General features: G+C 69.9%; 98 protein-coding genes (1 of these 98 running past the window's edge). 56 read left to right on the plus strand and 42 right to left on the minus strand.

What is annotated here, in order from left to right:
• A protein-coding gene (acpS, locus tag HIR79_RS08750; RefSeq protein ID WP_169958037.1) for a holo-ACP synthase crosses the window boundary here: on the plus strand, positions 1 to 78 show its end. The gene continues 300 nt to the left of window position 1, outside the view; the window shows 78 of its 378 coding nt (coding positions 301-378); its start codon lies beyond the left edge, outside the window; the stop codon is at positions 76 to 78.
• Here acpS and HIR79_RS08755 read toward each other — a convergent pair.
• Positions 75 to 2756: an ATP-binding protein gene (locus HIR79_RS08755; RefSeq protein WP_169958038.1), complete on the minus strand. Its 2682-nt coding sequence runs from the start codon at positions 2754 to 2756 to the stop codon at positions 75 to 77. The two genes, acpS and HIR79_RS08755, sit on opposite strands and share 4 nt — an antisense overlap.
• Positions 2757 to 2873: 117 nt before the next feature.
• Between HIR79_RS08755 and cysM the strand changes: the two genes are divergently transcribed.
• Genes cysM through ppc form a run of 5 tightly spaced genes read left to right on the plus strand, consistent with a single transcriptional unit; the run spans position 2874 to position 11084 of the window.
• On the plus strand, positions 2874 to 3770 hold the full coding sequence (cysM, locus tag HIR79_RS08760; RefSeq protein ID WP_169958039.1) for a cysteine synthase CysM: 897 nt from the start codon (positions 2874 to 2876) through the stop codon (positions 3768 to 3770).
• A gap of 1 nt (position 3771) precedes the next feature.
• Positions 3772 to 5244, plus strand: coding sequence for a 23S rRNA (uracil(1939)-C(5))-methyltransferase RlmD (rlmD, locus tag HIR79_RS08765; protein WP_169958040.1), 1473 nt, complete (start codon positions 3772 to 3774; stop codon positions 5242 to 5244).
• Positions 5237 to 7513 carry a GTP diphosphokinase gene (relA, locus tag HIR79_RS08770; RefSeq protein ID WP_169958041.1) on the plus strand — a complete coding sequence of 759 codons (2277 nt, stop codon included), beginning with the start codon at positions 5237 to 5239 and terminating at the stop codon, positions 7511 to 7513. The genes rlmD and relA overlap by 8 nt, the downstream gene beginning before the upstream one ends.
• Positions 7510 to 8439, plus strand: coding sequence for a nucleoside triphosphate pyrophosphohydrolase (gene mazG / locus HIR79_RS08775; RefSeq protein WP_110067992.1), 930 nt, complete (start codon positions 7510 to 7512; stop codon positions 8437 to 8439). Before relA ends, mazG begins: the two co-directional genes overlap by 4 nt.
• A complete protein-coding gene (ppc, locus tag HIR79_RS08780) occupies positions 8436 to 11084 on the plus strand; it encodes a phosphoenolpyruvate carboxylase (protein ID WP_169958042.1) in 2649 nt (882 codons plus the stop codon). The genes mazG and ppc overlap by 4 nt, the downstream gene beginning before the upstream one ends.
• A gap of 111 nt (positions 11085 to 11195) precedes the next feature.
• Here ppc and HIR79_RS08785 read toward each other — a convergent pair whose 3' ends face one another.
• From HIR79_RS08785 to HIR79_RS08795, 3 genes are all read right to left on the minus strand, one after another.
• Positions 11196 to 11762 (minus strand): hypothetical protein, encoded by a 567-nt coding sequence (locus HIR79_RS08785; RefSeq protein WP_181395573.1) that lies wholly within the window; start codon positions 11760 to 11762, stop codon positions 11196 to 11198.
• Positions 11763 to 11836: 74 nt separating this feature from the next.
• Positions 11837 to 12853: a ketopantoate reductase family protein gene (locus HIR79_RS08790; RefSeq protein ID WP_169958043.1), complete on the minus strand. Its 1017-nt coding sequence runs from the start codon at positions 12851 to 12853 to the stop codon at positions 11837 to 11839.
• A complete protein-coding gene (locus HIR79_RS08795) occupies positions 12850 to 14793 on the minus strand; it encodes a DNA topoisomerase III (RefSeq protein ID WP_169958044.1) in 1944 nt (647 codons plus the stop codon). The genes HIR79_RS08790 and HIR79_RS08795 overlap by 4 nt, the downstream gene beginning before the upstream one ends.
• Before the next feature lie 125 nt (positions 14794 to 14918).
• Here HIR79_RS08795 and HIR79_RS08800 point away from each other — a divergent pair, with 125 nt between their 5' ends.
• Together HIR79_RS08800 and HIR79_RS08805 are read left to right on the plus strand one after the other, a co-directional pair.
• A complete protein-coding gene (locus tag HIR79_RS08800; protein WP_169958045.1) occupies positions 14919 to 16163 on the plus strand; it encodes an ABC1 kinase family protein in 1245 nt (414 codons plus the stop codon).
• Between the two features lie 63 nt (positions 16164 to 16226).
• Positions 16227 to 18059: an SEC-C metal-binding domain-containing protein gene (locus HIR79_RS08805; protein ID WP_169958046.1), complete on the plus strand. Its 1833-nt coding sequence runs from the start codon at positions 16227 to 16229 to the stop codon at positions 18057 to 18059.
• A gap of 4 nt (positions 18060 to 18063) precedes the next feature.
• Here the strand turns inward: HIR79_RS08805 and HIR79_RS08810 are convergent, their stop codons facing one another.
• The gene (locus HIR79_RS08810) at positions 18064 to 19431 is read right to left on the minus strand and encodes an AmpG family muropeptide MFS transporter (RefSeq protein ID WP_110067987.1); all 1368 of its coding nucleotides are present in this window, start codon (positions 19429 to 19431) and stop codon (positions 18064 to 18066) included.
• A gap of 174 nt (positions 19432 to 19605) precedes the next feature.
• Between HIR79_RS08810 and rfaH the strand changes: the two genes are divergently transcribed.
• The 5 genes from rfaH to HIR79_RS08830 all read left to right on the plus strand — a co-directional run bounded on the left by rfaH (position 19606) and on the right by HIR79_RS08830 (position 22725).
• The gene (rfaH, locus tag HIR79_RS08815) at positions 19606 to 20142 is read left to right on the plus strand and encodes a transcription/translation regulatory transformer protein RfaH (protein WP_110067986.1); all 537 of its coding nucleotides are present in this window, start codon (positions 19606 to 19608) and stop codon (positions 20140 to 20142) included.
• Between the two features lie 38 nt (positions 20143 to 20180).
• Positions 20181 to 20690 carry an FKBP-type peptidyl-prolyl cis-trans isomerase gene (locus tag HIR79_RS08820; RefSeq protein WP_169958047.1) on the plus strand — a complete coding sequence of 170 codons (510 nt, stop codon included), beginning with the start codon at positions 20181 to 20183 and terminating at the stop codon, positions 20688 to 20690.
• A 128-nt stretch (positions 20691 to 20818) separates the two neighbouring features.
• On the plus strand, positions 20819 to 20932 hold the full coding sequence (gene ccoM, locus HIR79_RS18650; RefSeq protein WP_276110359.1) for a cytochrome c oxidase subunit CcoM: 114 nt from the start codon (positions 20819 to 20821) through the stop codon (positions 20930 to 20932).
• A 228-nt stretch (positions 20933 to 21160) separates the two neighbouring features.
• Positions 21161 to 21511: a hypothetical protein gene (locus HIR79_RS08825; protein WP_169958048.1), complete on the plus strand. Its 351-nt coding sequence runs from the start codon at positions 21161 to 21163 to the stop codon at positions 21509 to 21511.
• Positions 21505 to 22725 (plus strand): PqqD family protein, encoded by a 1221-nt coding sequence (locus tag HIR79_RS08830; RefSeq protein WP_169958049.1) that lies wholly within the window; start codon positions 21505 to 21507, stop codon positions 22723 to 22725. Before HIR79_RS08825 ends, HIR79_RS08830 begins: the two co-directional genes overlap by 7 nt.
• Here HIR79_RS08830 and HIR79_RS08835 read toward each other — a convergent pair.
• The 3 genes from HIR79_RS08835 to HIR79_RS08845 are packed head-to-tail and all read right to left on the minus strand — an operon-like array spanning position 22709 to position 27798.
• Positions 22709 to 25366: a bifunctional diguanylate cyclase/phosphodiesterase gene (locus HIR79_RS08835; protein WP_169958050.1), complete on the minus strand. Its 2658-nt coding sequence runs from the start codon at positions 25364 to 25366 to the stop codon at positions 22709 to 22711. The two genes, HIR79_RS08830 and HIR79_RS08835, sit on opposite strands and share 17 nt — an antisense overlap.
• 43 nt (positions 25367 to 25409) lie before the next feature.
• Positions 25410 to 26063, minus strand: coding sequence for a lytic transglycosylase domain-containing protein (locus HIR79_RS08840; protein WP_249322294.1), 654 nt, complete (start codon positions 26061 to 26063; stop codon positions 25410 to 25412).
• A gap of 13 nt (positions 26064 to 26076) precedes the next feature.
• Positions 26077 to 27798, minus strand: coding sequence for a proline--tRNA ligase (locus HIR79_RS08845; protein WP_169958052.1), 1722 nt, complete (start codon positions 27796 to 27798; stop codon positions 26077 to 26079).
• Between the two features lie 242 nt (positions 27799 to 28040).
• On the opposite strand from HIR79_RS08845, the gene HIR79_RS08850 reads away from it, so the two are divergent.
• Positions 28041 to 28493: a hypothetical protein gene (locus HIR79_RS08850; protein ID WP_169958053.1), complete on the plus strand. Its 453-nt coding sequence runs from the start codon at positions 28041 to 28043 to the stop codon at positions 28491 to 28493.
• A 32-nt stretch (positions 28494 to 28525) separates the two neighbouring features.
• Here HIR79_RS08850 and HIR79_RS08855 read toward each other — a convergent pair whose 3' ends face one another.
• On the minus strand, positions 28526 to 29794 hold the full coding sequence (locus HIR79_RS08855; protein WP_169958054.1) for a benzoate/H(+) symporter BenE family transporter: 1269 nt from the start codon (positions 29792 to 29794) through the stop codon (positions 28526 to 28528).
• A 104-nt stretch (positions 29795 to 29898) separates the two neighbouring features.
• Between HIR79_RS08855 and HIR79_RS08860 the strand changes: the two genes are divergently transcribed.
• Complete coding sequence (locus HIR79_RS08860) at positions 29899 to 30471, plus strand: helix-turn-helix domain-containing protein (protein ID WP_169958055.1); 573 nt, start codon at positions 29899 to 29901, stop codon at positions 30469 to 30471.
• 22 nt (positions 30472 to 30493) lie between these two features.
• Here the strand turns inward: HIR79_RS08860 and HIR79_RS08865 are convergent, their stop codons facing one another.
• From HIR79_RS08865 to HIR79_RS08875, 3 genes are all read right to left on the minus strand, one after another.
• On the minus strand, positions 30494 to 31684 hold the full coding sequence (locus tag HIR79_RS08865) for a vWA domain-containing protein (protein ID WP_169958056.1): 1191 nt from the start codon (positions 31682 to 31684) through the stop codon (positions 30494 to 30496).
• A gap of 3 nt (positions 31685 to 31687) precedes the next feature.
• Entirely contained in the window at positions 31688 to 32542 is an 855-nt protein-coding gene (locus HIR79_RS08870) for an AAA family ATPase (RefSeq protein ID WP_169958057.1), read from the minus strand.
• Between the two features lie 76 nt (positions 32543 to 32618).
• Positions 32619 to 33506, minus strand: a complete 888-nt coding sequence (locus tag HIR79_RS08875) for an NAD(P)-dependent oxidoreductase (RefSeq protein ID WP_211620992.1) — start codon at positions 33504 to 33506, stop codon at positions 32619 to 32621.
• Positions 33507 to 33675: 169 nt separating this feature from the next.
• On the opposite strand from HIR79_RS08875, the gene HIR79_RS08880 reads away from it, so the two are divergent.
• The 3 genes from HIR79_RS08880 (at position 33676) to HIR79_RS08890 (ending at position 38062) form a co-directional block, all read left to right on the plus strand.
• Positions 33676 to 35154 (plus strand): metal-dependent hydrolase family protein, encoded by a 1479-nt coding sequence (locus HIR79_RS08880; protein WP_169958059.1) that lies wholly within the window; start codon positions 33676 to 33678, stop codon positions 35152 to 35154.
• Between the two features lie 350 nt (positions 35155 to 35504).
• Positions 35505 to 36686 (plus strand): acyl-CoA dehydrogenase, encoded by a 1182-nt coding sequence (locus HIR79_RS08885; RefSeq protein ID WP_169958060.1) that lies wholly within the window; start codon positions 35505 to 35507, stop codon positions 36684 to 36686.
• Between the two features lie 170 nt (positions 36687 to 36856).
• Positions 36857 to 38062, plus strand: a complete 1206-nt coding sequence (locus HIR79_RS08890; RefSeq protein WP_169958061.1) for a CaiB/BaiF CoA transferase family protein — start codon at positions 36857 to 36859, stop codon at positions 38060 to 38062.
• Here HIR79_RS08890 and ppsR read toward each other — a convergent pair.
• Entirely contained in the window at positions 38059 to 38892 is an 834-nt protein-coding gene (ppsR, locus tag HIR79_RS08895; protein ID WP_119023659.1) for a posphoenolpyruvate synthetase regulatory kinase/phosphorylase PpsR, read from the minus strand. The two genes, HIR79_RS08890 and ppsR, sit on opposite strands and share 4 nt — an antisense overlap.
• A gap of 269 nt (positions 38893 to 39161) precedes the next feature.
• Between ppsR and ppsA the strand changes: the two genes are divergently transcribed.
• Positions 39162 to 41534: a phosphoenolpyruvate synthase gene (gene ppsA / locus HIR79_RS08900; protein ID WP_169958062.1), complete on the plus strand. Its 2373-nt coding sequence runs from the start codon at positions 39162 to 39164 to the stop codon at positions 41532 to 41534.
• A 105-nt stretch (positions 41535 to 41639) separates the two neighbouring features.
• Positions 41640 to 43475, plus strand: coding sequence for a gamma-glutamyltransferase (gene ggt / locus HIR79_RS08905; protein ID WP_169958063.1), 1836 nt, complete (start codon positions 41640 to 41642; stop codon positions 43473 to 43475).
• A gap of 109 nt (positions 43476 to 43584) precedes the next feature.
• Here the strand turns inward: ggt and HIR79_RS08910 are convergent, their stop codons facing one another.
• From HIR79_RS08910 to HIR79_RS08925, 4 genes are all read right to left on the minus strand, one after another.
• Positions 43585 to 45468, minus strand: coding sequence for a glycerophosphodiester phosphodiesterase family protein (locus HIR79_RS08910; RefSeq protein WP_169958064.1), 1884 nt, complete (start codon positions 45466 to 45468; stop codon positions 43585 to 43587).
• A gap of 94 nt (positions 45469 to 45562) precedes the next feature.
• Entirely contained in the window at positions 45563 to 46051 is a 489-nt protein-coding gene (rraA, locus tag HIR79_RS08915) for a ribonuclease E activity regulator RraA (RefSeq protein ID WP_119022180.1), read from the minus strand.
• 216 nt (positions 46052 to 46267) lie between these two features.
• Positions 46268 to 48871 (minus strand): bifunctional aconitate hydratase 2/2-methylisocitrate dehydratase, encoded by a 2604-nt coding sequence (gene acnB / locus HIR79_RS08920; RefSeq protein WP_169958065.1) that lies wholly within the window; start codon positions 48869 to 48871, stop codon positions 46268 to 46270.
• A gap of 248 nt (positions 48872 to 49119) precedes the next feature.
• Positions 49120 to 49470: a carboxymuconolactone decarboxylase family protein gene (locus tag HIR79_RS08925; RefSeq protein ID WP_169958066.1), complete on the minus strand. Its 351-nt coding sequence runs from the start codon at positions 49468 to 49470 to the stop codon at positions 49120 to 49122.
• A 182-nt stretch (positions 49471 to 49652) separates the two neighbouring features.
• Here HIR79_RS08925 and HIR79_RS08930 point away from each other — a divergent pair, with 182 nt between their 5' ends.
• The 4 genes from HIR79_RS08930 to HIR79_RS08945 all read left to right on the plus strand — a co-directional run bounded on the left by HIR79_RS08930 (position 49653) and on the right by HIR79_RS08945 (position 53235).
• Positions 49653 to 49970 (plus strand): cupin domain-containing protein, encoded by a 318-nt coding sequence (locus HIR79_RS08930; RefSeq protein WP_169958067.1) that lies wholly within the window; start codon positions 49653 to 49655, stop codon positions 49968 to 49970.
• A 21-nt stretch (positions 49971 to 49991) separates the two neighbouring features.
• Entirely contained in the window at positions 49992 to 50399 is a 408-nt protein-coding gene (locus HIR79_RS08935) for a hypothetical protein (RefSeq protein ID WP_169958068.1), read from the plus strand.
• Between the two features lie 152 nt (positions 50400 to 50551).
• Entirely contained in the window at positions 50552 to 50854 is a 303-nt protein-coding gene (locus HIR79_RS08940; RefSeq protein WP_169958069.1) for a DUF1294 domain-containing protein, read from the plus strand.
• A gap of 5 nt (positions 50855 to 50859) precedes the next feature.
• Positions 50860 to 53235, plus strand: a complete 2376-nt coding sequence (locus HIR79_RS08945) for a DNA polymerase II (protein ID WP_169958070.1) — start codon at positions 50860 to 50862, stop codon at positions 53233 to 53235.
• 25 nt (positions 53236 to 53260) lie between these two features.
• Here the strand turns inward: HIR79_RS08945 and chrA are convergent, their stop codons facing one another.
• Together chrA and HIR79_RS08955 are read right to left on the minus strand one after the other, a co-directional pair.
• On the minus strand, positions 53261 to 54475 hold the full coding sequence (gene chrA, locus HIR79_RS08950; RefSeq protein WP_169958071.1) for a chromate efflux transporter: 1215 nt from the start codon (positions 54473 to 54475) through the stop codon (positions 53261 to 53263).
• Between the two features lie 100 nt (positions 54476 to 54575).
• Positions 54576 to 56393, minus strand: coding sequence for an ABC transporter transmembrane domain-containing protein (locus HIR79_RS08955; RefSeq protein WP_169958072.1), 1818 nt, complete (start codon positions 56391 to 56393; stop codon positions 54576 to 54578).
• 172 nt (positions 56394 to 56565) lie between these two features.
• Between HIR79_RS08955 and trxC the strand changes: the two genes are divergently transcribed.
• Positions 56566 to 57003, plus strand: coding sequence for a thioredoxin TrxC (gene trxC / locus HIR79_RS08960; RefSeq protein ID WP_169958073.1), 438 nt, complete (start codon positions 56566 to 56568; stop codon positions 57001 to 57003).
• On the opposite strand, the gene HIR79_RS08965 is transcribed toward trxC, so the two are convergent.
• From HIR79_RS08965 to HIR79_RS08990, 6 genes are all read right to left on the minus strand, one after another.
• Positions 56918 to 58249, minus strand: coding sequence for a GGDEF domain-containing protein (locus HIR79_RS08965; RefSeq protein WP_169958074.1), 1332 nt, complete (start codon positions 58247 to 58249; stop codon positions 56918 to 56920). The two genes, trxC and HIR79_RS08965, sit on opposite strands and share 86 nt — an antisense overlap.
• A 168-nt stretch (positions 58250 to 58417) precedes the next feature.
• Positions 58418 to 59416, minus strand: a complete 999-nt coding sequence (gene yejK / locus HIR79_RS08970; protein WP_169958075.1) for a nucleoid-associated protein YejK — start codon at positions 59414 to 59416, stop codon at positions 58418 to 58420.
• Between the two features lie 66 nt (positions 59417 to 59482).
• Positions 59483 to 60244 carry an ABC transporter permease gene (locus HIR79_RS08975; RefSeq protein WP_169958076.1) on the minus strand — a complete coding sequence of 254 codons (762 nt, stop codon included), beginning with the start codon at positions 60242 to 60244 and terminating at the stop codon, positions 59483 to 59485.
• Positions 60241 to 61182, minus strand: coding sequence for an ABC transporter ATP-binding protein (locus tag HIR79_RS08980; RefSeq protein ID WP_169958077.1), 942 nt, complete (start codon positions 61180 to 61182; stop codon positions 60241 to 60243). Before HIR79_RS08980 ends, HIR79_RS08975 begins: the two co-directional genes overlap by 4 nt.
• Positions 61183 to 61311: 129 nt before the next feature.
• Complete coding sequence (locus HIR79_RS08985) at positions 61312 to 61590, minus strand: peptidylprolyl isomerase (protein WP_110070487.1); 279 nt, start codon at positions 61588 to 61590, stop codon at positions 61312 to 61314.
• 101 nt (positions 61591 to 61691) lie between these two features.
• Positions 61692 to 62015 (minus strand): hypothetical protein, encoded by a 324-nt coding sequence (locus tag HIR79_RS08990; protein ID WP_110070488.1) that lies wholly within the window; start codon positions 62013 to 62015, stop codon positions 61692 to 61694.
• Positions 62016 to 62161: 146 nt separating this feature from the next.
• On the opposite strand from HIR79_RS08990, the gene HIR79_RS08995 reads away from it, so the two are divergent.
• The 7 genes from HIR79_RS08995 to HIR79_RS09025 all read left to right on the plus strand — a co-directional run bounded on the left by HIR79_RS08995 (position 62162) and on the right by HIR79_RS09025 (position 71512).
• On the plus strand, positions 62162 to 63130 hold the full coding sequence (locus HIR79_RS08995; protein ID WP_169958078.1) for a YbgA family protein: 969 nt from the start codon (positions 62162 to 62164) through the stop codon (positions 63128 to 63130).
• Positions 63131 to 63140: 10 nt separating this feature from the next.
• Positions 63141 to 64346, plus strand: a complete 1206-nt coding sequence (locus tag HIR79_RS09000; protein ID WP_249322295.1) for a methyltransferase — start codon at positions 63141 to 63143, stop codon at positions 64344 to 64346.
• 88 nt (positions 64347 to 64434) lie between these two features.
• On the plus strand, positions 64435 to 67002 hold the full coding sequence (locus HIR79_RS09005; RefSeq protein WP_169958079.1) for an ABC transporter substrate-binding protein: 2568 nt from the start codon (positions 64435 to 64437) through the stop codon (positions 67000 to 67002).
• Complete coding sequence (locus HIR79_RS09010; protein ID WP_169958080.1) at positions 66999 to 68126, plus strand: ABC transporter permease; 1128 nt, start codon at positions 66999 to 67001, stop codon at positions 68124 to 68126. Before HIR79_RS09005 ends, HIR79_RS09010 begins: the two co-directional genes overlap by 4 nt.
• Positions 68123 to 69463, plus strand: a complete 1341-nt coding sequence (locus HIR79_RS09015) for an ABC transporter permease (RefSeq protein ID WP_110070491.1) — start codon at positions 68123 to 68125, stop codon at positions 69461 to 69463. Before HIR79_RS09010 ends, HIR79_RS09015 begins: the two co-directional genes overlap by 4 nt.
• Positions 69463 to 70497 (plus strand): ABC transporter ATP-binding protein, encoded by a 1035-nt coding sequence (locus HIR79_RS09020; RefSeq protein ID WP_110070492.1) that lies wholly within the window; start codon positions 69463 to 69465, stop codon positions 70495 to 70497. Before HIR79_RS09015 ends, HIR79_RS09020 begins: the two co-directional genes overlap by 1 nt.
• On the plus strand, positions 70490 to 71512 hold the full coding sequence (locus tag HIR79_RS09025; RefSeq protein ID WP_169958081.1) for an ABC transporter ATP-binding protein: 1023 nt from the start codon (positions 70490 to 70492) through the stop codon (positions 71510 to 71512). Before HIR79_RS09020 ends, HIR79_RS09025 begins: the two co-directional genes overlap by 8 nt.
• A gap of 58 nt (positions 71513 to 71570) precedes the next feature.
• Here HIR79_RS09025 and HIR79_RS09030 read toward each other — a convergent pair whose 3' ends face one another.
• The 4 genes from HIR79_RS09030 to HIR79_RS09045 form a co-directional block, all read right to left on the minus strand.
• Entirely contained in the window at positions 71571 to 71963 is a 393-nt protein-coding gene (locus HIR79_RS09030; RefSeq protein WP_110070494.1) for a glutaredoxin family protein, read from the minus strand.
• An 80-nt stretch (positions 71964 to 72043) separates the two neighbouring features.
• Positions 72044 to 74023, minus strand: a complete 1980-nt coding sequence (locus HIR79_RS09035) for a M1 family metallopeptidase (protein WP_169958082.1) — start codon at positions 74021 to 74023, stop codon at positions 72044 to 72046.
• Positions 74024 to 74027: 4 nt separating this feature from the next.
• On the minus strand, positions 74028 to 75188 hold the full coding sequence (locus tag HIR79_RS09040) for a ChaN family lipoprotein (protein ID WP_110070496.1): 1161 nt from the start codon (positions 75186 to 75188) through the stop codon (positions 74028 to 74030).
• Between the two features lie 126 nt (positions 75189 to 75314).
• Positions 75315 to 75785, minus strand: a complete 471-nt coding sequence (locus HIR79_RS09045; protein WP_169958083.1) for an aminoacyl-tRNA deacylase — start codon at positions 75783 to 75785, stop codon at positions 75315 to 75317.
• Between the two features lie 206 nt (positions 75786 to 75991).
• On the opposite strand from HIR79_RS09045, the gene HIR79_RS09050 reads away from it, so the two are divergent.
• The 16 genes from HIR79_RS09050 (at position 75992) to HIR79_RS18480 (ending at position 89819) form a co-directional block, all read left to right on the plus strand.
• Positions 75992 to 76339 carry a hypothetical protein gene (locus HIR79_RS09050; RefSeq protein WP_110070498.1) on the plus strand — a complete coding sequence of 116 codons (348 nt, stop codon included), beginning with the start codon at positions 75992 to 75994 and terminating at the stop codon, positions 76337 to 76339.
• Positions 76340 to 76388: 49 nt separating this feature from the next.
• Positions 76389 to 77522 carry an OpgC domain-containing protein gene (gene opgC / locus HIR79_RS09055; protein WP_169958084.1) on the plus strand — a complete coding sequence of 378 codons (1134 nt, stop codon included), beginning with the start codon at positions 76389 to 76391 and terminating at the stop codon, positions 77520 to 77522.
• Positions 77519 to 78580 carry a serine hydrolase gene (locus HIR79_RS09060; RefSeq protein ID WP_110070500.1) on the plus strand — a complete coding sequence of 354 codons (1062 nt, stop codon included), beginning with the start codon at positions 77519 to 77521 and terminating at the stop codon, positions 78578 to 78580. The genes opgC and HIR79_RS09060 overlap by 4 nt, the downstream gene beginning before the upstream one ends.
• 136 nt (positions 78581 to 78716) lie before the next feature.
• The gene (locus tag HIR79_RS09065; protein WP_211620995.1) at positions 78717 to 79715 is read left to right on the plus strand and encodes a metal ABC transporter solute-binding protein, Zn/Mn family; all 999 of its coding nucleotides are present in this window, start codon (positions 78717 to 78719) and stop codon (positions 79713 to 79715) included.
• Positions 79715 to 80512 carry a metal ABC transporter ATP-binding protein gene (locus HIR79_RS09070; protein ID WP_169958086.1) on the plus strand — a complete coding sequence of 266 codons (798 nt, stop codon included), beginning with the start codon at positions 79715 to 79717 and terminating at the stop codon, positions 80510 to 80512. The genes HIR79_RS09065 and HIR79_RS09070 overlap by 1 nt, the downstream gene beginning before the upstream one ends.
• On the plus strand, positions 80512 to 81723 hold the full coding sequence (locus HIR79_RS09075) for a metal ABC transporter permease (protein WP_169958087.1): 1212 nt from the start codon (positions 80512 to 80514) through the stop codon (positions 81721 to 81723). Before HIR79_RS09070 ends, HIR79_RS09075 begins: the two co-directional genes overlap by 1 nt.
• On the plus strand, positions 81720 to 82640 hold the full coding sequence (locus HIR79_RS09080) for a metal ABC transporter permease (RefSeq protein ID WP_169958088.1): 921 nt from the start codon (positions 81720 to 81722) through the stop codon (positions 82638 to 82640). Before HIR79_RS09075 ends, HIR79_RS09080 begins: the two co-directional genes overlap by 4 nt.
• 119 nt (positions 82641 to 82759) lie before the next feature.
• Positions 82760 to 83341 carry a TetR/AcrR family transcriptional regulator gene (locus HIR79_RS09085; protein ID WP_169958089.1) on the plus strand — a complete coding sequence of 194 codons (582 nt, stop codon included), beginning with the start codon at positions 82760 to 82762 and terminating at the stop codon, positions 83339 to 83341.
• A 142-nt stretch (positions 83342 to 83483) separates the two neighbouring features.
• Complete coding sequence (locus tag HIR79_RS09090) at positions 83484 to 84146, plus strand: DUF1326 domain-containing protein (RefSeq protein WP_169958090.1); 663 nt, start codon at positions 83484 to 83486, stop codon at positions 84144 to 84146.
• Positions 84147 to 84193: 47 nt separating this feature from the next.
• Positions 84194 to 84961 carry a DUF2182 domain-containing protein gene (locus HIR79_RS09095; protein WP_169958091.1) on the plus strand — a complete coding sequence of 256 codons (768 nt, stop codon included), beginning with the start codon at positions 84194 to 84196 and terminating at the stop codon, positions 84959 to 84961.
• A 132-nt stretch (positions 84962 to 85093) separates the two neighbouring features.
• Positions 85094 to 86341: an RNA polymerase sigma factor gene (locus HIR79_RS09100; protein WP_169958092.1), complete on the plus strand. Its 1248-nt coding sequence runs from the start codon at positions 85094 to 85096 to the stop codon at positions 86339 to 86341.
• A gap of 88 nt (positions 86342 to 86429) precedes the next feature.
• Positions 86430 to 87275: a YciI family protein gene (locus HIR79_RS09105; RefSeq protein WP_169958093.1), complete on the plus strand. Its 846-nt coding sequence runs from the start codon at positions 86430 to 86432 to the stop codon at positions 87273 to 87275.
• Positions 87272 to 87682, plus strand: a complete 411-nt coding sequence (locus tag HIR79_RS09110) for a YciI family protein (protein WP_169958094.1) — start codon at positions 87272 to 87274, stop codon at positions 87680 to 87682. Before HIR79_RS09105 ends, HIR79_RS09110 begins: the two co-directional genes overlap by 4 nt.
• Positions 87679 to 88032 (plus strand): DUF1428 domain-containing protein, encoded by a 354-nt coding sequence (locus HIR79_RS09115; RefSeq protein ID WP_169958095.1) that lies wholly within the window; start codon positions 87679 to 87681, stop codon positions 88030 to 88032. Before HIR79_RS09110 ends, HIR79_RS09115 begins: the two co-directional genes overlap by 4 nt.
• A 142-nt stretch (positions 88033 to 88174) precedes the next feature.
• Positions 88175 to 89698, plus strand: a complete 1524-nt coding sequence (locus tag HIR79_RS18475) for an MBL fold metallo-hydrolase (RefSeq protein ID WP_249322296.1) — start codon at positions 88175 to 88177, stop codon at positions 89696 to 89698.
• A complete protein-coding gene (locus HIR79_RS18480) occupies positions 89634 to 89819 on the plus strand; it encodes a hypothetical protein (RefSeq protein ID WP_249322297.1) in 186 nt (61 codons plus the stop codon). The genes HIR79_RS18475 and HIR79_RS18480 overlap by 65 nt, the downstream gene beginning before the upstream one ends.
• 94 nt (positions 89820 to 89913) lie before the next feature.
• Here the strand turns inward: HIR79_RS18480 and HIR79_RS09125 are convergent, their stop codons facing one another.
• Entirely contained in the window at positions 89914 to 91311 is a 1398-nt protein-coding gene (locus HIR79_RS09125; protein ID WP_169958096.1) for an aminotransferase-like domain-containing protein, read from the minus strand.
• Positions 91312 to 91420: 109 nt separating this feature from the next.
• Between HIR79_RS09125 and HIR79_RS09130 the strand changes: the two genes are divergently transcribed.
• Positions 91421 to 92023 carry a LysE family translocator gene (locus HIR79_RS09130; RefSeq protein ID WP_169958097.1) on the plus strand — a complete coding sequence of 201 codons (603 nt, stop codon included), beginning with the start codon at positions 91421 to 91423 and terminating at the stop codon, positions 92021 to 92023.
• Positions 92024 to 92044: 21 nt separating this feature from the next.
• On the opposite strand, the gene HIR79_RS09135 is transcribed toward HIR79_RS09130, so the two are convergent.
• From HIR79_RS09135 to HIR79_RS09145, 3 genes are all read right to left on the minus strand, one after another.
• Positions 92045 to 92950: a cation diffusion facilitator family transporter gene (locus HIR79_RS09135; protein WP_169958098.1), complete on the minus strand. Its 906-nt coding sequence runs from the start codon at positions 92948 to 92950 to the stop codon at positions 92045 to 92047.
• A 101-nt stretch (positions 92951 to 93051) separates the two neighbouring features.
• A complete protein-coding gene (locus tag HIR79_RS09140; protein ID WP_249322298.1) occupies positions 93052 to 94116 on the minus strand; it encodes a class I SAM-dependent methyltransferase in 1065 nt (354 codons plus the stop codon).
• Positions 94117 to 94868, minus strand: a protein-coding gene (locus HIR79_RS09145) for an IS5 family transposase (RefSeq protein WP_371317400.1) whose coding sequence is annotated in 2 segments (ribosomal slippage) — positions 94117 to 94542 and positions 94545 to 94868 — 750 coding nt in all. Because the reading frame shifts where the segments join, the coding sequence is not laid out codon by codon here.
• Between the two features lie 203 nt (positions 94869 to 95071).
• On the opposite strand from HIR79_RS09145, the gene HIR79_RS09150 reads away from it, so the two are divergent.
• The 3 genes from HIR79_RS09150 to HIR79_RS09160 all read left to right on the plus strand — a co-directional run bounded on the left by HIR79_RS09150 (position 95072) and on the right by HIR79_RS09160 (position 98448).
• Entirely contained in the window at positions 95072 to 95608 is a 537-nt protein-coding gene (locus HIR79_RS09150; RefSeq protein WP_169958099.1) for a helix-turn-helix domain-containing protein, read from the plus strand.
• 147 nt (positions 95609 to 95755) lie between these two features.
• Positions 95756 to 97309: a glutamate synthase-related protein gene (locus tag HIR79_RS09155; protein WP_169958100.1), complete on the plus strand. Its 1554-nt coding sequence runs from the start codon at positions 95756 to 95758 to the stop codon at positions 97307 to 97309.
• Between the two features lie 260 nt (positions 97310 to 97569).
• The gene (locus HIR79_RS09160; RefSeq protein WP_169958101.1) at positions 97570 to 98448 is read left to right on the plus strand and encodes a PhzF family phenazine biosynthesis protein; all 879 of its coding nucleotides are present in this window, start codon (positions 97570 to 97572) and stop codon (positions 98446 to 98448) included.
• An 11-nt stretch (positions 98449 to 98459) separates the two neighbouring features.
• Here the strand turns inward: HIR79_RS09160 and HIR79_RS09165 are convergent, their stop codons facing one another.
• Positions 98460 to 99089 (minus strand): CIA30 family protein, encoded by a 630-nt coding sequence (locus HIR79_RS09165; RefSeq protein ID WP_249322299.1) that lies wholly within the window; start codon positions 99087 to 99089, stop codon positions 98460 to 98462.
• Positions 99090 to 99208: 119 nt separating this feature from the next.
• Between HIR79_RS09165 and HIR79_RS09170 the strand changes: the two genes are divergently transcribed.
• Positions 99209 to 101419: an OsmC domain/YcaO domain-containing protein gene (locus HIR79_RS09170; protein ID WP_169958102.1), complete on the plus strand. Its 2211-nt coding sequence runs from the start codon at positions 99209 to 99211 to the stop codon at positions 101417 to 101419.
• 113 nt (positions 101420 to 101532) lie between these two features.
• Here HIR79_RS09170 and HIR79_RS09175 read toward each other — a convergent pair whose 3' ends face one another.
• From HIR79_RS09175 to HIR79_RS09200, 6 genes are all read right to left on the minus strand, one after another.
• Complete coding sequence (locus HIR79_RS09175; RefSeq protein ID WP_169958103.1) at positions 101533 to 102234, minus strand: aspartate/glutamate racemase family protein; 702 nt, start codon at positions 102232 to 102234, stop codon at positions 101533 to 101535.
• Between the two features lie 3 nt (positions 102235 to 102237).
• Entirely contained in the window at positions 102238 to 103542 is a 1305-nt protein-coding gene (locus HIR79_RS09180; protein WP_119022114.1) for a TRAP transporter large permease, read from the minus strand.
• Positions 103539 to 104108 carry a TRAP transporter small permease gene (locus HIR79_RS09185; protein ID WP_169958104.1) on the minus strand — a complete coding sequence of 190 codons (570 nt, stop codon included), beginning with the start codon at positions 104106 to 104108 and terminating at the stop codon, positions 103539 to 103541. Before HIR79_RS09185 ends, HIR79_RS09180 begins: the two co-directional genes overlap by 4 nt.
• 15 nt (positions 104109 to 104123) lie before the next feature.
• A complete protein-coding gene (locus HIR79_RS09190; protein ID WP_169958105.1) occupies positions 104124 to 105161 on the minus strand; it encodes a TRAP transporter substrate-binding protein in 1038 nt (345 codons plus the stop codon).
• A 268-nt stretch (positions 105162 to 105429) separates the two neighbouring features.
• On the minus strand, positions 105430 to 106278 hold the full coding sequence (locus tag HIR79_RS09195) for a MurR/RpiR family transcriptional regulator (RefSeq protein WP_169958106.1): 849 nt from the start codon (positions 106276 to 106278) through the stop codon (positions 105430 to 105432).
• A 95-nt stretch (positions 106279 to 106373) separates the two neighbouring features.
• On the minus strand, positions 106374 to 107666 hold the full coding sequence (locus HIR79_RS09200; RefSeq protein WP_169958107.1) for an MgtC/SapB family protein: 1293 nt from the start codon (positions 107664 to 107666) through the stop codon (positions 106374 to 106376).
• Positions 107667 to 107832: 166 nt separating this feature from the next.
• Between HIR79_RS09200 and HIR79_RS09205 the strand changes: the two genes are divergently transcribed.
• Positions 107833 to 109734, plus strand: coding sequence for an ABC transporter ATP-binding protein (locus HIR79_RS09205; protein ID WP_169958108.1), 1902 nt, complete (start codon positions 107833 to 107835; stop codon positions 109732 to 109734).
• 9 nt (positions 109735 to 109743) lie between these two features.
• Here HIR79_RS09205 and HIR79_RS09210 read toward each other — a convergent pair whose 3' ends face one another.
• Positions 109744 to 110091 (minus strand): antibiotic biosynthesis monooxygenase family protein, encoded by a 348-nt coding sequence (locus HIR79_RS09210; RefSeq protein WP_169958109.1) that lies wholly within the window; start codon positions 110089 to 110091, stop codon positions 109744 to 109746.
• A gap of 142 nt (positions 110092 to 110233) precedes the next feature.
• Between HIR79_RS09210 and HIR79_RS09215 the strand changes: the two genes are divergently transcribed.
• Both HIR79_RS09215 and HIR79_RS09220 read left to right on the plus strand, forming a co-directional pair.
• Positions 110234 to 110929: an aspartate/glutamate racemase family protein gene (locus tag HIR79_RS09215; RefSeq protein ID WP_169958110.1), complete on the plus strand. Its 696-nt coding sequence runs from the start codon at positions 110234 to 110236 to the stop codon at positions 110927 to 110929.
• Positions 110930 to 111139: 210 nt separating this feature from the next.
• The gene (locus tag HIR79_RS09220) at positions 111140 to 111640 is read left to right on the plus strand and encodes a VOC family protein (protein WP_169958111.1); all 501 of its coding nucleotides are present in this window, start codon (positions 111140 to 111142) and stop codon (positions 111638 to 111640) included.
• A gap of 293 nt (positions 111641 to 111933) precedes the next feature.
• On the opposite strand, the gene HIR79_RS09225 is transcribed toward HIR79_RS09220, so the two are convergent.
• A complete protein-coding gene (locus tag HIR79_RS09225; protein WP_169958112.1) occupies positions 111934 to 112899 on the minus strand; it encodes an integron integrase in 966 nt (321 codons plus the stop codon).
• Positions 112900 to 113082 lie beyond the last annotated feature (183 nt).

A 113082-nucleotide genomic window follows, 5' to 3' on the forward strand; every position in this document is an offset into this window, starting at 1 on the left:
GCCGGGGTGCGGGCGACCCACCTGTCGATCAGCGACGAGGAGGCCCTGGCCATCGCCTTCGTGGTCCTGGAAGGTTAGCTGTCGTCGGGTCTGGCCTGCGGCTTCGCCCAGGCGCGCAGGTCCGCCATGGCGGCGAAGAGGTCGTCCATCAGCGGTATCACCGCCTCCCGGCCACGGGTGCGCAGCCGGGTCTCCAGGGACTCGGCGATCAGCCCCAGCCGCGGGGCCCCGCAGTAGCGGCAGGCCCCGTTGAGGGCGTGGATGCCGTCCAGCAGCGCCTCGTCGTCGCCCTCGGCCAGGGCGCGGCGCAGGTCGGCTTCATTCTCGTCGAGTCCCGCCGCCAGCCGCTCCAGCAGCTCCCTGGCCAGTCCTGTTCGTCCCCCCGCCAGCCGTGCGCCGAGCTCCAGGTCCACCGTGGGCAGCTCGCCGTCATCGGCGATCAGCACGGGCGCCTCCTCCCGCGCTGGCGAGGCGGCCTCGTCGCCCTCCGGCAGTGTGACATCCAGATGCCGGCGCAGGGCGCTGCGCAGCTCGCCGGCGTCCACCGGCTTCACCAGCACATCATCCAGCCCGCTGGCCAGCAGCCGGCGGCGCTCCTCCTCCAGCACGTGGGCGGTGACCGCCACCACCGGGGTGGTGCGCCAGGGGCCGCCCAGGCGGCGCAGCGCCCGAGTGGCGGCCACGCCGTCCATGCCGGGCATGCGGATATCCATCAGCACCAGGTCGAAGGGGTGCTTTCGTGCCAGGGCCAGGGCCTCCTCGCCGCTGGCGGCCAGGCTGACCTCGATGCCGGGGCCTGCCACCAGCTCACGCAGCAGCAGACGATTCGACTCGGTGTCATCCACCGCCAGCAGGCGCAGCACAGAGGGGGGCGGCAGCCCCCGCGGGGCGGCCTGTGTCGAACCCTCGCCTGCGTCCAGGAAGCCCGCCACGGCGTTAGCCAGGGTAGCCCTGGCCACCGGCTTGGCAAGGATCTCGCCGCCGTGGGGCAGCGGCAGGCTGGGCAGGTCGAGGGGGCTGGCATTGGCCAGCAGCAGCGTCGGGCAGCCCAGCTCGGCCAGTCGGTGCTGCCAGGCCGACGCCTCATCCGGGGTCAGCGGCGTGTGGGGCAGGCTGGCGACCAGCAGGGCCGGGGACGCGTTCTGGGGTGGTGGGGTCGTGTCGTCCAGCGGTTGGGCGCCCCAGCGGGAAAAGAGATGGCGCAGGGCGCGGCGAGTGGCGGGGTGGGGCTCCTCGATCAGGACCCTCTGCCCGTCCAGCTGCAGCTCGGGTGGCCGCTCGCTGAGGTCGCTGCCTTCCAGCGGCAGGGTGAAGGAGAAGGTGGCGCCCTGGCCGGGCTCGCTCTCCACGCCGATCTCGCCGCCCATCTGCTCCACCAGCTGGCGGCAGATGGTCAGCCCCAGCCCGCTGCCGCCGAACTCCCGGGAGTGGCTGGGCTCGGCCTGGTGGAAGGCCTGGAAGAGACGACGCTGGCGCTCCGGGGAGAGGCCGATGCCGGTGTCGGTGACGCTGATCCTCAGGATGACCCGGCCGGGGTCGGCCTGCTCCACCATCACGCGTACCACCACCTCGCCCTGCCGGGTGAACTTCACCGCGTTGTGCACCAGATTGGTGAGCACCTGCTGGATGCGCATCGGGTCGCCGGTGAGCACGCTGGGCACATCGTCATAGACCAGGCCCAGCAGCTGCAGCTCCTTCTGATGGGCCAGCGGTGCCTGCAGGCCCAGCACCTCATCCACCAGGGCCACCATGTCCAGCGGTAGCCGCTCGAGTTCCAGGCGCCCGGCCTCGAGCTTGGAGAAGTCGAGCACGTCGTTGACCAGCATCAGCAGGTTGCTGGAGGCACGCTGGACGTGCTCCAGCCACTCGCGCTGACGCGGCTCCAGCCGCGAGCGGTCGAGCAGGCGGCAGAAGCCGATGATGCCGTTCAGCGGGGTGCGGATCTCGTGGCTCATGTTGGCCAGGAATTCCGACTTGATGCGGTTGGCCTCCACGGCGCGGCGGTGGGCGATGTCCAGTTCGATGCTCTGGACCTCGATGGTCTCCATGGACTCCTCGAGCTCGGCGGTGGCCTGCTCGATCTGGCGCTGCGTCTCCAGGCCCGCCCGGGCAAGGTGGCTGGCCAGGGCGTTGACCCGTTCGGTGAGGCCGGCCAGCTCGCCGGGCGAGGGGGCAAGCTCGGGGGGGCTCTCGCCCTGGGCCAGTCGGGAGAGGGCCTCATCCACGGCTTGCAGGGGAGGGGAGAGACGCCGGTGGGTGGCGAAGGTCAGCCCCCCCAGCAGCAGGGCGGCAATCCCCAGCAGCAGGGCCGTCAGGCCGATCTGGCGATAGTGGCCGAGCAGCAGTCGGCTGGCATCCACGTCGAGCACCAGCCAGGTCGGTTCGGTGCCGGACAGCGGCGCCTGCAGTCGCCATTCGGTGGCCTGCTGTTCGAGGTGCCGGTGGCCGTCGCGCGGCAGGCCGGGCGGCGAGCGCAGCCGGCCCAGCTGCAGCAGCGTCTCGCCTCGGGCATCGATGATGCCGAGTGCGCGAACCTCGTCGAGTTCCAGCAGCCGCGCCGCCGTGGCCTCCCGCTGGAGGGCGTCATCGCTGCTGCTCAGCTGGGGGGCGAGCAGGTCGACGGCGTGCTCGAGACGAGCCCGCAGCAGCTCGGCGTGGTGCGAGTGGTGCAGCGACAGGGTCGTGGCGGCAATCAGCAGCATCAGCAGCCAAGGGACGACCAGGCCGGTCATCAGCAGGCGGAACTTCAGGGACATCGACAGGCTCTCTGCAGGTGGCAGCCCTCAGTATGACACAGCCGGGGGGGATGCCTGTCCACCCCGGGGTGGCAGGGATATAATGGCTGAAAAACCCGTTTCCACAAGGAAGGTTGCATGCATTTTCCCACCATCGAGGAGGTCGTCGGCAACACGCCGCTGGTCCGTCTCAAGCGCATCACTGCCGGCCGTAACAACGTCCTGCTGGCCAAGCTGGAGGGCAACAACCCTGCGGGCTCGGTGAAGGATCGCCCGGCCCTCTCCATGCTCGAGCAGGCCGAGGCGCGCGGCGAGATCCGCCCCGGCGACACCCTGGTGGAAGCGACCTCGGGCAATACCGGCATCGCGCTGGCCATGGCGGCCGCCATCAAGGGCTATCGCATGGTGCTGATCATGCCCGAGAACGCCTCCGAGGAGCGCAAGCAGGCCATGGCGGCCTTCGGCGCCGAGCTGATCACCGTCAGCAAGGAGGGGGGCATGGAGGAGGCCCGCGACCTGGCCGAGGCGATGCTGGCCCGCGGTGAGGGCAAGCGCCTGGACCAGTTCGCCAACCCCGACAACCCGCTGGCCCACTACCGGGGCACCGGCCCCGAGATCTGGGAGCAGACCGCCGGCACGGTGACCCACTTCATCAGCTCCATGGGCACCACCGGCACCATCATGGGGGTCTCCCAGGCGCTCAAGGAGCGCAACCCCGAGGTGCAGATCATCGGCCTGCAGCCCGAGGACGGGGCCAGCATCGCCGGCATTCGCCGCTGGCCGGCGGAGTACCTGCCGAGCATCTTCAACGCCAGCCGGGTCGACCGGGTGCTGGACATCGGCCAGCACGAGGCGGAGGCGCACATGCGCCGCCTGGCCCGGGAGGAGGGCATCCTGGCCGGGGTCAGCTCCGGCGGTGCCCTGGCCGGCGCCCTGCGCGTCGCCGAGGAGGTGGAGAACGCGGTGATCGTGTTCATCGTCTGCGACCGCGGCGACCGCTACCTTTCCACCGGCCTGTTCGCCCCGGAGGCCTGAGATGGCGATGCTGGGCAAGCGGCGGCCGCGCCGTGAACGGTCGGGGGTCTCGGGCCTGCAGGGGCGCCAGGCGCCCCGGGGTATTCCCGGTGAGCACGCGGGCAGCGAGGAGCCGTCCCCGGGGGTGACCATCGAGCGCCTGGCCCACGACGGCCGCGGGCTGGCTCATGACGCCGCCGGCAAGGCGCTGTTCGTCGAGGGGGCGCTGCCCGGAGAGCGGGTCGAGGCGGCGGTGCACCGCACCCGCAAGCGCTTCGATGAGGCCCATGTGCGCAAGGTGCTCGAGGCCTCGTCCGACCGGGTCGCGCCTCCCTGTGCCCACTTCGGCCGCTGCGGCGGCTGTGACCTCCAGCACCTGGCCGTGCCTGCCCAGCGTCGCCACAAGCAGGCGGTGCTTCTCGACCTGCTGGCCCGCCAGGGCATCGAGGCGCCCGCCGCGCCGGAGCTGCTGGCCGGGGAGGCCAGCGGCTATCGCCGCCGCGCCCGTCTCGGGGTCAAGGTCGACGCCGAGGGGCAGGTGCACCTCGGCTTCCGCGCTCGCCACAGCCATCGCCTGGTGGACATCGACCACTGCACCATCCTGGTGCCTGTCCTTGACGCCCTGCTGGCGCCCCTGCACCAGCAGGTGGCGTCGCTCTCGGTGCCGCGCCAGGTGGGGCATCTGGAGCTGCTCGACAGCGACCAGGGGCCGGCGCTGGTGGTTCGCCAGCTCAAGGAGCATGCCCAGGACCGCGAGGCCTGGCAGGCCTTCGCCGCCGAGCACGGCCTGCACCTGGCCTGGCTGGCGGGGCGCGAGTCGCCGGCGCTGACCTGGCTGACCCCGGCGCCGGCGCTGAGCTGTCGCGTGCCAGCGGCCCCTGGCGCAGCGCGCGGCGCGGGAGAGCTGACCCTGGGCTTCGCCCCGGGGGATTTCCTGCAGGCCAACGCCGAGGTGAACCGGCAGATGGTGGCCACCGCCCTGGCCTGGCTCGAGGGGCTTGACGGCGTGTCGCTGCTGGACCTGTTCGCCGGCGTCGGCAACTTCAGCCTGCCGCTGGCCTCCGCCGGGGCCCGGGTGACGGCGGTGGAGGGCAGCCCGGCCATGGTCGAGCGGCTGGCCGACAACGTCCGCCTCAATGCGTCGGCGCGGGCCCTGTCGGTGACGGCCCGCCAGGCCGACCTCAACGATGCCGCTGCGGTGCAGACCCTGCTGGCCGAGGCCGCGCCGGACGCCCTGCTGCTGGACCCGCCGCGGGATGGCGCCGATGCCGTCTGCGGGGCGCTGGTAGCCGCCCCCGTGCCGCGAGTGCTCTATGTCTCCTGCGATCCGGCCACCCTGGCGCGGGATGCGGCACGCCTTGTGCATGGCGGTTATCGGCTGACGCGACTCGCGGTGGCCGACATGTTCGTGCATACCTCACACCTGGAATCGATGCTGCTGTTCGAGCACCCGTCTGCAGAACGGCAGCCGCAAGGAGCTACGCCCGATGGTTAAAGTCCGTGAGGACCAGCCGCTGACCGACACGGGGCGCGTCGACATCGAGCGCTGGATCGAGCGCCTGCAGGAAGACGTCAAGCTGCGCGACCCGGCCCAGCTGCGCGAGGCCTGCCTGCTGGCCGAGCGCCTGGAGCGCGAGTCCGACCGGCCCCACCGTCGCTGGCTGGCCGATGGCTCCAGCTTTCGCATGGGTCTGGAGATGGCCGACATCCTCGGTGAACTGAAGCTCGACCAGGCCACCCTGGTGGCCGCGGTGCTCTACCGGGCGGTGCGCGAGGGGCTGATCGACCTGCCGGCCATCACCCGGCAGTTCGATCGAGAGGTCGCTGGCCTGATCGACGGCGTGCTGCAGATGGCGGCGATCAGCGCCTCCCAGACGCCCAGCCACGAGATGGGCCAGCACGACCAGCAGGACAACCTGCGCAAGATGCTGGTGACCATGATCGACGACGTGCGGGTGGCGCTGATCAAGATCACCGAGCGCACCTGCGCCCTGCGCCAGGTCAAGGACGCCCCTCGCGAGAAGCAGTTGCGCGTGGCCCGGGAGGTGTTCGACATCTATGCGCCCCTGGCCCACCGGCTGGGCATCGGCCACCTCAAGTGGGAGCTGGAGGATCTCTCCTTCCGCTACCTCCACGAGGACGACTACAAGGCGATCGCCCGCCAGCTGGCCGAGAAGCGTGTCGATCGCGACCGCTACATCGCCGAGGTGGTCGAGGCCCTCAAGGGCATGCTGGAGACCCAGGGCATCACCCGCTACGACGTCGACGGCCGTGCCAAGCATATCTACTCCATCTGGCGGAAGATGAAGCGCAAGCGCATCGACTTCTCCCAGGTGCACGATATTCGCGCGGTGCGCATCCTGGTGCCCGAGGTGGCCGACTGCTACACCGTGCTGGGGCTGGTGCACTCGCGCTGGCATCACGTGCCCAACGAGTTCGACGACTACATCGCCAACCCCAAGAAGAACGGCTACCAGTCGCTGCATACCGCGGTGCTCGGCCCCGAGAGCAAGGTGCTGGAGATCCAGATCCGCACCTTCGCCATGCACGAGGAGGCCGAGCTCGGGGTCTGCGCCCACTGGCGCTACAAGGGCCACGACACCAAGGCCAAGAGCTCCAGCTACGAGGAGAAGATCGCCTGGCTGCGCCAGGTGCTCGAGTGGCAGGAGGAGGTCGGCGACATCGGCAACCTCAGCGAGGGGCTCAACAGCGACGTGGCCCCGGATCGCATCTACGTCTTCACCCCCGACGGCCACGTCATCGACCTGCCGCGCATCGCCACCCCCATCGACTTCGCCTACCGGGTGCATACCGAGGTGGGCCACCGCTGCCGCGGCGCCAAGGTCAACGGCCGCATCGTGCCGCTCACCTACCGGCTCAAGACCGGTCAGCAGGTGGAGATCCTCACCGCCAGCAAGGGCGGCCCCAGCCGCGACTGGCTCAACCCCAGCCTCGGCTACGTGCGCACCAGCCGCGCCCGGGCCAAGATCCAGGCCTGGTTCAAGCACCAGGCCCGCGACCAGAACCTGGAGGAGGGCCGCGCCCTCTTCGAGCGCGAGATGAAGCGCCTCGATCTCGAGGACATGGACCTCGAGACCCTGGCGCGCAAGGTCAACTACCAGACCCCCGATGACATGTACGCGGCGCTGGGCGCCGGCGACCTGCGCATCGGCCAGGTGCTGCACCAGGCCCAGCAGCTGTTCGGCGAGAACGACGACCAGGAGCAGCTCGACCGCCTGCTGGCCAAGCCCAAGCGCTCGCCGGGCAAGGCCGGCCAGAGCGACATCACCGTGCTCGGGGTGGGCAACCTCAAGACCAGCATGGCCAACTGCTGCCACCCGGTGCCCGGGGAGCCCATCGTCGGCTTCATCACCCAGGGGCGCGGGGTCACCGTGCACCGCCAGGAGTGCCCCAACATCCTGCAGCTGCGTCTCGACGAGCCCCAGCGCATCATCGAGGTGGAGTGGGGCGAGCGGGCCCGCACCCAGTACCCGGTGGACATCGAGATCCAGGCCTGGGACCGCTCCGGCCTGCTGCGCGACGTCACCGGCGTGCTCGGCAACGAGAAGGTCAACGTGCTGGCGGTCAACACCCTGACCGACACCGACGATGGCATCGCGCGCATGCAGATCACCGTGGAGGTGGATGGCCTGGAGACCCTGGGGCGGCTCTTCTCGCGCATCCAGCAGCTCTCCAACGTGATCGAGGTGCGCCGGCTGCGCAGCGGCGGCAAGGCGGGCAAGCGCAAGGGGAAGGGCGCATGAGTCGCCGCCATGACCTCGACGACCTGCTGACCCTCATGGCCGTGCTGCGCGACCCCGAGCAGGGCTGCCCCTGGGACCTCAGGCAGGACTGGGACTCCATCGTCCCCCACACCCTCGAGGAGGCCTACGAGGTCGCCGATGCCATCGAGCGGCGGGCCTGGCATGAGCTGCCCGGGGAGCTCGGCGACCTGCTCTTCCAGGTGGTCTACTACGCCCGGTTCGGTGACGAGCAGGGGCGCTTCGATTTCGGCGACGTGGTGCACGTTCTGACCGAGAAGATGCTGCGCCGCCACCCCCATGTCTTCCCCGACGGCACCCTGGCCTCGCGTCGCCCGCCGGGTGTGACCGCCGAGGAGATCGAGACGGCCCAGGTCCACTCCCGCTGGGAGAGCCTCAAGGCCGAGGAGCGCGCCGAACGCGTTCAGGCCGAGCCCGCCGCGAGGCGAGAACCCGCCGCGGCGTCGGTGCTGGACGACGTCCCGCGCAGCCTGCCGGCGCTCTCCCGGGCCGCCAAGCTCTCGAAGCGCGCCGCCCGGGTCGGCTTCGACTGGCCCGATGCGCGGGGCGTGATCGCCAAGATCCGCGAGGAGCTCGACGAGGTCGAGGAGGCGCTGGCCGCCGGCGACCGCGACCACGCCGCCGAGGAGGTGGGCGACCTGCTCTTCGCGGTGACCAACCTGGCGCGCACCCTCAAGGCCGACCCCGAGCAGTGCCTGCGCGCCACCAATGCCAAGTTCGAGCGCCGCTTCCGCCATCTGGAGGCGGCCCTGATCGCCGAGGGCGTGGCCCTCGAGGAGGCCGGCCTCGACCTCATGGAGCGCCACTGGCAGGCCGCCAAGGCCGCCGAGCGCTCCGCCGCCGACTCCACCACCCCCTTCTCATCTCCCGCGACGGCGGGAGCGACTCCGGGAGACTCTGGGCCATGAGCCACGACCTGCATGAATCCCTGCGCGACAACGTTCGTGTCCTGGGCGATAGCCTGGGGCGCACCATCGCCGATGACCTGGGTGCCGGTTTCGTCGACAAGATCGAGACCATCCGCGGCTTCGCCAAGCGCGGCCGCCAGGGCGACGAGACCAGCCAGCGCGAACTGATCGACTACCTGCGTCGCCTGCCCGACCGCGACCTGCTGCCGGTGACCCGCGCCTTCAACCAGTTTCTCAACCTGGCCAATATCGCCGAGCAGCACTATCGGGCGCGCTTTCGCCGCGTGGAGGACTACCGCCCCGGCAGCCAGCCGGTGCTCAGTGAACTGCTGGCCCGCGCCCGCGAGGCCGGCAACACGCCGCGCAAGCTGGTGGAGACCCTGGCCGCCATGCGCGTCGAGCTCGTGCTCACGGCCCATCCCACCGAGGTCATCCGCCGCACACTGATCCAGAAGTACGATGCCATCGACGACTGCCTCACCGCCATCGAGTCCTCCGGCGACTACCCCGAGCGGGGCGTCCGGGCCAAGGGGCGCCTGGAGGAGCTGATCAGCCAGGCCTGGCATACCGACGAGATCCGCCACGAGCGTCCCACCCCGGTGGACGAGGCGAAATGGGGCTTCGCGGTGATCGAGAACTCGCTGTGGCAGGCGGTGCCCGACTTCCATCGCGACCTCGACAACCTGCTGCTGGAGACCGCCGGCGAGCGGCTGCCGCTGGATTCGGCGCCGATCCGCTTCGCCTCCTGGATGGGGGGCGACCGTGACGGCAATCCCAACGTCACCTCCCGGGTCACCCGCGAGGTGCTGCTGCTGGGACGCTGGATGGCCGCCGACCTCTACCTGCGTGACCTGGAGCAGCTCAAGGCCGAGCTCTCCATGTGGAAGGCCAACAGCGCCCTGAAGGCCGAGGTGGGGGATGTCGCCGAACCCTATCGCGAGTTGCTGCGCCGGCTGCTCACCCGGGTCGAGGCGACCCGCGACTGGGCCAAGGCGTGCCTGGACGGCAAGCCCTTCGACGGTGGGCCGGTCATCGAGAGCCGCGACCAGCTCTTCGCGCCGCTGCTGACCTGCTACCGCTCGCTGTGCGATGTGGGCCTCGACACCATCGCCAACGGCGCCTTGCTCGATACCCTGCGTCGGGTGGCGGTGTTCGGGGTGACCCTGACCAAACTCGACATCCGCCAGGAGGCGGGGCGTCACGCCCAGGTGATGGAGGAGCTCACCGATGGCCTGGGCCTTGGCCACTACCGCGACTGGAGCGAGGAGCAGCGCCAGACCTTCCTGCTCGAGGAGCTCGCCTCGCGGCGTCCGCTGATTCCTCGCCGCTGGGAGTGCTCCTCGGAGTCCCGGGAGGTGATCGATACCTTCCGCGTCATCGCCAGCGAGCAGGCCGAGGCGCTGGGCACCTATATCATCTCCATGGCGGGGCAACCCTCCGACGTGCTGGCCGTGGCGTTGCTGATGAAGGAGGTGGGGGGCGAGGTCAAGCTGCCCATCGCGCCGCTGTTCGAGACCCTGGACGACCTCAACCATGCCGGCGACGTCATCGACCGGCTGCTGTCGCTGCCCGGCTACCACGCCCTCGTCGCCGACCGCCAGGAGGTGATGATCGGCTATTCCGACTCGGCCAAGGATGCCGGGCAGCTGGCCGCGGCCTGGGCCCAGTATCGCGCCCAGGAGACCCTGGTTGAGGTATGCCGCCAGCATGGCGTCGACCTGACCCTGTTCCACGGCCGCGGCGGCACCGTGGGGCGCGGCGGCGGCCCGGCTCACGCGGCGATTCTCTCCCAGCCGCCCGGGTCGGTGAACGGCAGCCTTCGCGTGACCGAGCAGGGCGAGATGATCCGCTTCAAGTTCGGCCAGCCGGAGATCGCCCTGCGCTCCATGGAGATCTACGCCTGTGCGGTGCTGGAGGCGACCCTTCTGCCGCCGCCGGCGCCGCAGCCCCGCTGGCGCGAGGAGATGGATCGCCTGGCCGAGGTGGCCCACCGTGCCTATGTCGGCGTGGTGCGCGAGGATCCAGACTTCGTGCCCTACTTCCGGGCGGTGACGCCGGAGGGGTCGCTGGGGCGGCTGCCGCTGGGCTCGCGTCCCACCAAGCGCCGCCAGGACGGTGGGGTCGAGACGCTGCGCGCGATCCCGTGGATCTTCGCCTGGACCCAGATCCGGCTGATGCTGCCCGCCTGGCTGGGCAGCGGCGAGGCCTTCGCCCGGCGCCTGGAGGAGGAGGGTGGCCTGGAGGTGCTCCAGGAGATGCGCGATAGCTGGCCCTTCTTCGGCACCTACCTGGACATGCTGGAGATGCTGCTGGCCAAGGCCGACGTGGGCATCGCGGCCTACTATGAGCATCGCCTTGTGGACGAGCCGGCGCTCAAGGCGCTGGGCGAGCGGCTGCGCGAGCGTTTCGGGCGGCTTCATCAGGTGGTGCTGCAGGTCCTTGAACAGCAGGAGCTGCTGGAGAAGACCCCGCTGATTCGCCAGGCCATCGCGGTACGCAACCCCTATATCGACCCGCTGCATGGCCTGCAGGCGGAGCTTCTGCAGCGCAACCGGGATGCCGACGGGGCGATCAGCGCCGACCTGTCCCGGGCGCTGATGGTCACCATGGCGGGCATCGCGGCGGGGCTGCGCAATACCGGCTAGGGTCTTCGGCCAGCATCAGGCGAGAAGGCACAGGCGGCAAGGAAACCCCTTGCGGCTTGTGCCTGCGCGGACACCTTATCTGTCTAGCTTCTTGCTTCTTGTTTTTTGCTTCTAGAAGGGGAAGTGCAGCGAGGCGGTCAACAGGTTGAGATGCGCCATGTCCGGGGCGTCGAACTCCTCGAACTCCAGGCGGCTGACCAGGTGGTTGAACTCCAGGCGGGCGCCGAGGCCAGTCACTCGGGTGGTGCCGGCGGTATTGAGGGCATCCCGGGGGATCACCGCGTCGCCCTCCCAGCCCGCCAGGCCGGACTTGGCGTAGAGGCCGAGCTGGCCGATGCGCACGCCGGCCATCAGGCTGCCGCCCAGGCTGACCGAGTTGACCAGCAGGCTGTTGTCACCCATCCGGGTGGGCACCTCGTCGCTTTCGCGATAGCTGAATTCGGCGGCCAGGTCGAGCCGGGGAAGGCGCAGCGGGGTGAAGCCGGCGATGAGCCGGAAGCCGGAGGTGTAGCCGTCTGGCGTCTCGATGTCGCGCCCCTCGATCACCATGCCGTTGTCCAGGCGCATCAGGTCGCTGTCCTTGCCGGCAAAGGAGGGGGCGCCATCGGCCAGCGCCACGGTCGTGGCGGTGGCGGCCAGGCAGGCCAGCAGGCAGGCGCAGAGGGAACGCGTTCTCATGATCCCTGTCCTTGCGCTGGGGCCCGGCCGACCTCGGCAAGAGCCTCAGGGCGAGTGATTGGTGTCAAGATAGCCTAGCAAGTGTCGCTCGAGCCCGCCACTTCCCGGGCCCTGAGCCAGTCCGCCAGTTCGGTCAGGCGCGGGGCCGGCAGCCAATGGGCATCGGCGGCGGCCAGCAGCGGACCGAGGATCGCCTCGTGTTCGGTGGGCCGTCCGGCCAGCACGTCCTGCAGCATGGAGGCGCGGTTGCCGGCGGTGCCCTCCACCACTCGCCATACCAGCCCTCGCCACGCCTCGAGGTCCCGGGCATGCTCCTCCCCTCGCGCCATCACGCCCCCCGCCCCGTCGGGCGGGGCGATGCCCTCGGCGGCCAGGATCGTCGCCACCTCGGCGATGACCGCCTCCACCATGGGGCGGAAGGGGCGGTCGCGCAGCTGGCCGTTGCGGATGCCGAAGCGTGCCACCAGCGGGTTGATGGCGGCGTTGACGGCGAGCTTGTGCCACAGTCGCTGGCGGATGTCGTTTACCGCCCGGGCGGCCAGGCCGGCGTCCGTGAGCGTGGTGGCAAGCTCGCCGGCCAGGGCCATGGCGAGCGTGGTCTGCCGGCCGGCAAGGGTCTCGTCGAGCGCCCCGATCAGGGTCTCGCCGCGGCCGGCATGGACCACCCGGCCGTCGCTAGACGGCCCGGCCTCGAGGTAGGCGCCTTCGGTGGTGGTGGCGCACAGCACCGGCCCGTCATGGCGCCGGCTCAGCCGCGGCTGGCAGCCGAAGCCGTTCTGCCACAGGACCAGCGGTGTGCCGGCGGGCAGGTGGGGCGCCAGGGCCGCATACGCCGCCTCGGCGCCGTAGGCCTTGGTGGTCAGGTGCACCACGCCGGGCGGGTCGGTCGGCAGCGACCCCAGGGTGGCGGTTGCCACGCTGACGCTCAGGGCCTCCCCCTGGGGGGTGACCAGCGTCTGCTCCATGGGGAGGCGACGGCGCCCGATCAGGGCCACCGCCACGGGCAGGCCCGGGCGGGTGGCCAGGCGCAGGCCGATCAGCCGGCCCAGGGCGCCGGGGCCGACGATCCAGTGGGTGTCCTGCCGGTTCATGAGCCGCTCCGCTTGCGGCTCGGGCGACGGGTGCCGCTACCGGTTCCGCTGCGGCGACGGGAGGCCGTGCCTCGGCGTCTGGCCGGGGCGCGCCCGCCGGGGGCGGGCTCCTCGCCGCGGGCGGTGGCCAGCGCCTGGCGCAGGCGGCCGGCGTCGGCGCTGGCCAGCAGGCCGTGCAGGTCGCGGATCAGGTCGCCGAGGAAGGGGGCGGGGTCGGCGCCCGCCTCGGCGATGGCCGAGAGGCGCTGCTCCCACAGGGCGGTGCGCTCCGGGCGGCTGGCCGCCTCGGGCAGCGAAGCGATCAGGGCGCTGCCGAGGCGCGTGGCACGCAGCGCCTTGGCGCGCCGCACCAGGTAGCCGCGCTCCACCAGGGTCTCGATGATGCCGGCGCGGGTGGCCTCGGTGCCCAGGCCGTCGTGCTCGCGCAGGGTGCGCCTCACCGCCGGGTCGTCCACGTAGCGGGCGATGTTCATCATCGCCTTGATCAGGCTGGCGTCGTTGAAGGGCTCCGGCGGGCGGGTCTCGCGATCCTCCACGGCGGCCTCGACGACCCGGCACGCTTCGCCCTCGCTGAGCGCCGGCAGCGGCGGCGCCTCGTCGCGGGTGGTGAAGAGCGGCTTCCAGCCCGCCTCGAGAATCTCCTGGCCGCGGGCGCGAAAGGCCTCGCCGAGAATCTGGAACTCCGCCTTCACCTCCCGGGTGGCGAGTGGGGGATAGAACTGGGCCAGCACGTTGCGGGCGATCAGCCGGAAGACGTTGGCCTCAGTGGCCGAGAGGCGGGTGGGGTCCATGGGCCGGCCGGTGGGGGCCAGGGCGTGGTGGGCGCCCACCTGCTTGTCGTTCCAGGCCCGCGAGCGCCGCGTGAAGTCGGCCCCGGCCAGCCACTGGCGCAGGGTGTCGTCCGCCCGGCAGGCGCCCTCCAGGGTGGTCCTGGCGGCGGCGAAGTGCTCCTGGGGCAGGTAGCGGCAGTCGGAGCGCGGGTAGGTGATCAGCTGGTGGCGCTCATAGAGGGCCTGGCAGGTATCCAGCACCGCCTTGGCAGAGAGCCCGTAGCGGCGTGCGGCGTCTACCTGCAGCGCGGAGAGGGAGTAGGGCAGCGGGGCGGCCTGGCGCTTCTCCTGGGTCTCGAGCGAGGTGAGCCGCCCCTCGGCGCCGGGCAGCCGTTCGGCCAGGGCAGCGGCGGGGGCACGCTCGAGCAGTCGCCCCTGGTCGTCCAGAGGCTGGCCCTCGCCGGGCGCCCACCAGGCGCGCAGCGTCCCGCGCGCCACGGCGAGGTCCGCCCACAGCACGTAGAAGGGGTGGGGGGTGAAGTCGCGGATCTCGGCGTCGCGGCGAACCACCAGCCCCAGCACCGGCGTCTGCACCCGGCCCACGGAGAGCACTCCGTCGTGGCCCGCCTGGCGCCCGGTGAGGGTCCAGGCTCGGGTGAGGTTGATGCCGTAGAGCCAGTCGGCCCGGGAGCGCGACTCGGCGGCGCGATAGAGCGGCTGATAGCGGGCGTTGTCCTCCAGCCGGGCCAGCGCGCGCTGCACCGCCGGCCGGTTGAGGTCGCTGACCAGCAGACGCAGGACCGTCCCCTTCCAGCCCAGGTGCTCGATCACCTCCTGCACCAGCAGCTGGCCCTCGCGGTCCGGGTCGCCGGCGTGGACCACCTCCCGGGCGGACTTGAGCAGGCCGCGGATCACCGCCAGCTGGCCACGCGCCTTCGGGCGCGGCGTCAGCTTCCAGCGGCTGGGCAGGATCGGCAGGCTATCGAGCCGCCACTGCTTGAGGGCCGGGTCATAGGCGTCCGGCGGCGCCTGCTCCAGCAGGTGGCCCAGGCACCAGGTCACCACGGTGTCGCCCACGGCAATGGCGCCCTCCTGCTTGCGGGGGACGCCGGGCAGGGCGTCGGCGATGGCGCGGGCGAGACTGGGCTTCTCGGCGATGATCAGGCGCATGGCAGGCTCTTCGGCGGTAGTCTGGATATTCTTCCAGCCGGCGGTGTCCCTGGCCAGGTGTCACGAGATGATTTTGATGTACAATCCTTGTATCGGTATTTCGGCCCAACGAGCGGAGCGACAGCATGCGCGAACGAGGCAGGACGAGACGACTGCTGGGACTGGGTGCCCGGACCGGCGGCGCGCTGATCCGCACCCGGCTGGGCGGCCAGGCGGACTGGCGGGCCCTGGGCGAGGCGCTGTTCGAGGGGCTCTCCGAGCTCAAGGGGCCGGCCATGAAGCTGGCCCAGATCATGTCCCAGTGGGATGACCTCCTGCCCCCCGACCTGGCCGAGGAGCTCGCTCGCCTGCAGCGCCAGGCCGAGCCCATGCCCTGGCCGCGCATCCGCGAGAGCCTGGTGGCTCAGTATGGCGATCTCGACGCGGTGTTCCGCGAGGTCGAGGAGCGTCCCTTCGCCAGCGCCTCCATGGGGCAGGTGCACCGTGCCGTGACCCGGGACGGCGAGATCCTGGTGCTCAAGGTGCAGTACCCGGGGCTCGCCGAGGTGCTGGAGAGTGACCTGGCCCAGGTGCGCCGGCTGATGCGGCTGGGCCGCTGGTTCAAGGTGCCCCAGGCGCGCCTCGATGCGCTCTTCGAGGAGCTCGCCGCCAGCCTGCGTGGCGAGTTGGACTACCGCGCCGAGGCCGAGGCGCTGGCCCGCTACCGGGCGCGCTATGCCCACCTCGAGAACCTGGTGATCCCCGAGCCGCTGCCCGCGCTCTGCGGCGAGCGCGTGCTGGCCATGCGCTATGCGCCGGGAACCCCGCTGCGCGAGCTGGAATCGGGCGACGATGCCCTGCGTCAGGGCGTGGCGGTGACCCTGGCCGACTGGCTCACCGAGGAGCTTTTCACCCACGGCGAGCTCCACGCCGACCCCCACGCCGGCAACTTCGCCGTCGACGCGCAGGGGCGCCTGGTGATCTACGACCTGGGGGCGGTGATCCCGGTCCCCGAGCCGCGCCTGCGCGCCATGATGCAGCTGCTCGAGGCGACCCTGGCGGGTGATCCCATGGCCATGGACGAGGCGCTGCTCAGGCTCGGTGGCCGCCAGGGGCAGGGTGCTCCGCTGGCGCTCTACCGGGAATCCGCCGAGGCCGTGTCGCCGCTGTTTGCGCCCGGCGAGCAGGACTTCGGCGATGTGCGGGTGCACCGCCGCCTGCGCGACCTCACCCCCAAGGTGTGGGCCGCCATGGACCGCCTGCAGCCGCCGGCGGAGACCCTGCTGCTGTCGCGCACCCTCAACGGCCACTACTGGAACCTGGTGCGCCTGGGCGCCCGGCTCGACATGCAGGCCCGTACCCGGCCGCTGCTGGAGTGGGCGCGGCGCTGAGCGGCTGCCCAGCCGCCAGGCGGACTGGTAGACTGTGCCGTTTTCCGGACGGTGGAGAGTGCCATGCTGGCAGTATGGGTCGAACAGCTGTTGGGGTTTGCCTCGGGAGCCCTCAAGGCGATTCGCCGCGACGAGCGCTATCCGGCGCTGATGACCTGGGCCCGCGAGCAAGGCCCGGCGCTGGTGGGTGGCAATCTGCCCATGGCCCAGGCGCTGGCACCGGAGCTGTGGTCCCAGACGCCGCTGGAACGCCTCGGCTTCGCCTGCGAACCCCTGGCGCGCCCGGGCCGCAACGAGCCCTGCTGGTGCGACTCCGGCCGCAAGACCAAGCAGTGCTGCGGGGCGGTGCGCCTGCCCGGTCCGGTGCCCGACCACCTGATGTGGATGCTGTCGCTGCGGGAGTGGAAGGGCGACTCCCTCAAGGCGGCTCTGGAGAGCGGTCGCGCCCCGGCCCAGGCGCTGCTCGAGGCGGGGCTGATTGCCGCCGAGACCGGCCAGCGCGGCCGCGCCCAGCAGATCCTCGAATCGCTGTTCGAGCGCGGCGACTGGTCGCGGTTGCCCGAGCAGGCCGAGCCCGCCTTCGAGATCCTCATCGACCTCTATCAGGAGCGCGGCTTCCGTCACAAGCGTGAGGCCCTCCTCGACGCCGTGCTCGAGCAGGGCCCGCTGTTCCTGAGGGGAGTGGCCCTGGAGCGCCTCTGCCTGATGCATCTCGACGCCGACGACCTCGACAGCGCCCGGGCCGCCTTCGTGCGTGCCCAGCAGGCGCTGCCGGACTCACCGACCCTGGCCTATATCGAGGCGATGCTGCTGCTCCACGAGGGGCACGAGGAGGAGGCCGCCGAGCGGGCTCGTTTCTGGTTCCGCCGCCTCGCCCGCCAGGGCGAGCTGGATCCCGACCAGCTGGAGTTCCTGGCCGACCTGGCCGACAACCCCGGGGCCACCCTGGCCGAGCAGCTGCTCAACGCCGAGGAGGACCTGGCCGGTCCGCTGGCGTCGCTGCAGGCCCTGCTGGAGGTGCTGCCCACCGCTCCTCGGCTGCGGATCACTCGCAGCGACGAGGGGCGTCTCGAATACCACCAGGGCGAGCGTGAGCGGGCCCTCACGGCGGCATGGCTCGCCTGCTTCCCGGCGGAGGCAGTCAGCGAGTCGCCGCTGGGGCTGGAGGATGACCCCTGGCCGGCGGCCGGCGAGTGGCTGCCCGAGCTCTGTGCCCACCCCGAGTGGCTCGATGCCCCGGCGGTGCTCCAGGGCCTGGCCCTGGCGCTCACCACCCGGTTCGGCAGCCTACCCTGGATGGCCCCGAGCCTCTTCGTGCCCCTGGCCGAGCGGCTGGAGCGCTGGCTCGACCAGGCGGCCGGGGAGGGGCCCGGCACCCTGGCCTGGGACGATGCCGACAACGCCCTGCTGCTGCGCACCGGCCTGGCGCTGGTGGTGGGCATGGAGCGCGGCGCACGCCAGCGTTCCCGGCGGCTCGCCGAGCGTCTGCTGGCGCTGGATGACCACGATAGCCTTGGGCTCCGGGAGCTGGTGCTCGACCAACTGCTGCGCGACGGGCGCGACGACGAGGCGCTCGCCGTCAGCCACCCGCCGGCGGGAGAGGAGCTGGGCGAGGCGGCGCTGGGCCTGCTGCTGGGCCGCGCGTTGGCGCTCTATCGTCTCGAGCGTCAGGCCGAGGCCGCCGAGGCGCTGGAGGAGGCCCGTCGACACAACGGCCATGCCCTGGCCCTGCTGTGCGCCGACAGCCCCCGCCCGCTGCCCGCCGTCGGCGGCGACGGGGTGGCCGAGCCGGGCTCCCGGGCAGAGGCGTGGCAGTATCGCACCCTGATGCGCGACCAGTGGCGAGCCACCCCCGGGGCGCTGGCCTGGCTGCAGGCCTGGCTCGACGAGGGGTAGTCTGTCAGGTCCCGCGGGCCAGCGGGGCCGGCACCAGGTCGCGGTCGCGGCTGATCCAGATCGCCAGCGCGATCGCCGGCAGGCCCAGGGCCGTGGCGATGACGAAGAAGGTGGCGTAGCCCTCGGCAGCCACCACCAGCCCGCCGAAGCCGCTGAGGAACTTGCCCGGCAGGGTCATCAGCGACGAGAAGAGCGCGTACTGGGTCGCGGTATATGCCCTTGAGGTGAGGCTGGAGAGGAAGGCGATGAACACCGCGCTGGCCAGGCCGTTGGCGAGGTTATCGCCGACGATCGCCATCACCAGCATCGGCAGGCTCTGGCCGGCCAGCGCCAGGGCGGCGAACAGCAGGTTGGTCAGGGTGGCAGACGCCGCCCCCAGCACCAGGATCGGCCCGATGCCGTAGCGCGCCACCAGAAGCCCCCCCAGGATCCCCCCGGTCACGCTCATGGCGATGCCGAAGACGTTGGTGACGTTGGCGATGGTGGCCAGGGAGAAGCCCATGTCGATATAGAGCGGGTTGGCCATGGAGGCCATGGCCAGGTCGCTGATCCGGAACACGGCGATAAACACCAGCAGCCACAGCGCCTTGAGGCGGTGGCGGCTGAAGAAGTCGGTGAAGGGGCAGACGATGGCGCCGATCACCCAGGCACCCAGGCGGCGCAGCTGGCGCGGCTTGCCGCGGCTTGCGCGCAGGAAGGCGCGCACCTTCGGCTCGTGGATCAGCTGGGTGGTGAGCGAAAGGCGCGCAGGCTCAGGCCGCAGCAGCACGGTGACCACCCCGATGCCCACCAGGGCGGCCATGGTCAGGTAGGCCGCCTCCCAGGAGAGCCAGGAGGCCACGTACATGGCGCCGGCACCGGCGGCCAGCAGCCCGCCGCGGTAGCCGATGATGTAGGTGGAGGCCATGGCCGCCTGGATATCGTCCGGGGCCGACTCGATGCGGAAGGCGTCGATGGCGATGTCCTGGGTGGCGCTGCCGAAGGCCACCAGCAGTGCGAAGCCCGCCACCATGGCCAGATTCCGGGTCGGGTCGAGGCTGGCCAGCCCCACCAGGCCGGCGGCGATCATGGCCTGGGCCAGCAGCATCCAGCCGCGCCGCTGGCCGAAGGTGCGGGTCAGCAGCGGCAGGGCCAGGCGATCCACCACCGGCGCCCAGAAGAACTTGATCGAATAGAGGATGCCGATCCAGGAGAAGAAGCCGATGGCGGCCACCTCGACCCCGTCGCTGCGCAGCCAGGCCGAGAGGGTCGAGAACACCAGCAGGAAGGGTAGGCCGGCCGAGAAGCCGAGGAACAGCATGGTGATCACCGGCGCACGCAGGTAGATCGCCAGGGCGTCGCGCCAGCTGCGATGGGGCGTTGGGCTGGGCATGGGGCTTGGCATCGGGCAGGGCACTCCTTGCGAGCCACCCGGACGGCGGGCCGTCACAGGCGGTCACCATCGATGGTAGAATCCGGCTGCCGGGCCGGGGGCCCGGACATCGCGCCGATTGTTGCAGAGCCCGGGCGGTGATACCAGCGTCCAGCCTTACCTGTCAGGAGTCCCATGAACGAGAACGATGCGACCCTTGAGTCCGGCGACGAGGCCGTCCCCCGCTGGTACGTGATCCAGTGCAAGGGCGGTGAGTCGTTCCGTGCCGCCGAGCACCTGGCCAACCAGGGCTACGAGGTGTTCCACCCGGTGCTCGAGGTGCAGAAGAAGCGCCGCGGCAAGCTCGAGTGGGTCAGCGAGCCGCTGTTCCCCTACTACCTGTTCATTCACCTCGATCGGCTGGTCAGCAACTGGCGCCCGATCCGCTCGACCCGCGGCGTGCTGAAGCTGGTCGGCTTCGGGGACATGCCGGTGGCGGTGAGCGATGCGCTGATCACCACCCTGCGCGAGCACGGCAGCGAGCGCGACGACGCCACCGTCAACCTCTACTTCCGCACCGGCGAGCCGGTCACCATCACCGAGGGGCCCTTCAAGGACCTGCAGGCGGTCTTTGCCAGCCACAAGGGGGAGGAGCGCGCCATCGTGCTGCTCAACCTGCTGCACCGCCAGCAGCGCCTGGAGGTGCCGGTGGCCCAGCTGCGCCGCAGCTGAGCCATAACGCCCCCCTGTTCCTGTCCGAGGAGACTGCCATGACGATCGCCCCCCAGCGGGTCGTGACCCTGCACTATGTCCTGACCGATACCGCCGACGGCGCGCTGCTGGATGACTCCCGTGCCCGCCAGCAGCCCCTGGAGTACCTCCACGGCCACCACAATATCGTCGAGGGGCTGGAGCGTGCCCTGGAGGGCCAGGCCGCGGGCGCCGACCTCAGCGTGACCCTGATGCCGGCGGAGGCCTACGGGCTGCGCAACGAGGCGCTGGTGCGCGAGGTCGGCCGCGGCGCCTTCCCGGTGAGCGATCTGGCGTCGGGCATGCGCTTCCAGACCCCCGGCGAAGCCGGCCCCCAGGTGGTCACGGTGCTGGAGGTGCGCGATGACAGCGTGCTGATCGACACCAACCATCCGCTGGCGGGCCGGACCCTGCGCTATCGGCTGGAGGTGCTCGGGGTGCGCGACGCCACTCGCGCGGAGCTTGCCAAGGGCCATCCGCTGCCGCCCGGCACCGATCACGCCAGCGTGGAAGACAAGAAGGTGCTGTGAAAACTGACCTGCATCAATATTCGTCCCGCCCCCGCGGGGCGGCGGAGTCGAATTTGATGCAGATCAGGTTTTTTCCCGCCTCCCCGGGCTAAAGTCCTCTCAACACATCGAGACGGGAGGACACGCACATGTATCTGGATGACGCCGTAATCTTCGGGTTGGTCACCGTCGCGATGATGATCGCTTTCATGGGTGGCTGGATTACCTTCATCGTGCGGGATCATCGCAAGAAGAAGCACTGAAGCCAGCTGCATCAAGAGTCGTCAGGGGAGGGGGGAGTCATCCCCCCTGTAGCCGACCCACTTGGGTCGGCTTTTTTTCGCCTGTCGTTTTTGACCGACGGCGCCGGGCAGAATGTGCAGGCTTCGCGGAACCCGGCCGCGATCATCGCCAGGTCTCCCTGGTCGGCTGGTGAAGCGGGTCTGGGCAGCGCTAGAATGAACGCTGTTCGATAATCCGGAGAGCCCGCCATGACCGCCCAGCGTGACACCGAGAGCCCGAACGAGCGCAAGCGCCAGAGCCGACGCCGGCTGCTGGCGACCCTGGGCATCGGGATCGCCGGCGCCTACGTCGCCCCGACCCTCTTCAGCCTCGGCCAGGCACAGGCCCAGCACTCCCGACGCTCCCGTCCCAGCTTCAGCCGTCCCGGCTACTCCCGCCCGAGCTTCAGCCGCCCAGGCTATTCCCGCCCGAGCTATTCACGACCCAGCGGCGGCTATCGTCGCGACCGCCGCGATGGCGTCTATCGCGATCGCGATTATCGCCGCGACGATGAGCGCAGCGGGATCCGACTGATCGTCTCCGTCCCCCCCCGATGGTGAGGGCCGCTGCGTCATGTGACCTGTGCCTGGCCAGCCTCGGCCGGGTGCTGCGTCTGAGCGACTGTCCCGAAGTGCTCGATGCCCTGCGGGCGGCGATGGCGGGATGGCCTGTCGAGGTGGTCGAGGCCGAGGGGGCGGCCCCGCCGATCCGGCTTGGTCGCGAGGGGCGGGGCTACCGCCAGCACTCGCCGGCCCTGCCGGAGGGTCTCTTTCTCTCCACCCCCACCGAGGCCGCCTGCAGCCTGATTGCCGACCTGGTCGGCGAATACTTCGACCGCCACCCCGACAGCATCGGGCTGCATGGCGGTTCGGTGGAGGTCGACGGGCGCCTGGTGATCTTTCCGGCCTCCCACCGAGCGGGCAAGAGCACCCTGACGGCCGCCTTCGCCGCCGCGGGCTTCCGGGTGTTCGGTGATGATGTGCTGGCCCTGACGCCAGAGGGCGAGGGCATGGCGCTGGGCATCGTTCCCCGCCTGCGCCTGCCGTTGCCGGAGAGCTTCGCCCCCGGCTTCCTCGACTACGCCGAGCGCCATGCCGGGCCTGCCGACAGGCGCTACCGCTACGTGGTGCCGCCGCGTGGTCGGTTGGCGTCCCACGGCGAGGTTCGCCCGCTGGGTGCCGTGGTGCTGCTGGCGCGGGACGAGGGGGCCGTGGCCCCGGCGCTCAGCCGGCTGGCGCCGGGAGAGGGGCTGCTGCAGCTGCTATGCGAGAACTTTGCCCCTGAGGTCGCGAGCGAGGCCCTGATGGAGCGCTTCCTGCCGCTGATGGGGCAGGTTCCCTGCCTGCTGCTGCGCTATTCGGAGCCGCTGGCGGCGGCCAGGGCCCTGGGTGAGGCCCTGAGCGGGCCACTGCCGGCAGCGCTGCCGGCAGCGCTGCCGGCGGCCAGTCTGGTGGCGCGCCCGACGCTGTCGACGGGGGCCCTGCCGGATGGCCCCTGGGCGCCCGAGCAGAGCGTCCTCGACTATCCGCTGGACGACGAACTCTTCCTGGTGGAGGTGGCCAGTGGGGCGATCCACCGGCTCAACCCCACCGGCCGGCTGATCTGGCAGCTGCTGCGCCATGAACCCCTGAGCCCCGAAGAGCTGGCGGAGCTGCTGGGCGGGCACTTCGGGCTGCCGTGGGCCGGGGTGCTCGAGGATGTCCAGGCCCTGCTGGCGGGGCTCGCCGCCGCCGGGCTGGTGAGCCCGGCCGGCGCGGTCAGCGACTGCCCTTGACCCTTGCCAGGAAGGCCTCCACCGGCTCCGGTCGGGCCAGCAGGTAGCCCTGCATCAGCGTCACCCCATGGCGACGCAGGAAATCGGCCTGGGCCTCGGTCTCCACCCCCTCGGCCACCAGCTGCAGCTCCAGGGCCTGGGCCATGGCGATGATCGAGCGCGCCAGGGGCGCGTCGTCGGCGTGCTTCAGCGGCTCGATGAAGGCGCGATCCAGCTTGATCTCATGGACGCGCAGCTGCTGGAGGTAGCGCAGCGAGGAGTAGCCAGTGCCGAAGTCGTCCAGCGCGATGGACACCCCCAGCGCCTGCAGCGACTCCAGGCGCCGGCGGATCTCCGGGGTGACCAGCATCGACTCCACCACCTCGAGCACCAGCCGGCACGCCGGTACAGCGCGGCTCGCGAGGGCCTCGGACAGCTGTTGCGTGAAGGCCTCGTCGCGCAGCTGCTGCACCGAGACGTTGACCGCCACCACCATGTCGCTGTCGCGCAGCGGGCCGGCCAATAGCCCAAGGGCCTCGTCGAGGACCCACTTGCCGATGGGACGAATCAGCCCGCTGTGCTCGGCCTCTGCGATGAACGCCCCCGGCGCCAGCAGCCCCCGCTCGGGGTGCTCCCAGCGCAGCAGCGCCTCGGCGCCGTGCAGCCGCCCGGCCGCGTCGAACTGCGGCTGCAGGTGGAGGCGGAATTCGCGACGCGTCAGTGCCTCGCGCAGCTCCCGCTCGAGTCGGCTGACACGGGCCTGCCACTCCCCCATGGCGGGCTCGTAACGGGCCAGGTGGTGTACCGGCATATCCCGGGCCGTGTCCAGGGCCAGCTCGGCCCGCTGCAGCAGCCGGTGGATGTCGTGGCCGTCCCGGGGGCAGCTGGCCAGGCCCAGGGTGAAGCGCAGGCTGGCCGCCTGCTGAGCGCCCAGCCACTCCCGTCCATCGAGCTCCTCGAGCAGGTCCTCCAGAGCCTGCTGGCGCAGCGAGGAGTCGGCGCCGGGCAGCAGCAGCAGGATGCGGTTGGCGGGCAGCCGAGCGGCGCTTCCGGCGAGGGCGGGGGCCGCCAGGCGACGGCTCAGTAGGCGCCCCACGGCGTGGAAGGCGGCATCGCCCATGGCGGTGCCCAGGGTGTCATTGATCTGGGTCAGCCCCTTGAGGTGCAGGATGCCAACCTGGCACTCACCCTGCTCCAGCAGGGGGGAGATCGTCTCGTCGAGGCCGCGCAGGGTCGGCAGGCCGCTGACCTCGTCATGGTTCAGCTGGCGGTCCAGGCTCAGCTCCACCTCGCGGCGCCGCAGGGACTCGGCGAACTGGGTGAGCAGTCCCGTCAGGCCCATCAGGGCGTTGACCTCGTCGTCGCGCCAGCGGCGTGAGCGGTGATCCTCGCAGCAGAGCACCCCGCGCAGTTCGCCGGCCAGAAAGAGACCGATATCGAGCAGCGAAGTGATCTTCTGCTGCCTCAGATAGGGTGCCAGGTCGACGAGGCGCGGGTCGTTCTGGGCGTCGTCGGTCACCAGCGCCGGATGGTGGCGCAGTTGCGCCAGGTACGTCTGCAGTCGGTGTCCCCCCTGGCTCTGGCCGACCAGTTCCGGCTTGCGAAGGCTGGCGGCGCAGACCAGCCGCTCTCCCTCCATCACCCAGAGGTTGACGTCATCCACATCGAGCAGCTCGGCACTGCGGGCCAGCAGGGCCTCGATGAAAGCCTCCTCGCTCACCTCTTCCAGCTGCATGTCGCGCAGGCCGTGCCAGGCACGCTGCTGGTCGGCGAGCCGGGCATGGGTCTGGCGCAACTCGGCGATGGTGGACAGGCTCGCCTCGGCCTGGCGGCCCAGGTGACGAAAGAGCCCGGTGCCGAGGATGCCGAGCCCCAGCAGGGTCATGATCAGCCAGGGGAGCGAGCGGCGCACCATCAGGGTGCCCGGGGTCGCCGGGGTCCAGGCCAGCCAGGCCTCGGGGGTCTCCCCGGGGCCGTGCAGCGCCAGCCCCCCGCCCTCGGCGGCGGGGGCGTCCAGCAGGCGGAGGTCCGCAAGCCCCGAGGTGGCGCGCAGCTGAGCCAGGGGGCCTTGCCCCAGGCGATAGGCAAACAGCAGCTGGTGGGGGGCGGAAGCGGCAGGGTGGTGCGGGCTCTCCGGCTGGATCGGGGCGGCAGCCATCATCAGCAGCTCGTCGTCCAGCCTCAGGAAGGTGGTCGCCGCCGCCTGGTCGGGCGGTATGACGGGCAGTCGCTGGCTGCGCCGACGCGGTGGGAGGATCTCGCCCTCGCGCACTTCCCACACCACCTCGCCGTCCGGAGCGACGATCAACGCCAGGTCGATGCCCAGGTTGTCATGGAGATTGGTGCCCATCTCGACCTCGAGCCAGTCGAGGTCCGGCCCCTCGGGCCGGTGGATCGCCAGGTGGTTGAGATCCCAGACGGCATAGTCCATCACCACGCCGGCCAGGCGCTGGTGAATCTGGGAAAGCTGGACGGCGATCTGCTGTTCGGTGTGGCGGGCCTGCTGGCGGTTCTGCTCGCCGGCCGCCAGCAGCAGGATGCCGACGATGAAGATCACCGCGAGGCTCAGCAGCAGCGCCAGGCCACGCCGCAGGCGGCGGTAGTCCTGCGCAATGACGCTGACCGGTGAGGGTGGGGTGGGGTCGCGTTCCTGCGGCGCCATGGTGACTCCTTCCTTGGTTCCTTGCTGCGGGGGCGTTGCAGCGTCAGCGCTGCACGGTGACCCGTCCGTTCTCCGCGGGCCCGCGCCAGTGGCGCTGCCAGGCGCGCATCACCCGCTCCGGGTACCAGGTCTGGCCCAGGCTGCCGTTGTAGCGGGCCAGCGCCCGGGTGAAGTCGCCGCGCTCCACCGCCAGGTAGTGGGCCAGGATGGTGGTGCCGTAGCGCAGGTTGCGCCATGGGTCCTTGAGGTCGTCGGCGGGCAGGCCCAGCTCGCGGATCCAGAAGGGCATGATCTGCATCAGGCCCACGGCCCCGGCGGAGGAGACCGCGTCGGCGCGAAAGGCGCTCTCCACCTGGATCACCGCCAGCACCAGCTCCGGCGGCAGGTTGGCCAGGCGCGCCTCCAGGTAGACCCGCTGCAGCAGCTCGCCGCGCAGCGCCTCGTCCTTGACGAAGCGTGCCAGCGAGGGCGCCATGGCGCTCTGCCACTGGCGAGCCGCCCAGATCTCGGTCGGGTCGCGGGGCGTGGCGAGGCTGGCGTCGAGGGTGGTGCGCAGGGAGGCGGGCGTGGGGGGCAGCGCCTGGACCACCAGGGGACGTCGGTCGGCGTCCAGGGCGGCCAGGAAACTGTCGTCGCTGGCCGCCGCCGTGGAGGCGGCGGCCAGGCAGAGCGCGGCGAGCGCGATGGCGCGCTTCACGCGGCGGCGCGCGTCAGGGGCTGATGCGCTCGCGCAGGAAGTCGAGGATCTGCTCGGCCGGTACCATGGTGGCATCGCTGTCACGGCGTCCCTTGTACTCCAGTTCACCCTTGTCCAGGCCACGATCGCCGACCACCAGGCGGTGGGGCAGGCCCATCAGCTCATGGTCGGCGAACTTGGCGCCCGGGCGCAGGTCGCGGTCATCCAGCAGCACCTCGAAGCCGGCGGCGGTAAGCGTCTCGTAGAGCTTCTCGGACTCCTCGCGGACTCGCTGCGACTTGTGGGCGTTCATCGGCACCAGCGCGATCTGGAAGGGCGCGATGGCGTCGGGCCAGATGATGCCGGCCTCGTCGTGGTTCTGCTCGATGGCGGCGGCCACGACCCGGGTCACACCGATACCATAGCAGCCCATCCAGGGATGCAGGGCGCGACCTTCGTCGCCGAGCACGTTGGCGTCCATCGCCTCGCTGTACTTGCGGCCCAGCTGGAAGACGTGGCCCACCTCGATGCCACGCTTGATGGAGAGGATACCGCGACCATCCGGGGAGGGGTCGCCCTCCACCACGTTGCGCAGGTCGGCGACCTGGGGCAGGGCGACATCGCGCTCCCAGTTGATGCCGAAGTAGTGCTTGCCGTCGACGTTGGCGCCGGCGCCGAAGTCGCTCATCAGCGCCACGCTGCGATCCACGATGATCGGCATCTCGAGGCCCACCGGGCCCAGCGAGCCGGGCCCGGCGCCCACCGCGGCGCGGATCTCCTCTTCGCTGGCCATGGTCAGCGGCTCGGCCACCTCCGGGAGGTTCTCGGCCTTGATGGCGTTGAGCTCATGGTCGCCGCGCACCAGCAGGGCGATCAGGCCGCCCTCGGCGGCGTGGACCATCAGCGTCTTGATGGTCTTATCGATGGGCAGGCCGTGTTGCTCCACCAGGGCGGCGATGGTGCGGGCATCGGGGGTGTCGACCAGGCGCAGCTCCTCGGTGGGGGCGGCGCGCTCGGGGGTGGTGCCCAGCGGCGCCGGCAGCGCCTCGGCCTTCTCGATGTTGGCGGCGTAGTCGGAGTCGCTGGAGAAGACGATGGCGTCCTCACCGGAGTCGGCCAGCACGTGGAACTCGTGGGAGCGGTCGCCGCCGATGGCGCCGGAGTCGGCCAGCACCGGGCGGAACTCGAGGCCCAGGCGGGTGAAGATGCGGGTGTAGGCATCGTACATCGCCTGGTAGGTCTCCTTCAGGGAGGCCTCGTCGACATGGAAGGAGTAGGCATCCTTCATGATGAACTCGCGGGAGCGCATCACCCCGAAGCGCGGACGAATCTCGTCGCGGAACTTGGTCTGGATCTGGTAGAAGTTGACCGGCAGCTGCTTGTAGCTGGCGATCTCGCGGCGCACGAGATCGGTGATCACCTCTTCATGGGTCGGGCCGACGCAGTAGTCGCGCTGGTGGCGGTCCTTGAGGCGCAGCAGCTCAGGCCCGTACTGCTCCCAGCGGCCGGACTCCTGCCACAGCTCGGCCGGCTGCACCGCCGGCATCAGCACCTCCTGGGCGCCGGCACGGTCCATCTCCTCGCGCACGATCTGTTCGACCTTGCGCAGGGTGCGCAGGCCCACCGGCAGCCAGGTATAGAGGCCGGAGGTGAGGCGACGGATCATTCCCGAACGCAGCATCAGCTGGTGGCTGATGACCTCGGCGTCGGCGGGGGTTTCCTTGAGGGTGGCGATCAGCAGTTGAGTGGCGCGCATGGGTCCCGGGGTTCCTCGGTCGGCAGATGGCGGGCCGCCGTCGTGGCGGCGAATGGGCGCATTGTACGGCCAAGCGCGGGAGGCGGCAAAAACGACCGTGAAAAGGGCGTCACCCGTCGGGTTTTCCCGCGACTGGGCCTGCGGGCGGGGTGTGGTAGACTCTCGCTGGTTTGTCAGGCGATGCCGAGCCACGCATGTCCTCGCTCGGCGCCACGGTTCCCTTCTTCCATGGAGAATTCCGCATGACTCCCGCTCTCCGTCGCGGCCTGACCGGCCTGGTCCTTGGTGTGTCCGTCACCGCCCTGGTGGGCTGCGGTACCGTCTTCCACCCCGAGCGCAAGGGCCAGGTGAGCGGTCGCATCGACCCGGTGGTGGCGATCGCCAACGGCGTCGGCCTGCTCTTCTTCATCGTCCCCGGCGTGGTCGCCTACGCGGTCGATTTCTCCAACGGCACCATCTACCTGCCCAGCGGGCACACCTCGGCCGGCGTGGATGCCATGCGGCTGGAGGAGGGCATGGACGTCGCCTCCCTGGAGCGGCTGCTCTCCGAGAAGACTGGCAAGGAGGTGAGCCTGGACAGCGAGCTGATGATGGTCGAGGAGGTCGCGAGCCTGGACGAGGCGCTGGCCCTGGTGCGCATGGCCGGCATCGACGACGAGGCGCGGCTCGGCACCGCCACCGACGGCGAGGCCTGATCGGACACCCCCGGCGGCGGCTTGCGTAGGGCTCAGCCGGTCGCTGCCTGCTCATCCTGGCTCACCCTCTCCTTCGTGTGAGCGCGCCCGGCGGGTCGCCGGGCGGCACCGAGCCACAGTACCGCCATCCCCGCCACCAGCCCCCAGAAAGCGGCCCCGATGCCGAGCAGGGTGACCCCCGAGGCGGTGAAGAGAAAGGTCACCAGGGCCGCATCGCGCTGGCGTTCGTCAGCCATCGCCGCGGCCAGGCCGTTGCCGATGGTGCCGAGCAGTGCGAGCCCGGCCAGGGCGGCGATCAGCGCGCCCGGCAGCGCCGCAAAGAGAACCGTCACCGTGGCACCGAACACTCCCAGCACCAAGTAGCCGACGCCGGCTGCCACGCCCGCCGTGTAGCGCCGCGACGGATCCTCGTGGGCTTCCCGCCCCATGCACACCGCGGCGCTGATCGCCGCCAGGTTGAGCGCGAAGCCGCCGAAGGGGGCGAGGCCCAGGGTGGCCGCCCCGGTCCAGCCGATCAGCGGTGAGGTGGGCGGCCGGTAGCCGGCGGCCCGCAGCACCGTGATGCCCGGCAGGTTCTGGGTGGCCATGGTGACCACGAAGAGCGGGATCCCGACACCGACCAGGGTGGCGAGCGAGAAGGCCGGGGCGGTGAAGACCGGCAGGGTCGGGGCGAGGCTCACTCCGGCAAGGCTTAGCTCCCCCTGCACGGCGGTGAGGCCGACCCCCACCAGCAGCACCAGCACGATGGCGTAGCGGGGTGCGAAGCGTCGCCCCAGCACGTAGCTGGCCAGCATGGCCAACGGCAGCAGCCAGGCGGTGGCCAGGGTGGCGAAGAGCTCGATACCGAAACGCAGCAGCACGCCGGCGAGCAGCGCGGCGGCCAGCGCCGGCGGGATGCGCTTCACCAGGGCGCCGAACAGGCCGGTCACCCCGCACAGGGTGATCAGCGCTGCCGAGAACAGGAAGGCCCCGATCGCCTGCTCCATGGGCACGCCCGGCAGGCTGGTGGCGAGCAGGGCGGCGCCCGGGGTCGACCAGGCGGTGAGAATCGGCATCCGGTAGCGCAGCGACAGCCCCAGAGAGGTGAGCCCCATACCGATGCCCAGCGCCCACAGCCAGGAGCCGATCTGGGCGTCGCTGGCGCCCGCGGCCTCGGCGGCCTGGAAGATGATCACCGCCGAGCTGCCGTAGCCCACCAGCACCGCCACCAGCCCGGTGACCAGCGTGGAGGCGCTGAAGTCCCGCCATACCGAGCGCGTCGGCGCGTCCCGCGTCACGGGGGTATCGCGGTATTCGATCATCTCGGGCTCCTCCCGGCTGTCGCCGGCCGTGCGTTATGACGTACAATAGGCGGCACCCTACCATCGTGCGTTATAGCGCACAAGTCGTTTCGGGAGGATTCTCCATGCAGGAGATCGCCACTCATATCGCGCAGCGGCTCAAGGCCCTGCGCCAGGCGCGGGGCTGGAGCCTGGAGGCGGCCGCTCGGGCCACCGGGGTCAGCAAGGCGATGCTCGGGCAGATCGAGCGGGGCGAGTCGAGCCCCACGGTGTCGACGCTGTGGAAGATCGCCAGCGGCTTCTCGGTCTCCTTCTCGTCGCTGTTCGGGGCGCCGGGCAGCGAGGCGGGACCCGCCGGCGAGACGCGCTGGGGGCGCGACGCCGTGGGCATGCAGGCGACGGTGATCTTTCCCTATGACCCCCTGCTGGGCTTCGAGATGTTCGAGATCGCGCTGGCCCCCGGCGCGGCGAGCGAGTCCTCGCCCCACGCCTCAGGGGTGGTGGAGCACATCGTGGTGCTGGAAGGGGAGCTGGGCCTGACCCTGGGCGAGGCGAAGGAGCAGCGGCTGCGGCCCGGCGAGGCGCTGCGCTTCCAGGCGGATTGCCACCACGTCATGCGCAGCCTCGGGGAGGTGCCGCTGCGCTTCCATGACGTGATCCACTACCTGCCCGGGGCCGCCGCGGGGGAGGCCCTCTAGTGGCCGCGGGCACCGATGGCCGCTAGCGGGCCAGGTCCCGCATGGCGTTCTCCAGCCCCTCGAGGGTCATGGGGTACATGCGGTCGTCGATCAGCTGGCGGATCAGCTGGGTGGAGTGGGTGAACTCCCAGGCGCGCCGTGGCATGGGGTTGAGCCAGGCCAGGCGGGGGAACTTGTCGACCAGGCGCCTGAGCCACACCGCGCCGGCCTCGTCGTTGAAGTGCTCGACGCTGCCGCCGGGGTGGGTGATTTCATAGGGCGACATGGCGGCATCGCCGACGATCACCACCTGGTAGTCCTCGCCGTAGGTGTGCAGCACGTCCATCGTCGGAATGCGCTCGGTGTGGCGCCGCGACTGGCTCTGTGAGTTGCTGCGCCACACTCCCTCGTAGAGGCAGTTGTGGAAGTAGTAGGCCTCCAGGTGCTTGAACTCCGAGCGTGCCGCGGAGAAGAGCTCCTCGCAGGTGCGGATGTGGTCGTCCATGGAGCCGCCCACGTCGAGCAGCAGTAGCACCTTTACCGCGTTGTGGCGCTCCGGGCGCATCTGCACGTTGAGCAGGCCGGCGTCGCGCGCGGTCTCGCGGATGGTGGCGTCGATGTCGAACTCCTCCGCCGCTCCCTGACGGGCGAACTTTCTGAGCCTGCGCAGCGCCATCTTGATGTTGCGCGTGCCAAGCTCCAGGGAGTCGTCGTAGTCGCGGAAGCGCCGCTCGTCCCACACCTTCACCGCCCGGCGGTGGCGGGAGCCCTCCTGGCCGATGCGGATGCCCTCGGGGTTGTAGCCGTAGGCGCCGAAGGGGCTGGTGCCCCCGGTGCCGATCCACTTGTTGCCGCCGGCGTGGCGCTCCTTCTGCTCCTCGAGGCGCTGCTTGAAGGTCTCGATCAGCTTCTCGAGCCCGCCCAGGGACTCGATCTGCGCCTTCTCCTCCTCGGAGAGCTGCTTCTCGAACTCCCGGCGCAGCCAGTCGTCCGGGATCAGCGCCTCGATAGCGGCATCCAGGTTCTCGAGCCCCTCGAACCAGGCGGCGAAGGCGCGATCGAAGCGGTCGAAGTGGCGCTCGTCCTTGACCATCACGGTGCGTGCCAGCTGGTAGAAGGCCTCCATGTCGGCGAACACCACGCCGCGCTCCACCGCGGCGTGGAGATCGAGCAGCTCGCGCAGCGACACCGGCACCCCGGCGCGCTTCAGGGTCTCGAACAGGCCGATAAACATGGGTCAGCGCCTCTGGTTGCCCTGGCGACGCAGCATGAAGGCGAGTCGCTCCAGCAGCTGGGTATCCTGCTCGTTCTTGACCAGCGCTCCGGCCAGCGGCGGGATCGCCTTCACCGGGTCGCGGTGGTAGAGCGCCTCTCGGGCCAGCTCGTCGGCCATCAGAAGCTTCAGCCAGTCCACCAGTTCCGAGGTGGAGGGCTTCTTCTTGAGGCCCGGGGCCTCCCTCAGCTCGAAGAACACCTCCAGCGCCTCGCCCACCAGCTTCGGGGCGATGTCGGGGAAGTGCACGTCGACGATGGCCTGCATGGTCGCCCGGTCGGGGAACTCGATGTAGTGGAAGAAGCAGCGGCGCAGGAAGGCGTCGGGCAGCTCCTTCTCGTTGTTGGAGGTGATCACGATGATCGGGCGGTGGCGCGCGGTCACGGTCTCGCCGGTCTCGTAGACGTGGAACGCCATGCGATCCAGCTCGTGGAGCAGGTCGTTGGGAAACTCGATGTCCGCCTTGTCGACCTCGTCGATTAGCAGAACCACCCGCTCGTCGGCGGTGAAGGCCTCCCACAGCTTGCCGGGCTTGATGTAGTTGGCGACGTTCTCCACGCCCTCGACGCCCAGCTGGGAGTCGCGCAGGCGGCTCACCGCGTCGTACTCGTAGAGCCCCTGGGCGGCCTTGGTGGAGGACTTGATATGCCAGGTGATCAGCCGCGTGCCGAGAGAGCGGGCCAGCTCCTCGGCCAGCAGGGTCTTGCCGGTGCCCGGCTCGCCCTTGATCAGCAGCGGGCGCTCCAGGGTCACGGCGGCGTTGACCGCCTGTTTCAGGGCCTCGGTGGCGACATAGGTCGCAGTGGAATCAAACGCCATGGAGTGTGTGCCTCGGCAGATCGTCAGGAGTGGGGATATTCGAACAAGTGTACGGAAGGGCGGCGATGGCGACAAATCACTCCCGCTGCTTCGGGCGGTAGGCCTCCACCAGGATCGCCGGGTCGTGCTCGGCGTGGCCGCGGGTGGCATGGGCGCGCATCAGCTGGGCGGCGAGGGCGCTCATGGGCGTGGCGCTGCCGCTGCGCTGGCTCTGGGCCACCGCCAGATCGAGGTCCTTGAGCAGGGTGCGCAGGTGCCAGGGCGGGTCGGCGAAGTCGCTCGTCGCCATGCGCGGGGTGAGGATCTGGAAGGGTCTGGAGTCCGCGAAGCCCCCGGAGAGCGCCTCGACGAGGCGGGTGGCCTCCACGCCGCTGGCCTCGGCCAGCGCCACCATCTCGGCGAGCACCGCGGCCTGGCAGCCCACCACCATCTGGTTGCATACCTTGGTGACCTGGCCGGCGCTCACCGGGCCCATATGGGTGACCCGAGCCGCCATGGGGGCGAGGGCCGGGCGGATGGCGTCGATGGCGTCCGCCTCGCCGCCGGCCATCATCACCAGGCTGCCGGCCTCGGCGCCGGCCACGCCGCCGGAGACCGGGCAGTCGATCCAGCGCATCCCGCACTGCGCCTCGAGCCGGGCGGCGAAGTCGCGGGTGGCCGCCGGGTCGCTGCTGGAAAGGTCGATCAGGGTCTGGCCCGGGCGCCCATGCGCCGCCACGCCGCCCTCGCCGAACACCACCTGCTCCACCACGGCGGTATTGGCCAGGCAGAGCATCACCACCTCCACGCTGGCCACCAGCTCGCCGACGCTGGCGGCCACCCGGGCGCCGGCCTGGCCCAGCGACTCGGCCTTGGCGGGGGTACGGTTCCAGACGGTCACATCGAAGCCGGCCTCCAGCAGCCGGCGGGTCATGGGGTCGCCCATCAGGCCAAGCCCGATAAAGCCGAGTTGGGAATTCGTCACGCGGTGCTCTCCGTAAAAGGAAAGCATGCAGAATGTGCGATCCGAGCCGACGGCATCAAGCGCATCGGCCGCGAACGGGGCTGGCTGCGGCCAGAAGAGCGCGCTAGTGTCAAACGGTAACCGCGTGGGCGCTAACCGGCCGCGCAGCGCCATGTTGAAGGAACCCGTCATGCCTCAGCCGCTTCAACCCACTCACCTCGCAGGGCTTCACGCCCACGCTCACGGGGCCTGCTGCTGCGGCTCGCCGCTGCTCCAGTGCTTCCACGAGCGCATGATGGCGGAGATCAGCCGCCGCCACTTCCTGGGCGGAACCGCCGCCGTCATGGCGCTGTTTGCCGGCCTGCACGCCCCCTCCGCGGTGGGGGAGGCGCCGAAGGAGCGCGAGGGTCCGCTGCTGCTGACCCGCCTGCGTCTGTTCGACGGCAGCGGGGCGCCGCTGCGCGACGATGTGGCGGTGCGGGTAGAGGCGGGGCGCATTGCGGCGCTGCTGCCCGGTGACGCCGACCCCGAGGGCGCCGAGGTGATCGACTGCGGCGGGCAGGTGCTGATGCCGGGGCTGATCGACGCCCACTGGCACACCACCCTGGCCGGCATCACCCAGGTGGCGGCGATGACCGCCGATGTGGGCTATGTGCACCTGGTGGCGGCCCGGGAGGCGGAGCGCACCCTGATGCGCGGGGTGACCAGCGTGCGCGACGTGGGCGGTCCCTCGTTTGCGCTCAAGCGCGCCATCGATGAGGGCATCGTGGCCGGGCCCCGGATCTATCCCGCCGGCGCCATGATCTCCCAGACGTCGGGCCATGGCGATTTCCGATTGCGCCACGAGGTGCCCCGCGGCACCGCCACGCCGCTCAGCGAGCAGGAGCGCCAGGGGGTGGCGGCGATCGCCGACGGCGAGGCCGAGGTGCTGCGCCGCGCCCGGGAGCAGCTGATGCTCGGCGCTTCCCAGATCAAGCTGATGGCCGGCGGCGGGGTGGCATCCACCTACGATCCCCTGGACAGCACCCAGTTCACCGAGCGCGAGCTGCGCGCCGCGGTGGAGGCCGCCGAGGACTGGGGCACCTACGTGATGGTGCACGTCTATACCCCGCGGGGGATCCAGCGCGCCCTGAGGGCCGGGGTGCGCTCCATCGAGCATGGCCAGCTGGCCGACGAGGAGAGCGTGCGCATGATGGCCGGGGAGGGCGCCTGGTGGAGCCTGCAGCCCTTCCTGCAGGACGAGGATGCCAACGTCTATCCCGATGCGGCGCGCCGCGAGTCCCAGCGCCAGGTGGCCGAGGGCACGGTGCGCGCTTACGAGATGGCCCAGCGGTTCGATGTCAGGACGGCCTGGGGCACCGATATCCTCTTCAGCCCGCAGAACACGCCGAACCAGCTGCGCCACCTGGCCAAGCTCACCCGCTTCTACGACCCGCTGACGGTGCTGGCCATGGCCACCGGGCGCAACGGCGAGCTGCTCGCCCTCTCGGGGCCGCGCAACCCCTATCCCGGCACTATCGGGCGTATTGAGCCCGGCGCCCTGGCCGACCTGCTGGTGGTCGACGGCGACCCGAGCCGCGACCTCGACTTCCTCAATGACCCGGAGCGCAACCTGCGCCTGATCATGAAGGGGGGGCGCATCTACAAGGATCGCCTGGGGGAGGGTTGAGGATGGCCGGCGCTTCTTACCCGGGGCCCCTGCCTCGCCATGGCGCATTTCGCGCCTGTGGGGCGCCCGGATGGTGCAGTGCGGCATGGCGTCTGAGGGTGCGTTTCCCCTCCCTGCCAGGGCGTTAATTCAATAACCTATTGATATATAATGAGTGATTAAGGATCTGGCCCGCCGTTCGCAATGTGTTAGGCATGATCGCTGAACCACCTGGCGATCGACGAGTGAGCTGGCGTGCTCCACCTGGCCCCCTTCGGGGGGCCTTTTTTATGCTTGGCAGGTGGGCGCTCGTAGTCTACATTTGTTGAAAATGTAGAAATTACCCATCGCCAACCCACGGAGCCCTCTCCATGAGCCAGATCACCCCCGTCACCTGGGAAGACCCCTTCCGCCTGATCGACCAGCTCAGCGAAGACGAGCGCATGGTCTACCAGACCGCCCACGATTACTGCCAGGAGAAGCTCCTGCCCCGGGTGCTGGAGGCCAACCGCCACGAGATCTTCCACCGCGAGATCATGAACGAGATGGGTGAGCTCGGCCTGCTGGGTTCCACCATCGACGGCTACGGCTGCGCCGGCCTCAACTACGTCAGCTATGGCCTGGTCGCCCGCGAGGTGGAGCGGGTCGACTCCGGCTACCGCAGCGCCATGAGCGTGCAGTCGAGCCTGGTGATGTACCCCATCCACGCCTTCGGCAGCGAGGCCCAGCGCGAGAAGTACTTGCCCAAGCTGGCCACCGGCGAGTGGGTGGGCTGCTTCGGCCTCACCGAGCCCGACCATGGCTCCGACCCGGGCGGCATGGTCACCCGTGCCACTCGCACCGACAGCGGCTGGCGCCTCAACGGCACCAAGACCTGGATCACCAACTCTCCCATCGCCGACGTCTTCGTGGTGTGGGCCAAGGATGACGAGGGCGTCATCAGCGGCTTCATCCTCGAGAAGGGCATGAAGGGCCTCACCGCGCCCAAGATCGAGGGCAAGTTCAGCCTGCGTGCCTCCATCACCGGCCAGATCGCCATGCAGGACGTGGAGGTCTCCGACGACCAGCGTCTGCCCAATGTGACCGGCCTCAAGGGCCCGTTCTCCTGCCTCAACCGCGCCCGCTACGGGATCGCCTGGGGCGCCATGGGCGCGGCCGAGGCGTGCTGGCATGCGGCACGCGACTACACCATGGACCGCAAGCAGTTCGGCCGCCCGCTGGCTGCCAACCAGCTGATCCAGAAGAAGCTCGCCGACATGCAGACCGAGATCACCCTGGGCCTGCAGGCGGCGCTTCGCGTGGGTCGCATGATCGACGACGGCCAGCTAGTGCCCGAGGCGATCTCGCTGATCAAGCGCAACAACTGCGGCAAGGCGCTGGACATCGCGCGGGTGGCCCGCGACATGCACGGCGGCAACGGCATCAGCGACGAGTACCACGTGATTCGCCATGTGATGAACCTCGAGGCCGTCAACACCTACGAGGGGACCCACGACGTCCACGCCCTAATCCTGGGGCGCGCCCAGACTGGCCTGCAGGCATTTACCGGCTGATCCGCGGCAGCTGCAACGTTGCCCATCACAAGGGGCGCCGGGGGCAAGCCGAAGAGGAGGTCCGATTCCAGGGAAGGAATCGGTAGCGTACAGGGAGGTATTCACAGCGCCTCCTCGCAGGCTTGTCGCCGGAACAGCCCCGTAGGCTACACGCTCTGTAAGGAGTCAAGATGAGCGGACCGCTGGAAGGCATTACGGTGCTCGACATGTCGCGGGTGCTGGCCGGTCCCTGGGCCGGCCAGCTGCTCGCCGACCTGGGCGCCCGGGTGATCAAGATCGAACATCCCGAGCGCGGCGACGACACCCGGGGCTGGGGGCCGCCGTGGCTGGCCGAGGGCGATGCCCTGGAGCAGGTGGCTGCCTACTACCTCTGCGCCAACCGTGGCAAGCAGTCGCTGGCCGTGGATATCGCCACCGAGGAGGGCCAGGCGCTGGTGCGCCGGCTGGCCGAGGGCGCCGATATCCTGCTGGAGAACTTCAAGGTGGGCGGGCTTGCCAAGTACGGCCTCGACTACCCGAGCCTCAGGGCCCTCAACCCGCGGCTGATCGGCTGCTCCATCACCGGCTTCGGTCAGGAGGGACCCTACGCCCACCGCGCCGGCTACGACTTCATGATCCAGGCCATGGGCGGACTGATGAGCCTCGGCGGCGAGCCCGACGGCATGCCGATGAAGACCGGCGTGGCGATCACCGACGTCACGACCGGGCTCTACGCCACCGTGGGGGTGCTGGCGGCGCTGCAGGAGCGTGAGCGCACCGGGGTCGGGCGCCATGTGGACGTGGCCCTGCTCGATGTCCAGGTGGCGACGCTCGCCAACCAGGCCCTCAACGCCCTGGTCTCGGGCCGCGACCCGGAACGCCACGGCAACGCCCACCCCAATATCGTCCCCTACCAGGCCTTCGCCTGCGCCGATGGTCACCTGGTGCTCACCGTGGGCAACGACGCCCAGTTCGCCCGCTTCGCCCGCCTGCTCGGCCACCCCGAGTGGGCCGATGACCCGGCCTACGCCACCAACGCGGCGAGGGTCGGCAACCGCGAGGTGCTGGTGCCGATGATCCAGGCGATCCTGATGACCCGCGGTCGGGACGAGTGGCTCTCCGAGCTGGAGGCGCGCGGCATTCCCGCCGGGCCCATCAACACCCTCACCGAGGTGTTCGACGACCCCCAGGTGCAGCACCGCGCCATGCGCCGCACCCTCAGGCGGGGCGAGCTTGAGGTCCCCCAGGTGGGTAACCCCCTGCGCTTCGATGGCGAATCCGCCACCAGCGAGGTGGCGCCGCCGCGCCTCGGCCAGGACAGCGATGCCATCCTGGCTGGGATGGGGCTGACGCCGGACGATATCGCCCGGCTGAGACGGGCAGGGGTGGTACGTTAGCGGGGAGAGAAACGGCGGGTCAGGCCCATTTCGGCGATCATGCGGGTGGAGATCTCCTCCACCGAGAAGCGGGTGGTGTCGATGAAGGGAATATGCAGCTGGCGATAGAGCCCCTCGGCCTGGCCGACCTCCTGCATGCACTGGTCCATGGAGCTGTAGCGGCTGTTGGGCCGGCGCTCGTGGCGGATCGCCGCCAGCCGGCGCGGGTCGATGGTCAGCCCGAACAGCTTGTGGCGGTGGGGCGCCAGGGCCTTCGGCAGCTTGAGGACGCCATCCTCGTCGAGGTCATCCTCGGTGAGCGGGTAGTTGGCGGCGCGGACGCCGAACTGCAGCGCCAGGTAGAGCGAGGTGGGGGTCTTGCCGCAGCGCGAGACCCCGACCAGGATCACGTCGGCCTTGTCGTACTGGTGGGTACGGGCGCCGTCGTCGTTGTCCAGGGCGAAGTGCACCGAGTGGATGCGGTCCATGTAGACCTCGTCCTGCCCGATGGCGTGGGTGCGCCCCACGCTGTAGCTGGAGCGGGTGGCGAGCTCCTGCTCGAGGGGCTCCAGGAAGGTCGAGAAGATGTCGACCTTGAAGCCCTCGGCCTGGCGGATCACGTCGCGGATGGCGCTGTCGACGATGGTGTCGATGATGATCGGCTTCTCGCCATCGTGCACCGCGGTGCCGTTGATCACCTCCACCAGGTTCATGGCCTTCTCGACCGAATCGATGTAGGGCTTGGTGACCATGCGGATCTCGACGTTCTCGAACTGTGCCAGCAGGCTGCGGCCCAGGCTCTCGGCGGTGATGCCGGTGCCATCGGAGATGAAGAAGGCGGTACGGGTCATGTCGGTGTCGTCGCAGCAAGTGAATGGAAAAGGTAGTAAAGGCAGCGGGCCCTATTGTCGGTGCCCGCGCCGCCTGCCACAAGCATCGGCCGTCCGGCCACTTGGTTAGTCGACTACAGGAATCCGTGAAAAGCGGCCGTTCTTGTAAAAATCCTCCAGTGTCTTCGCTGTTAGACCAATGGCGAATATGGCCCTCGCTTGGTAGAGTGCCGACCATCCCGTCATGCCTCCTGGCATGACCACCTGTCGTCGAAAGCCAAGGGGGTTCCGTGGACGATTACATTCTGTGGTTCGAAGAGCTGGGCATGGACGATGTAGAGCGCGTAGGGGGCAAGAACGCCTCCCTCGGCGAGATGATCTCCAACCTGGCCGGCGCCGGGGTCACCGTGCCCGGCGGCTTCGCCACCACTGCCCACGCCTACCGCGAATTCCTCTCCCACGAGGGGCTGAACGAGCGCATCAACGCCGCGCTTGCCACCCTGGACGTGGACGATGTCACCGCCCTGGCCCGCACCGGCGCCGAGATCCGCCAGTGGATCATCGACACGCCGCTGCCGCCCGCCTTCGAGCAGCACCTGCGCAGCGCCTACGACCAGCTTCTCACCCGGCACCCCAACCTCAAGGTGGCGGTGCGCTCCTCGGCCACCGCCGAGGACCTGCCGGACGCCTCCTTCGCCGGCCAGCAGGAGACCTTCCTCAACATCGAGGGCTTCGACAACATCAAGCGCGCCGTGCATGAGGTGTTCGCCTCGCTGTTCAACGACCGCGCCATCTCCTACCGGGTGCACCGCGGCTACGCCCATGAGAACGTGGCGCTCTCCGCCGGCGTCCAGAAGATGGTGCGCTCCGAGACCGGCGCGTCAGGCGTGATGTTCACCCTGGACACCGAGTCCGGCTATCGCGACGCTGTCTTCGTCACCGCCTCCTGGGGCCTCGGCGAGACCGTGGTGCAGGGCGCCGTGAACCCCGACGAGTTCTACGTCCACAAGCCCACCCTGGCCGCCGGCCGCCCCGCGGTGCTGCGCCGCAACCTGGGCTCCAAGCTGATCAAGATGGTCTACGGCAAGGAGGCCAGCGCCGGCAAGTCCGTCGAGACCGTCGAGGTGCCGCTCAAGGAGCGCGGCCGCTTCTGCATCGGCGACGAGCAGGTGATGGCCCTGGCCCGCCAGGCGGTGACCATCGAGCAGCACTACCAGCGCCCCATGGACATCGAGTGGGCCCTGGACGGCGACGACGGCGAGCTCTATATCGTCCAGGCCCGCCCGGAGACCGTGGTTTCCCAGCAGGAGGGGGGCAAGCTGGAGCGCTTCCAGCTCAAGGAGAAGGGGCGCAACCTGATCTCCGGCCGCGCCATCGGCCAGCGCATCGGCCAGGGCACCGTCAGGGTGGTGTTCTCCCCGGAGGACATGGAGAAGGTGCAGAGCGGTGACGTCCTGGTCACCGACATGACCGACCCCGACTGGGAGCCGATCATGAAGCGCGCCTCGGCCATCGTCACCAACCGCGGCGGGCGCACCTGCCACGCGGCGATCATCGCCCGCGAGCTCGGCATTCCCGCCGTGGTGGGCTGCGGCGATGCCACCGAGGTGCTCGCCGACGGCCGCGACGTCACCGTCTCCTGCGCCGAGGGCGACACCGGCCACGTCTACGAGGGGCTGCTGGCCTTCGACCGCAGCGTGACCAGCGTCGATGCCATGCCCGAGATCCCCTTCAAGATCATGATGAACGTCGGCAACCCCGACCGCGCCTTCGGCTTCGCCAGCCTGCCCAATGCCGGCGTCGGCCTGGCGCGCCTGGAGTTCATCATCAACCGCATGATCGGCGTGCACCCCAGGGCGCTGCTCGAGTACGACCGCCTCCCCGCCGACCTGCAGCAGACCATCGACCTGCGCATCGCCGGCTACGCGAGCCCGGTGGACTTCTACGTCGACAAGCTGGTCGAGGGTATCAGCACCCTGGCCGCCGCCTTCTACCCCCAGCGGGTCATCGTGCGCCTGTCGGACTTCAAGTCCAACGAGTACGAGAACCTGATCGGCGGCAAGCTCTACGAGCCCGGCGAAGAGAACCCCATGCTCGGCTTCCGCGGCGCCGCCCGCTACATCTCCGAGACCTTCCGTCCCTGCTTCGAGCTGGAGTGCCGGGCGCTGAAGCGGGTACGCGAGGAGATGGGCCTGACCAACGTCGAGGTCATGGTGCCCTTCGTGCGCACCCCCGACGAGGCCCGCCAGGTGGTCGAGCTGCTTGCCGCCAACGGCCTCAAGCGCGGCGAGCATGACCTCAAGGTCATCATGATGTGCGAGCTGCCGGCTAACGCCCTGCTGGCCGACGACTTCCTCGAGCACTTCGACGGCTTCTCCATCGGCTCCAACGACCTGACCCAGCTCACCCTGGGGCTGGATCGCGACTCCGGCATCGTCGCCCACCTCTTCGACGAGCGTAATCCGGCGGTCAAGAAGCTGCTGGCCATGGCCATCCAGGCCTGCAAGGCCCAGGGCAAGTACGTCGGCATCTGCGGCCAGGGCCCGTCGGATCACCCGGACCTCGCCAAGTGGCTGATGGAGCAGGGCATCGACTCCGTCTCCCTCAATCCCGATGCGGTGCTGGAGACCTGGTTCATGCTTGCCGGGGAAACCCTGGGCTAAGCCGCCAGCAACGCTGATTACGCCCGGTCGACCTCCAGTCGGCCGGGCGTCTTTCGTCTATGCTGACAGACTCCCGCTGACCCGATCGTGACAAGGAGCCTGTCCATGACCCTGCCCGCCGTTCCCTTCCGCCGCCGCCTGCTGTTGCCGGTGACTGCCGCCCTGATGCTTGGCCTGCCGCTCGCGGCCCAGGCCGAAGTGGCCTTTCAGTACGACCTGCCGGCCATCGCCCCCGAGGTCGCCTCCGAGACACAGGAGAAGCCCGGCTGGGCCACGGAGCGCTTCGCGGTGGCCGCCGCCAACCCGCTGGCCACCGACGCCGGCTACCAGGTGCTGAGGGCCGGCGGCAGCGCCATCGACGCCGCGGTGGCCGTGCAGATGGTGCTGACCCTGGTGGAGCCCCAGTCCAGCGGGATCGGCGGCGGCGCCTTTTTGATGCACCACGACGGTGACGAGGTGGCCGCCTATGACGGCCGCGAGACCGCGCCGGCCGCCGTCGACGGCGAGCTCTTCCTCGACGAGGAGGGCGAGCCGATGCCCTTCATGGAGGCCGCCGCCAGCGGTCTCTCGGTGGGGGTGCCCGGCACCGTGCGCATGCTGGAGCTGGCCCACGCCGAGCACGGCCGGCTGCCCTGGGCGGAGCTCTTCGGCCCGGCGATCCGGCTGGCCGAGGAGGGCTTCGCGGTGAGCCCGCGACTGGCCACCAGCCTCGAAAGCGAGCAGCCGCTGCGCGACGATCCCCTGGGCAGCGCCTTCTACTACCCGAACGGCGAGCCGCTCGAGGCGGGGGTGACGCTGAAGAACCCGGCCCTGGCCGCCATCCTGCGCGAGATCGCCGAGCACGGAAGCCGGGCCCTGCACGAGGGGCCGATCGCCGAGGACCTGGTGGCCCGGGTGCAGGGCCACCACAGTCGTGCTGGCGCCATCACCGCGGAGGACCTGGCCGGCTACGAGGCGAAGCGGCGCGACCCGATCTGCACCGCCTGGCAGGCCTACGAGATCTGCGGCTTCCCGCCGCCCTCCTCGGGCCACCTCACCGTGATGCAGATCCTCGGCATCCTGGAGCACCTGCCCGAGGTGGAGACTCCTCTGGAGGAGGGCGTGCCCGGCGAGCCCTGGCTGCACCAGTTCCTCGAGGCCTCGCGGCTGGCCTTCGCCGACCGCGGCCACTACATCGGCGACCCGGACTTCGTGGAGGCCCCCGGCGGCGACTGGTCGGTGATGCTCGCCCCCGACTACCTGGCGCTGCGTGCGGGGCTCATCGGCGAGGAGAGCCTCGGTAGCGGCGGCGCCGAGCCCGGCAATCCGGGCGAGCTCGCCACCGCCTGGGCCAGCCAGCCCGAGCAGCCGGAGTACGGCACCAGCCATATCAGCATCGTCGACGAGCACGGCAACGCCATCGCCATGACCACCACCATCGAGGCCGCCTTCGGCTCGCGCATCCTCGCCGACGGCGGTACGGGGCTTGCCGGCGGCTACCTGCTCAACAACGAGCTCACCGACTTCTCCTTCACCCCGCAGGACGAGGCGGGCCAGCCCATCGCCAACCGGGTGGAGGCGAACAAGCGGCCGCGCTCCAGCATGAGCCCGACCCTGGTCTTCGCACGCGACGGCGACAGCCGGGGCGAGCTGGTGGCGAGCCTCGGCTCGCCGGGCGGGGCGGCGATCATCCACTACACCGCCAAGGCGCTGGTGGCGATGCTCGACTGGGGGCTGGATGCCCAGGAGGCGCTGAACCTGCCCCACGCCATCACCCTGGGCGGGCCGGTGTTCCTGGAGGAGGGGCGCTTCCCGGCCGAGACCCTGGAGGCGCTCAACGCCCGCGGCCACGAGGCCAGCGAGCGTGAGCTGGTCAGCGGGCTGCAGGCGATCCAGCGCACCGAGACGGGCTTCTTCGGCGGCGCCGACCCGCGCCGGGAAGGGGTGGTGATGGGCGATTAACCCCTCAGCCAGTTGCGCAGCTTGACCAGCAGCAGGGCGCCGTCGCCGAGTTCGCGGCGGTCGTCCAGCAGCTCGGCGAGCAGCCCCGGGAAGGGGTGGTGATGGGCGATTAACCCCTCAGCCAGTTGCGCAGCTTGACCAGCAGCAGGGCGCCGTCGCCGAGTTCGCGGCGGTCGTCCAGCAGCTCGGCGAGCAGCTCCGGGCGGTCGGTGATGATGGCGTCGACGCCCAGGTCGATCAGCTGAGACATCCGGGCGCGGTCGTTGATGGTCCAGGCGTGCACCTCGTAACCGTAGTAGCGCGCCAGGCGGATCTCGTTGTCGGTGATGCGGTTGTGGCGCAGCCCCAGGGCATCGAAGCCGCGACGGTCCAGGGTGCCGGGCAGGATCAGCTGGGCCAGCAGGGTCACCCTGAGCTCGGGCTCCCGGGCGCGAATCTCCTCCACCAGAGCCGCCGACATGGTGGCCACGCGGGTTTCTCCGATCACGTCCACGCTGCCGCAGGCCGCGGCCGCCTCGGCGTCCGCGGCCTCGTCGTGGCAGGCCTGGCGTCGGGCCGACTCCTCGCGCAGGGCGGCGATCACTCCCTCCACCAGGGCCACCTCGCGGCCAGGGTCCGGCTTCATGTCGATCATCAGGGCGTTGCGAGCGCGCACCGCGGCCAGGGTCTCGTCGAGCCCCGGGATGCGCTCCCCCTGGAAGGCATCGCCGAACCAACTGCCCACGTCGAATACGGCCAGCTCCTCCCGGGTCAGCTCGCCGAGGTTGCGCGGATCGCCGGTCAGGCGGGTCAGGCTGCGGTCGTGGAACAGCACCACCTCGTCGTCGGCGGTGAGGCGCACGTCGATCTCCACGTAGTCGGCGCCGTCCTGTATCGCCTGCTCCACCGCAGCCAGGGTATTCTCCGGGGCGGCCATGGAGCTGCCGCGGTGGGCGATATTGGCGACCTCGTCGCGCAGCTCGAAGCTGTTGACGATCAGCCATGCCTGGGAGAGGGCGAAGACGATCACCCCAATCTCCAGCGCCCAGGCCAGGCGCCCGGGGTGGGCGCCCTTGGGCGGCGGCGCGGGGCGCGGCTCGCGGTGCGCCAGGCGCAGGGTGAGGCAGGCCGAGAGCAGGGCGTTGGCGGCGATACCGACGAAGGTGATAGCCAGGGTCACCAGCACGTAGGCGGTGAGGTAGGCCAGGGTGGCCGGCACCAGCACGGCGTTGCGCTCCGGCAGCCACCACAGCATCGGTGTGAAGAGCCGGTCGAAGAGCAGGGTAGCGACCAGCGGTAGGGCGATGATCAGCAGCAGCAGGGCGATCACCGCCAGGGCGATGGGGCCCTTGCGGCCATGGGTCAGCCGGTGGCTGCGCTTGAGGGCCTGGCGGGGCCAGAGGCCCTCCAGCGCCACCAGCGGCAGGGCGAGGATCCAGCGGAAGTAGAGGGTTGCGGCGATGGCCGCCCAGACCACCACCAGGGGCAGGCCGATGGCCAGGAACTGCCACAGTGCCGGCGGGCGCACCCGCTGCACGTAGTAGGGGTCCAGCCCGCCGAGGAAGGTGCCGTAGAGCCAGGCAATGGCAAAGGCCACCGGAATGACCAGCAGCAGGTGGCTGCCCACCTGGACCACCACCAGGGCCGCCAGCTGCGGCAGGCGGCGCAGGGTCCACCAGAGCGCCTCGAAGGCCAGACGCACGTGGTTGTCCCGGGGGCGCGCCGCCACCAGGATCATCCCGGCCTGCTGCAGGTAGAGCACCAGGAAGGTGAGGCCGATGGCGGCCAGCAGCCAGAGGGCGCCGCCGGCACTCATCAGGATATCGATGAGCTCGGCGTTGGTGATCACCGGGCGCCCGAACTGGCCGAGCAGCCGGGTCAGGCTCCAGGCCACCGCCGGCAGCAGCAGCAGCGAGGCCAGCAGGGTGAAGAAGAGGTAGTAGACGATCAGCGGCCGCAGGTGCTCGCGCAGGGTGCGCAGCACGTCCCGGCTCAGCTGAGAGAGGGCCAGCATGGGGCGTTCGGCGTCATGGTCATGCCCCTAGGGTGACACCCTCGGGCAGCGGGCGGCAAGGGGCCGCCCGCGCGGGGAAGGGCGAAGGCGGCTCTCAGCCCTCCAGCGGCAGGCGCGCATCGGCCACCAGGATGCCGTTGTTGTCGGCGTAGAGCCACTCGCCGGGCGATAGGGTCACACCGGCGAAGGTCACCGGGATGTCGCGCTGGCCCTCGCCGCGCTTCTCGCTCTTGCGCGGGTGGGCGCCCAGCGCCTGCACGCCGAGCTCGGTCTCGGCCAGCACGTCCACGTCACGCACGCAGCCGTACATGATGACGCCCGACCAGCCGTTGTCGGCGGCCTGCTCGGCCAGCATGTCGCCCAGCATCGCACAGCGCTGGGAGCCCCCGGCGTCCACCACCAGCACGGCGCCCTCGCCGGGCTCGGCCACCGCTTCCTTGACCAGAGAGTTGTCCTCGAAGCACTTCACGGTGCGGATCGGCCCGCAGAAGGCATCGCGACCGCCGAAATTGATGAAGATCGGGTCCAGCACGCGGACCTCGGGATGGGCGTCGCAGATGTCGGGGGTGATGATATGGCTCACGTCGGGGCTCCTTGCTCGGGTTGCGGGAAAGCGTGACGCCTCGATGATGCCACAGCCGGTTCGCCCTGACAGGACGGCTTTGGTGGGTGTTGGCAAGCCGCCATGGGGGGCCTCCAACGAAAAAAGCGCCCCCGGAGGGGCGCTTCTGTCATCGGCTCAGGCCGCCGCGCAGGCGGCCATTCGATGTTGCGAGCATCGGAGTCGAAGCTAAGGGTATCAGGCTTCCTGGGTGACGGGAATCACGTTGGAAGCGGCGTTCTGATACTCCTCGATCTCGTGGAAGTTCATGTAACGATAGATCTCGCCGGCCATGGCGTCGAACTCGCCCATGTAGCGGCGGTACTCGTCGACGGTGGGCAGGCGACCTTCCACGGCGGCCACGGCCGCCAGCTCCGCGGAGGCGAGGTACACGTTGGCACCGTCACCGAGGCGGTTCGGGAAGTTGCGGGTCGAGGTGGAGACCACGGTTGACTTGGCGGCCACGCGTGCCTGGTTGCCCATGCACAGCGAGCAGCCCGGCATCTCCATGCGCGCACCGGCGCGGCCGTAGATGCCGTAGTAGCCTTCCTCGGTCAGCTGATGCTGGTCCATCTTGGTGGGCGGGGCCAGCCACAGGCGGGTCTTCAGGCTGCCGGCCGGCTGCTTCTCGAGCAGCTTGCCCGCGGCGCGGAAGTGGCCGATGTTGGTCATGCACGAGCCGATGAAGACTTCGTCGATCTTCTCGCCGGCCACTTCGGAGAGCAGGCGGGCATCGTCCGGGTCGTTCGGGGCGCAGAGTACCGGCTCCTTGAGCTCCTCGAGGTCGATCTCGATGACCTCGGCGTACTCGGCGTCCTTGTCGGCGCGCATCAGGCTCGGGTTGGCCAGCCACTCCTCCATGCCCTGGATGCGGCGCTCGATGGTACGGCGGTCGCCGTAGCCGTTGGCGATCATCCACTTGAGCAGGGTGATGTTGGACTTCAGGTACTCGCTCACGCTCTCCTCGGAGAGGGTGATGGTGCAGCCCGCGGCGGAGCGCTCGGCAGAGGCGTCGGAGAGTTCGAAGGCCTGCTCGACGGTGAGGTCCTCGAGGCCCTCGATTTCCAGCACGCGACCGGAGAAGGCGTTCTTCTTGCCGGACTTCTCGACGGTCAAGAGCCCCTTCTGGATGGCGTAGTAGGGGATGGCGTGGACCAGGTCACGCAGGGTGACGCCGGGCTGACGCTTGCCCTTGAAGCGCACCAGCACGGACTCCGGCATGTCCAGCGGCATCACGCCGGTGGCGGCGGCGAAGGCCACCAGGCCCGAGCCTGCCGGGAAGGAGATGCCCAGCGGGAAGCGGGTGTGGGAGTCGCCGCCGGTGCCGACGGTGTCGGGCAGCAGCATGCGGTTCAGCCAGCTGTGGATGATGCCGTCGCCCGGACGCAGGGAGACGCCGCCGCGGTTCATGATGAAGTCGGGCAGGGTGTGGTGGGTGTCCACGTCGACCGGCTTCGGGTAGGCGGCGGTGTGACAGAAGGACTGCATCACCAGGTCGGCCTGGAAGCCGAGGCAGGCGAGGTCCTTGAGCTCGTCACGGGTCATCGGGCCGGTGGTGTCCTGGGAGCCCACGGTGGTCATCTTCGGCTCGCAGTACATGCCCGGGCGCACGCCCTCCATGCCGCAGGCCTTGCCGACCATCTTCTGGGCCAGGGTGTAGCCCTTGCCGGTATCGGCGGGCTGCTCCGGCAGGCGGAAGACGTCGGAGGCGGGCAGGCCAAGCGACTCGCGCGCCTTGGTGGTCAGGCCGCGGCCGATGATCAGCGGGATACGGCCACCGGCGCGCACCTCGTCGAGGATCACCTGGGTCTTGAGTTCGAAGGTGGTCAGCACCTCATCGGTGCCGTGCTTGCACACCTTGCCCTGGTAGGGGTAGACGTCGATGACGTCGCCCATCTCCATCTTGGAGACGTCCATCTCCACGGGCAGGGCACCGGAATCTTCCATGGTATTGAAGAAGATCGGGGCGATCTTGCCGCCGAAGCAGAAGCCGCCGGCGCGCTTGTTGGGCACGTAGGGGATGTCGTCGCCGAAGAACCACAGCACCGAGTTGGTGGCGGACTTGCGCGAGGAGCCGGTGCCGACCACGTCGCCGACGTAGGCGACCGGGAAGCCCTTGGCCTTCACTTCCTCGATCTGCTTCAGCGGGCCGGTGGTGCCGGGTACTTCGGGGCTGATGCCGTCACGCTCGTTCTTGAGCATGGCGTTGGCGTGCACCGGGATGTCGGGGCGCGACCAGGCGTCCGGGGCCGGGGAGAGGTCGTCGGTGTTGGTCTCGCCCGGCACCTTGAAGACGGTCAGGGTGATCTTCTCTTCCAGGGCGGGTTTGGAGAGGAACCACTCGGCGTCGGCCCAGGACTGGATGACGTCCTTGGCCACGGCGTTGCCGGCCTTGGCACGCTCTTCCACGTCGTGGAAGGCGTCGAACATCAGCAGGGTGTGCTTGAGCTGCTCGCCCACTTCCTTGGCAAGCTCGGCGTCGTCCAGCAGCTCGACCAGGGAGACGATGTTGTAGCCGCCCTGCATGGTGCCCAGCAGCTTCACCGCGTGGATCCGGTCGATCAGCGGCGACTCGGCCTCGCCCTTGGCGATGGCGGTGAGGAAACCTGCCTTCACGTAGGCGGCCTCGTCAACACCCGGCGGAACGCGGTTGGTGATCAGGTCGAGAACAAACTCCTCTTCGCCTGCCGGCGGAGCCTTCAGCAGCTCGACCAGGGCGGCGACCTGCTCGGCGTTCAGCGGCTTCGGCGGCACGCCCTCGGCGGCGCGTTCCTCGACATGTTGGCGATAGGCTTCAAGCACGGTGTGGCCCTCATTGCTAGTGGAGCCAGAGTGACGCGAATCGGCACCATCCTCGCCGAAACATGCCTCTGGCACGGGAATCGGGGGTGCAAATACCCCCATCCAGGATGGCCGCGATTCTACGCGAGACTGTCGACAATGTTAAGCAAGCCCCGTCCCATGGGGCCTAGCACTTTGGTCGGCGCCATGTGGGTCGGGTTACACAGGTGAGGAGCAAGAGGGCGCCGGCGATGGCCGGCGCCAGTTCATCAGCCGCGTTCGGCGACGAAGGTGTCGAAGGCCTCCAGGGCCTGGGCGGCGGTGGTATAGGCGGGGCCACCGCCCATGTAGATGCACACGCCGATCATCTCCATCACTTCCTCGCGGGTGGCACCCAACTCGGCCGCGGCCTTGGCGTGAAAGGCGATGCAACCGTCACAGCGCAGGCTGATCCCGATGGCGAGGGCCATCAGTTCCTTGTGCTTGTGGGAGAGGGCCGCGTCCTTGTTGGCCCCCTTGGCCATCTGGGTGAAGCCCTTGACGACGTCGGGGTTGCCCTTGCCGACTTCCTGCATCAGGGCAGACAGGTCCTGGGTGGTCTTCTTCCAATCCTTGTGCATGGGGGATCTCCTGGGTGAGTGGCGGAGTATATAACTAAACAATTTATCGATAGATTGAAATTACCACTCCCCGGGAGCCTCGATATTGTCACGGGTCAAGTCGCCGCCTCGACACCCAGACTTCGGGCGGCAAGACCGCCGTGCCTGCTAAGGTTCAATCAGGGCCTGGCTGGGAGGTGGAAATGATAGGCAACCTGTTCGAGGGGATTCCCGACCGCCTTCCCGAAGAGCGTTTCGAGGAACTCGTCAGAGGGGATTCAGTGATGGTGGAGCGCATCGTCTCCCGGGGGCATACCTCGCCCGAGACCGGCTGGTACGACCAGCCGCGCCACGAGTGGGTGCTGGTGCTCAAGGGCCGCGGCGTGGTCGCCTTCGAGGACGGCGAGAAGGTCTCGCTCGGTCCGGGGGACCACCTGCTGATTCCCGCCCACCGACGGCACCGGGTCGCCTGGACCGACCCGGACGAGGCGACTGTGTGGCTAGCGGTGCACTACGATTGATCCGGACTTAGGGAGGCCACCATGGAGACGGTCCCACGCACGCTTCGTCGCATCCTGCTGCTGCTCGCCCTGGCTCTGCCGGTGGCGGCCTGGCAGCTGTGGCTGGCGCCGGCCCGGGAGACGCGCCAGGCCTGGAGCGGTAACCTGATCGAGACGACCCGCAGCCCCAGGCTGCTGCGCCTCGACGCACCGGGCACGCACCGCCGCCCCAGGGACTACCACCATGTGTGGCATGTCGACCTGGACGGTGGCGGGGTCCGGGAGGTGGAGGTGCCCCACCGGCTCTGGCACCACGGCGAGCCGGGCCTGCCGGTGGTGAAGCGCCGCGGCGAGCGCTGGCCCGAGATCGACACCGACGAATATCGCGACCAGCAGCGGCGCAACCGGGAGGGGACCCGGCGAGTGCTCGAGGTGCTGACCGGGCAGTAGTGCCCGGACCCGGGGTATAGGACAATGGCGCCCGCAATGATCGACAGGGAGAATGGCGCCATGGGAAGTCCATCACGAACGGAGGCGCGTCGGGCCGAGGCTCCAGCACGGCAGCATCGTCTGCCTGCCGGTCACCCCGAGGCGACCTCGCCATGCTGCTGCTGATGGCGCTCTATGTGCCGGCGAGCCTGGCGGCGGCGCTCCTCTACGGCCTCGACAAGGCGGCGGCGCGGCGCGATCGCCGCCGCATTCGCGAGTCGACCCTGCACCTGGTGGCCCTGGCGGGAGGCTGGCCGGGGGCGCTGCTGGCGCGGCGCGCCTTCCGTCACAAGACCCGCAAGCAGCCCTTCGGCGCCATCCTGTGGGGCTGCGTGGCGGTGAATGTTGGCCTGGTGGCGTGGCTGGCCACGGCGGAGGCCTGCGCGGGCCTGCGTCGGCTGGCGGGCCTCGGGTAGTCGGCTTGTCGTCTTGCCACGGCTTTATCCTGACTCGCCACTGGGAGGAGACCCCCCGGGGCACCGAGGTCACCCTGTGGCTTGCCACCGACCAGGGGCCGCTGCTGGTGCGCCTGCCGGTTCAGACATCGGTGGCCTTCCTGCCCGCCGAGCAGCGAGCCCAGGCCGAGGCGCTGCTGGCCGGCGAGCCCGGCGTGACGCTGCGCGAGCTCGAGCTGCGCGACTTCCAACACCGCCCCGTGCTCGGCCTCTACTGCGAACAGTACCGCCAGCTGCTCCGGCTCGAGCGGCGCCTGGGGGAGGCCGGCCTTGCGCTCTACGAGGCCGATATCCGCCCGCCGGAGCGCTATCTGATGGAGCGCTTTATCACCGCCGCCGTCGAGGTCACGGGCAAGGTAGATGGACAGGGCGGCCTAGCCGAGGCGCGCCTGCGCCCGGCCCCGGCCTATCGCCCGCGGCTGCGCACGGTGTCGCTGGATATCGAGACCAGCGGCCGAGGCGAGCTCTATTCCATCGCTCTTGAGGGGTGCGGGCAGCGCCAGGTCTATATGCTGGGGCCGGCCAACGGCGGGGAGGGCGATCACGACTTTGCGCTCGAGTACTGCGCGAGTCGCGCCGAGCTGCTCAGGCGCCTCAACGCCTGGTTCGCCGAGCATGATCCCGACGCCATCATCGGCTGGAACCTGGTGCAGTTCGACCTGCGGGTGCTGCGCGACCATGCCGAGCGGCTCGGCGTGCCGCTCAGGCTCGGCCGCGGTGGCAGCGAGCTCGAATGGCGCGCCCACGGCCATCAGCCCAACCACTTCTTCGCCGCGGCCGCCGGGCGGCTGATCATCGACGGCATCGAGGCGCTGCGCTCGGCCACCTGGCACTTTCCCTCCTTCAGCCTGGAGAACGTGGCCCGGGAACTGCTCGGCGAGGGCAAGGCGATCGACAACCCCTACCAGCGCCTGGACGAGATCCTGCGCATGTTCGCCGAGGACAAGCCGGCGCTGGCCCGCTACAACCTCAAGGACTGCGAGCTGGTCACGCGGATCTTCGCCAGGGCCGAACTGCTGAACTTCCTGCTCGAGCGGGCCGCGGTGACCGGTCTGCCCGCCGACCGCAGCGGCGGCTCGGTGGCTGCCTTCACCCATCTCTACCTGCCGCGGCTGCACCGCCTGGGCCTGGTGGCGCCGAGTCTGGGCGAGGGAGAGGGTGCCGAGAGCCCCGGCGGCTTCGTCATGGATTCCCGCCCCGGCCTCTACGATTCGGTACTGGTGCTAGACTTCAAGAGCCTCTACCCCTCGATCATCCGCAGCTTCCTGATCGACCCGGCGGGGCTGGTGGAGGGGCTCGCCGACCCCTCGGACGCCGCCTCGGTGCCGGGCTTTCGCGGCGCGCGCTTCTCGCGCACCCGCCACGCCCTGCCGGCCATCGTCGAGGGGGTGTGGGCCGGGCGCGAGGCCGCCAAGCGTGCCGGCAATGCGCCGCTCTCCCAGGCGCTCAAGATCATCATGAACAGCTTCTACGGGGTGCTGGGCTCCAAGGGGTGCCGCTTCTTCGATGCGCGGCTGGCTTCCTCGATCACCATGCGCGGCCACGCCATTATGCACCGCACCCGGGAGCTGATCGAGGGCGAAGGGTATACCGTTATCTACGGCGACACCGACTCCACCTTCGTCTGGCTGGGGCGCCCCTGCGAGGAAGCGGAGGCGGCCGCGATCGGCCATCGGCTGGTGGAACAGGTCAACGCCTGGTGGCGCGAGCACCTGGCCGAGGCGTATGGCCTCGCGAGTGCCCTGGAGCTGCAGTTCGAGACCCACTACCGGCGCTTTCTGATGCCCACCATCCGCGGCGCCGAGGCGGGCAGCAAGAAGCGCTATGCGGGGCTGGTGCGGGACGCGGAGGGCCAGGAGCGGCTTGTGTTCAAGGGGCTCGAGACGGTGCGCACCGACTGGACGGAGCTTGCCAAGGCGTTCCAGCAGGAGCTCTACCGGCGGGTCTTCACCGGCGAGCCCTGGCGGGAGTACGTGCGCGACTACGTTCAGGCCTTCCTGGCGCGGGCCCGGTCGGGGGAGTTCGACGAGCGGCTGGTCTATCGCAAGCGGCTGCGCCGGCGCCTGGACGACTACCGCCGCAACGTGCCGCCCCACGTGCGGGCGGCCAGGCTCGCCGATGCCGAGAACGACCGCCTCGGGCGGCCGCGCCAGTACCAGCACGGCGGCTGGATCCGCTACGTGATGACCCTGGCCGGCCCCGAGCCCCTGGAGGCACACCACTCGCCGATCGACACCGACCACTACCTGACCCGCCAGCTCCAGCCGGTGGCCGATGCCATCCTGCCCTTCGTCGGCGACGACTTCGCCAGCCTGGTCGACCGCCAGCTGGGGCTGTTCTGAGATGGAATGGCCGTCAGGTTGGATGTCAGGGAACGATCAGGATGCCTCCGCCGGCGAGCAGCGCCACCACCGCCCAGGCGGGCAGCTTCCAGACGCTGAGCAGCAGGAAGCCGGTCAGCGCCAAGGCGAATTCCCGGGGGCCGATGATGGCGCTGGTCCACACCGGGTGGTAGAGGGCCGCGCCCAGGATGCCCACCACGGAGGCGTTGGCACCGCGCATCAGCGCCTGGGCGCTGTCCCAGCGGCGGAAGCGGTTCCAGTGAGGCAGTACCGCCACCAGCAGCAGCAGCCCCGGCAGGAAGATCATGACCAGCGCCAGGGCGGCGCCGAACAGGCTGCCGCCGAGCGGCCCCGTCACCGCGCCCCCCATGACTGAACCCAGGTAGGCGGCGAAGGTGAACAGCGGCCCGGGCACGGCCTGGGCGGCACCGTAGCCCGCCAGGAAGTCATCGGGGCTGACCCAGCCGGACTGCACCACCTCGGCCTCGAGCAGCGGCAGCACCACGTGACCGCCACCAAACACCAGGGCGCCGGCGCGATAGAAGGCGTCCATCATCGCCAGGGTGGCGGAAGGCGAGGCCCAGGCCAGCAGCGGCAGGCCGATCAGCAGGGCGACGAAGGCGATCCCCGCCAGCTGGCCGGCGCGGGCCGACACCGGCAGCGACAGCGGCTGCACCTCGGTCTCGGCGTGGGCGCGGCAGAGCGCCATGCCGGCCAGGGCGCCGATGGTGATGGCGGCCACCTGGCCCAGGGGGCCGCTCACCAGCACCACGGTGAAGACCGCGGCCAGGGCGATGCCGGCGCGCTGCCGGTCGGGGCAGAGGCTTTTCGCCATGCCCCACACCGCGTGGGCGACGATGGCCACCGCGGTCACCTTGAGGCCGTGGATGATCCCCTGGCTGACGGGGCCATCGAGCATGGCGGCGCCCAGGGCGAACAGCACCAGCACGATGGCCGAGGGGAGAGTGAAGGCCGCCCAGGCCGCCAGCGCCCCCCAGGGGCCGCCCCGCAGCAGCCCCAGGGCGAAGCCCACCTGGCTGCTGGCGGGCCCGGGCAGGAACTGGCAGAGCGCCACCAGGTCGGCATAGGCCCGCTCGGTGAGCCAGCGGCGACGCTCGACGAACTCGGTGCGAAAGTAACCGAGGTGGGCGATCGGGCCGCCGAAGGAGGTCAGGCCCAGCAGCAGGAAGGCGTGGAAGACTTCACGAATGCGCCCCGCCGGGCGCGGTTCCTGGTTCATCGGTCGGATTCCTTGTCGGCGTGTCGGGAGGGCGGGCCATGGTGCACCATGACAGTGACACTCCCGTGACCTATGGCAAATGTCGATTGCGGATGGCGTTTCAATGGCCAGAGCCCTGAGGCTGGAGGGCAGACCTCTCGGTGGGCGGCAGGGTGGCATGCCGCCCGAACTGCAACTCGGCCAGGTGGCGATAGAGCGGGCTCGACGCCATCAGCTCCGCGTGGCGGCCGGCGGCCACCAGCCGGCCCTCGTCCAGCACCAGCAGGCGGTCCGCGGCCACCACCGTGGCCAGGCGGTGGGCGATCACCAGGCTCGTGCGCCCCACCATCAGCCGGTCCAGGGCCTGCTGCACCAGCCGCTCGCTCTCGGCGTCCAGGGCGCTGGTGGCCTCGTCCAGCAGCAGCACCCGCGGGTCCTTGAGCAGCGCCCGGGCAATGGCCAGGCGCTGGCGCTGCCCGCCCGAGAGCTGCACCCCGCCCGGGCCGAGGGGGGTATCGAACCCCTGTGGCAGCGCCTCGATGAAGGCCAGGGCGTTGGCGTCCCGAGCCGCGCTGCGCAGGGTCTCCAGGTCCGCCTCGGGGTCGCCGTAGCGCAGGTTGTCGGCCACGCTGCCGGTGAACAGCACCGGCTCCTGGGCCACCAGGCCCAGGGCCGAGCGCAGCGCCCCGGGGTCGAGCTCGCGCAGGTCGATGCCGTCGAGGCGCAGGATGCCGGCGTCGGGGTCATGGAAGCGAAGCAGCAGGGCGAGCAGGGTGCTCTTGCCGGCCCCGGAGGGTCCCACCAGCGCTACCCGTTCACCCGGTTGGATGGTCAGGTCGAATCCCGCCAGCGCCGGGGTTTCCCGCCCCGGATAGGTGAAGCGCACGCCTTCGAAGCGCAGCTCCCCAGCGAGAGGCTCGGGCAGCGGCACCGGATGCGCCGGCGGCGCGATGGCCGGCCGGGTATCGAGCAGCTCCAGCAGGCGTTCCGCGGCGCCCGCGGCACGCTGGACGTCGCCGGCCACCTCGGCCAGGGTCGCCACGGCACCGGCTGCCAGCACCGCATAGAAGACGAAGGCCGAGAGCTCGCCGGCGGTCATGGTGCCGGCCAGCACCGCCTGGCCGCCCTGCCACAGCATGATGCCCACCGCTGCAAAGACCGCCAGCATGGCGATGCCGGTCAGCCAGGCGCGCTGGCGGGTGCGCTCGATGGCGCTTGCGAAGGCCTCCTCGACGCGCCCCGCATAGTCACGCCGGTCGAGCCCCTCGTGGGTGAAGGCCTGAACGGTGCGGATGCCGGAGAGCGCCTCGTCGGCATAGCGGCCCAGCTCCGCCACCCGGTCCTGGCTGGCGCGGGAGAGCCTCCGCACCCGCCGCCCGAACCACAGGATCGGCAGCACGGTGGCGGGAATGCCCAGCAGGACGATGGCCGAGAGCCAGGGCTGGGTCACCAGCATCAGCGCCACGGCGCCGATGAGCATCAGCAGGTTGCGCAGTGCCAGGGAGACCGAGGAGCCGAACAGGCTCTGCAGCACGCTGGTATCGGCGGTGAGCCGCGAGGTGATCTCGCCGGCGGCCTGGCCGGGTGCCTGGGCGCTCTCGAAGAAGCCGGGCTCGAGGGTCAGCAGGTGGTCGAAGACCCGGCGGCGCAGGTCGGCGGCCAGCCGCTCGCCGATCCAGGTCACCAGGTAGTAGCGCAGCGCCGAGGCCAGGGCCAGCACCGTCACCACGCCGAGCATCAGCCCGAGGGCCTGGCCCAGCGCCGCGCTGTCGGCGGCCATGAAGCCGCGGTCGACCACCAGGCGCAGCCCCTGGCCGAGCAGCAGCACGCTGCCTGAGGCCGCGAGCAGCGCCAGGGCCGCCAGGGCCAGTCGCCATCGATAGGGGGCCAGCAGGCCCAGCAGGCGCAGCAGCACGCGCGGGTCGGGGCGTGAACTCATTGCGGATCTCGGCAGGCGGAAGAGGGAGATAGCATGTGCCGAGGATGGCCGTCCGGCAAGGGCCTCGCAGGGCATGGCAGGCAGCGTGGCCGGCGGCGCGATGCGGTGACGCTTGAAGGGGGAGGGGGCAGGCGCCATAGTCGAACCCAGTGACCCCCGACCCGGAGCCCCCATGTCCGACTCCCTGACCCTCGGCTGCCCGCACTGTGGCGCCATCAACCGCGTCAGTCAGGCGCGCCTGCACGACGGTCCGAAGTGCGGCCGGTGCAAGCAGGCGCTGTTCACCGGCGAGCCGGTCGAATTGACGTCGGCCAACTTTCGCGCCCTGGTGGAGCGCAGCGAGCTGCCGGTGGTGGTGGACTTCTGGGCCGCCTGGTGCGGCCCCTGCAAGATGATGGCGCCGATCTTCGCCGAGGCGGCTCGCGAGCTGGAGCCGCGCATGCGCTTCGCCAAGCTCGATACCGAGGCCCAGCAGCCCCTGGCCGGGCGCTTCGGCATCCGCAGCATTCCCACCCTGATCGTGTTCAGGAACGGCCAGGAGGTGGCTCGTCAGCCGGGATTGCTACAGGGGCCTCAGCTTCGTCAGTGGCTATCTCCGCATCTGGCATAGCGGCTAGCTCCGGCAGCCACAGCGTGGTGGGGAAGTCAAAGTGCCTGCCCTTCGGGGGGGAGCCGGCCACCACCACGCGGTTGCGGCCGCGCGCCTTGCCGGCATAGAGGGCCCGGTCGGCGCGCAGCAGCACAGGGTCAAGGCGTGACTCTCCAGGCGCGATCTGGCTGATGCCCACGGTGACACTCAGCTGGGCCTGCTGGCCCAGCATCGGCAGCGCCAGGCCGCTGACCCTGCGGCGCAGCCGCTCGCCCACGGCCGCCGCGGTGGCGAGGTCGGCCAGCGGCAGCACGATCACGAACTCCTCGCCGCCGTAGCGGCCGAGAATGTCGCACTCCCTCAGCACCGACCGACAGCAGCCGGCCACGCTGGTGAGCACCATGTCGCCTACGGCATGGCCGTGGAGGTCGTTGAGCCGCTTGAACAGGTCCACATCGACCATGCAGATCGACAGCGGCGTGCCGTCGCGCCGGGCACGACGCAGCTCCTGGCCGGCCAGTTCGAAGACATGCCGCCGATTGGCCACGCCGGTCAGGCCATCGGTACAGGCCATGTAGCGCAGGCGTGCCTCCAGTTCCTTGCGTTCGCGGATCTCCTCCTTGAGGCGGCGATTGATATGCCGCTCTTCCAGCAGGAGTGCGAACTGCTCGCGCTTGAGGCGCTTGAGATGGAGGATCGTCAGCCAGCCCAGCAGATTGACGAACAGCAGCAGCAGCAGGCTGGTCATCACCAGCATCGGTGGCAGGCTGGAGCCCACCAGCGAAACGGTCAGGAAACCGACCAGCAGATAGGCGTTGCCGACCAGCATCCAGGGCAGCCGGTTGGGGAGGAAGAGGTAGAACGCCATGCTCGCCACCACCAGGGAGGCGACGTGGATGCCGGTATGGATGGGGCGCAGCAGGATGGTCATCAGTATGACGGAGAGGCACAGCAGGCTGACCAGGTTGATGGGCAGCACCCGGTGGGCCACCGCCGGCCTGCGCCACACCGCCAGCGCTACGGCCAGGCAGGCGGCCACGGTGGCCAGGCGAGCGATGAGCAGGGTGGCGAAGTCCCCCCCGAGCCCCAGCACGCTGTAGTCCGCCACGGCGAAGGCCAGGAAGAGCCCGGCGATCAGGCACAGTGCCAGGCGCAGCTGGCAGGCGTGGTGTGCCAGGATCGAGCGCTTGAACAGTGCCTCCAGTGCCGGGTCCCTGAACTCCGCCTGCCAGTTCAGCAGACCTGCTTCTCCGACCAGTTGCCGCATGCCAGATGCCTCGCGTACCGGGCTCGTCACGAGCACCGTGGCCTCATCGCTTGGTTATCTGGTGCAGCTTGGCCCTGAAAGCCCGGGGCTGCCAGCGGTGGACGGCAAGTGCCAGCAATTGCCTACATTGGCTGTAAGCCATCGCCTACAGAGGGAGGATGAGAGCGCTCAGCCCTGGCGCTTGAGCTGTTCCCTCAGCTGCTTGGGTACCTGCTTGATGATCAACCGGTCGGTGGCCTCGTCATACTCCACGCTGGAGCCCAGCAGGTGGGAATCGAAGCTGATCGAGACCCCCGCGGCGCGGCCGGTGAAGCGGCGAAACTGGTTGAGGGTCTTGCGGTCTGGCGGGATCTCCGGAGAGAGGCCGTAGTCGGCATGACGAATGTGGTTATAGAAGGCCCTGGGCTGCTGCTCATCGAGCACCTCCGAGAGCTCCTCCAGGGTGATGGGCTCGCCGCGGCTGGCCTGGTCGCTGGCATAGTCGATCAGCGCAGACGTCTTTTCGCGGCTCGCTTCCTCGGCCAGGTCCTCCTTCTCCACGTAGTCGCTGAACGCCTTGAGCAGGGTGCGCGTCTCGCCGGAGGCGTCCACGCCATCCACGGCGCCGAGCAGGGCGGCAAACCCTTCGGCCAGGGCCTTGCCTCCCCGGTCGCGGGTCCAGGAGAGGTACTGTCGCGAGTCTCCGGCCTGCCACTGGGCGAGGTCGATGCGGGCCGCCAGGCTCATCTGGGCCAGGTTGAGCTGGCGGGCCGGCACCAGGGCCAGCTGCGGGTCCACCGCGAAGCCTTCGCGGTGGTGGAGCAGGGCGAGGGTGAGGAAGTGCCCGTCACCGAATCGGGTCTCCAGCACGACCAGGTCACCGGATACCGAGAGGTGGGCATCGAGCAGGGTGGTCAGGCGCTCGCCGATGGCCCGGGTCAGGGCGACGAAGTCGCGGCCATCGGCCAGGTAGTCGGCCAGCTCCGCGGCCAGCGGCGACGCCTGTTCGGTGCCTTCAACGGCGAAGTGGCCCCACGCCTTGCCCTTGCCGTGGTAGGCCTTGTTGAGTCCCTCCAGCAGGGCGTCCAGGGTATCGGTGTGGGGCAGCGTCGCCTCGGCCGCGACCAGCCTGGCCGTGGCGTCACCGGGTTTCTCGATACGATGGACGATGGCGTTGAGGATCGGCATGGGGCCTCCTGCGAGAGTGGGCGAGGGCGGCGATGATACCCGGCCGGCTCGCGAGTCGATACCCGATCACGGCTTGAGCCGGTACCCCGTGCGGAAGATCCGCTCCACCACCGCGAGTGCCGCGGTCAGGAACAGCAGGATCATGGCGAGGCTGATCACCGGGCTGACGTCGCTGATGCCGTAGAAGCTCCAGCGGAAGCCGCTGACCAGGTAGACCACCGGGTTGGCCAGGGTCACCGCCTGCCAGAAGGGCGGCAGCATGTCGATGGAGTAGAAGGTGCCGCCGAGGAAGGTGAGTGGGGTGATCACCAGCAGCGGCACCAGCTGCAGCTTCTCGAAGCCGTCGGCCCAGATGCCGATGATGAAGCCCAGCAGGCTGAAGGTGACCGCGGTGAGCAGCAGGAAGAGCACCATCATCAGCGGATGCGCGATGGAGTAGGGCACGAACAGCCGCGCGGTGGCCAGCACGATCAGCCCCAGGACGATGGACTTGGTGGCCGCCGCCCCCACGTAGCCGAGCACGATCTCCCAGTAGGAGATGGGCGCCGAGAGGATTTCGTAGATCGATCCCGAGAAGCGCGGGAAGAAGATCCCGAAGGAGGCGTTGGAGACGCTCTGGGTCAGCAGCATCAGCATGATCAGCCCGGGCACGATGAAGGCGCCGTAGCTCACGCCGTTGACCTCGCTGATCCGCGTGCCGATGGCCGCGCCGAACACCACGAAGTAGAGCGAGGTGGAGATCACCGGCGAGACGATGCTCTGCAGTACGGTGCGCAGGCTGCGCGCCATCTCGGCGAGATAGAGGGTCTTCACGGACTGCAGGTTCATGCCGTCTCCTTGACCAGGCTGACGAAGATCTCCTCCAGGGAGCTCTGGCGGGTGTGCAGGTCCTTGAAGCCGATGCCGGCGGCCTCCAGGTCGGCGAGCAGCTCGGCGATGCCGGCCTGGTCCTCGTCGGGTTCGTTGGCATCGTAGGTGTAGACCAGGGCGTGGCCCTCCTCGGCCAGGGCCAGCCCGTGGCGGGCGAGGGCGTCGGGCAGCGTCGCCAGGGGCTCGCGCAGGTGCAGGGTCAGCTCCTTGCTGCCGAGCTTGCGCATCAGGGCGTGCTTCTCCTCCACCAGCACCAGTTCGCCGCGGCGGATCACGCCGATGCGGTCGGCCATCTCCTCGGCCTCCTCGATGTAGTGGGTGGTGAGGATGATGGTCACGCCGTTGTCGCGCAGCTGGCGCACCACCTCCCACATGTCGCGGCGCAGCTCCACGTCGACCCCGGCGGTGGGCTCGTCCAGGAACAGGATCTCCGGCTCGTGGGCCAGGGCCTTGGCGATCAGCACCCGGCGCTTCATGCCGCCGGAGAGGGTGATCAGGCGGTTGTGGCGCTTCTCCCACAGCGACAGCGAGCGCAGCACCGCCTCGATATGGGCCGGGTCCTTGCCCTTGCCGAAGAGCCCGCGGCTGAAGCTGACGGTGTCCCACACGGTGACGAAGGCCTCGTTGGTCAGCTCCTGGGGCACCAGGCCGATCCGCTGCCGGGCGGCGCGGAAGTCGCGGACGTTGTCGTGTCCGTCCACCAGCACCCGCCCCGAGGTGGCATTGACCAGGCCGCAGATCACGCTGATCAGGGTGGTCTTGCCCGCCCCGTTGGGGCCCAGCAGGGCGAAGATCTCGCCCCGCCGGATCTCGAGGTTGACCTCCCTGAGGGCCTCGAAGCCGCCGGCATAGGCCTTCGAGAGCCGCTCGACCGCGATGACCGGGGAATCACTCATGCCTGGCTCCTGTGGCGGGTTCGATGATGCCCTCCATCCTAGCGCGACTCTCCGTATGATACAGGGCTTGTACAAGAAAAAAGCCGCGCAGGGTGGCCCATGCGCGGCGTCATCCAGCACGGCAGGCGATCAGCTGCGGCTGGTGATCTCCAGCAGGTGGTAGCCGAATTGGGTCTTCACCGGGCCGTGCACCTTGTTCAGCTCGCCGGAGAAGACCACCTCGTCGAACTCGCGGACCATCTGGCCCGGGCCGAAGCTGCCGAGGTCGCCGCCCTGGCGGCTGGAGGGGCAGGTGGAGTTCTCGCGGGCCACCTCGGCGAAGTCGCGACCGCCCTCGATCTCGGCCTTGAGGGCCTCGCACTTCTCCTTGCTGTTCACCAGAATATGACGCGCGGTTGCCTTGGCCATGGAAGTCTCCTGAAGGTTGGCTCTCGGGGGCCGGCGGGGGCGCCGGCCGGTCACGGCGAGGATAGCATGACCCTGCCCCGGGGGCAGGCCGCAACCCCGGCTCAGCCCCCCAGCCCGATGCTGAGTCGCAGGGCCTGCAGGCCATCCAGTTCCAGGCGGACCTCGTCCGAGAAGAGCGGATGGCCGAGCACGCGAACGTCGAGGGTGGCCTCGGCGCCGCGATAGCGGATGCCGACGGCGACCTGTGCCGCCTGGCTCACCGGCGCGAGCAGCCCGTAGTCGAGGCTCTGCACCTCGATGGCCGTCAGCCCGCGGGCCTCCAGCTGCTCCTCGATGGCCTGCCGGGCGGCATGGCCGTAATAGACATAAAGGCCGGCGTAGGCCAGGCCGGCGAGCATGGCGAGAGTGAAGACGAAGCGGCCCATGGCATCCTCCCTGTGGGCAACGATGGAATCCCGATTGCGCGTTATATCACACCGCCGGGCACCATGCCGGGCGGCGGCCGTCGTGTCACAATCATGTCTCAATGGCGGGGCGTCACCCCCCGCAGCGATGATCGAGGGAGGCGAGCATGAGCGAGGCGGTGTCGAACGGGGCGGGCATTCCGGTGGGGATCAGTGCCTGCCTGATGGGCGAGCAGGTGCGTTACAACGGCGGCCACAAGCGGTCGCGCTACTGCCTGGAGGTGCTCGGTGAGCGCTTCGCCTTCGAGCCCTTCTGTCCGGAGCTGGCGGCGGGGCTCGGCGTGCCCCGGGAGCCCATCCGCCTGGTGGGCGCGCCCGGCGAGGCGCCCCGGGTGGTGGGCACCGTGGACCCCGGCCTCGACGTCACCGACAGGCTGGCGGCGGTGAGCGATGAGTTCATCGCGCGCCATCGTCACCTGCGAGGCTTCATCCTGATGAAGGGCTCCCCGAGCTGCGGGCTCGAGCGGGTCAAGGTCTATGGCGCCAACGGCATGCCCAGTCACTCCGACGCCGGCGCCTTCGTGCGGGCGCTGAAACGCCACTTCCCGACGCTGCCGCTGGAGGAGGAGGCGCGCATGAACGACGCCGTGCTGCGCGAGAACTTCATCACCCGGGTCTACGCCCTCGACGACTGGAAGCGCCACGTGGAGGCGCACCCCAGCTACCACCAGCTGCTGCAGTTCCACAGCCGCCAGAAATACCTGCTGATGGCCCATCACGTGGAGGCCTATCGCGAGCTCGGTCGCTACCTGGCCGAGGCCCACGCCCGCCCCCTGGCGGAGGCGATGGACCACTACCTGCAGCGCTTCATGGCGGCCCTGGCCCGCCCCGCCACCCGCAAGACCCACACCAACGCCCTGATGCACGTCTTCGGCTACCTCAAGGAGGCCCTGGACGGCGAGACACGCCAGGGCCTGCTCGCCGCCATCGAGGAGTATCGCCAGGGGCATGTGGCTCTGGCGGTGCCGATCCGCCTGCTGGCGCACTACCTGAAGCGCCACGGCTCGGAGTATATCCGCCGCCAGACCTACCTGGACCCGCACCCCTATGAGCTGGGGCTGCGCAATGCCATCTGACCCCTTGCCCATGACGCACCTCGAACGCTTCACCGGCCTGGCCGAACGGTTGGCCGAATGGCAGTCGCTGTGGCGCTGCCTGCCCTTCCAGCACCCGCGGCTGCCCTGGCAGGCGCGCTGGCCGGGGCTTGCCGAGGCGCTGCTGGCGCTCACTGACGCCGAGGTGGCGCGTCTGCAGGAGGACCCCTTCACGGACTCCCCCCTGGCCGCCTGGCTGCCCGTGGATGAGCTGGCTTGGCTGGTGGCCCTGCCGGCGATGGCGGAGCAGGGCGGGGTACTGGCCGAGGAACTGCCCGAGGCCTGGGGAGAACAGGTGGGGGGGCGCAAGTGGCGCCAGGTACAGGCCTTTCTGCCCCAGGTCGAGGTCGCTCAGGCCGAGTCGCTGGTGGAGTGGTGCGCCGGCAAGGGGCACCTGGCCCGGGCCCTGTCGCGGCATCATGGCATCGAGGTGACCGCCCTGGAGTGGCAGCCGGCGCTGTGCGAGGCGGGCCGCGCCCTGGCCCAGCGGCAGGGCGCTCGGGTGACGCTGCGGGAGCAGGACGTCATGGCCGAGAACGCCGCGGCGTGGCTGGACGACCGGACACGGGTGGCGGCGCTGCACGCCTGCGGCGACCTGCATCGTCGGCTGCTCACGCTCGCCGCGGCGGCGGGCAGTGCCGTGACCCTGGCGCCCTGCTGCTACCAGCGCACCGCGGACGACCGCTACCGGCCGCTTTCCACCAGGGGGCGCGCCCTCGCCGAGGCCCGGGGCCTGGTGCTCGAACGGGATGACCTGGCTCTGGCCGTGCAGGAGACGGTCACCGCCCCCCGTGGCGTGCAGCGCCACCGGGAGCGGGCCGGCGCCTGGCGCCTCGGCTTCGATCGGCTGCAGCGCGAGGTGCGCGGTGTCGATGCCTACCTGCCGGTGCCGAGCCTCGCCTACGGCCAGATGCCCGAGACCTTCGAGGGCTTCTGCCACTGGGCGGCGCAGCAGAAGGGCATCGCGCTGCCCGCGGGGGTCGACTGGCGCGCCCACGAGGACGCCGGCTGGCGGCGCCAGCGGGAGGTCGCCCGTCTGGAACTCGCCCGCCACCTCTTCCGCCGCCCCCTGGAGGTGTGGCTGGCGCTGGATCGTGCGGCCTTCCTGGAGGAGGCCGGCTATGCGGTGGAGCTCGGCACCTTCTGTCCCCGGGAGCTCACCCCTCGCAACCTGGTGCTGCGCGGGCGCAAGCGTTGAAACGCCGACCGCTGCGGCGCGGTTTCCTCGCTGCCCCGGCTCGGTCAAAGTGTAGCCCTGAGGCCTGGTCGGAAGCAGGGATGACATCATGAGAGGCGTGGGACTCGGCATCAGCGCGCTGCTGTTGGCCGCGGCAGTGGGGGTGGCGCTGTGGCCAGCGGGGGACAGGCCCGGGCGGGAGCCGCCGCGCCTGGACGTCGAGCTCGACCGCGAGGCCCTGGCCGGGCGGCGCGGGGCACTGCTCGACGAGATCGTCTTCCTGCGCGAGACCGATATCGGCCGGGTCACCGGGCTGATCGAGTCGGGCAGTCACCAGCTCTTCAGCCAGGGGATCTCGAGCCCCACGGTGGTCAACCGGCTGCGCGACTCCGTCCATGCCGATCATGACCTGGCCTTCGGCACCTCCAGCGAGCTGACCCTCAACCCCGCCGGGCCGGTCCTTGCCGACGGCAGCCTCAACCCCTTCGCCCTGCCCGAGATCCGCGAGGCGCTCAACTGGCTGATCGACCGTCGCCACGTGGCCGAGGAGCTCTATGGCGGCCTGGCCGTGCCGCGCACCTTGCCGCTCTCCACCGCCTTTCCCGACTACTCGCGGCTCGCCGAGGTGGCCCGGGCGCTGGAGCTCTACTATGCCCACGACCCCGAGCGGGCCCGCGCCGCCATCGATGCCGGCATGCTTGAGCTGGGCGCCGAGTGCGAGGGCGGGCGCTGGACCTGGCGCGGCGAACGGGTGCGCCTGCGCCTGCTGATCCGCACCGAGGACGAGCGCCGCCGGGTGGGGGACTATCTCGCCAACCTGCTGCAGGAACTCGGCTTCGAGGTGGAACGGCGCTACCGCACCGCCGAGGAGGCCTCGCGGCTGTGGATCGCCACGGATCCCGCCGCCGGCCACTGGCACCTCTATACCGGCGCCTGGATCTCCATCGTGATCCAGCGTGACCAGGCCGACAACTTCAGCTTCTACTACACCCCCCGCGGGCGCGCCGAGCCGCTGTGGCAGGCCTACCGCCCTGCGCCCGAGTTCGATGCGCTCGCCGATCGGCTGTCGCGGCGCGACTACCGAAGCTGGGAGGAGCGCCAGGCGATGATGACCGAGGCCCTGGCGCTGGCCCTGGCGGACTCCTCGCGGGTGTGGCTGGTGGACCAGCTCAACGCCTCGGCGCGGGCCGCCAACGTCGAGGTGGCCGCGGACCTTGCCGGCGGCGTCTCCGGCTCCGCGCTGTGGCCCTACACCCTGCGCTACACCGACCGCCTCGGCGGTCGCATGGTGGTGGGGCTGCCGGGGCTGCTGGGCGAGCCCTGGAATCCGGTGGCCGGCAGCAACTGGGCTTTCGACCGCATGATCACCCGCGCCACCCAGGACCCCGTGGTGCTGCCCGATCCCTACACCGGGCTCTACCACCCCCAGCGCATCGCCCGCGCCGAGGTGGCGGTGGAGCAGGGCGTGCCGGTGGAGCAGACCCTCGACTGGCTGACGGTGACCCGCGAGGCGCAGATCCCGGTGCCCGATGACGCCTGGGTCGACTGGGATGTGCTCTACGGACGCTTCATCACCGCCGAGGAGGCCCACCCCGAGGGGCTCACCGCCCGCACCCGGGTGCGGGTCCACTACGACGATGATCTGTTCGCACATCGCTGGCATGACGGCTCCTGGCTGACGCCCGCGGACTTCGTGCTGCCCTGGATTCTCGACTTCGAGCGCGCAAGCGAGACGAGCCCGCTCTTCGACCCGGCCCACCTGGCCACCTTCGAGGCCTTCCGCCGTCACTTCCGCGGCTGGCGGATCCTCTCCACCGAGCCCCTGGTGATCGAGGTCTACAGCGACCAGATCTTCCCCGATGCCGAGAGCATCGTCGCCGCCCGGGCGCCGAGCCCGCTGCCCTGGCACGTGCTGATGCTGGGCATTCTCGGCGAGCGCCGCGGCGAGCTGGCCTTCTCCTCCAACAAGGCTGATCGCCACCGGGTCGACTGGCTGAGCCTGGTGGCCGGCCCCAGCCTGCCGGCACTGGCACGGTTGCTGGAGCAGGCCAGGGAGGCCAGCGAGCTGCCCCACGAGGTGGCCATGGGCGAGTGGATCGCGCCGGGCGAGCGCGAGCGGCGCCTGGAGGCCCTCGCGGCCTGGCACGGGGCCTTCGGCCACTTCTGGGTGGGCAGCGGACCCTATCGGCTGCACTCGGTGCATCCCGTGGAGGGCAGCGTGGTGCTGCGCCGCTTCGAGGGGTATCGCGACCCCGCCGACCGCTGGCTCGGCCTGAGCACGGCGCCCATTCCTGAACTGGTGCTCGATGGCCCCCTGGTAGTGGAGGCGGGAGGCCCGAGGGCTCGCAATGGCCTGGCGGCCGGCGGCGCGGAGGGGCACGAGGCCGCCGAGTTTCGCCTCAGCCTGACCGTGGAGGGCGAGCCCTATCCCGAGGCCGACGTCCAGGAGGTGAGCTACCTGCTGTTCGACGGCCAGGGGGCGCTTGCTCATCGCGGCGAGGCCAGGCCGCTGGGCGACGGCGAGTGGCGGGTGCTGCTGGACGCCGAGGCCCTGGCGGCCCTCGGCAGCGGCGCCAATAGCCTGGAGCTGGCCGTGATCAGCCGGCGGGTGGCGCTGCCGGCCTTCGCCTCCCATGTGTTTGCCACCGTGCCATTCGGCGAGGAGGTGCCCCGATGACCCCCGAATCCTCGACCGAACCGCGGCGGCCCTCCCTGCGTCGCGCCCGCCTGCGCGACCTGCGTCATCTGCTGCTCTTCGCCCTGGGGCGTCTCGTCGCCCTGCTGGCCACGGTGCTGGTGGGGGTCTACCTGACCATCGTGGTGGCCAACATGGGCGGGCAGGTGGATGAGCTGCGCCTGGTGCAGATCAGGAGCGAGGTGGTCGAGACGGTGCGCGCCGACCCGGCCTTCTTCGACATGCCCGGCGAGGAGCGCAACGCCCTGGTGGCACGCCAGGTGGCCCTGGAGGTGGAGCGGCTGCGCCTCGACCAGCCCTTCGTGGTGCGCAGCCTCGACTACCTGAAGCGGGCCATGAGCCTGGACCTGGGGCGCGCCGAGCAGATGCACAGCGATCGCGGCTCCCGGGAGGTGCGCGACATCATCACCGAGCGGCTGCCGGCGACCCTGCTGCTGTTCGGCACCGCCAACCTGCTGGTCTTCTTCACCGCGGTGTTCGCTGCCCTCTCGCTGTCTCGGCGCTACGGCAGCGCCCTGGACCGTACGGTGATCGCGCTGGCGCCGAGCTCGGCGGCACCGGGCTGGTTCTACGGCATCTTCCTGATCCTGCTGCTGGCCTTCCTGTTCCCGTTGCTGCCCGCCGGGGGCATGGTCACCGCGCCGCCGCCGGAGGGCCGGCTCGCGTACGCGGCGAGCCTTGCGCGCCACATGCTGCTGCCGGTGGCCGCCATGTTCCTCTCCTCGATCTTCGTCTCCATCTACTCCTGGCGCACCTTCTTCCTGATCCACTCCAGCGAGGACTACGTGGAGATGGCCCGCGCCAAGGGGCTCTCGTCGCGGCGCATCGAGCGTCGCTACATATTGCGCCCGGCGCTGTCGCCCATCATCACCAGCTTCATGCTGATGCTGATCGGCCTGTGGAGCGGGGCGATCATCCTCGAGCAGGTGTTCAACTGGCCCGGGCTCGGCTCGCTGCTGTTCCAGGCCATCGGCCACCGCGATACGCCGGTGATCATCGGCGGGGTGGTGATCTTCGCCTACCTGCTGGCGGCGACCGTGTTCCTGCTCGATATCCTCTATGCGCTGCTCGACCCGCGGGTGCGGGTAAAGGGAGGCCGCCGATGAGTGCCGCGACAGAGCGCAGGGGCTGGCGGGAGCTGGCCCGCTACCCCTCGGCGCTGCTGGGCGTCCTGATCATTCTGCTGCTCGGCGCCGTGGCCCTCGCCACGCCGCTGGTGATTCCCTACGGCGAGGCCCTGGAGCGCTGGCGGGGCAGCGAGATGTGGCAGCGTCACCCGGTCAACGCCTCGCCGGCCTGGGTCGACCGCCTGCGCGGCGGCAACGCTGCCCGCACCCTGACGGTGGCCAGCCATGCCGCCGAGGTCGAGGAGGTGCCCTTTCCGGGCGGGCGGCGGCTGCAGATCCCGCTGGAATTCGACTACGCCTACGGGGGCTTTCCCAGCGAGATCAATCTCTTCCTCGCCGCAGAGGGGCACGCTCGCGCGCCCTTCGTGCGGCTCACCTGGGAGGCCCCGGACGGCCGCGAGGTGGCCCTGGGCGGCTATCGGGTCGGCCGCCAGGAGCGCGTCTCGATCTCCCAGGACCGCGGCCTCGAGCGGCGGCTGGGTGGCCTGGCGCCCCATATCGGCCTGCTGAGCGCCCCCCTGGTGGAGGGGGAGCCCGAGGTGCTGAAGGGCAGCTATCGGCTGCTGCTCGATGCGGTGGTGTTCGACGAGCAGGCCGGGCTCGAGGCCGAGTTGGTGCTCTACGGCCGGGTCCACGGCATCGCCGGCACCGACCACCAGCGCCGCGACCTCAGCCTGGCGCTGCTGTGGGGCACCCCGGTGGCGCTTGCCTTCGGGCTGATCGCCGCGGTGGGCACCACCCTGACCACCCTGGTGATCGCCGCCGTGGGGGTCTGGTACCGCGGCTGGGTGGACGCGGTGATCCAGCGCCTCACCGAGGTCAACATGATCCTGCCGGTGCTGCCGATCCTAGTGATGGTGGGCACCCTCTACTCCACCAGCATCTGGCTGATGCTCGGGGTGGTGGTGCTGCTCGGCATCTTCAGCGCCGGCATCAAGACCTACCGCGCCATGCTGCTGCCGATCCGCGAGGCGCCCTACATCGAGGCCGCACTCGCCTACGGGGCCTCGGACCTGCGCATCGTCATGCGCTACATGCTGCCGCGCATCCTGCCGGTGCTGATCCCCACCTTCGTGACCCTGATCCCCACCTTCGTCTTCCTGGAGGCGTCGCTGGCGGTGCTGGGGCTGGGCGACCCCGAGCTGCCCACCTGGGGCAAGGTGCTCAACGACGCCCAGTCCCAGAGCGCGCTCTACAACGGCTACGTCTACTGGGTGGTGGCCCCGGCGATCCTGCTGATGCTCACCGGCCTCGGCTTCGCCATGCTCGGCTTCGCCCTGGACCGGGTCTTCAATCCACGACTGAGGAGCCTGTGATGGCAGGGACGACGGCAGGCGAGACCCTGCTTCGCGTCGAGGAGCTGGCGCTGCACTACCGTACCCGCGGCGGCGCGGTGCGCGCCGTGGACGGGGTGAGCTTCGACGTGAAGCGCGGTGAGGCGCTGGTGATCCTCGGCGAGTCGGGCTGCGGCAAGAGCTCGCTGGCCAGGGCGCTGATGCGCCTGCTGCCGCGCAACCTGGCCCACCATAGCGGCCGGGTCAGCCTGGGCGATGCCCCGATCAGCGAGCTCTCCGACGAGCGCTTTCGCCGCGAGGTGCAGTGGTCGCGCATGGCGCTGGTGATGCAGGCCTCCATGAACGCCCTGAACCCGGTGGTGAAGGTGGGCGAGCAGGTGGCCGAGCCGCTGCGCGAGCTGAAGCGCTGGCCTCGGCGCCGGGCGCTCGAGCGTGCCGCCGAGGTGTTCCAGCGGGTGGGGCTGCCGCTGGACTTCATGGCCCGCTACCCCTTCGAGCTCTCCGGCGGCATGCGCCAGCGGGCGGTGCTCGCCATGGCGCTGGTGGCGGAGCCGGAGCTGGTGATCCTCGACGAGCCCACCTCGGCGCTGGACGTGCTGACCCAGGCGGCGATCATGAACGTGCTGAAGGAGATCAAGGCGCAGCAGGGCACCAGTTTCATCCTGATCACCCACGACGTGGCCACCTCCAGCGAGCTGGCCGATCGGGTGGCGCTGATGTATGCCGGCGAGCTGGTGGAGGCGTGCAGCGCGGCGCGCTTTTTCGCCGAGCCGGCCCACCCCTATTCGCGCCTGCTGATGAAAAGCGTGCCGCGGCTCCACGAGCGCGAGCGCCCGCGGGCCATTCCCGGCCAGCCGCCGAGCCTGCTCGACCCGCCAACCGGCTGCCGCTTCGCCGCGCGCTGCCCCGAGCGCTTCGCCCGCTGCGACGCGTCGCCCTCGGCGTTTGTTCCGGGAGGGGGCGCACGGGAGGCAGCGGGTGAAGGGGCGAGCGAAAGCCGCCATCGGGTGCGCTGCTGGCTGCATGCGCCGAGCGGGGGAGGTGAGCATGGCTGAGACGCCGCTGGTGGAGGCCCATGGCCTGCACACCTGGTTCGAGCTGCGTCAGTGGGGCTTCCTGCGGGTGGGGGCGGTGCGGGCGGTCGACGATGTCAGCTTCACCCTGGCCCGCGGCGAGGCGGTGGCCTTCGTCGGCGAGTCGGGCTGCGGCAAGAGCTCCCTGGTACGAACCCTGCTGGGCCTGCACCGGCCGACCCAGGGCGAGGTGCGCTTCGAGGGGGAATCGCTGGCCGGCCTCAAGGGGGCGGCGCTCAAGGCGTGGCGGGCCCGGGTGGGCTATGTGCAGCAGGACCCTTTCGGGGCGCTGCCGCCCTTCCTGGACGTGCGGCGCATCCTCGCCGAGCCGCTCAAGATCCACGGTGTGACGGATCGCGCCGAGCGCGAGCGGCGCATTCGCGCGGCGCTCGCAGAGGTGCGGCTGACGCCGGTGGAGGAGTTCCTCGGCAAGTTCCCGCATATGCTCAGCGGCGGCCAGCAGCAGCGGGTGGTGATCGCCCGGGCGCTGATCCTCGAGCCGGCGCTGGTGATCGCCGACGAGCCGGTGTCGATGCTCGACGCCTCGGTGCGGGTGGAGATCCTGGAGCTGCTGCGTGGCATCCAGCGCGAGCGGGGGCTGACGCTGGCCTTCGTCACCCACGACCTGGCCACGGTGCGTCACTATGCCGAGCGCATCTTCGTGCTCTATGCCGGCAAGGTAGTGGAGAGCGCCCCGGTGGACGACCTGCTCGACGCCCCCCAGCACCCCTATACTCGGGCCCTTTTGGCCGCACTCTCCGACCCGGACGCCGCCAATGCCACCCGCCTGCGCGAGGTGCCTGTCGGCGAACCGCCGAGCCTGATCGAACCGCCGGACGGGTGTCGCTTCCATCCGCGCTGCCCCCAGGCCATGGCGGGGCTATGCGACCGGGAGGTGCCCCCGGAGTTCATGCCGCGCCCGGACCACGGCGCCGCCTGCTGGCTGCATCAGCCGGGCGGCGAGGGAGAGGCGCAGGCGGCAGGGCCTGGACGATAGCGTCCAGGCGATGGTCATCAGATGGTGGTCATCAGGCGCTGGGGGCCGGCGACAGGGGTCAGGCGGCGCCGAAGCGCTGGTGCAGCCAGGCGTTGATGGCGTCGGACTCGTAGAGCCACTCCTCGCGGCCGTCGTCGTGGGCGATCTTCAGGCAGGGCACCTTGATGCGCCCGCCGCCCTCGGCCAGGGCCTTGCGGTGATCGGGGTCGAGCTGGGCGTCGCGCACCTCGATGGGCAGGCCCAGGCGGGCGATCTCCTTGCGCACCTTGACGCAGAAGGGGCAGGTGCGGAACTGGTAGAGCGCGAGGTTCTCGCAGGCGCTGTCGACCTCGGCCTGGGCCTCCGGGCTGCGCTCGATGGACTTCGGAGTGGAGAGCTTCTCGGCGATCAGCACGACCGGCGCCAGCACCAGGCGCAGGCCGCGGAAGAAGGTGCGGATGATGATACGCATCGGGGGAAGTGACCTCGGGAATGGTGAAGGAAACGGCGCCCATGATGCCTGTCTGGGCGGCGGCTGGCCATCCCCGACGGCTACTCCTCCCACTCGATGCGCAGCGGATTTTCCTCTGCCGGCCAGGTGTCGGCGTCACGGGTCTCGCCGTCCTCGCCCAGCACCAGGTGGCTGCGCTGGCCATGGTGGCGCAGTCGGGCGGCGAGCATGGCCAGGCCCTCGGCGTCGTCTCCGCTGAGCAGGCCGATGGGGTGCCCCGGATGCATCCAGACCCTTGCGCGACCGGCCTCTTCCAGCCCCTCCCGGGGCGGGGCGGCGAGGCCGCGCTCCCGGCGCCACGCGACGACCTCGTCGGTGGTGCCCACCACCAGCAGCGGCGCGAGGGTCTCCCACTCGCCATCCAGTGCCTCCTCGGCGGGCAGCGACGCGAGCCGGCGGCCCAGGGCCCGGCTGGCCAGCGCCTCCAGCTCCGCCGTGCGGCCGGGCGTCAGGGCCACCAGCCGGGTGTTGGGGTCGAGCAGCAGCCGGCGCAGCACGCTGGGCAGCACGCCGGGGTGGCGCAGCAGCTCGGCGTCGGGGTCTACCTCGAGCGCCCGCGGGGGCCCCGCCAGCGGCAGGGCGAAGGGCTGGCGCTCGCTCTCCATGCGCTGGGTCAGGGTCACCGGCCCCGCGTCCGTGTCCACCACCAGGGGCACGCTCATCGGCCAGGGGGCGTGCTCGCCCCGCTGGACCAGCACGCCATGCAGCCAGCCGCCGTCATGTTCGGCCTCGAAGCGCACCTCCTCCAGGGCCAGCGCCGGGCGGCCGGGGCGGTCGCGCCAGGCGGCGAAGAAGGGGGCGAGCTCCTCGCCCGCCGCCTCGCTGAAGGCGGCCTCCAGGGCCTGCCAGTCGGCGGTGCGGTGCATCCAGCGCCCGGCGAAGGCGACCAGGGCGGCGTCGAAGGCGGCGTTGCCCAGGCGCTTTCGCAGCATGTGGAAGAGCAGGGCGCCGTGCTGGTAGCCGATCAGTCGGCCGGCGGGGTCCGGGCCGCCGCGAAAGTCGCGCAGGGTCGGCTCGTGGACGGCGGGCAGGGCGGCTAGGTCGCGCAGCCAGCCCCGGCGCAGCTCGGCATCCTCGCCGGCCGCCTCGGCCACGGCGTGGTCGGCCAGGTAGGTGGTCAGCGCCTCGGCCCAGTTGCCCTCGGCGTAGTCCACCAGCACGCCGGCCCCCCACCAGGCGTGCATGATCTCGTGGGGCAGCGAGGTGTCGGGAATGAAGGGCAGCGGGATTACCCGCTCGCCGAGCAGCGTGAAGCCGGGAAAGGCGACCCCCACCGGCGCCGGCGAGGCGGCGATGCTGAAGCTCGCAAAGGGCAGGCGCCCCAGCCGGGCCTGGAAGGCGGCCAGGTGGTGCGCCGCCCGCTCCAGGTAGGTCGCACCGAAGGCGGCGTCCAGCGCCTCGGGGAAGAGCACCCGCAGGGTCACCCCGCCCACGTCGCGCTCGCGCAGGGCCCAGGGGCCGGCGGCGAGCTCCACCTCGCGGGTCCGCGGGTGGTGGAAGCGGGCGAGCCTGCCTTCTGGCGTGGTCCGCTCCTCCACCAGGGAGCCGCTGCCCAGCGCCCGCTGCCCGGCCGGGGTATACACCTCGAGGGAGAGCGGCCCGGCCGCCTCCACCAGGTGGGGATACCAGCCGCCCCGGGTGGGCAGGAAGGTGCCGGCCTCGGCGATGGTGTGGCGCGTCTCCCGCTCCGCCTCGGGCAGCGTCCCCTGCCAGCGCAGGGTGAGCGTCGGCGCGGAACAGGCCGGAACCAACCAGCGGCCCTCGTGGTCCCGCGCCAGCCGGAGCGTCCGCTCGCCGCAGTGGGCCTCGCGGACATCGAGCCCGTCGAGCAGCGCGAAGCGCCCGCCGTCGGGCAGCGGCTGCACCAGTTCGCCGGCGAGGCTTCGCTCGGCGGGATCGAGGTGCAGTGTCAGCCGGCGCTCGGGACCGAGCGCCTCCCCCCAGGCGGGACCGGCCAGCAGCGCGCCGAGCAGGGCCCAGGCCAGAGGCGAGCGGCAGCGGGGCAGGCCCGTTGTCGCCATGGATTCAGCGCACCCCGTCGCGAAGCGGGAAGCGGGCCAGCAGCTCCTCGGTGCTGCCATTGCGCGTCACGGTGAGGGGCAGCAGGGTGCCTGGCGTCTGGCGGCGTACCAGGTCGGTGAGTTCGCCGGGGCGGCGCACTGGCCGGCCGGCGACCTCGACGATCAGATCATCACGCTGCAGACCCAGCGTTTCGGCCAGGCTCTCCTCCATCACCCTGACCACCCGCACGCCGCCCTCGTCTGCCGCGATCAGGATCCCAAGGCGCTGGGGCTCGGGGGGCTCGAAGGCGGCCTCGTCGCCGAGGGTAAAGAGCGCATCGGCCAGCCCCGTCGGCGGCGTGCAGCCGTCGTTCCGCTGCCAGGCCAGCAGCCCGGCGGCGTCGATCCCTAGATCGGCCAGCTGGTGGGGCACGCCGTGGCCGTAGCTGACATGGCCCTGGCCCATCAGCCCCACCACCAGCGCCGCCTCTTCGGCGGCCTCGGCCAGGGCCTGGGCCATGGCGCGATCCCACACCAGCTGGGCATCGATGAAGCGCTCGAGGCCCGCCTCGGGGTCCACGGCGCTGGGGTGGTTGGCATAGACCTCGGCCAGCGCCTCGCGGTATCCCTCGGAGGCGGGGACGGGCGGGGTGATGGCGTGTCGCTCCTGCGGGGGAATGGCCTCCCACCCCTCTTCGGCGATGCGCTGGCGCAGCGCCGGGGTGACGTTGAGCGCCCGCAGCGGGATGCGCTGCATGCGCGCGAAGTGCAGGATCGGCAGGTAGGCGTCGGGGTCATAGCCCCAGGCACCCAGCCAGTCGCTCTCGGCCAGGAAGGCGGCCTCGTCGAGCTCGCCGGCCACCCAGGCGTCCAGCGCTGGCTGGGCCTCTCGGGGCAGCATCTCCAGGCCGATGACCATCCGCGGCTCGCGGGCGTGCAGGCCGGCCAGGGTGTGCAGCTGCCAGCGGTGGTGGGCCAGTCGCTCGTGCTGCTCGCCGAGCAGCAACACGCGGTGCTCGGCCAGGTCGGCCATCAGCGTGGCGGTATCCACGACCGCGCCCGCGCGCTGCCACTGGCCGGGGGCCGGGCAGTCGCTGGCCTGGGCGGCGGGGAGGCCGGCGAGGATCAGGGCGAAGGGGAGGGCGGCGATGCATGGGGCACGGAAAGGGGAACGCTGCTGCGGCATGGGAGCTCCTGACGGGCGAGTCGGCGGGCCTCAGGCCGCTACCATAGCGCAGTCGGCTCGCCAGCAGGAAAGGGCCGCGATCAACGCGGATCGCGGCCCGGCAGGTACCCACCCCGTGCACCGGGGTCAGTAGTGGCGGCTGAAGCGCCCGTGGGGGCTGTCGTGCATCAGGCGGTCGAACTCCCGCCCGCTCATGTGCACCAGGGTCTCGTGGTCGCCGGCATCGAAGTAGACGTCGGGCTGGTGCCTGAGCATGTCGTCGACATAGACCTGCAGACCCCAGGCCTGGCCAACCGGGGAGGTGGCGCCGGGGTCGCAGTCGCGGAAGTGCTCCATGATCTGCTGCTCCGAGGCCAGGGAGACCTTCTCGTGGAGCATCCGCGAGAGCTGGTCGAGGTCGGCGTCGCAGCTGCTGGGGATCACCGCGAGGCGATACCCGGAGTCGCTGTGGAGCATCACCGCCTTGGCCATGCGATCGCCGGCAATCTTCGATGTCTCGGCGATGCGACTGGCGGTGATCTCCCGGGGATGGGGGAGTTCCTCGTAGTCGATGTCACAGGCCTCGAGATACTCCTTGAGGGTCATGGGCATGGTCATGGCGTGCTCTCTTCCGGACGCATGGGCCGGGGGGTTGACGGGGGCATCCTCACTCTCAGCATAGCCATCCCGCCTCTTCCTCGAGCATGATCCTCTTCATCGCGTGAGTGGGAATGGCATCGCACCGGGGGAATTGTCGATACACTCCTGAGAGGCAAGGTTGACGAGGAAGCGATGTGTCAAAGGCAATCACGAGAGGCGTTACGGTGAAGCGGTTCGGAAGCGGCATCCTGCTGGCGGCGCTTGCGATTGCGCTGGCCGGCTGCGGTGGCGATTCGGGGCCCAGAGAGACACCTCTGGCGGTGCTGGCCACCGACAGCGAGGCTCTCGACGGCAGCCGGGTGGTCACCGAAGGGGTGGTGCGCCACTTCGAGGAGCCGCTGCACTACTGGATCGAGGACGAGGACCTCAACCGGGTGGAGCTCTTCCCCCACGAGGCGATCGCGCCCCACCTGGGCGAGCGGGTTCGGGTGGAGGGGGCGTTCGCCTTCTCCCGGGAGGAGGGACGCCGCCTCACCCTGGAACGGGTCGAGGTGCTCGCCACAGCGGACTAGGCCGGTCGATTGACAGCCAATCGACTGACAGCAAGGAGAAGAGCGACTGATGCAAGGGAAGGCCATCCAACAGCGGCTCGTCGAGCGCCCGGTGCTACCGCGCCCCGAGGGGCGCATCGAGGCGATCGACCTGGCCCGGGGCATCGCCATCGCGCTGATGATCATAAGCCACGCGGTAAGCGGGCTCTTCGGCATTCGCCAGCTGCCCGACTGGGGCCTGGTGCCGGTCCACCTGATCACCAAGTTCTCCTCGTCGCTGTTCATCGTGGTGTTCGGCATCGCCTTGGCGGTGGCCTTCCTGCCGCGGATGGGCGAGGCGGACTGGCCGGCGCGTCGCCTGCGCCTGATGCTGCGCGGCCTGGAGGTGTTCTTCTGGTACAAGGTGCTCACCGTGGTGGAGATGATGGCCATCTTCCCGCGGGAGGACATCCTCGACGCGCTGCTCTACCAGCGCTTCCCGATCTGGGTCGAGATCCTCGGCTTCTACGCCATCGCCCTGCTCTGGCTGCCCTGGGTGCTGCCCCTCTGGAGCCGCCTGCCGCTCTGGTCGCGGCTGCTGCTGCCGGTGGCCATCGCCCTGGCCGCGGGCTGGCTGGAGCGTCACGCCAGCTTCTGGGGCATCGAGCCGCTCAAGGCGATCCTTGTTGAGGACGCCAACCACTACACCTGGGGCCAGCTCTCGCGGCTGCCGCTGGTGCTGCTGGGCCTGTTGATCGGCGAGGCGCTGCTGCGCGGCTACTGGACGCCCCGGCGCGCCCGGGTGCTGCTGACCATCGCCGGCGCCGGGGCGCTGATGCTGCTCGCCTTCTTCGCCCTGGCCCTGGGCAAGGCGGAGACCACGGTCGACGATGCCCTGATGGCGGTGGCACGCAACGTCGGCAAGCACCCGCCGGAGCTTGCCTTCATGCTCTTCAGCCTGGGCGGGGCCCTGGTGATCCTGGCGCTTTGCCTCCAGGGCGGCGCGGCGGCGGCGCGCTGGCTGCGCCCGCTGACCCTGATCGGCGGCGACGCCCTCAAGGCCTTCATCTTCCATATCGTGGTGATCTTCGGGGTCTTCCGCTACCTGCTGGAGGCCTGGCAGGTCTACTCCTACCCCCAGGTGCTGGGCATCGGGGTGGCCCTGGTGCTGGCCACCGCCGGCTGGATCGCCCTGACCGGCTGGTTGCGGGAGAAGCGCGGATGACGTGGCTCACCGCTGTTGCCATCTCGAGCCTGGTGATGGCCGCGCAGGCCCTGGCCGGCAGCGCCTGGGAGCCCGAGCTCGAGGCCCGGCTGGCCGCCCTGGAGGCCGAGGGGCAAGACGAGATCGGCCTTCACGTGCGCGAACTGGGGGCGAGGGACGGCTCGGTAGACCGAGGCGAGCGGTTCGGCTGGCGCGACGACGAGACCTGGTACCTGGCCTCGCTGGTCAAGGTGCCGGTGGCCGTGGAGCTGCTCGCCCGGCGCGAGGCCGGCGCGCTCTCCCTCGACGAGACGCTGGTGCTCAAGGAGCGCGACTACGTGGACGGCGCCGGGCCCATCAACTGGGCGGAGCCGGGCACGACCCTGGCGCTTGGCGAGCTGCTCGAGCCGATGCTCACCGAGAGCGACAATACCGCCAGCGACCTGCTGATCGGCCGGCTGGGCCTCGCCGCGGTGAACGACCGCGCCCAGGCGCTCTCCGGTGGCGGGCTCGGCCCCATCACCCCGCTGCTGGAGGTGCGCCGCGAGGCTTACGGGTATCTGCATCCCGGGGCCCGGGCGCTCACCGGGATGGACTTCATCCGGCTGCGCCAGGTCGAGGAGGATGACGCCCGCCTCGACGCCCTGGCCGAGCGCCTCGGCGTGCCGCGAGGCGAGTTTGCCCTGCCGAGCTTGGATGCCGCCTTCGACGCCTACTACGCGAGCGGGCTCAACGCCGGGCGCCTGGACGCCTTCGGCGCGCTGCTCGCGGCCATCGGCGAGGGGCGGGCGCTGGGGCCCGCGGCCACCGCCGAGCTGCTGGCGATCATGGCGCGCACCACCAGCGGCGAGGCGCGGCTCAAGGCGGGCCTGGGGGACGATATCCGTTTCGCCCACAAGACCGGCACCCAGCACCGGCGCAGCTGCGACGCCGGCATCGCCTTCCACGGCGAGGGCGCCGTCGAGCGGCGCTGGGTGGTGGTCGCCTGCACCCGGGGCGAGCGCGATATCGAGCACTCGGAGGCGACCCTGAGCGAGGTGGGCCGGGCGCTGCGCGAGTCGGGCCTCCTCGTGCCCTGAGGCGGGGCATGCATCCTGCCTATGAAGCGGCTAGCCCTGCTCGATTAGCATCGGGAGCGGTTCGCGGTACCCTATGGTCAATTTCCTTCCCTGCGCCTGGTGGCAAGGGGATGCCTCTGGCCTGAAGGAGCCTCTCGTGTCGAGACTGCGTCAATTGATCCCTGCCTGTTTCGCGCGGCCTCTCGCCGTTGCTGGTCTTGTCGCGGCGACGGCCGCCGCGGCACCGGCCGTCGCGGCCGATGAACGCCTGCAGCTGGTCGCTACCACCGGCATGATCGCCGATGTGCTGCGCGAGGTGGGGGGGGATCGCGTCGAGGTGCGCGGCCTGATGGGCCCCGGCGTCGACCCGCACCTCTATCGCCAGACCCGCACCGACGTGACCGCCATGACCCGTGCGGACGCGGTGTTCTGGAACGGCCTCTACCTGGAGGCCCAACTGGAGTCCTTCCTCGAACGCCTCGGCCAGCGCCAGCCGGTGATCGCCGTGGGGGAGGCGGTGCCCGCCGAGGCGCGCCTGGCCGACGAGGAGTACCCCGACCAGCCCGACCCCCACGTCTGGATGGACCCGAGCCGCTGGCGCTACGCCGTGGAGGCGATGCGCGATGCCCTGACCGAACTGGCCCCGGCGCACGCCGACGGCTTCGCCGAGCGCGCCGAGGCCTACCTCGAGGAGCTCGAGGCGCTGGACGCCTATGCTCGGGAGGTACTGGCCAGCGTGCCCGAGGAGGCGCGAGTGCTGGTCACCGCCCACGACGCCTTCGGCTACTTCGGCGATGCCTACGGCTTCGAGGTGCTCGGCATCCAGGGCTACTCCACCGAGAGCGAGGCGGGCCTGGCCCGCATCGAGTCGCTGGTGCGGATGCTGGTAGAGCGCGAGATCGGCGCGCTGTTCGTCGAGACCTCGGTGTCGGATCGCAACGTGCGCGCCCTGGTGGAAGGGGCGGCCGCCCGCGGCCATGAGGTGCGCATCGGCGGCGAACTCTACTCCGATGCCATGGGCCCCGAGGGCAGCTACGAGGGCACCTGGCTCGGCATGCTCGACCACAACGTCAGCCAGATCGCCCTGGCCCTGGGCGGCGAGGTGCCCGAGGGCGGGCGCCTGGGCCGGCTCGGCCACCTCGAGGAACGCCTCTGATGCCCGATGCGCGCCTCGGCAAGGAGGTGATCGCCAGCCCGCTCGCGATCCAGGGCCTGACCGTGAGCTATGACCATCGCCCGGTGGTGCACTCGGTGGACTTCGTCACGCCGCCGGGCAGCATGACCGCCATCATCGGCCCCAACGGGGCCGGCAAGTCGTCCCTGCTCAAGGCGGCGCTGGGCATTACCCGGCGCCTGACCGGCGAGGTGTGGGTGTTCGGCCGCCCCTTCGACCAGATGGCCCGCCATGTCGCCTATGTACCCCAACGCAACAGCGTCGACTGGGATTTCCCGGCCCGGGTGATCGACGTGGTGGCCATGGGGCTGTTCCGCGACCTGCGCTGGTGGCAGTTCGGCGGCCGCGGCCAGCGCCGCCGTGCCATGCAGGCCCTCGCCCGGGTGGGCATGGAGGCCTTCGCCGAGCGCCAGATCGGCCAGCTCTCCGGCGGCCAGCAGCAGCGGGTCTTCCTGGCCAGGGCGCTGGTCCAGGAGGCCGACCTGACCATCCTCGATGAGCCGTTCGCCGGGGTCGATGCGGCCACCGAGACCGCCATCGTCGAGGTGCTCAAGTCGCTGCGCGACGAGGGGCGCACCCTGCTCTGCGTGCACCACGACCTGGCCACGGTGCGCGGCTACTTCGACCATGTGCTGCTGCTCAACGTACGGCGCATCGCCGCGGGGCCGGTGGACGAGGTGTTCACCGAGGCCAACCTGCAGGCCACCTACGGCGGCCGGCTGAGCCCGGTGCAGCTGGCGCGGCTGGTGGAGCCGGCCCTGGCGGAGCGGGGGCGCTGATGGAGACCTGGTGGCGCGCGCTCACCTTCACCCTCGGCTACAACACCAGCGTGGTGACCCTGGGGGCCATGCTGCTGGCGGCGGGCGCCGGCATGGTCGGCACCTTCGTGCTGCTGCGCAAGCGGGCCCTGGTCAGCGATGCCATCAGCCACGCGACCCTGCCCGGCCTGGCACTGGCCTTCATCCTGGTGGGGCTCGCCACCGGCGACGGGCGCTACTTGCCGGCGCTGCTGCTCGGTGCCGCCGGCAGCGCGGCCATCGGGCTGTGGGCGGTGCAGGCGATCAGCGCGCGTACTCGGCTCGGCGAGGATGCCGCCATCGGCGCGGTGCTCTCCTCCTTCTTTGCGTTCGGCGTGGTGCTGATCACCGTGATCCAGTCCATGGCGGTGGCCGGCCAGGCCGGGCTCACCGGCTACCTGGTGGGCGCCACCGCCGGGATGCTCGCCTCCGAGGCCAAGCTGATCGCCGGCTCGGCCCTGGGCCTGCTGCTGGCGGTGCTGGTGCTGCGCCGGGACCTGCTGCTGATCTGTTTCGACACCGACTTCGCCCGCACCCAGGGGCTCGATACCGGCCGCCTGGACCTCGTGCTGCTGATGCTGCTGATGGCGGTGGTGGTGATCGGCCTCAAGGTCACCGGGCTGATCCTGATCGTGGCCCTGACCATCATTCCGCCGGTGGCGGCGCGCTTCTGGACCGACCAGCCCATGCGCATGGTGGCCCTGGCCGCGCTGCTCGGGGCCCTGGCCGGCTACCTGGGCGTGACCGTTTCCAGCGTGCGCGAGGGGTTGCCCACCGGCCCGCTGATCGTACTCTCTGCCTTCGCGCTGTTCATGGTCTCCTTTCTCTTCTCGCCGCGCCGCGGCGTGCTGGCCTCGCTGCTGGCCTATCGCCGCCTGCGCCGCCGGGTGCATCTGCGCCAGGGGCTGCTGGCGCTGGCCCGCGAGGAGCCGATCTTCGACGACCTGACCCTGACCCTGCTGCGCCGGCGCGGCCATATCCGCCGCGACGGCGTGGCGACCCCGGCGGGGCTCGCCGCCGCCCGCGACGCCGAGCATGAGGAGCGCCTCTGGGCGCTCTACCGGGCGCGCTACCCCGACGACGCCCTGCACCGCGAGCACGCGGGGCTGGTGCCGATCCACGAGGTGCTCTCTCCGGATGCGATCATGGCGCTGGAGACGCAGCTGCTGGGCCGCCGGGAGGCCGCGCGATGAGCGAGTTCATGATGTTCAGCCTGGTGCCGCTCAGCGTGGCGGTGATCATCTCCATGACCTGCGCGCTGCTCGGCAATTTCCTGGTGCTGCGCCGGCAGAGCCTGATCGGCGACGCCATCAGCCATGTGGCGCTGCCCGGCATCGTGGTCAGCTTCCTGCTTACCGGGGTGCTCGCCTCCTCGGCGATGATGCTGGGCGCCGGGGTCTCGGCGCTGGTCACCGTGGGGATGATCGAGCTGATCCGCCGCCTGGGGCGGGTGGAGGCGAGCGCCGCCATGGGGGTGGTGTTCACCAGCCTGTTCGCGTTCGGAGTGCTGCTGCTGGAGTGGCACGGCGCCAGCGGCGTGCACCTCGACGTGGAACACGCCCTCTACGGTAACCTGGAGAGCCTGATCTGGTTCGAGGGCACCGGCCCCGCCGCGCTGCTCGACCCGGTGGCCCTGGCGGACCTCCCCCCGCAGCTGGGCCGCGCCGCCTGGGTGGGGCTGCTGGTGGTCGCCATGCTGGTGGTGCTGCGCCGCCACCTGGTGCTGGGCAGCTTCGACCCGGAGTTCGCCGCCAGCGTCAACGCCCGCCCGGCGCTGGTCGACCTGCTGCTGGTGACCCTGGTGGCCATCGCCGCCATCGCCGCCTTCGAGGCGGTGGGCTCGATCATCGTCATCGCCATGTTCATCTGTCCGGCCGCCGCGGCGCGGCTGATGACCAATCGCCTGGGGCGCCAGATCGCCTGGAGCCAGCTCTTCGCGGTGCTCTCCGCGGTGCTCGGCTACCTGCTCGCCGGCCACGGTCCCGGCTGGCTGGGCCATGACCTTTCGGTCAGCGCCGCCGGCATGATCGCAAGCGTCGCGGGCCTGATCCTGCTGGCCGCCTGCCTGGCCGGTCCTCGGCGCCGACGCACCGGGGCGGCGGCGGCCTGAGGAGGCCGCCGTACCTTCCCGCTCCCTGCCTCTTCCGCGGCGACTCATCCACGAGTTTCTTGACAGCGCCTGGTAACGTCCTATGTTGAGAGTAGACCGGTCAGTCTAGTGGAGGTTGAATGGCGACGACCACGCGGGACCGCCTGCTCGAGGCGGGACTCTCCCTGCTGCTGACGCACGGCTATCACGACCTGGGCATCCAGGCGCTGCTGAAGCAGACGAACACCCCGAAGGGGTCGTTCTATCACCACTTCACCAGCAAGGAGGACTTCGCCCTGCAGGTCATCGACCGCTACATGGAGGAGGTGCAGCGAGGGCTCGACGTCGCACTGGGCGACCCCTCGCTGACACCACTGGGGCGAGCGCGACGCTTCTTCGAGCTGACCCGGGAGAAGTACCGCCAGGATGGCTACCTGGGCTGCATGCTGGGCGGCCTGGGGCAGGAGCTCTCCGGCGTGAATGCCACCTTCGCGGCCAGAATCGAAGCCTGTTTCGGCGAGATCAGCGGCCGTATCGCCAGCTGCCTGGAGGAAGCTCGCCATCGGGGCGAGATCCCCCAGGACGCTGACCCGCGAGAACTGGCCAATCTGCTGCTCAACTGCTGGGAAGGCGCTGCCCTGCGCAGCCGCCTGCTGCGAGATCCGGGCCCCCTCGATCGGATGCTGGATTTCACCTTCTCGGCGGCGACCCGGGCGTCATGACGAAGCGCCAGGAGGTTGCCAGGGACCCGGCCGCACCAGGCGGCCTGTGGAGCGCGACTGCCCCGGCGTGGCCGGTGCCGTGACCGCTCACGACATCTCACCACCCGGGGAAATCCAACCCTGACGCTGGTGGAGGTGCGCCATGAACATCACCACGACAAACACCGCAGCAACAGACACTGCAACGGCCGATGCGAGCTACCGTCTGGAAGGCACCATGCTGGAGCTCTGCTCCTGCGCGGTCTCCTGCCCCTGCTTCATCGGTGAGGACCCGGACCGGGGCGAATGCTTCGGCGTGATTACCTTTCATCTGGAGAAGGGCGAGGCCCGTGGGATCGATGTCTCGGGGCTGACCCTGGTCAATGTGGCCCATATCCCGGGTAATGCCCTGGCCGGCGGCTGGCGCTCGGTACTGCTGGTCGACAGCCGTGCCGACGATGCACAGGTCGAGGCCCTGATGGACGCCTTCGGCGGCAAGCTGGGCGGGCCGCTGGCCGACCTGGCGAGCCTGGTCGGGGAGGTGGTCGCCGTCGAGCGGGTGCCGATCCTCCACGAGGCCTCTGAGGCCAGCGGGCGCCTGGAGGTCGAGGGGATGGTGGAGGCGGCCTTCGCGCCCATCCAGTCCTCTCCAGATGGCAGCACCGCGACGCTTTACGGCAGCGCCTTCACCACGGTGAAGGGGGCCCCGGCCTATATCGGCAAGTCGCGACGCTACCGGGTGACCCTGCCCCAGCACGGCATGGAGTGGTCCTTCGACGGCCACAACACCATCCAGACCCGCTGGATGATGGAGCATGCGCCATGAGCGCCGCTTCTGGCGTGCGCCCCGCCTGGTGACATGCCTCCCTGCTGATGGGCATCATCGTGGTGGCCTGGGGCCTCGCCGTGGGTGCCGAGCTGAGCGGCCAGGCCCAGTGGGTGCACCACCACCGGCTGGTGGTCGATGGAGTGGCCCTCTGGGCCAGCCTGGCGCTCTTCCTGGTGGCCTGGCAGGTGCATATCGCGGCGATGATGCTGCCGACGGCCCTGCCCATGGTCGGGCTCTATCGACAGGTGGCGGCGGGGCAGCCCCACCCCCGGCTGGCTCGGGCCAGCTTCCTCTTCGGCTACCTGGTGGTCTGGACCGCCTTCGGCCTGGCGGCGCTTCTCGCCATGGCGCTGGTGGAGGGGCTCGGTGCCCAATGGCCCCGGTGGCATCAGCGGCCGGAGTGGCTGGCCGGTGGCGTGCTGGTGCTCGCCGGGGCCTTCCAGTTCTCCGCCCTCAAGGAAGCTTGCCTGGACAAGTGCCGAGCCCCCCGCGCCTTCCTGCTCAACCACTACCGGCGCGGCGTGGCCGGCGGCTTCGCCCTGGGGCTGCGCCACGGGGCCTTCTGCCTCGGCTGCTGCTGGGCGCTGATGCTGGTGATGTTCGTGGTCGGGATCGCCAACCTGGCCTGGATGGCCCCGCTCGCCGCCCTGATGCTCTACGAGAAGGTCGGGCGCCACGGCGCGCGCCTGGTGCGCCCGGTTGGCGTGGCGCTGATCCTGCTGGGGCTGCTGGTGATCGTGGAGCCGGCCTGGCTACCTGGCCTGACGCCTGACCCCGTGCCGCACGGCATCCCTCTCCATGGCGCCCACTGAGGCCGCTTCTTGGCCCGACGACAGGCGAGGCGGGGCCCGCGATGGCCTCGCCTCGCCACCCGGTGGCCAACGGCCAGGGTGATTCGGCTTGCCGTCTATGCTGAAGGGATGTCCAGGCAGCGGTGATTCCCCATGAGCATGGAGCAGCAGATCGAGCGGCTCTACCGGCAGCACTCTGCCAGGGTGCTGGCCACCCTGATCCGGCTGACCGGTGATTTCGACCTCGCCGAGGAGGCGATGCAGGAGGCCTTCGCCAGTGCGGTGCAGCAGTGGCCGGGGGAGGGCGTGCCCGAGCATCCCGTCGCCTGGCTGATTCGTGTCGGCCAGCGCCGCGGCGTCGACCAGATCCGGCGGCGCCAGGTGATCCGCCGCCATGCCCGGGAGCAGACCCCCCTGGAGGAGGCGTCCCTGCCGGCCGGGCTCGATGCCCTTGAGTCCCTCGATGCCGTGACGATCCAGGACGACATGCTGCGCCTGCTCTTCACCTGCTGCCACCCGGCACTGGCCATGGCGGACCGGGTGGCGCTCACCCTGCGCGAGATGTGCGGCCTGACCACCGAGCAGGTGGCTGCGGCCCTGCTGGCCAGGCCCGCTACCCTGGCCCAGCGCATCGTGCGGGCCAAGCGGCGCCTGCGCGAGCTGGGCCTGCCCTACGAGGTGCCTGAGGCCGCGGCCCTGCCGGAACGCCTGGCCGGGGTGCTGCGGGTGCTCTACCTGGTGTTCAACGAGGGCTACTCGCGCAGCGACGGAGAGGCGCTGCTCGACGTCAGCCTGGCCGAGGAGGCGATACGCACCGCCCGCGCGCTGGTCGAGCTGCTGCCCCGGGGCGAAGCCTTCGGCCTGCTGGCGCTGATGCTGCTGCATGATGCTCGCCGCGCCGCACGCCAGGGCGCCGATGGCGAGCTGGTCCCCCTGGAGGAGCAGGATCGAGGGCGCTGGGACCGGGAGCGTATCGAACAGGGCCTGGCCTGCCTGGCCCGGGCGCTGGAACTCACGCCCACCGGCCCCTACACCCTGCAGGCCTCCATCGCCGCGGTGCACGCCGAGGCGCCCCGGGCCGAGGCCACCGACTGGGCTCGCATCGTACGGCTCTACGCGGCGCTGCAGCGCCGCCAGCCCTCGCCGGTGGTGGCCCTCAACCAGGCGGTGGCGGTGGCCATGCGCGATACCCCGGAGGCGGGCCTGCACCAGCTGGCGACGCTGGGGGATGAGGCCGCCCTGGCCGACTATCACCTCTTCCATGCCGCCCGGGCCGACCTGCTGCGCCGCGCCGGCCGGTCCGACGAGGCGCTCCTCGCCTATCGGCAGGCCCTTGCGCTGTGCGGCCAGGGGGCCGAGCGGCGCTACCTCGAACGCCGGTTGGCCGAGCTCGAATGCTGAGCAGGCGGGGCGAAAAAAACCTGTCGGCTGTCGATCTGCGTCGAGCCGGTGCGGCTCAAGGAGGTAACCCACAGCTAAGGAGGATGTCATGCGTTACATGCTGATGCGCAAGGCCGATGCCCGGACGGAGTCGGATCCCCAGCCGGATGTGAAGGTGCTCGCCGCCATGGCCGACTATAACCAGCGGATGCTCAGGGCCGGGGTGATGGTCTCCGGGGATGGCCTGAGGCCGAGCCGCGAGGGCTGCCGCCTGATCTTCCGCGACGGCGAGCCTAGGGTGGTGGTCGGCCCCTTCGCGCCCAGCGAGGAGCTGCTGGCTGGCTACAGCGTGCTCGAGGTCGACTCTCTGGAGGAGGCGATCCGCTGGGCCAGTCAGTGGCCCCCCGAGGACAGCGACGGCAACGTCACCCTGGAGCTGCGCCGCTACTACACCCTCGAGGACTTCGCGCCGAGCGCCGGCCTCGAGCAGCATCGCGTCCAGGCCCGGCTGCCCGACGAGCTCAACCTGCATCTGACCTTCCCCGGCACCTGCCGGGAGGCGATGACCTACTACGTCGAGGTCACCGGCGGCCATCTGGAAGCGCTGATCACCTACGGCGAGACCCCGACCGCCGCGGAGGTCCCGGCGGACTGGCACGACCGCATCATCCACGCCTCGCTCAACCTGCGCGGCCGCCGGCTGATGGGGGCGGACATGCCGGGAGAGGACTACCGTGCTCCCCAGGGCGCCCGGGTGCACCTGGAGTATGACGACGAGGCCCAGGCCGCCGAGGTGTTCCGACGGCTTGCCGAGGGCGGGGAGGTCGCCATGCCCTTCGCCGAGACCTTCTGGGCGCGGCGCTTCGGCATGCTCACCGACCGCTTCGGGATGCCCTGGATGATCGCCTGCCGGACCGGCCACTGCCTGGATCAGGAAACGGGAGGTGCGTCATGAAGTATGCCGCCCTGGTCTACTACCAGGAGAGCCTGATCGCCGCCATGACCGACCAGGAGTGGCACGACCTCAATCAGGAGTGCGTGGCCGGGGTGGAACGGCTGACCGAGCAGGGGCACTTCCTCGGCGGCCAGGCACTGCAGCCGGTGGAGAGCGCGGTCAGCGTGCGCCTTCGCGACGGCGAGCCGCTGGTCTCCGATGGCCCCTTCGCCGAGACAAAGGAGCAGCTGGCGGGCTTCTACCTGCTCGAGGCCCGCGACCTCAACGAGGCGCTGCGCCTCGCCGGGCGCATTCCGCCGGCGCGCTTCGGCACCGTCGAAGTGCGGCCGATCCGCGAGCTGCCACCCCGTGACCCGGCACCCGAGACCGCCCCGTCGCGGCCCCCAATAGGAGGAGAGACCCCATGAACTATGTCGATGGCTTCGTCGCCGCGGTGCCCACCGCCAACCGCGAGCAGTACATCCAGCATGCTCGAGATGCCGCGGAGGTGTTCAAGGAGCACGGTGCGCTGCGCGTGGTGGAGTGCTGGGGGGATGACGTGCCCGAGGGCAAGGTCACCTCCTTCCCCCTGGCCGTGCAGTGCCGGCCGGACGAGACGGTGATCTTCTCCTGGCTGGTCTGGCCTTCCCGCGAGGTCCGCGACCAGGCGATGGCCAAGGTCATGGCAGACCCGCGCCTGCAGCCGGACGTCAACCCCATGCCCTTCGATGGCAAGCGGCTGATCTACGGCGGCTTCGAGGTGGTGGTGGACGAGTAGGGGTGGCGCTGCCCCCTGCCATGGGCCGATTGGCCGGGGGCGGCCGGCATGGTATTGCTGGGGATGCCCTCCTCACCACAAGGACCCCCGTGATGCCCCAGCTTGCTGACCTCCCGCCGGCCAACCCGGCCCCCGGCCGCCCATGACTGCGATACGTCCCGCCGCGACCCTGGCCCTGGTGCGCGACAGCGACCGGGGGCTCGAGGTGCTGCTGCTGCAGCGCACCTGGAAGGCCGCCTTCCTGCCCGGCTACTTTGTCTTTCCCGGCGGCGCCGTGGACACCCGCGATCCGCAGGTCCGGGCCTGTGCCTCGGGACGCGATGATGCCGCCGTCAGCCAGACCCTGAGCCTCGACGAGGGCGGCGCCGACTACATGATCGCCGCCCTGCGCGAGTGCCTGGAGGAGGCGGGCCTGCTGCTGGCTTTGGACGGGCAGGGGCAGCCGGTGCCGGGGGATCACCCGATCCTGACCGAAGGGCGCGAGGTGCTGCGCGGCGAGGAGGTCGGCTTCCGCGAGCTGTGCGAGCGCCACGGCCTCTCGCTGCCGCTGGACCGGCTGGCCTACGTGGGCCACTGGGTGACGCCGCCGGGGGCGCCGCGGCGCTTCGATACGCGCTTCTTCGTGGCCCTGGCGCCGCCGGGGCAGCAAGCGAGCCATGACGGCAGCGAGACCATCGCCCACGCCTGGCTGACCCCCGCCGAGGCTCTGGCCGATCACCGCCATGGCCGGCTGGCGCTGGGCTATCCCACCCTGCGCACGCTGCGCCTGCTCGCCGAGTTCCGCGATGCCGAGGCGCTGCTGCGCCATGCCCACGCCAACCCGCCGACGCCACGCCCGAGCCGCCCCTGGCCCGCCCGCAAGGGGGGCGCCGACTGGCAGGTGGAGCCGGACGCGCCGGCCTATGCGGAGGTGCGCCGCCTGGACCCGCACCGCCACGGCACGGCCCACGCCGAGATCATGCCCGGCCGGGCGGTGGCCCTGGTCCCCGGGGTGACCCGAGTGACCGCGCCCAACCCGGGGGTGATGACCGGCCCCGGCACCAACAGCTACCTGCTGGACGATGGCCGGGATCATGTGGTGATCGACCCCGGCCCGGCGGACCCCGAGCACCTGGAGCGGCTGCTGGCGCTGGCCGGCGGGCGCCTCTCCCGGGTGCTGGTGACCCACACCCATATCGACCACTCGCCGGGGGCGGCCTGGCTCAAGGCGCGCACCGGCGCCCGGCTGGTGGGCCTGCCGCCGCCGCCCGGCGCCAGCCAGGACGCCACCTTCGCCCCGGACCACCGGCCTCGCCACGGCGAGCGCCTCGACACGCCGGCGGGGCCCCTCAAGGTGCTGCACACTCCCGGGCACGCTTCCAACCACCTCTGCTACCTGCTGGAACCGGCGCGGCTGCTGTTTGCCGGCGACCAGGTGATGCAGGGCTCCACGGTGGTGATCAACCCGCCGGATGGCGACATGGCCGCGTACATCGCCGCCCTGCACGCCCTCGGGCAGGAGGCCTTCGACACCATCGCCCCCCGGCCACGGCTTCCTCATCGGCGAGGCCCACGCCGCCATCGACTTCCTGGTGACCCACCGCCTGGCGCGGGAGCACAAGGTGGCCCGTGCCCTGGCGTGCCACGGGCCGGCGAGCCTCGAGGCGCTGACCCGCTATGCCTATGACGACGTGCCGGAGGCGCGGCTCGGGGTGGCGGCGCGCTCGGCGCTGGCCCACCTGCTCAAGCTGGAGGGGGAGGGGCGCGCCGAGCAGCGGGCGGGGGAGTGGATGGCGCGCCAGCCCTGAGTAGGCGCGGTTTCGGGCGCCAGAGAACAGAGCAGGCGCGGCCTTGGACGCCAAGGCGTCGGGGGCGAGCGGGAGCTGCTGCGTTCACTCCGCTTCAGAGCGTTCGCCAGGGCGGGGGAGGCGGCGTCTGCAGGCTCTCCAGCAGCGTGGCGAGGGCCTGCGACAGCGCCTCCCGGGAGGCCGCCGCGCCGAGGCAGAGGCGCACCGCCTGGGGGGCGGGCTCGCTGCCCACGCAGAAGGGTTCGGGGCCGGTCAGGCGCAGGCCGCGGCGCTCCAGATCGGCCAGGAGCTCGGCGGCGCGCACCCCCTCGGGCAGCGGCAGCCAGAGGTTGCTGCCGTGGGGGCGCCCGCTGGGGGCATAGGCGGCCAGTTGTGCCCGCGCCAGGCGCTGGCGTTCGCCCAGCTCCGCGGTCTGCCACGCCAGCAGCGTGGCGGCATCCTCGCTCGCGACCCAGCGGCACACCGCTTCGACCATCAGCGGCGGCACCATCCAGCTCTGGGCACGCAGGGTCGCCCCCAGCCGCTCGCGCAGCGCCTCCGGTACCACCAGGGCGCCGATGCGCAGCCCGCCGGCCAGCACCTTGGCGGTACTGAAGGTGAACAGGGTGCGCTCCGGGGCGAGCTGGTAGAGGGGCGTGCCGCGCTCGCTCGCCGGCAGGTACTGCACCCCATCCTCCAGGATCCAGAAGTCGTGGCGTGCGGCGAGCTCGGCCAGCCGCTCGCGGCGCGCCTCACCCATGGGCGTGCCGGTGGGGTTGTTCTGGTCCGGCGTGACGTAGACCAGCCGCGGCGGCTGCTGGGCGCAGAGCCGCGCCAGGGCATCCATGTCCATCCCCGCGTCATCCAGCGGCACCGGTAGCGTCTTGAGGTGCGCCAGGCGCGCGGCGCCGATCAGCCCCGGGTAGGTGAGGGCATCGGCGGCGATACGCTCGCCGGGGCGGGTGAGGGCGCGCAGGGCCAGGTCGATGCCGTGCTGGCCGCCCTGGGTGACCATCAGCGCCTCCGGGGCAACCGGCATGCCGAGCCGGCCCATCCAGGCGGCGAGCTGCTCGCGGTGCCGCGGCAGGCCTCGCTCCGGCTGGTAGTTCACGCAGTGCCGCAGCACCGCCTCGTCCCGGGCGATCTCCGCCAGGGCGCGACCCAGGGCGGCCGCGCGCAGGGGGTGAGGCGGCGGCAGGCTGAGGCTCAGGTCGATCAGGCCGTCGTGCGCCTCGACCGGGGTAGCCAGGAAGGGGGAGGGCTCGGCGGCGTCGGTGCCGCGCACGTAGGTGCCGCTGCCGACCCGGGCCGTCACCCAGCCCTGGCGCTCCGCCTCGGCGTAGGCGCGGGTCACCGTGCCCACGGTGACGCCCAGGGCGTCGGCCAGCCGGCGCTGGGGGGGCAGACGCTCCCCCGCTGCCAGCTCGCCGCTGCGGATGGCCCCGGCGATGGCGTCGCTGATGGCCCGGTAGCGTGGGGCCTCGGGGTCGAGGGTGGGGGTCCAGATTGTCATGGTGGCAATAAAAGCCTTGCTGGGAAAATTGCACCGCTTATTCTGGTGATTGTAGGCATTGGATGCCGCATTCACCAGTGATAACGCTAAAATTGTATGGGTGCAATAAATGGACGCCTTGGCATTCCTCGGGCCCGCAGGGCTCTACATAATCTCCATGACCCTCACGCCGGGTCCCAACAACGTGATGTTGACCGCCTCGGGCGCCAACTACGGCTTCCGACGGACCCTGCCGCACATGTTCGGCATCCTGGGGGGCTGCTTCCTGCTGTTTGCCGGGATCGCGCTGGGGCTCGGCCTGCTCTTCGAACGCTACCCGCCGGTGCAACTGGCGCTGCGCCTGGCGGGCAGCGCCTACCTGCTCTACCTGGCCTGGCGCATCGCCACCGCGCCGCCGCCGGACCTGCGCCGGCGGGGCGAAGGCCGCCCGTTCACCTTCTGGCAGGCGGCGGCCTTCCAGTTCGCCAACCCCAAGGCCTGGGTGATGGGGCTGGCACTGATGGCGGGCTTCCTGCCGTCCGGCGGGGACACCCTGCGCAACGCCCTGCTGCTGGCGGCCTTCGCTGAGCTGGTCGCGCTGCCGTGCATTGCGCTCTGGGCCGGCTTCGGCGTGGCCATCGGCCGCTGGCTCAACACGCCGCGGGCCTGGCGTCTCTTCAACGGCCTGATGGGGGCGCTGACCGCGGCCTGTGTCTGGCTGATCCTCGCCTGAGGGCGGGGCGCTCCCGAGGCGCTATGCCCAGCGCTCGTCGGCGGTGAAGGCCACGGTGAACCAGCGCCGCTCCGGCGGGATGGAGAGCCCGGCGCTGATCTGCTCGCGGATCTCGTCCATCACCGCCACCCCCTGGCCGGCGCCGAACTCGGGCGCGGTGACGATGTGGATCTCGATGAAGTGCCCGCGCCCGGCCTTGGCCACGTGGCTGTAGTAGGTGAGCAGCCCCTCCCGGGCCATCACCGGCGTCATGGCGGCGTGCACCTCGCGGTCGACCGCGCTCGGGGCGATCAGGAAGATCTCGCGCACCGCCCGGCGCACGATACCCAGCGGCACCGGCATGAAGCAGGCGGTGAGCACCATCAGCAGCGCGGAGTCGACGTAGCGGGTCAGGTGCGCCCAGGCGGTGTCCTGCAGCAGCAGGGCGATGGCGAAGGCCACCAGCAGGGCGGTGGTGATCAGCGCGGCCATCAGCCAGCCCTGGATGTCGATGCGCACGAACTCGGAGTCGGCGCGACGGTTGAGGCGCTTCTGGTAGATCACCATGGTGAAACAGGCGATGGCCACCACCACCGCATAGGCGATGGCGAGGTCGAAGTCGAGCTCGCGGCCGCCCTCCATCAGCCCCTGAACGGCATTGAGAAAGGCGTAGAAGCAGAGCAGCATCAGGATGGCGCCGTTGAGCGCCGCCACCAGCGGCTCCAGATGCCAGTAGCCGTGCTGGAAGCGCTGGCTGGCCTCGCGGATGGCGAGCCGTGCCACCACCAGCGAGAGCCCCGACATGGCCGCGTCGATGGTGGAGAAGACGCCGTCGAAGAGGATCGACTGGGAGCCGGCCAGCAGGCCGAAGGTGACCCCGAGGCTCGAGACGACGAGGGTGACGACGATGGAGACCTTGAGGGCGCGCTGTTCCAGCGTGGCTTGCATGATGGTTCTCGGATAGGGAAAACCGTTCATTCTAGCCGAGCGCAAAACGCCGGGCGAGGGGGCTCGTCCGGCGTCCTTGAGGCATCTGCTGGGGCTCAGGCTCAGGGCCGGCAGACGAAGTAGTCGTTCTGGATGTCGTGCTCGAGCTGCTGCACCCGGATATCGCGGAAGCCCGCCTCCTTCAGGTAGGAGAGCGCCCGCTCGCGGCCCCACATGGTGCCGAGACCCTCGCCGCCCTGGGCCAGCGACACCGTCATGCAGTGGCTCACCGAGACGGCGTAGAGCAGGGCGCCCAGCGGGTGCTCCCGGTCCAGGTGGTGGTGGCTCGAGGCGTGGATGTCCTGCACCAGGTAGACGCCGTCCGGCGTCAGGCTGCGGTGGATGCCCTTGAGCAGCCGGCGCGGCTGGCCCTGGTCGTGGATGCCGTCGAAGGTGGTGACCAGCTCGAAGGCGCCGGGCTCGGCGGTGGCGTCGAAGTCGCTCAGGTCGCGGATCTCGAAGCTGAGGTTGTCGAGCCCCGCCGCCGCGGCCTGCTCGCGGCCCCACTCGATCGCCTCCGCCGAGAGATCGTAGCCGACGAAGCGGCTGGCCGGGTAGCGCTCGGCCATGGCCAGCAGGGCGCGGCCGCGCCCGCAGGCGCAGTCCAGCACGCGGATGCCGGCCTCGAGCCGCGCGGGCAGGCCCGGCGCCAGCGGCAGGATGGCGTCGAACAGCGCCGGCAGCACGGTCTGGCCGCTGTCGCTGGCCATTACCTCCTGGAAGCGCGGATAGCGGGAGTAGGGAACGCCGCCGCCCTCGCGGAAGCAGCGCACCACCTCGTCCTCCACGCCGCCCAGCATCGAGATGAACTGGGCATAGATGGCGAGGTTGGCGGGGCCGGCATCGGTGAGCAGCTCGGCGTGCTCGGCCGGCAGCCAGTAGGTGCCGCGCGCCGGGTCGGTCTCCACCACGCGGCCGGCCACCATGCCGCCGAGCCACTCGCGCACATAGCGCTCGTGTAGGCCGGCGCGCTCGGCCAGCGCCTCGGGCGTGACCGGCCCGGCGGCGGCCAGGGCCTCGAACAGGCCGGTGCGGTGGCCGAGGGAGGTGAGCAGCATCACGCCGCCCTCGTTGAGCGCCGAAACCAGGCGCGACTCGAAGTCGTCGGTGCTAGGGAGCGTTAACAATTAGGCCAGCCATATGACGGCGGATACAAGGTTGAGTAGCGACTGGTAGTTTCTCGCCAGTCGCTCATAGCGTGTTGCCAGCCGCCTGAACTGCTTGATTTTCTGGAAGAACCTTTCTACCAGGTTGCGATCCTTGTAACAGTGCCAATCTATCTCGGGGCATTCCAAGCGATTCTTTCTCGGCGGAATCACCGGCTCGGCGCCCACCGCTCGAATGATGTCCCTCAAAGCGGTGGAATCATACCCCTTGTCGCCAAGCACCGCCGCTGGAGAAAAGCCCGCCAGTAACGCTGGGGCGGCTCCGTACTCAGACGCTTGGCCCGGTGTGAGGATTAGCCGTACCGGGTTGCCGAGGGCATCGACCGCCGCGTGGATCTTGGTGCTCAATCCCCCACGCGATTTCCCCATGGCTTCGGTGCTCTGAGCCGTTTTTTTGCCGCCCCATGCTGATGAACTTTGACGATACTGCCATCTATCATCAGCTGCTCCATGTCGGGATCATCGGCTAATGTGTCGATAACCTGCTGCCAGACCCCCTTCTTAGACCACCGGTTATAGCGCATGTAGACAGTGTGCCAGCGACCGAAGGCGTCGGGCAGATCACGCCAGGGAGCGCCTGTCCGGGCGATCCACAGGACGGCTTCCACGAACAAGCGATTGTCCTTGGCCGTCACCCCGCGATCTGAAGCTTTGCCGGGGAGCATGTGCTCGATGCGCTCCCATTGGTCATCACGTAGCATTAGCCGAGGCATAGATCACCGAAAAATGCTGATATTCTAAATCAGCCCGATCTCCATCAGCAATTGTTAACGCACCCTAGCCTTGTGGGCATGGGGTATGGCGATGTCACACATGATCGGGCCCTCTTGTCGTTGTGGGGAGTGACGCGACCAGCTTAGGACCGTGGCATCGCCGACACGCAGGCGCTTCGTGCCGCAACCGGGGGTTTCCTGCCATGGGCGAGCCCGCCGCCACCATCGCACTTCTCGCGGTGCCCGAGACCACCGCCTCGACCCTCTATGGCATGTACGACCTGTTCGGCGCCACCGGCCGCGACTGGGAGCTCCTGGTGCACGGCCGCAGCGGTCCCTCGCTGCTCAATCCCTGCATCGTCTCCCGGGACGGGCAGGGCTTTCGCACCGCCAACGGCGCCTGGATCCAGCCCGACGGCGCCCTGGCGGACCTGCCGGCGCCCGTGGCGATCTGCATTCCCGACCTGCTGGTAGCGCCCGAGGAGCCCCTGACCGAGCGCTCCTTCAAGCGTCGCTTCAAGCAGGCCACCGGCATGACGCCCATGGACTACGTCCACACCCTGCGGCTGGAAGAGGCCAAGCAGATGCTGGAGAGCGGTGACGCCCCCATCGACGAGGTGGCCGAGCAGGTCGGCTACGCCGACCCGAGCTTCTTCCGCGCCCTGTTCCGCCGCCGCGTCGGCCTCACCCCCAGCCACTACCGGCGGCGCTTTCGCGGCATGCGGCTGCGCCTGCAGTGAGCCGCGCGGAAGGTCCGGCGCGGGCCCGGGAGGGCGAGGCCGGCCGGGCTCTGCGTTTACCCAGCGCCCGCGTCGCCACTGGCGGGGGCTGCCTGCCTCTTCCAGACTGACGACGATGCCCCCTTCCCATGCAATCAGGAGCCTGCCATGAGCCAGCCGGTCATCGCCGACAACAAGCCGAAGAAGGTCACCCTGGAGAAGGGCAAGGAGTACGCCTTCTGCCGCTGCGGCCGCTCCGGCGACCAGCCCTTCTGCGACGGTTCGCATAAGGGCACCGGCTTCACGCCGCAGATGTTCACCGCCGACAAGGATGGCGAGGCGTACCTCTGCCAGTGCAAGCAGACCGGCGATGCGCCCTACTGCGACGGCACCCACAAGCAGTTCAGCGGGGAGCAGGTGGGCCAGGAGGCCCCCGAGCCGAAGGGGGACGGTGATGGCGCGCGGGTGCCCAGGGCCGAGGCCACCGAGGAGGAGCCCACCGTCGAGTTCATCCACCAGCTGGCCCGGGAGGGGCTCGAGGGGGTGGGGCACCATGGGCCCATGGCCGCCATGGGGGTGCCGCGCCATCGCCTGCCCCAATGGGACGACCTGCAGCTGATGGTGGCGCAGCTGGCCACCCAGCCGCTGCTCGACGATGCCGAGGTGGCCACCCGCCTGGTGGTGGGCCCCGAGGCGAAGAGGCCGCTGACCCTGGAGATGCCGCTGCTGGTCTCCGACATGAGCTTCGGCGCCCTCTCCGAGGAGGCCAAGGTGGCGCTCGCCCGCGGGGCCGAGCGGGCCGGCACCGGCATCTGCTCCGGCGAGGGTGGCATGCTGCCCGAGGAGCAGGCCGAGAACTCCCGCTACTTCTATGAGCTGGCCAGCGCCCGCTTCGGGTATGACGAGCAGCTGCTCGAGAAGGTACAGGCCTTCCACTTCAAGGGCGGCCAGGGCGCCAAGACCGGCACCGGCGGCCACCTGCCGGGCAACAAGGTGACCGGCAAGATCGCCGAGGTGCGCGGGCTCGAGGAGGGCCAGCCCGCGGTGTCGCCGGCCACCTTCGAGGACCTGCACAGCGTGGCGGACTTCCGACGCTTCGCCGATCGCGTGCGCGAGATCACCGGCGGCGTTCCCGTGGGCTTCAAGCTCAGCGCCAACCATATCGAGCGCGACATCCAGTTCGCTCTGGACGCCGGGGCCGACTACCTGATCCTCGACGGCCGCGGGGGCGGCACCGGGGCGGCCCCCACCATGTTCCGCGACCATATCAGCGTGCCGACCATCCCGGCGCTGGCCCGGGCCCGGCGCTACCTGGACGCCGAGGGGGCCAGCGGCCGCGTGACCCTGATCATCACCGGTGGCCTGCGCCTGCCCATCGACTTCGTCAAGGCCCTGGCGCTGGGCGCCGATGGGGTGGCCATCGCCAACAGCGCCATGCAGTCCATCGGCTGTGTGGCAGCGCGCATCTGCAACACCAACAACTGCCCGGCGGGCATCGCCACCCAGCGTGCGGACCTGCGACAGCGGCTGGATGTCGACAAGTCCGCCGCCCAGCTTGAGCGCTTCCTGCGTGCATCCACGGCGCTGATCCAGGTGATGGCGCGGGCCTGTGGCCACGACAGCCTGGCCGGCTTCAACTCCGACGACCTGGCCACCTGGAAGCGCGAGATGGCGTTGCTCAGCGGGGTGCGCTACGTGGGGGTCATGGACCCCGGGCGCTGACGCCCCCTCGGTCAGGGCTTCCCCACCCCTGGCGTCGTCTTGCGACTGGCGAGTAGCTCCCGGCGGATTACGCTGAAGGGAAAGAGGGCCGCGGCACAAGGGGGCGTTCGGCCTGGCGCGCCTGGCAGCGCTGGTACTGGCCGGGCTGGTGCTGCTCTTTCTGGTATGGATGGCCGTCATGGTGCTGGGGGTGGGCTCGCATATGCGGGCGATGTAATGTTGAAACCGGTGTCGCCCCCTATTGCTCGGAGGGAGAGGTCATGCAGATCGACGTCCAGATAGTCAACGCCTTCATCGACGGCAACGCGGGCGGCAACCCGGCCGGTGTCGTGGTCGATGCCAATGCGCTCACCGCCGCACAGAAGCTCAAGGTGGCTCGGCAGATCGGCCTGTCCGAGACTGCCTTCGTTTCGGCGTCGGTCAGGGCCACCATCAGGCTGGAGTTTTTCACGCCAACCCGGCAGATCGCCCATTGCGGTCACGCCACGATCGCCACGTTCTCCCTGTTGCGACAGCTAGGAATCATCGGCGTTGGCCGCCACGCCAAGGAAACGGTGGATGGCAACCGGGATATCCTCGTCGAGGATGGCATGGCCTTCATGGAGCAGCGCGCCCCGGCCTACGCCCCCATCGAGATGGCGTCCGACCTGGGCGGCCGCATCATGGCGTCCCTTGGACTGGCGAATGCCGAATCGCTTGGCGTCGGAGCGCCCTGTGTCGTGAACACGGGCAACGCCTTCCTTCTCGTTCCCCTGCCCGACGAGAGGGCGGTCGCCGAGCTGAGTCCACGCCTTCCCCTGGTCGAGTCGATCAGCGATGAGCTGGATCTCATCGGCTACTACGTCTTCTCGACGGAAACCCAGGTGAAGGGCCGTCACGCCGGGGCACGCATGTTCGCCCCCCGGTTCGGCATAGCGGAGGAGGCGGCAACCGGCATGGCGGCTGGCCCCCTGGCCTGTTATCTCCACGACCATCTCGGGGTGGCGGAACGGGAGATGCTGATCGAGCAGGGCCGACTGATGCAGCCCCCGTCACCCAGCGTCATCAGGGTCGAGCTCGAGCTTGCCGACGGGAAGATCTCCCGCCTCATGGCCGGAGGCGCGGCCCGCGTCATGTCGACCTTGCGCGTCGAGGTCTAGCCGGGGGAGCCTCACAGCGCATCGAGCCAGGCCACCTCCAGCCGAAAGGGCCCTGCCTGCCTGTCGACGATCATCAGCCCCACTTGATCAATCCCTGTGGGATCGAGAGGCGGGATGCCCTCCAGCAGTCGGCCGCGAAACACCGCCTCGAAGTCGTGCCAGGAGACCTCAACGCGCTGCCACTCGCCGGCGGGCGGCTGGAAGCTCGCCCGGTAGGCGGCGCCCTCCGGCAGCTGGCCGGTGTAGAGGCGCAACTGGTAGGTGCGCCCGTCGCCGCGCACGTGGAGTGCCAGGCCCGGTGCGTCGCTCAGGTCGAAGGCCTCGGGGTCGCGGCGCACCGAGGCGAAGCCGCCGTTGTTTTCAAGCGACGTCTCGCCGCGGAAGACGCCGATGCCATCCTCCACCGCCAGGCCGCCGCGAGAGACGCCACCCATCACGCTGTCGTTGATGGCGCGCCAGCGGTTGGCCTCGCCGGGGTCCTGGAAGTCGATCAGGTAGGTCATGGGCTCACCCTGTGTCTGTGCGGTCACGGTAGCCGGAGGCTCGCTGGCCTGCACGTCCGAGAAGAAGATGAGAAACGCGAACATGGCAGCGACGGTGCTGACGACGACGATCATGGTGAGCATTAGAAAGCGCGGCATGACGGTTCCTCATCGTGGCGATCTGGGTGCCATTTTGTAACCCTGCCGAGACGTCCGGCGCCAAAACCGGGATAATGCCCGGTTTCGTTCGTTCACGCCCAACGCTCCCCCGGTGCCCCATGGAAATCAAGGTCAACTATCTCGACAACCTCCGCCTGGAGGCCAAGTTCGACGACTTCACGGTCATCTCCGACCAGCCCATTCGTTACAAGGGCGACGGCTCGGCGCCGGGGCCCTTCGACTACTTCCTGGCCTCCTCGGCGATGTGTGCGGCCTACTTCGTCAAGGTCTACTGCAACGCCCGGGACATCCCCACCGAGAACATCCGGCTGTCGCAGAACAACATCGTCGACCCGGAGAACCGCTACAAGCAGATCTTCCGCATCCAGATCGAGCTGCCCGAGGATATCTCGGAGAAGGACCGCCAGGGCATCCTGCGCTCCATCGACCGCTGTACGGTGAAGAAGGTGGTGCAGGAGGGCCCCGAGTTCCAGATCGAGGTGGTCGAGAACATCGACGAGGACGCCCAGGCGCTGCTGATGGGCCAGCCTGACGGCGACGACTTCACCTGGATCGAGGGCAAGGACCTGCCGCTGGAGCAGACCATCGCCAACATGACCGGCATCCTGGCCGAGCTCGGCATGAAGATCGAGATCGCCTCCTGGCGCAACATCGTGCCTCATGTGTGGTCGCTGCATATCCGCGATGCCGCCTCGCCGATGTGCTTCACCAACGGCAAGGGCGCCACCAAGGAGAGCGCGCTCTGCTCGGCGCTGGGCGAGTTCATCGAGCGCACCAACTTCAACTTCTTCTACAACGACCAGTTCTTCGGCGAGGAGATCGCCGACGCCGAGTTCGTCCACTACCCCGACGAGAAGTGGTTCCAGCCCGGGCCGGGCGACGCGCTGCCGGCGGAGATCCTCGACGATTACACCCGGGAGATCTACGACCCGGAGGGGGAGCTCTGCGGCTCGCACCTGATCGACACCAACTCCGGCCGGGCGGATCGCGGCATCGTTTCGCTGCCCTTCGTGCGCCACTCCGACGGCGAGACGGTCTACTTTCCCTCGAACCTGATCGAGAACCTCTACCTCAGCAACGGCATGAGCGCGGGGAACACCCTGGCCGAGGCCCAGGTGCAGTGTCTCTCGGAGATCTTCGAGCGGGCGGTGAAGCGCAAGATCATCGAGGAGGAGCTGGCGCTGCCCGACGTGCCGGCCGAGGTGCTGGCGCGCTATCCGGAGATCGTCGAGGGCATCGAGGCGCTGGAGGCCCAGGGCTTCCCGGTGCTGGTCAAGGATGCCTCGCTCGGCGGCCAGTTCCCGGTGATGTGCGTCACCCTGATGAACCCCAAGACCGGCGGCGTCTTCGCCTCTTTCGGCGCCCACCCGAGCTTCCACGTGGCCCTGGAGCGCACCTTCACCGAGCTGCTGCAGGGGCGCAGCATCGAGGGCTTCAACGACTTTCTGCCGCCCACCTTCAACTCCATGGCGGTGACCGAGCCCAACAACTACGTCGAGCACTTCATCGACTCCTCCGGGGTGATCTCCTGGCGCTTCTTCAGCGCCCGCTCGGACATCGACTTCTGCGACTGGGACTTCTCCGGCAGCGGCGCCAACAGCAACGAGCAGGAGGCGGCGACCCTGTTCGGCATCCTCGAGGAGCTGGAGCTCGAGGCCTACGTGGCCGTGCGCGACGAGCTCGGCGCGCCGACCTGCCGCATCCTGGTGCCCGGCTTCTCCGAGGTCTATCCGGTGGAGGATCTGGTGTGGGACAACACCAACGTGGCGCTGCAGTACCGCGAGGAGATCCTCAACCTGCACCGCCTGGAGGATGAGCGGCTTGCCGACCTGCTCGAGCGCCTGGAGGAGAGCCAGCTCGACGAGCACATGGATATCATCACCCTGATCGGCATCGAGTTCGACGAGAACACCGAGTGGGGCCAGCTGACCATCCTCGAGCTGAAGCTCTTGATCAACCTGGCGCTGGGCCAGCAGGAGGAGGCCCTGGAGCGGGTCGAGATGTTCCTGCAGTTCAATGACAACACCGTCGAGCGCAACCTCTTCTACCGCGCGGTGCAGGCGGTGCTGGAGATCGTGCTGGATGACGAGCTCGAACTCGACGACTTCCGCCACAACCTCGGCCGCATGTTCGGCGAGGCGACCATCGAGGCGGTGATCGGCTCGGTGCTGGGCAGGGTGCGCTTCCACGGCCTGACGCCCACCAGCATGGCGCTGGAGGGGCTGGAGAAGCACCAGCGCCTGATCGAGAGCTACAGGAAGCTCCACGCCGCCCGGGCCCGCCGGGCGGGGATGCGTGCCCCGGCCTGAGTGAGGGCGGCGTCGCGCCGCCCACGCCCGGCATGACAAAGCCCCCGAACCAGGCGACTGGTTCGGGGGCCTTGCGTTTTGGTTGAAGACATTGGCTGGAGAGGTGGCGGACGCTAGACGCCCTGCGCCCTCTCGGGTTCCGCCTGGTGCAGCACGAAGGCCAGCGCCTCGGCGAAGCCGTCCATCACCGGAAGGCCGTGGCGTGCGGCCAGCTCCTCACCGCGTCCGGCAAATCCCCCCGAGCCCAGCACGATGGCGCGAGCGCCCTCTGCCCGTGCCTGCTCGCAGAGCGTCGCCAGTCGCGCCTCGGCCTGGGGCGTGCGCGCCGCGGTATCGCTCACGCCGAACCCGGTGGCCACCACGCGGCAGCGCTCGTTGACGCCGTAGTCCTCGCAGAGCGACTCGATGATGGCCACGGCCCCCTCGAAGGTGGTGATCACCGTGAAGGGGCCGCCGGTGGCGTCGGCGCGGCGAATGCCGGCCTCCGCCAGGCTGACCACCGGGGCGCCGGTCAGGGTTCGGGCCTCGGCCACGGCGATGTCATCGAAACAGGCGAGGATATAGCCGGCGTAGCCCTGCGCCAGGCGGCGCTCGATCAGCGCCATCACGTGGCCGGCGGCGCGGGTCTTGTCCTGCCCGCTCTCTACCGCCCGGGGCCCCTGGGGCGGGCTGACCGCCTCGATCAGCACCCCGGGCGGCGCCTGGGCCTGCAGCACCGCCTGCACCCGCTGGGTAACGGTCGGGTTGGTGTTGGGATTGATGGCCAGCACGCGCACGCTGGCCGGCGGAGTGGCGTCTCCACGGGTGTGCGTCATGGCTCATCGCCCCGCCAGCAGGTCGGGGAGCCACATCACGATCTGCGGCCAGACCATGATGGCCAGCGTGAACAGCGCCATGATCACCACGAAGGGCAGCGAGCCCCAGATCACGTCGTTGAAGCTGCCGCCATCCTTGCGCACCCCCTGCACCACGAAGAGGTTCATGCCCACCGGCGGCGTGATCAGGGCGATCTCGCACATCAGCACGATGAAGATGCCGAACCAGATCGGGTCCACACCCACGGCCATGACCATCGGCACCGTGATCGGCACCGTCAGTACCAGCATCGACATGGCATCCATGAAGGTGCCGAGCACCACGTAGAAGAGCAGCAGCACCAGCAGCAGGCCCACCTGGGTCAGGCCGAAGCTCGCCACCCACTGGGTCAGCGCCTGGGTCACGCCCAGCATCGAGAGGGTCACGTTGAGCAGCAGGGCGCACATCAGCACGATGATCACCATGCCGGTGGTCTTGGCCGCGTGCAGCGAACAGTGGATCAAGAGATCGAGGCTCAGCTTGCCGCCGCCGACGATGAAGGCCAGGGCGATCATCACCCCGATGGCCGCGGACTCGGTGGGCGTGGCGATCCCGCCGTAGATGCTCCCCATCACCACCCCGAAGATCACGAAGGGCGGCACCAGGTGGCGCGAGAGGGCGAGCTTCTCGCGCAGCGGCAGGTTGACCTCCACCAGGGAGGCATTGCCCGCCTTGCCGTGGAAGATGAAGAGATAGACGGAGAAGAGCAGGGCGAGGGTGAGGCCCGGGATCAGGCCGGCGGCGAAGAGCTGGCTCACCGAGGTGTTGGCCAGCTGGCCGTAGACCAGCAGGTTGATGCTGGGGGGAATCAGGATACCCAGGGTGCCGCCGGCGGCCAGGGAGCCCAGCGACGGGCGCACCGGGTAGCGGTACTTCTGCAGCGCCGGCAGCGAGATGGTGCCCACGGTGGCGGCGGTGGCCACCGACGAGCCCGAGGTCGCCGAGAAGAGCGTGCAGGTGGCGATGTTGGTGTGCAGCAGCCCGCCCGGCAGTCGGTTGAACCACACCGAGAGCGCGGCGTACATGCGGTCGGCGATGCCGCCGCGCAGCAGCAGCTCGCCGAGCAGCATGAACAGCGGGATCGCCAGCATGGAGGGGCTGTTCAGGCTGCTCCAGACCACGCCGCCCATCATGTCCACCAGCGGGAAGCCGTGCATCAGGTAGCCGCCGATCACGCCGACGAAGAGAATGGCCACGGCCACCGGGATGCTCAGCAGCATCAGGCCGAGCATGATGATGAACGCCGTGGCGATCAGGGGAATGCTCATGACTGGCCTCCTTCGCGCTGCTTCAGGTCCTCGAGTTCCGCCTCCAGCTCATCCTGGGTGGAGCTCGGTCCGAAGCGGCGGTTGAGCCCTTTCCAGTCGCCCTTCACCAGCAGCCCCAGGGCCTGGGCGGTCAGCACTCCGGCCGCCAGGGTGAAGGCGAGCATGGCGATCAGCCACACGGTCTGCGGGTAGATCAGCGGCGTGGCCCGGGGCGTCTGGGCGATGGAGCCGTAGAGCCGGGTGTCCTGGACGGTCTGGAGGGTGAAGTAGAGCAGGAAGGCCGCCAGCAGCCCGAGGGTGAGGGCGGCCAGGGCGTTGAGCACCGCCTGCACCCGGAAGGGCAGGCGCATGTGCACCAGGTTGATGCGGATATGGGACTGCTCGACCATGGCCACGCAGAACGCCAGCGGGGCGGCGATGGCGATGGCGTAGCCGCCCAGTTCATCGACCCCGCCAAGCGACATCGAGAACGCCTTGCGGATCACGGTCTCCACCGTGATCAGCAGGGCGAGCAGCAGCATCATGGCGCCGAACAGCATGCCGAGAATGCGAGCGTAGATGTTCATCGTCGCCTCCGCGGCTCAGAGGCCGAGCTTCTGGCCGACGGTGTCGCGCCACACGGCTTCGCAGTCCGCGGCGGCGGCGTTGCACTGGCGCGCCCAGATCGGCAGGGAGACCTCTTCCACCGCGGCGGCCACCTTGGCCAGGTCCTCGTCGGTGACCGGCACCTCGGTGAGGGAGTAGGGCTTGCCGTACTCGCAGGGGGTCTCGCCGGCGTTGCAGCGCATGGCGTCCTCGTAGAGCTCCTCGGAGTAGGCCCAGATCTCGTCGCTCAGCCCGGCGATGGCCGTTTCGAGCTTGCCCTGCTGCTCCTCGGTCATGCTGTTCCAGGTATCGAGGTTGATGGCGTAGCCGTTGATGGCCAGCTGCAGGGCGATGGGCAGCACCGTGGTGGTAGCTTCCGGCCAGCCGCCGGAGTTGGCCGAGGCGGGGCCGGTGATGGCGCAGTCGATCACCCCGCGGGAGAGCGACTGCTGGACGTCGCCGAAGGGCATCGAGATGCCGGTGGCGCCGAGCTGGCCGACGAAGTTGGCCGCGCTCTGGTCGCCCACGCGTACGCGCTTGCCGCGCAGGTCATCCAGGCCGCCGATCTCGCCGCGGCAGAAGATCACCTGGGGGCCGGCCGGCCAGGTGCCCAGCAGCTTGGCGTTGAAGCGCTCCTGCAGGCGGCTGTCCACGTAGTCGTAGAAGGCATCGACGTGCTCGCGGCCGGCCTCGAAGCTGGTGTTGAGCCCGATCAGGTCGAGCCCGAGGATGGAGGGCTCGTCGCGGCTCACCTGGGGGCCGCGCAGGGAGACGATGTCGAAGAGCCCCGAGCGCAGCACGCGCAGGCCGTCGGTGTCGGGCACGCCGGCCACGTCCACCGGCAGGTACTGCACGTTGATGTCCAGGCCGGTGTGCTCGGCCAGGTTGGTGAAGAAGGGCTGCTCCTTCTGCTGGGCGATCAGGCCGGAGCCGGCGGGCTGGCCCAGCACCTGGAGCGACAGCGAGCTGGCCTGGGCGGCGGAGGCCATCAGGGCGGCGGAGACGGCGGTTACCAGAGCGGTACGTGTCAGCATGGTCTTGGTCCTGTCATCGGTGGCACCTCGGGCGGGAGAGCGGCTCCGCTGGGCGCCAGGTGGCGGTATCGGCCCGCCGCATTCGCGGCGGCGGCAGTCGCCTTGAGTGATCCAAGTTTCATGCCATCAATTCCAAGAAACCTCAGTTTCACAACAAAAACAGCCTATTACCCCAGAATCGCCTGGGCGTCGCCCGCGCGACTGTTTCGTTTCTTGCCCGGAAAGTGTGCAGATTGGTAGCGCCATGCACCGGGAGGGTGCCGTCTTCCTACAGCTCTTCGAGCTTGTCGTTCAGCGTCTCGATGCGGCGCAGGCGGCGACGCGAGTCGTCACCGGCCAGCTCGATGGTGCGCATGGCCAGCAGGTGGCAGAGCGCCATCACGGCGGTGTGGTTGAACAGCGGCCCCGCGGCCAGGGTGCAGCAGCGGAAGTGCCAGGTGACGCTTCGGTCCGGGGTGAGCCCCTCGTCGGTGATGTAGAGCACCCGGGCGCCGCTCTCGCGGGCCTCGGCCAGCACCTGCTCGGTGATCGCCACCCGGCGGCGCAGGCCGATGACGACCACGCAGTCCTCCGGGCGCAGGCTGACCAGGTGCTCGCCCAGGGTCTCGCCGCCTCCGGGCAGGCTGACCACCTGCTCCACCACCTGGGTGAGCTGCCAGCGCAGGTAGTCGGCGAAGGGGTGGCTGGCGCGAAAGCCGATGACCCAGGTCTTGCGGGCCTCGAGGATGGCCCGGGCCACCTCATCCACCTGCGCCTGGGTGATCGCCGAGAAGGTGCGGTCCAGGTTGTCCTTGCCCTGCTCCAGGTTGAGCGCCAGGGAGCGCTCGCCCGGCTCCAGGGCTGCGCTCTGCAGGAAGAGCCGCGAGCCGGTGGCCTGCTCTTCCCGGGCGTGCTTGCGCGCCGCCTCGTAGTTCTCGTAGCCGAGCCGGCGCACGAAGCGCGACACCGTGGCCTTGGAGACCCCGGCAAACTTCGCCAGCTCCTGGGCATCGTAGCTGGCGATTTCACCTGGGAAATCGCACACGAACTCGCCGAGCCGGCGCTCGGCCGGGTGCAGGGAGGGCAGGGCGCTGCGCACCCTGGCGAGGAAGGAACGCGCCTGCGAGGATCTGGCCATGCCGGCTCCTGAAACTGTGGTTTCAGACATCATGTCCGGTGGCAATCGGGGTCGCAACTGCGGATGGCAAGAGTCGGGACGCAGTCAGGCGCTGCCTACCCCGCCAGGCGCATCGCCAGGGCGGCGGCCAGGCCGATCAGCAGCGACGCCAGCATCGGCCCGGCGACTCGCCACCCGATGTCTCGGGTGCCGAGGAGGCCGGCGAGGCCCGCCTTGACCAGGTTGTTGGTGGCCGCGGCCAGGATGATCCCCAGCACGGCCGTCTGGCCGGCGATGGTCTCCAGCGACATGCGGGTCAGGGAAAGGGTGATGGCATCCACGTCGGCGAGGCCCGAGGTGGTGGCCAGCAGGTAGATGCCGGCATCGCCCAGGGCGCTGCGCAGCCATTCGCCGAGCAGCATGATCAGCGCCAGCAGGGCGCCGAAGAGCAGCGCCAGCCGCAGCTCCAGCGGGTTCCTGATCAGGGCGGGGCTCTCCACCAGGCCTTGGCGGTGGTGGCGGCGCCAGATCAGCAGCGAGGGAAGATAGAGGGTCAGGGCCATCAGGCTGATCGGCAGCCACAGCGACGACAGCAGCCCTGGGCTGATCACCGCGGCGTAGAGCAGGATCCTCGGGAACATGGTGCCGCAGGCGAGCAGGATGCCTGCCGCCAGCAGCGGCCCATGGGCCGGCGCCAGGCGTGACTGACGGGCGAAGTGCAGGGTCAGGGCCGTGGAGGAGCTGAGCCCGGCGAACAGGCTGGTGAAGAGGATGCCCTTCTCGGTGCCGCCCACGCGGATCGCGAAGTAGCCGACGAAGGAGACCGAGGCGACCAGCACCACCATCCACCACAGCTGGTAGGGGTTGATCACGCCTCCCGGGCCCAGGGCCTGGTTGGGCAGCAGCGGCAGCATCACCACGCTGATCACCAGCAGCTTGAGGCCGGCGTCCAGCTCGTGGGCCTGGAGCCGGTTCAGCAGGCCGTGGATCTCGCGCTTGTTGTCCAGGATCAGCGCCGTGGCCACGGCGCAGGCGGTGGCCACGGCCAGGTCCACGCCTACCGCCACGGCGCCGAAGCAGAAGGTGAGCAGCAGGCCGATCAGGCCGGTGATGCTGAAGTCCGGCGGATCGCCGAGCCGTGCCTGCCAGGCCACCAGGGCGGTAACCGCCACCGCCACGAAGATCAGCGGGAAGGCCCAGGCGCTGACCGACGCCGAGAGCAGGGCGGCGATGCCGCCCAGAAGCCCCACCAGGGCGTGGGTACGCACGCCCGCGATGCGCAGGCCGGCGCGCTGCTCGCGTGCCACCCAGCCGCGTTCGATGCCGATCAGGGCGCCCAGCAGCAGGGCGACCGCCAGTCGGATCAATGGCTGGTTGGTATCGAGGAATTCGCGAGTCACGTCTTCCATTGGCGAGTCGCTCCCCCTGGTGTTTAGATCAGGGTGGCCCGCTCGCCGGGGCCTGGCCAGTATCGCGCGCCGGGTCGGGGGAGGCCTCGTATCTGAGGTACCGCCAACGGCGTGATGGAGGTTACCCTGGCGTGCCCGAGCCACCCCGTGTCAATGGACTGCCGCCATGCTTCACTCCCGTTTGCGCTTGGTTTCCCACCACGTCTTCCGTTACTTCGAGCACCTGGTGAACCCCTACCCGCAGGACCTCGGCGGCACGCCGCCCCGGGGGCTCTTCGCCTTCATCCTGCACTTCACGCGGCCGGTGCTGCCGCTGCTTGTGGTCATGTCGCTGCTCACCGCCCTGGTCTCCGCCGCGGAGGTGCTCTTCTTCCACTACATGGGGCAGCTGGTGGACTGGCTGGCCGGCGCCGAGCGGGCGGGCTTCTTCGCCGAGTACGGCTGGCGCCTGGCGGGCATGGCGGCGCTGGTGATGGTGCTGCTGCCGCTCTTGACCCTGCTGCAGGCGCTGGTGACCCACCAGAGCATCTTCGGCAACTACCCGATGATCGGCCGCTGGCTGGCGCACCGCCACATGCTGGGCCAGAGCCTCGCCTTCTATCAGGACGAGTTCGCCGGCCGGGTCTCCCAGAAGGTGATGCAGACGGCCCTGGCGATCCGCGAGACGGTGACCAAGCTGATGGACCTGATGGTCTACGTGGTCGTCTACTTTGTCGGCGCCATGGTGCTGCTGGGCAGCGCCGAGCCCTGGCTGATGCTGCCGCTGGTGGCGTGGCTGGCCGGCTATATCGCCATCATGCGGGTCTTCGTGCCGCGCCTGCGCCGGGTCTCCATGGAGCAGGCCGACGCCCGGGCGGTGATGACCGGGCGCATCGTCGACAGTTACAGCAACATCCAGACCATCAAGCTGTTCGCCGACACCCGCCGCGAGCAGGACTACGCCCGTGACGCCATGGAGGGCTTCATGGGCACGGTGCATCGCCAGATGCGCCTGGCCACCGGCCTCACCGTGACCCTGACCCTGCTCAACTCGCTGCTGCTGGCAAGCGTGGCGGCCATCGCCATCGGCGCCTGGTACCTGGAGGCGGTGTCGCTCGGCACCATCGCCGTGGCCATCGCGCTGGTGATGCGTATCCGCTTCATGTCCGACTGGATCCTCTGGGAGGTGGCGAGCCTGTTCGAGAACATCGGCACCGTGCAGGATGGCATCAACACCATCGCCCGGGAGCCCGCGGTGACCGACGCCCCCGACGCCGGCGAGCTCGCGGTGCCCCACGGCGAGATCCGCTTCGCGGCGCTGCGCTTCGGCTACGCACGGCCGGATGGGGAGGGCCGAAGGGTCTTCGACGGCCTGGATCTCACCATCGCCCCGGGCGAGAAGGTGGGACTGATCGGCCGCTCCGGGGCGGGCAAGTCGACCCTGGCCAACCTGCTGCTGCGCTTCTACGACCTGGAGGGCGGGCGCATCCTGATCGACGGCCAGGACATCGCCGCGGTGACCCAGGAATCGCTGCGCCGCCATATCGGCATGGTCACTCAGGACACCTCGCTGCTGCACCGCTCGCTGCGTGACAACATCCGCTACGGCAGCCCGGAGGCCAGCGAGGAGGCGATCCTCGAGGCGGTGCGCCGCGCCCACGCCGACACCTTCATCGACGAGCTGGTGGACCTGCAGGGCCGCCGCGGCCTGGATGCCCACGTGGGCGAGCGCGGCGTCAAGCTCTCCGGCGGGCAGCGCCAGCGCATCGCCATCGCCCGGGTGCTGCTCAAGAACGCCCCCATCCTGGTGCTGGACGAGGCCACCTCGGCGCTGGATTCCGAGGTTGAGGCGGCGATCCAGGAGCAGCTCTACACCCTGATGGAGGGCAAGACGGTGATCGCCATCGCCCACCGGCTCTCCACCATCGCCATGCTCGACCGCCTGGTGGTGATCGACGAGGGCCAGATCGTCGAGAGCGGCACCCACCAGGAGCTGCTGGCGCGAGACGGCCTCTACGCCGCCCTCTGGCGGCGCCAGTCCGGTGGTTTCATCGGGGTGGACGTGGAGGGTGAGGCCGAGTCGGTCTGATCAGGCGGGTCAAGACTCGTGCCGCTCGCGGCTGTCCGCGGGGGCTTGCTCGCGGTCGTGCATGCCGTAGTCGCGCAGCACCCCGGCCACGCGCAGGCGGTAGTCGGCGAAGATCTCGCGGCGCCCCTCGGCCTGGGCGGCGCGATGGCGCTCCAGCCGGCGCCATTCGGCCACGGCCTCCTCGTCGCGCCAGAAGGAGAGCGAGAGCAGCTTGCCCGGCTGGGTCAGGCTCTCGAAACGCTCGATGGAGATGAAGCCATCGGCCTCCTCCAGCAGCGGGCGTAGGCTCGCGGCGATATCGAGGTAGTGGTCGCGATGCTCGGCCTTCGGCATCACTTCGAAGATGACGGCGATCATGTAAGCTCCTGGTCAATAATGCGTGAAGCGGCAGGGCGCACTAGCTGCCCGGCCCCGCGGCCCTGGCGGGCACTCCCCCTGAACCTAAAGGGAAACGGCCCCCGAGTCACTCACCCGACCCGGGGCCGCAAGAGGAGGGAAGATGAAGACGATAGGGCTGATCGGCGGCATGAGCTGGGAATCGACCCAGACCTACTACCGGCTCATCAACCAGGGGGTGAAGGCGCGGCTGGGCGGGCTGCACTCCGCCCGGCTGGTGCTCTACAGCGTGGACTTCGCCGAGATTGAGGCGCTGCAGCGCCGCGGCGACTGGGCGGCCACGGCACAGATCCTCGGCGCAGCGGCCCGCTCCCTGGCGGTGGCCGGCGCCGACTTCCTGGTGCTGTGCACCAACACCATGCACAGGGTCGCCCCGCAGCTCGAGCAGGCCGTCGAGATTCCGCTGCTGCACATCGCCGATGCCACCGCCAGGGCGCTGCACAGGCGGGGAGTGACCCGGGTGGGGCTGCTCGGCACCCGCTTCACCATGGAGCAGGCTTTCTATCGCGAGCGCCTGGAGGCGCAGGGCATTCGGGTGTTGATTCCCGATGCCGCGCAGCGCGAGCGGGTGCATGCCGTCATCTACGACGAGCTCTGCCGTGGCGAGATACGGGCGGATTCCAAAGCTGAGTACCTTGAGATCGTGGCCTCGCTGGCCGGGCAGGGCGCCCAGGGTGTCATCCTCGGCTGCACGGAGATCGGGCTGCTGATCCAGGCCGACGAAACGGACGTTCCCCTCTTCGACACCACCGCCATCCATGCCGAACAGGCGGTGGAGGCCGCCCTTGCGACCCCGTAGTCATCGCGCATACCGGCGACGCCCCGTCGGATCGGCCTCTATCGAAAAAATCCTCGCCGGCTGTCGATCTGGCCTTTCCTCACGCGACTACGGGGTGAGATGCCCCGGTAGCGCACAAGGGTGAATCGGCAACGGCCACGTGGCCGTGGCCTTGTCCCTGGAGGGAAGCGACCGGGCAATACTCGACCTGCAACCATGATGGAGGCGCCTATGACGACGATTGCCAAGAACACGATTTGCCTGTGGTACGAGCGCGATGCCGAGGAGGCGGCGAGGTTCTACGCCAGCACCTTTCCCGACTCCGCCGTCGGTGCGGTCCATCGCGCACCGGGAGACTACCCGGCGGGCAAGCAGGGTGATGTCCTGACCGTCGAATTCACCGTGATGGGCATTCCCTGCCTAGGGCTTAACGGTGGGCCGGGTATCCAGCACAACGAGGCGTTCTCGTTCCAGGTGGCCACCGAGGACCAGGCCGAGACCGACCGCTACTGGAAGGCGATCGTCGGCAACGGCGGCCAGGAAATCGAGTGCGGCTGGTGCAGGGACAAGTGGGGCATCTCCTGGCAGATTACCCCCATCGCGCTGACCAGGGCCTACACCAGCCCCGACCGAGCCGCCGCCAAGCGGGCGTTCGATGCCATGATGACGATGAAGAAGATCGACATCGCCGTGATCGAAGCGGCGGTTCGTGGCGAGAAGCCGTCGGTCTGACAGCAGCATGCCGCAGACCGCGCTGCGCGCCGCCGCTGCCGCTGAGCGTTGCCCCCCCAAGCAAGGCCCCCGAGTCATTCACCTGGCTCGGGGGCCTTGCCACCTCTGCGACCAATCGGGTGTGGCATCCATCGGTTATGTCGCATACGCTGATTGGTTAAGGTCGCTTAGACGACCAGGCGAAATGCCACCACACGCAGCGCAGGGACTACCGCAGGGATGGCAGGGTGCCATCACGGCTTGCCGGGTAGGGGCGGTAGCGTGCCTGGTGCGCTTGGTACTTGAAACCCCGCTTACCCAAGAGGGCTTCGTACTCCCGCAAAGCCTTTGCCCAGTACATGAGTATAGATCTGGGTGGTTTCTACGCTTTTGTGGCCAAGCAACTCCTGTACCGTGCGGATGTCCGTGCCCTGGTTCAGAAGCTGAGTGGCGAAGCTGTGCCGGAGGGTATGGCAAGAGCCTGGACGGGTAAGTGAAGCAGCACGCATGGCCTGTCTCACCGCTCTTTGCACCGCTGACGGATGGATATGATGTAGCACGACCTTTCCGGTATCGTCGAAGCAAGGGCGGCTGGCGGGGAAGAGCCATTGCCAGGCCAGAGAGACACCGGCATTGGGGTACTTGCGATCGAGCGCGTGGGGCAGTGTCACCGGCACGCTCCCATGCTGCAGGCGATCGTCAAGCTGATGTTTGGCCGCCGTTATGCTGAGCTGTAGGGCGGGAATGCTGATCCCAGGGAGTAGGGTGGTTCTGTCCTTGTCGCCCTTGCCGGCTCTCACTGTGATGATCTGGCGGTCGAAGTCGATATCCCGGACACGTAATCGGCACGTCTCAAGGAGCCGCAGCCCTGAGCCATACATCAAGGTGGCCATCAGTTGCATGGGGCCGGACAGGTGGCCCAACACGCGCATGACATCCTCGTGAGAAAGCACCAGCGGAAGCCGGCGAGGGCGCTTGGCACGTGAGAACTCTCCGATATCTCCCAAGGGCTGGTCGAGTACGTGCCGATAGAGAAACACAAGGGCATTCAGCGCCTGATTCTGCGTAGCCGCCGCTACCCGGCGCTCCACCGCCAAATGTTCCAGGAAGGCGCGTACCTCCGCTTCGCCCATGCCGGCGGGATGCCGGACCCCGTGGAAGCGAATGAAGTAGCGTATCCAGTAGCAGTAGGTCTTTTCGGTACGCGGGCTGTAGCGTTTCACCCGCAGGGTGGCCCTGACCCGGTCCATCAGCTTCGGCGGTTTGCTGTGCGTATCCATACTCCCGTCCTCCCGATGCATGGATGTCCATACAGTATTATTGACGCTGGCAAAACGCGCAAGCGTGCGAATTTTGTATAGGTGGCCAAGTTTTTCTTTGGGAATAATGAAATCAAGGGGTTAGCTGGTAAAGCTTGCGATGATAAGATTGTTGAACACGCGTGCTCGTTCAAGTCAATAAAC

The sequence above is a fragment of the Halomonas sp. PGE1 genome, assembly GCF_013000985.1.
Lineage (GTDB): Bacteria > Pseudomonadota > Gammaproteobacteria > Pseudomonadales > Halomonadaceae > Halomonas > Halomonas alkalicola.

Coding starts and splice junctions, on each gene's coding strand:
- HIR79_RS09160 (WP_169958101.1), top strand. CDS start 97,570: ATGCAGATCGACGTCCAGATAGTCAACGCCTTCATCGACGGCAACGCG.
- HIR79_RS09025 (WP_169958081.1), top strand. CDS start 70,490: ATGGCTGAGACGCCGCTGGTGGAGGCCCATGGCCTGCACACCTGGTTC.
- HIR79_RS09000 (WP_249322295.1), top strand. CDS start 63,141: ATGACGCACCTCGAACGCTTCACCGGCCTGGCCGAACGGTTGGCCGAA.
- HIR79_RS09020 (WP_110070492.1), top strand. CDS start 69,463: ATGGCAGGGACGACGGCAGGCGAGACCCTGCTTCGCGTCGAGGAGCTG.
- HIR79_RS08885 (WP_169958060.1), top strand. CDS start 35,505: ATGAGCCAGATCACCCCCGTCACCTGGGAAGACCCCTTCCGCCTGATC.
- HIR79_RS09115 (WP_169958095.1), top strand. CDS start 87,679: ATGAACTATGTCGATGGCTTCGTCGCCGCGGTGCCCACCGCCAACCGC.
- HIR79_RS08985 (WP_110070487.1), bottom strand. CDS start 61,590: ATGGCCAAGGCAACCGCGCGTCATATTCTGGTGAACAGCAAGGAGAAG.
- HIR79_RS08910 (WP_169958064.1), bottom strand. CDS start 45,468: ATGCTGGCCCTCTCTCAGCTGAGCCGGGACGTGCTGCGCACCCTGCGC.
- HIR79_RS09170 (WP_169958102.1), top strand. CDS start 99,209: ATGGAAATCAAGGTCAACTATCTCGACAACCTCCGCCTGGAGGCCAAG.
- HIR79_RS09175 (WP_169958103.1), bottom strand. CDS start 102,234: ATGACGCACACCCGTGGAGACGCCACTCCGCCGGCCAGCGTGCGCGTG.
- HIR79_RS08820 (WP_169958047.1), top strand. CDS start 20,181: ATGACGATCGCCCCCCAGCGGGTCGTGACCCTGCACTATGTCCTGACC.
- HIR79_RS08810 (WP_110067987.1), bottom strand. CDS start 19,431: ATGCCCAGCCCAACGCCCCATCGCAGCTGGCGCGACGCCCTGGCGATC.
- HIR79_RS09210 (WP_169958109.1), bottom strand. CDS start 110,091: ATGATCGCCGTCATCTTCGAAGTGATGCCGAAGGCCGAGCATCGCGAC.
- HIR79_RS09090 (WP_169958090.1), top strand. CDS start 83,484: ATGAACATCACCACGACAAACACCGCAGCAACAGACACTGCAACGGCC.
- HIR79_RS08990 (WP_110070488.1), bottom strand. CDS start 62,015: ATGGGCCGCTTCGTCTTCACTCTCGCCATGCTCGCCGGCCTGGCCTAC.
- rfaH (WP_110067986.1), top strand. CDS start 19,606: ATGAACGAGAACGATGCGACCCTTGAGTCCGGCGACGAGGCCGTCCCC.
- HIR79_RS09110 (WP_169958094.1), top strand. CDS start 87,272: ATGAAGTATGCCGCCCTGGTCTACTACCAGGAGAGCCTGATCGCCGCC.
- HIR79_RS08845 (WP_169958052.1), bottom strand. CDS start 27,798: ATGCGCGCCACTCAACTGCTGATCGCCACCCTCAAGGAAACCCCCGCC.
- HIR79_RS09150 (WP_169958099.1), top strand. CDS start 95,072: ATGGGCGAGCCCGCCGCCACCATCGCACTTCTCGCGGTGCCCGAGACC.
- mazG (WP_110067992.1), top strand. CDS start 7,510: ATGAGTCGCCGCCATGACCTCGACGACCTGCTGACCCTCATGGCCGTG.
- HIR79_RS09075 (WP_169958087.1), top strand. CDS start 80,512: ATGGAGACCTGGTGGCGCGCGCTCACCTTCACCCTCGGCTACAACACC.
- HIR79_RS09060 (WP_110070500.1), top strand. CDS start 77,519: ATGACGTGGCTCACCGCTGTTGCCATCTCGAGCCTGGTGATGGCCGCG.
- HIR79_RS08830 (WP_169958049.1), top strand. CDS start 21,505: ATGGTGAGGGCCGCTGCGTCATGTGACCTGTGCCTGGCCAGCCTCGGC.
- HIR79_RS09215 (WP_169958110.1), top strand. CDS start 110,234: ATGAAGACGATAGGGCTGATCGGCGGCATGAGCTGGGAATCGACCCAG.
- relA (WP_169958041.1), top strand. CDS start 5,237: ATGGTTAAAGTCCGTGAGGACCAGCCGCTGACCGACACGGGGCGCGTC.
- HIR79_RS09040 (WP_110070496.1), bottom strand. CDS start 75,188: ATGCCGCAGCAGCGTTCCCCTTTCCGTGCCCCATGCATCGCCGCCCTC.
- HIR79_RS09165 (WP_249322299.1), bottom strand. CDS start 99,089: ATGCCGCGCTTTCTAATGCTCACCATGATCGTCGTCGTCAGCACCGTC.
- HIR79_RS08850 (WP_169958053.1), top strand. CDS start 28,041: ATGACTCCCGCTCTCCGTCGCGGCCTGACCGGCCTGGTCCTTGGTGTG.
- HIR79_RS09190 (WP_169958105.1), bottom strand. CDS start 105,161: ATGCTGACACGTACCGCTCTGGTAACCGCCGTCTCCGCCGCCCTGATG.
- HIR79_RS09005 (WP_169958079.1), top strand. CDS start 64,435: ATGAGAGGCGTGGGACTCGGCATCAGCGCGCTGCTGTTGGCCGCGGCA.
- HIR79_RS09045 (WP_169958083.1), bottom strand. CDS start 75,785: ATGACCATGCCCATGACCCTCAAGGAGTATCTCGAGGCCTGTGACATC.
- HIR79_RS08930 (WP_169958067.1), top strand. CDS start 49,653: ATGATAGGCAACCTGTTCGAGGGGATTCCCGACCGCCTTCCCGAAGAG.
- HIR79_RS08880 (WP_169958059.1), top strand. CDS start 33,676: ATGCCTCAGCCGCTTCAACCCACTCACCTCGCAGGGCTTCACGCCCAC.
- HIR79_RS09085 (WP_169958089.1), top strand. CDS start 82,760: ATGGCGACGACCACGCGGGACCGCCTGCTCGAGGCGGGACTCTCCCTG.
- HIR79_RS09185 (WP_169958104.1), bottom strand. CDS start 104,108: ATGAACATCTACGCTCGCATTCTCGGCATGCTGTTCGGCGCCATGATG.
- HIR79_RS08835 (WP_169958050.1), bottom strand. CDS start 25,366: ATGGCGCCGCAGGAACGCGACCCCACCCCACCCTCACCGGTCAGCGTC.
- ggt (WP_169958063.1), top strand. CDS start 41,640: ATGACCCTGCCCGCCGTTCCCTTCCGCCGCCGCCTGCTGTTGCCGGTG.
- HIR79_RS09220 (WP_169958111.1), top strand. CDS start 111,140: ATGACGACGATTGCCAAGAACACGATTTGCCTGTGGTACGAGCGCGAT.
- HIR79_RS08955 (WP_169958072.1), bottom strand. CDS start 56,393: ATGAGTTCACGCCCCGACCCGCGCGTGCTGCTGCGCCTGCTGGGCCTG.
- HIR79_RS08865 (WP_169958056.1), bottom strand. CDS start 31,684: ATGTTTATCGGCCTGTTCGAGACCCTGAAGCGCGCCGGGGTGCCGGTG.
- HIR79_RS08800 (WP_169958045.1), top strand. CDS start 14,919: ATGCGCGAACGAGGCAGGACGAGACGACTGCTGGGACTGGGTGCCCGG.
- HIR79_RS08790 (WP_169958043.1), bottom strand. CDS start 12,853: ATGAACCGGCAGGACACCCACTGGATCGTCGGCCCCGGCGCCCTGGGC.
- HIR79_RS09080 (WP_169958088.1), top strand. CDS start 81,720: ATGAGCGAGTTCATGATGTTCAGCCTGGTGCCGCTCAGCGTGGCGGTG.
- ppsR (WP_119023659.1), bottom strand. CDS start 38,892: ATGACCCGTACCGCCTTCTTCATCTCCGATGGCACCGGCATCACCGCC.
- HIR79_RS08860 (WP_169958055.1), top strand. CDS start 29,899: ATGCAGGAGATCGCCACTCATATCGCGCAGCGGCTCAAGGCCCTGCGC.
- HIR79_RS08825 (WP_169958048.1), top strand. CDS start 21,161: ATGACCGCCCAGCGTGACACCGAGAGCCCGAACGAGCGCAAGCGCCAG.
- yejK (WP_169958075.1), bottom strand. CDS start 59,416: ATGCCGATCCTCAACGCCATCGTCCATCGTATCGAGAAACCCGGTGAC.
- HIR79_RS09010 (WP_169958080.1), top strand. CDS start 66,999: ATGACCCCCGAATCCTCGACCGAACCGCGGCGGCCCTCCCTGCGTCGC.
- HIR79_RS08925 (WP_169958066.1), bottom strand. CDS start 49,470: ATGCACAAGGATTGGAAGAAGACCACCCAGGACCTGTCTGCCCTGATG.
- HIR79_RS09035 (WP_169958082.1), bottom strand. CDS start 74,023: ATGGCGACAACGGGCCTGCCCCGCTGCCGCTCGCCTCTGGCCTGGGCC.
- HIR79_RS09100 (WP_169958092.1), top strand. CDS start 85,094: ATGAGCATGGAGCAGCAGATCGAGCGGCTCTACCGGCAGCACTCTGCC.
- HIR79_RS08795 (WP_169958044.1), bottom strand. CDS start 14,793: ATGCGCCTGATCATCGCCGAGAAGCCCAGTCTCGCCCGCGCCATCGCC.
- HIR79_RS09015 (WP_110070491.1), top strand. CDS start 68,123: ATGAGTGCCGCGACAGAGCGCAGGGGCTGGCGGGAGCTGGCCCGCTAC.
- HIR79_RS09225 (WP_169958112.1), bottom strand. CDS start 112,899: ATGGATACGCACAGCAAACCGCCGAAGCTGATGGACCGGGTCAGGGCC.
- HIR79_RS08870 (WP_169958057.1), bottom strand. CDS start 32,542: ATGGCGTTTGATTCCACTGCGACCTATGTCGCCACCGAGGCCCTGAAA.
- HIR79_RS08975 (WP_169958076.1), bottom strand. CDS start 60,244: ATGAACCTGCAGTCCGTGAAGACCCTCTATCTCGCCGAGATGGCGCGC.
- HIR79_RS08890 (WP_169958061.1), top strand. CDS start 36,857: ATGAGCGGACCGCTGGAAGGCATTACGGTGCTCGACATGTCGCGGGTG.
- HIR79_RS09180 (WP_119022114.1), bottom strand. CDS start 103,542: ATGAGCATTCCCCTGATCGCCACGGCGTTCATCATCATGCTCGGCCTG.
- HIR79_RS09095 (WP_169958091.1), top strand. CDS start 84,194: ATGGGCATCATCGTGGTGGCCTGGGGCCTCGCCGTGGGTGCCGAGCTG.
- HIR79_RS09125 (WP_169958096.1), bottom strand. CDS start 91,311: ATGACAATCTGGACCCCCACCCTCGACCCCGAGGCCCCACGCTACCGG.
- HIR79_RS08965 (WP_169958074.1), bottom strand. CDS start 58,249: ATGCGGCAACTGGTCGGAGAAGCAGGTCTGCTGAACTGGCAGGCGGAG.
- HIR79_RS09130 (WP_169958097.1), top strand. CDS start 91,421: ATGGACGCCTTGGCATTCCTCGGGCCCGCAGGGCTCTACATAATCTCC.
- HIR79_RS08755 (WP_169958038.1), bottom strand. CDS start 2,756: ATGTCCCTGAAGTTCCGCCTGCTGATGACCGGCCTGGTCGTCCCTTGG.
- HIR79_RS09030 (WP_110070494.1), bottom strand. CDS start 71,963: ATGCGTATCATCATCCGCACCTTCTTCCGCGGCCTGCGCCTGGTGCTG.
- HIR79_RS08935 (WP_169958068.1), top strand. CDS start 49,992: ATGGAGACGGTCCCACGCACGCTTCGTCGCATCCTGCTGCTGCTCGCC.
- HIR79_RS09070 (WP_169958086.1), top strand. CDS start 79,715: ATGCCCGATGCGCGCCTCGGCAAGGAGGTGATCGCCAGCCCGCTCGCG.
- ppc (WP_169958042.1), top strand. CDS start 8,436: ATGAGCCACGACCTGCATGAATCCCTGCGCGACAACGTTCGTGTCCTG.
- HIR79_RS08980 (WP_169958077.1), bottom strand. CDS start 61,182: ATGAGTGATTCCCCGGTCATCGCGGTCGAGCGGCTCTCGAAGGCCTAT.
- HIR79_RS09205 (WP_169958108.1), top strand. CDS start 107,833: ATGCTTCACTCCCGTTTGCGCTTGGTTTCCCACCACGTCTTCCGTTAC.
- HIR79_RS08995 (WP_169958078.1), top strand. CDS start 62,162: ATGAGCGAGGCGGTGTCGAACGGGGCGGGCATTCCGGTGGGGATCAGT.
- HIR79_RS09200 (WP_169958107.1), bottom strand. CDS start 107,666: ATGGAAGACGTGACTCGCGAATTCCTCGATACCAACCAGCCATTGATC.
- HIR79_RS09105 (WP_169958093.1), top strand. CDS start 86,430: ATGCGTTACATGCTGATGCGCAAGGCCGATGCCCGGACGGAGTCGGAT.
- HIR79_RS08940 (WP_169958069.1), top strand. CDS start 50,552: ATGCTGCTGCTGATGGCGCTCTATGTGCCGGCGAGCCTGGCGGCGGCG.
- ccoM (WP_276110359.1), top strand. CDS start 20,819: ATGTATCTGGATGACGCCGTAATCTTCGGGTTGGTCACCGTCGCGATG.
- HIR79_RS08785 (WP_181395573.1), bottom strand. CDS start 11,762: ATGAGAACGCGTTCCCTCTGCGCCTGCCTGCTGGCCTGCCTGGCCGCC.
- HIR79_RS09195 (WP_169958106.1), bottom strand. CDS start 106,278: ATGGCCAGATCCTCGCAGGCGCGTTCCTTCCTCGCCAGGGTGCGCAGC.
- HIR79_RS09155 (WP_169958100.1), top strand. CDS start 95,756: ATGAGCCAGCCGGTCATCGCCGACAACAAGCCGAAGAAGGTCACCCTG.
- HIR79_RS18475 (WP_249322296.1), top strand. CDS start 88,175: ATGACTGCGATACGTCCCGCCGCGACCCTGGCCCTGGTGCGCGACAGC.
- HIR79_RS08855 (WP_169958054.1), bottom strand. CDS start 29,794: ATGATCGAATACCGCGATACCCCCGTGACGCGGGACGCGCCGACGCGC.
- trxC (WP_169958073.1), top strand. CDS start 56,566: ATGTCCGACTCCCTGACCCTCGGCTGCCCGCACTGTGGCGCCATCAAC.
- rlmD (WP_169958040.1), top strand. CDS start 3,772: ATGGCGATGCTGGGCAAGCGGCGGCCGCGCCGTGAACGGTCGGGGGTC.
- HIR79_RS08805 (WP_169958046.1), top strand. CDS start 16,227: ATGCTGGCAGTATGGGTCGAACAGCTGTTGGGGTTTGCCTCGGGAGCC.
- chrA (WP_169958071.1), bottom strand. CDS start 54,475: ATGAACCAGGAACCGCGCCCGGCGGGGCGCATTCGTGAAGTCTTCCAC.
- cysM (WP_169958039.1), top strand. CDS start 2,874: ATGCATTTTCCCACCATCGAGGAGGTCGTCGGCAACACGCCGCTGGTC.
- HIR79_RS09135 (WP_169958098.1), bottom strand. CDS start 92,950: ATGCAAGCCACGCTGGAACAGCGCGCCCTCAAGGTCTCCATCGTCGTC.
- opgC (WP_169958084.1), top strand. CDS start 76,389: ATGCAAGGGAAGGCCATCCAACAGCGGCTCGTCGAGCGCCCGGTGCTA.